Source organism: Enterobacter sp. A8 (assembly GCF_004296595.1).
GTDB lineage: Bacteria > Pseudomonadota > Gammaproteobacteria > Enterobacterales > Enterobacteriaceae > Enterobacter > Enterobacter cloacae.
Genome location: NZ_SCMF01000006.1, coordinates 52,494 through 167,836, shown reverse-complemented (window position 1 = coordinate 167,836; position 115,343 = coordinate 52,494). Strand labels below are relative to the sequence as shown.

The 115,343-nt window shown below is 56.8% G+C and carries 105 protein-coding genes (2 of these 105 cut by a window edge); 58 read left to right on the top strand and 47 right to left on the bottom strand.

Annotated elements, in window-relative coordinates; all coding sequences use genetic code 11:
- The 12 genes from EQV24_RS20420 to EQV24_RS20365 all read right to left on the bottom strand — a co-directional run.
- Window positions 1–1,859, bottom strand: partial view of an MMPL family transporter gene (locus EQV24_RS20420; RefSeq protein WP_130626977.1) — the 5' portion only. The gene continues 463 nt to the left of window position 1, outside the view; the window shows 1,859 of its 2,322 coding nt (coding positions 1–1,859); it begins with the start codon at window positions 1,857–1,859; the stop codon falls past the left edge of the window.
- Entirely contained in the window at window positions 1,828–2,433 is a 606-nt protein-coding gene (locus EQV24_RS20415; RefSeq protein ID WP_020687731.1) for an outer membrane lipoprotein carrier protein LolA, read from the bottom strand. Before EQV24_RS20415 ends, EQV24_RS20420 begins: the two co-directional genes overlap by 32 nt.
- Window positions 2,430–2,852, bottom strand: coding sequence for a thioesterase family protein (locus EQV24_RS20410; protein WP_020687732.1), 423 nt, complete (start codon window positions 2,850–2,852; stop codon window positions 2,430–2,432). Before EQV24_RS20410 ends, EQV24_RS20415 begins: the two co-directional genes overlap by 4 nt.
- A 3-nt stretch (window positions 2,853–2,855) precedes the next feature.
- Entirely contained in the window at window positions 2,856–4,547 is a 1,692-nt protein-coding gene (locus EQV24_RS20405; RefSeq protein ID WP_045900970.1) for a glycosyltransferase family 2 protein, read from the bottom strand.
- A complete protein-coding gene (locus EQV24_RS20400) occupies window positions 4,538–4,891 on the bottom strand; it encodes a hydroxymyristoyl-ACP dehydratase (RefSeq protein ID WP_130626976.1) in 354 nt (117 codons plus the stop codon). Before EQV24_RS20400 ends, EQV24_RS20405 begins: the two co-directional genes overlap by 10 nt.
- On the bottom strand, window positions 4,878–6,227 hold the full coding sequence (locus tag EQV24_RS20395) for an AMP-binding protein (RefSeq protein WP_130626975.1): 1,350 nt from the start codon (window positions 6,225–6,227) through the stop codon (window positions 4,878–4,880). Before EQV24_RS20395 ends, EQV24_RS20400 begins: the two co-directional genes overlap by 14 nt.
- Entirely contained in the window at window positions 6,220–6,816 is a 597-nt protein-coding gene (locus EQV24_RS20390) for a hypothetical protein (RefSeq protein WP_023621479.1), read from the bottom strand. Before EQV24_RS20390 ends, EQV24_RS20395 begins: the two co-directional genes overlap by 8 nt.
- On the bottom strand, window positions 6,788–7,039 hold the full coding sequence (locus tag EQV24_RS20385; protein ID WP_020687737.1) for an acyl carrier protein: 252 nt from the start codon (window positions 7,037–7,039) through the stop codon (window positions 6,788–6,790). Before EQV24_RS20385 ends, EQV24_RS20390 begins: the two co-directional genes overlap by 29 nt.
- Window positions 7,040–7,051: 12 nt before the next feature.
- On the bottom strand, window positions 7,052–7,309 hold the full coding sequence (locus EQV24_RS20380; protein ID WP_010436544.1) for a phosphopantetheine-binding protein: 258 nt from the start codon (window positions 7,307–7,309) through the stop codon (window positions 7,052–7,054).
- Window positions 7,290–8,105: a lysophospholipid acyltransferase family protein gene (locus tag EQV24_RS20375; protein ID WP_013099156.1), complete on the bottom strand. Its 816-nt coding sequence runs from the start codon at window positions 8,103–8,105 to the stop codon at window positions 7,290–7,292. The genes EQV24_RS20380 and EQV24_RS20375 overlap by 20 nt, the downstream gene beginning before the upstream one ends.
- Window positions 8,102–8,824: a beta-ketoacyl synthase chain length factor gene (locus tag EQV24_RS20370; RefSeq protein WP_130626974.1), complete on the bottom strand. Its 723-nt coding sequence runs from the start codon at window positions 8,822–8,824 to the stop codon at window positions 8,102–8,104. The genes EQV24_RS20375 and EQV24_RS20370 overlap by 4 nt, the downstream gene beginning before the upstream one ends.
- A gap of 150 nt (window positions 8,825–8,974) precedes the next feature.
- Window positions 8,975–10,024, bottom strand: coding sequence for an AI-2E family transporter (locus EQV24_RS20365; RefSeq protein WP_013099154.1), 1,050 nt, complete (start codon window positions 10,022–10,024; stop codon window positions 8,975–8,977).
- A gap of 144 nt (window positions 10,025–10,168) precedes the next feature.
- Between EQV24_RS20365 and EQV24_RS20360 the strand changes: the two genes are divergently transcribed.
- Window positions 10,169–11,386 carry an MFS transporter gene (locus EQV24_RS20360; RefSeq protein ID WP_058684134.1) on the top strand — a complete coding sequence of 406 codons (1,218 nt, stop codon included), beginning with the start codon at window positions 10,169–10,171 and terminating at the stop codon, window positions 11,384–11,386.
- A gap of 4 nt (window positions 11,387–11,390) precedes the next feature.
- Here EQV24_RS20360 and EQV24_RS20355 read toward each other — a convergent pair whose 3' ends face one another.
- Both EQV24_RS20355 and EQV24_RS20350 read right to left on the bottom strand, forming a co-directional pair.
- Window positions 11,391–11,948, bottom strand: a complete 558-nt coding sequence (locus EQV24_RS20355) for a DcrB family lipoprotein (protein ID WP_013099152.1) — start codon at window positions 11,946–11,948, stop codon at window positions 11,391–11,393.
- A gap of 72 nt (window positions 11,949–12,020) precedes the next feature.
- The gene (locus tag EQV24_RS20350) at window positions 12,021–12,686 is read right to left on the bottom strand and encodes a 7-cyano-7-deazaguanine/7-aminomethyl-7-deazaguanine transporter (RefSeq protein WP_013099151.1); all 666 of its coding nucleotides are present in this window, start codon (window positions 12,684–12,686) and stop codon (window positions 12,021–12,023) included.
- A gap of 167 nt (window positions 12,687–12,853) precedes the next feature.
- On the opposite strand from EQV24_RS20350, the gene tusA reads away from it, so the two are divergent.
- A complete protein-coding gene (gene tusA / locus EQV24_RS20345) occupies window positions 12,854–13,096 on the top strand; it encodes a sulfurtransferase TusA (protein ID WP_014833603.1) in 243 nt (80 codons plus the stop codon).
- Between the two features lie 4 nt (window positions 13,097–13,100).
- Here tusA and EQV24_RS20340 read toward each other — a convergent pair whose 3' ends face one another.
- From EQV24_RS20340 to EQV24_RS20320, 5 genes are all read right to left on the bottom strand, one after another.
- Entirely contained in the window at window positions 13,101–14,387 is a 1,287-nt protein-coding gene (locus EQV24_RS20340) for a TRAP transporter large permease (RefSeq protein WP_058661193.1), read from the bottom strand.
- Between the two features lie 10 nt (window positions 14,388–14,397).
- Window positions 14,398–14,907: a TRAP transporter small permease gene (locus EQV24_RS20335; protein ID WP_013099148.1), complete on the bottom strand. Its 510-nt coding sequence runs from the start codon at window positions 14,905–14,907 to the stop codon at window positions 14,398–14,400.
- 11 nt (window positions 14,908–14,918) lie between these two features.
- The gene (locus EQV24_RS20330) at window positions 14,919–15,890 is read right to left on the bottom strand and encodes a TRAP transporter substrate-binding protein (RefSeq protein WP_013099147.1); all 972 of its coding nucleotides are present in this window, start codon (window positions 15,888–15,890) and stop codon (window positions 14,919–14,921) included.
- A 196-nt stretch (window positions 15,891–16,086) separates the two neighbouring features.
- Window positions 16,087–18,261 carry a Zn(II)/Cd(II)/Pb(II) translocating P-type ATPase ZntA gene (zntA, locus tag EQV24_RS20325; protein WP_130626973.1) on the bottom strand — a complete coding sequence of 725 codons (2,175 nt, stop codon included), beginning with the start codon at window positions 18,259–18,261 and terminating at the stop codon, window positions 16,087–16,089.
- Between the two features lie 76 nt (window positions 18,262–18,337).
- Window positions 18,338–18,964: a lysoplasmalogenase gene (locus tag EQV24_RS20320; protein ID WP_013099145.1), complete on the bottom strand. Its 627-nt coding sequence runs from the start codon at window positions 18,962–18,964 to the stop codon at window positions 18,338–18,340.
- Window positions 18,965–19,093: 129 nt separating this feature from the next.
- Here EQV24_RS20320 and EQV24_RS20315 point away from each other — a divergent pair, with 129 nt between their 5' ends.
- Window positions 19,094–19,450, top strand: coding sequence for a DUF2500 domain-containing protein (locus tag EQV24_RS20315; protein WP_029883607.1), 357 nt, complete (start codon window positions 19,094–19,096; stop codon window positions 19,448–19,450).
- A 48-nt stretch (window positions 19,451–19,498) separates the two neighbouring features.
- Here EQV24_RS20315 and EQV24_RS20310 read toward each other — a convergent pair whose 3' ends face one another.
- On the bottom strand, window positions 19,499–19,780 hold the full coding sequence (locus tag EQV24_RS20310; RefSeq protein ID WP_013099143.1) for a DUF1145 family protein: 282 nt from the start codon (window positions 19,778–19,780) through the stop codon (window positions 19,499–19,501).
- A complete protein-coding gene (gene rsmD / locus EQV24_RS20305; RefSeq protein ID WP_029883606.1) occupies window positions 19,764–20,366 on the bottom strand; it encodes a 16S rRNA (guanine(966)-N(2))-methyltransferase in 603 nt (200 codons plus the stop codon). The genes EQV24_RS20310 and rsmD overlap by 17 nt, the downstream gene beginning before the upstream one ends.
- Window positions 20,367–20,493: 127 nt before the next feature.
- Here rsmD and ftsY point away from each other — a divergent pair, with 127 nt between their 5' ends.
- The 6 genes from ftsY to livJ all read left to right on the top strand — a co-directional run bounded on the left by ftsY (window position 20,494) and on the right by livJ (window position 27,475).
- Window positions 20,494–21,951 carry a signal recognition particle-docking protein FtsY gene (gene ftsY / locus EQV24_RS20300; protein ID WP_130626972.1) on the top strand — a complete coding sequence of 486 codons (1,458 nt, stop codon included), beginning with the start codon at window positions 20,494–20,496 and terminating at the stop codon, window positions 21,949–21,951.
- A 2-nt stretch (window positions 21,952–21,953) separates the two neighbouring features.
- Complete coding sequence (gene ftsE, locus EQV24_RS20295) at window positions 21,954–22,625, top strand: cell division ATP-binding protein FtsE (protein WP_013099140.1); 672 nt, start codon at window positions 21,954–21,956, stop codon at window positions 22,623–22,625.
- On the top strand, window positions 22,612–23,667 hold the full coding sequence (gene ftsX / locus EQV24_RS20290; protein ID WP_013099139.1) for a permease-like cell division protein FtsX: 1,056 nt from the start codon (window positions 22,612–22,614) through the stop codon (window positions 23,665–23,667). The genes ftsE and ftsX overlap by 14 nt, the downstream gene beginning before the upstream one ends.
- A gap of 251 nt (window positions 23,668–23,918) precedes the next feature.
- The gene (rpoH, locus tag EQV24_RS20285) at window positions 23,919–24,776 is read left to right on the top strand and encodes an RNA polymerase sigma factor RpoH (RefSeq protein WP_008500093.1); all 858 of its coding nucleotides are present in this window, start codon (window positions 23,919–23,921) and stop codon (window positions 24,774–24,776) included.
- A gap of 136 nt (window positions 24,777–24,912) precedes the next feature.
- Window positions 24,913–26,178: a 4-aminobutyrate--2-oxoglutarate transaminase gene (locus EQV24_RS20280; protein ID WP_038420762.1), complete on the top strand. Its 1,266-nt coding sequence runs from the start codon at window positions 24,913–24,915 to the stop codon at window positions 26,176–26,178.
- Window positions 26,179–26,374: 196 nt separating this feature from the next.
- Window positions 26,375–27,475, top strand: a complete 1,101-nt coding sequence (gene livJ / locus EQV24_RS20275; RefSeq protein ID WP_165876023.1) for a branched chain amino acid ABC transporter substrate-binding protein LivJ — start codon at window positions 26,375–26,377, stop codon at window positions 27,473–27,475.
- A 120-nt stretch (window positions 27,476–27,595) separates the two neighbouring features.
- Here the strand turns inward: livJ and panM are convergent, their stop codons facing one another.
- Window positions 27,596–27,979 carry an aspartate 1-decarboxylase autocleavage activator PanM gene (panM, locus tag EQV24_RS20270; protein WP_057072388.1) on the bottom strand — a complete coding sequence of 128 codons (384 nt, stop codon included), beginning with the start codon at window positions 27,977–27,979 and terminating at the stop codon, window positions 27,596–27,598.
- A 424-nt stretch (window positions 27,980–28,403) separates the two neighbouring features.
- Between panM and livK the strand changes: the two genes are divergently transcribed.
- The 10 genes from livK to ugpQ all read left to right on the top strand — a co-directional run bounded on the left by livK (window position 28,404) and on the right by ugpQ (window position 38,447).
- Window positions 28,404–29,513, top strand: coding sequence for a high-affinity branched-chain amino acid ABC transporter substrate-binding protein LivK (gene livK / locus EQV24_RS20260; RefSeq protein WP_028028112.1), 1,110 nt, complete (start codon window positions 28,404–28,406; stop codon window positions 29,511–29,513).
- Window positions 29,514–29,559: 46 nt separating this feature from the next.
- On the top strand, window positions 29,560–30,486 hold the full coding sequence (gene livH / locus EQV24_RS20255; protein ID WP_013099131.1) for a high-affinity branched-chain amino acid ABC transporter permease LivH: 927 nt from the start codon (window positions 29,560–29,562) through the stop codon (window positions 30,484–30,486).
- A complete protein-coding gene (gene livM, locus EQV24_RS20250; RefSeq protein ID WP_014833590.1) occupies window positions 30,483–31,760 on the top strand; it encodes a branched chain amino acid ABC transporter permease LivM in 1,278 nt (425 codons plus the stop codon). Before livH ends, livM begins: the two co-directional genes overlap by 4 nt.
- Window positions 31,757–32,524, top strand: a complete 768-nt coding sequence (gene livG / locus EQV24_RS20245) for a high-affinity branched-chain amino acid ABC transporter ATP-binding protein LivG (RefSeq protein WP_013099129.1) — start codon at window positions 31,757–31,759, stop codon at window positions 32,522–32,524. The genes livM and livG overlap by 4 nt, the downstream gene beginning before the upstream one ends.
- Window position 32,525: 1 nt before the next feature.
- Window positions 32,526–33,239: a high-affinity branched-chain amino acid ABC transporter ATP-binding protein LivF gene (gene livF, locus EQV24_RS20240; protein WP_130626970.1), complete on the top strand. Its 714-nt coding sequence runs from the start codon at window positions 32,526–32,528 to the stop codon at window positions 33,237–33,239.
- A gap of 244 nt (window positions 33,240–33,483) precedes the next feature.
- Entirely contained in the window at window positions 33,484–34,800 is a 1,317-nt protein-coding gene (ugpB, locus tag EQV24_RS20235) for a sn-glycerol-3-phosphate ABC transporter substrate-binding protein UgpB (protein ID WP_130626969.1), read from the top strand.
- Between the two features lie 102 nt (window positions 34,801–34,902).
- The gene (ugpA, locus tag EQV24_RS20230; RefSeq protein ID WP_013099126.1) at window positions 34,903–35,790 is read left to right on the top strand and encodes a sn-glycerol-3-phosphate ABC transporter permease UgpA; all 888 of its coding nucleotides are present in this window, start codon (window positions 34,903–34,905) and stop codon (window positions 35,788–35,790) included.
- The gene (gene ugpE / locus EQV24_RS20225) at window positions 35,787–36,632 is read left to right on the top strand and encodes a sn-glycerol-3-phosphate ABC transporter permease UgpE (protein ID WP_130626968.1); all 846 of its coding nucleotides are present in this window, start codon (window positions 35,787–35,789) and stop codon (window positions 36,630–36,632) included. Before ugpA ends, ugpE begins: the two co-directional genes overlap by 4 nt.
- 1 nt (window position 36,633) lies before the next feature.
- Complete coding sequence (locus EQV24_RS20220; protein WP_020687753.1) at window positions 36,634–37,704, top strand: sn-glycerol-3-phosphate import ATP-binding protein UgpC; 1,071 nt, start codon at window positions 36,634–36,636, stop codon at window positions 37,702–37,704.
- Window positions 37,701–38,447, top strand: a complete 747-nt coding sequence (gene ugpQ, locus EQV24_RS20215; RefSeq protein WP_013099123.1) for a glycerophosphodiester phosphodiesterase — start codon at window positions 37,701–37,703, stop codon at window positions 38,445–38,447. The genes EQV24_RS20220 and ugpQ overlap by 4 nt, the downstream gene beginning before the upstream one ends.
- Here the strand turns inward: ugpQ and EQV24_RS20210 are convergent.
- Entirely contained in the window at window positions 38,431–38,808 is a 378-nt protein-coding gene (locus EQV24_RS20210; protein WP_013099122.1) for a DUF2756 family protein, read from the bottom strand. The genes ugpQ and EQV24_RS20210 overlap by 17 nt on opposite strands.
- A gap of 122 nt (window positions 38,809–38,930) precedes the next feature.
- On the opposite strand from EQV24_RS20210, the gene ggt reads away from it, so the two are divergent.
- Window positions 38,931–40,676, top strand: a complete 1,746-nt coding sequence (gene ggt / locus EQV24_RS20205; RefSeq protein ID WP_075203465.1) for a gamma-glutamyltransferase — start codon at window positions 38,931–38,933, stop codon at window positions 40,674–40,676.
- Between the two features lie 42 nt (window positions 40,677–40,718).
- On the opposite strand, the gene yhhY is transcribed toward ggt, so the two are convergent.
- Window positions 40,719–41,207 (bottom strand): N-acetyltransferase, encoded by a 489-nt coding sequence (yhhY, locus tag EQV24_RS20200; protein WP_038985047.1) that lies wholly within the window; start codon window positions 41,205–41,207, stop codon window positions 40,719–40,721.
- Window positions 41,208–41,516: 309 nt separating this feature from the next.
- On the opposite strand from yhhY, the gene EQV24_RS20195 reads away from it, so the two are divergent.
- The 5 genes from EQV24_RS20195 (at window position 41,517) to gntU (ending at window position 46,468) form a co-directional block, all read left to right on the top strand.
- Window positions 41,517–42,554 (top strand): oxidoreductase, encoded by a 1,038-nt coding sequence (locus EQV24_RS20195; protein ID WP_102751840.1) that lies wholly within the window; start codon window positions 41,517–41,519, stop codon window positions 42,552–42,554.
- 123 nt (window positions 42,555–42,677) lie between these two features.
- Entirely contained in the window at window positions 42,678–43,373 is a 696-nt protein-coding gene (locus EQV24_RS20190; protein WP_000639796.1) for a pirin family protein, read from the top strand.
- A gap of 101 nt (window positions 43,374–43,474) precedes the next feature.
- Window positions 43,475–44,470 (top strand): gluconate operon transcriptional repressor GntR, encoded by a 996-nt coding sequence (gene gntR, locus EQV24_RS20185; RefSeq protein WP_014833579.1) that lies wholly within the window; start codon window positions 43,475–43,477, stop codon window positions 44,468–44,470.
- Between the two features lie 126 nt (window positions 44,471–44,596).
- The gene (gntK, locus tag EQV24_RS20180) at window positions 44,597–45,124 is read left to right on the top strand and encodes a gluconokinase (RefSeq protein WP_038420757.1); all 528 of its coding nucleotides are present in this window, start codon (window positions 44,597–44,599) and stop codon (window positions 45,122–45,124) included.
- Window positions 45,125–45,127: 3 nt separating this feature from the next.
- Window positions 45,128–46,468, top strand: a complete 1,341-nt coding sequence (gene gntU, locus EQV24_RS20175; protein ID WP_014833577.1) for a gluconate transporter — start codon at window positions 45,128–45,130, stop codon at window positions 46,466–46,468.
- A gap of 79 nt (window positions 46,469–46,547) precedes the next feature.
- Here gntU and yhgN read toward each other — a convergent pair whose 3' ends face one another.
- Window positions 46,548–47,141: an NAAT family transporter YhgN gene (yhgN, locus tag EQV24_RS20170; protein ID WP_003861574.1), complete on the bottom strand. Its 594-nt coding sequence runs from the start codon at window positions 47,139–47,141 to the stop codon at window positions 46,548–46,550.
- A 177-nt stretch (window positions 47,142–47,318) separates the two neighbouring features.
- Here yhgN and asd point away from each other — a divergent pair, with 177 nt between their 5' ends.
- From asd to glgP, 6 genes are all read left to right on the top strand, one after another.
- Complete coding sequence (gene asd, locus EQV24_RS20165; protein ID WP_029883894.1) at window positions 47,319–48,422, top strand: aspartate-semialdehyde dehydrogenase; 1,104 nt, start codon at window positions 47,319–47,321, stop codon at window positions 48,420–48,422.
- Window positions 48,423–48,661: 239 nt separating this feature from the next.
- Window positions 48,662–50,848, top strand: a complete 2,187-nt coding sequence (glgB, locus tag EQV24_RS20160; protein ID WP_023621440.1) for a 1,4-alpha-glucan branching enzyme — start codon at window positions 48,662–48,664, stop codon at window positions 50,846–50,848.
- Window positions 50,845–52,818, top strand: coding sequence for a glycogen debranching protein GlgX (glgX, locus tag EQV24_RS20155; RefSeq protein WP_130626967.1), 1,974 nt, complete (start codon window positions 50,845–50,847; stop codon window positions 52,816–52,818). The genes glgB and glgX overlap by 4 nt, the downstream gene beginning before the upstream one ends.
- Window positions 52,819–52,835: 17 nt before the next feature.
- Complete coding sequence (gene glgC / locus EQV24_RS20150; protein WP_013099110.1) at window positions 52,836–54,131, top strand: glucose-1-phosphate adenylyltransferase; 1,296 nt, start codon at window positions 52,836–52,838, stop codon at window positions 54,129–54,131.
- Window positions 54,131–55,564 (top strand): glycogen synthase GlgA, encoded by a 1,434-nt coding sequence (glgA, locus tag EQV24_RS20145; protein ID WP_013099109.1) that lies wholly within the window; start codon window positions 54,131–54,133, stop codon window positions 55,562–55,564. The genes glgC and glgA overlap by 1 nt, the downstream gene beginning before the upstream one ends.
- Window positions 55,565–55,582: 18 nt before the next feature.
- Window positions 55,583–58,030: a glycogen phosphorylase gene (gene glgP, locus EQV24_RS20140; protein WP_013099108.1), complete on the top strand. Its 2,448-nt coding sequence runs from the start codon at window positions 55,583–55,585 to the stop codon at window positions 58,028–58,030.
- Between the two features lie 86 nt (window positions 58,031–58,116).
- On the opposite strand, the gene glpD is transcribed toward glgP, so the two are convergent.
- Complete coding sequence (gene glpD / locus EQV24_RS20135) at window positions 58,117–59,625, bottom strand: glycerol-3-phosphate dehydrogenase (RefSeq protein ID WP_040020737.1); 1,509 nt, start codon at window positions 59,623–59,625, stop codon at window positions 58,117–58,119.
- Between the two features lie 250 nt (window positions 59,626–59,875).
- On the opposite strand from glpD, the gene glpE reads away from it, so the two are divergent.
- The 3 genes from glpE to EQV24_RS20120 are packed head-to-tail and all read left to right on the top strand — an operon-like array spanning window position 59,876 to window position 61,861.
- Complete coding sequence (glpE, locus tag EQV24_RS20130) at window positions 59,876–60,208, top strand: thiosulfate sulfurtransferase GlpE (protein WP_014833569.1); 333 nt, start codon at window positions 59,876–59,878, stop codon at window positions 60,206–60,208.
- A 47-nt stretch (window positions 60,209–60,255) separates the two neighbouring features.
- Entirely contained in the window at window positions 60,256–61,086 is an 831-nt protein-coding gene (gene glpG, locus EQV24_RS20125; protein WP_130626966.1) for a rhomboid family intramembrane serine protease GlpG, read from the top strand.
- 16 nt (window positions 61,087–61,102) lie between these two features.
- The gene (locus tag EQV24_RS20120; protein WP_013099103.1) at window positions 61,103–61,861 is read left to right on the top strand and encodes a DeoR/GlpR family transcriptional regulator; all 759 of its coding nucleotides are present in this window, start codon (window positions 61,103–61,105) and stop codon (window positions 61,859–61,861) included.
- Window positions 61,862–61,922: 61 nt separating this feature from the next.
- Here EQV24_RS20120 and malT read toward each other — a convergent pair whose 3' ends face one another.
- Window positions 61,923–64,628, bottom strand: a complete 2,706-nt coding sequence (malT, locus tag EQV24_RS20115; protein ID WP_029883766.1) for an HTH-type transcriptional regulator MalT — start codon at window positions 64,626–64,628, stop codon at window positions 61,923–61,925.
- 583 nt (window positions 64,629–65,211) lie between these two features.
- Here malT and malP point away from each other — a divergent pair.
- Together malP and malQ are read left to right on the top strand one after the other, a co-directional pair.
- On the top strand, window positions 65,212–67,605 hold the full coding sequence (gene malP, locus EQV24_RS20110; protein WP_130626965.1) for a maltodextrin phosphorylase: 2,394 nt from the start codon (window positions 65,212–65,214) through the stop codon (window positions 67,603–67,605).
- 9 nt (window positions 67,606–67,614) lie between these two features.
- Window positions 67,615–69,693 (top strand): 4-alpha-glucanotransferase, encoded by a 2,079-nt coding sequence (gene malQ / locus EQV24_RS20105; protein ID WP_023619865.1) that lies wholly within the window; start codon window positions 67,615–67,617, stop codon window positions 69,691–69,693.
- Between the two features lie 111 nt (window positions 69,694–69,804).
- Here malQ and gntT read toward each other — a convergent pair whose 3' ends face one another.
- The 3 genes from gntT to gntX all read right to left on the bottom strand — a co-directional run bounded on the left by gntT (window position 69,805) and on the right by gntX (window position 72,830).
- Window positions 69,805–71,121 carry a gluconate transporter gene (gntT, locus tag EQV24_RS20100; RefSeq protein WP_013099097.1) on the bottom strand — a complete coding sequence of 439 codons (1,317 nt, stop codon included), beginning with the start codon at window positions 71,119–71,121 and terminating at the stop codon, window positions 69,805–69,807.
- 388 nt (window positions 71,122–71,509) lie between these two features.
- On the bottom strand, window positions 71,510–72,085 hold the full coding sequence (gene nfuA / locus EQV24_RS20095; protein WP_013099096.1) for a Fe-S biogenesis protein NfuA: 576 nt from the start codon (window positions 72,083–72,085) through the stop codon (window positions 71,510–71,512).
- Between the two features lie 61 nt (window positions 72,086–72,146).
- Window positions 72,147–72,830, bottom strand: a complete 684-nt coding sequence (gene gntX / locus EQV24_RS20090; RefSeq protein ID WP_044157723.1) for a DNA utilization protein GntX — start codon at window positions 72,828–72,830, stop codon at window positions 72,147–72,149.
- A 36-nt stretch (window positions 72,831–72,866) separates the two neighbouring features.
- Between gntX and bioH the strand changes: the two genes are divergently transcribed.
- Window positions 72,867–73,649, top strand: coding sequence for a pimeloyl-ACP methyl ester esterase BioH (gene bioH / locus EQV24_RS20085; RefSeq protein ID WP_095455467.1), 783 nt, complete (start codon window positions 72,867–72,869; stop codon window positions 73,647–73,649).
- Here the strand turns inward: bioH and feoC are convergent.
- From feoC to greB, 5 genes are all read right to left on the bottom strand, one after another.
- A complete protein-coding gene (gene feoC, locus EQV24_RS20080) occupies window positions 73,621–73,860 on the bottom strand; it encodes a [Fe-S]-dependent transcriptional repressor FeoC (RefSeq protein WP_013099093.1) in 240 nt (79 codons plus the stop codon). The genes bioH and feoC overlap by 29 nt on opposite strands.
- A gap of 8 nt (window positions 73,861–73,868) precedes the next feature.
- A complete protein-coding gene (gene feoB, locus EQV24_RS20075) occupies window positions 73,869–76,187 on the bottom strand; it encodes a Fe(2+) transporter permease subunit FeoB (RefSeq protein WP_130626964.1) in 2,319 nt (772 codons plus the stop codon).
- 30 nt (window positions 76,188–76,217) lie between these two features.
- On the bottom strand, window positions 76,218–76,445 hold the full coding sequence (gene feoA / locus EQV24_RS20070) for a ferrous iron transporter A (protein ID WP_010436417.1): 228 nt from the start codon (window positions 76,443–76,445) through the stop codon (window positions 76,218–76,220).
- 334 nt (window positions 76,446–76,779) lie between these two features.
- Complete coding sequence (locus tag EQV24_RS20065; RefSeq protein ID WP_129252537.1) at window positions 76,780–79,110, bottom strand: Tex family protein; 2,331 nt, start codon at window positions 79,108–79,110, stop codon at window positions 76,780–76,782.
- 86 nt (window positions 79,111–79,196) lie between these two features.
- Window positions 79,197–79,670, bottom strand: coding sequence for a transcription elongation factor GreB (gene greB, locus EQV24_RS20060; protein WP_013099090.1), 474 nt, complete (start codon window positions 79,668–79,670; stop codon window positions 79,197–79,199).
- Window positions 79,671–79,902: 232 nt separating this feature from the next.
- On the opposite strand from greB, the gene ompR reads away from it, so the two are divergent.
- Window positions 79,903–80,622 (top strand): two-component system response regulator OmpR, encoded by a 720-nt coding sequence (gene ompR, locus EQV24_RS20055; protein WP_006177890.1) that lies wholly within the window; start codon window positions 79,903–79,905, stop codon window positions 80,620–80,622.
- Window positions 80,619–81,965 (top strand): two-component system sensor histidine kinase EnvZ, encoded by a 1,347-nt coding sequence (gene envZ / locus EQV24_RS20050; RefSeq protein ID WP_029882169.1) that lies wholly within the window; start codon window positions 80,619–80,621, stop codon window positions 81,963–81,965. The genes ompR and envZ overlap by 4 nt, the downstream gene beginning before the upstream one ends.
- A 96-nt stretch (window positions 81,966–82,061) precedes the next feature.
- Here the strand turns inward: envZ and pckA are convergent, their stop codons facing one another.
- Window positions 82,062–83,681, bottom strand: coding sequence for a phosphoenolpyruvate carboxykinase (ATP) (gene pckA / locus EQV24_RS20045; RefSeq protein ID WP_014833557.1), 1,620 nt, complete (start codon window positions 83,679–83,681; stop codon window positions 82,062–82,064).
- A gap of 335 nt (window positions 83,682–84,016) precedes the next feature.
- On the opposite strand from pckA, the gene EQV24_RS20040 reads away from it, so the two are divergent.
- Window positions 84,017–85,765 carry a DUF4153 domain-containing protein gene (locus EQV24_RS20040; protein ID WP_130626963.1) on the top strand — a complete coding sequence of 583 codons (1,749 nt, stop codon included), beginning with the start codon at window positions 84,017–84,019 and terminating at the stop codon, window positions 85,763–85,765.
- 34 nt (window positions 85,766–85,799) lie between these two features.
- On the opposite strand, the gene hslO is transcribed toward EQV24_RS20040, so the two are convergent.
- The 4 genes from hslO to EQV24_RS20020 all read right to left on the bottom strand — a co-directional run bounded on the left by hslO (window position 85,800) and on the right by EQV24_RS20020 (window position 89,985).
- A complete protein-coding gene (gene hslO, locus EQV24_RS20035) occupies window positions 85,800–86,678 on the bottom strand; it encodes an Hsp33 family molecular chaperone HslO (RefSeq protein ID WP_013099084.1) in 879 nt (292 codons plus the stop codon).
- A gap of 24 nt (window positions 86,679–86,702) precedes the next feature.
- Window positions 86,703–87,104: a ribosome-associated heat shock protein Hsp15 gene (gene hslR, locus EQV24_RS20030; RefSeq protein ID WP_013099083.1), complete on the bottom strand. Its 402-nt coding sequence runs from the start codon at window positions 87,102–87,104 to the stop codon at window positions 86,703–86,705.
- Window positions 87,101–87,784, bottom strand: coding sequence for a GMP/IMP nucleotidase (gene yrfG, locus EQV24_RS20025; protein ID WP_013099082.1), 684 nt, complete (start codon window positions 87,782–87,784; stop codon window positions 87,101–87,103). The genes hslR and yrfG overlap by 4 nt, the downstream gene beginning before the upstream one ends.
- A gap of 62 nt (window positions 87,785–87,846) precedes the next feature.
- Entirely contained in the window at window positions 87,847–89,985 is a 2,139-nt protein-coding gene (locus EQV24_RS20020) for an intracellular growth attenuator family protein (RefSeq protein ID WP_130626962.1), read from the bottom strand.
- A 325-nt stretch (window positions 89,986–90,310) separates the two neighbouring features.
- Here EQV24_RS20020 and nudE point away from each other — a divergent pair, with 325 nt between their 5' ends.
- Window positions 90,311–90,871, top strand: coding sequence for an ADP compounds hydrolase NudE (nudE, locus tag EQV24_RS20010; RefSeq protein WP_102752327.1), 561 nt, complete (start codon window positions 90,311–90,313; stop codon window positions 90,869–90,871).
- A gap of 82 nt (window positions 90,872–90,953) precedes the next feature.
- On the opposite strand, the gene mrcA is transcribed toward nudE, so the two are convergent.
- Window positions 90,954–93,506 carry a peptidoglycan glycosyltransferase/peptidoglycan DD-transpeptidase MrcA gene (gene mrcA / locus EQV24_RS20005; RefSeq protein WP_013099079.1) on the bottom strand — a complete coding sequence of 851 codons (2,553 nt, stop codon included), beginning with the start codon at window positions 93,504–93,506 and terminating at the stop codon, window positions 90,954–90,956.
- A 120-nt stretch (window positions 93,507–93,626) separates the two neighbouring features.
- Here mrcA and EQV24_RS20000 point away from each other — a divergent pair, with 120 nt between their 5' ends.
- The 12 genes from EQV24_RS20000 to trpS all read left to right on the top strand — a co-directional run bounded on the left by EQV24_RS20000 (window position 93,627) and on the right by trpS (window position 103,583).
- Window positions 93,627–94,403: a hypothetical protein gene (locus tag EQV24_RS20000; RefSeq protein WP_058682517.1), complete on the top strand. Its 777-nt coding sequence runs from the start codon at window positions 93,627–93,629 to the stop codon at window positions 94,401–94,403.
- Entirely contained in the window at window positions 94,400–94,888 is a 489-nt protein-coding gene (locus tag EQV24_RS19995) for a PilN domain-containing protein (RefSeq protein ID WP_130626961.1), read from the top strand. Before EQV24_RS20000 ends, EQV24_RS19995 begins: the two co-directional genes overlap by 4 nt.
- Window positions 94,889–94,891: 3 nt before the next feature.
- Complete coding sequence (locus tag EQV24_RS19990; RefSeq protein WP_130626960.1) at window positions 94,892–95,353, top strand: HofO; 462 nt, start codon at window positions 94,892–94,894, stop codon at window positions 95,351–95,353.
- Complete coding sequence (locus EQV24_RS19985; protein WP_038420742.1) at window positions 95,343–95,735, top strand: HofP DNA utilization family protein; 393 nt, start codon at window positions 95,343–95,345, stop codon at window positions 95,733–95,735. The genes EQV24_RS19990 and EQV24_RS19985 overlap by 11 nt, the downstream gene beginning before the upstream one ends.
- The gene (gene hofQ / locus EQV24_RS19980; protein WP_130626959.1) at window positions 95,650–96,885 is read left to right on the top strand and encodes a DNA uptake porin HofQ; all 1,236 of its coding nucleotides are present in this window, start codon (window positions 95,650–95,652) and stop codon (window positions 96,883–96,885) included. Before EQV24_RS19985 ends, hofQ begins: the two co-directional genes overlap by 86 nt.
- Window positions 96,886–97,171: 286 nt before the next feature.
- The gene (gene aroK, locus EQV24_RS19970) at window positions 97,172–97,693 is read left to right on the top strand and encodes a shikimate kinase AroK (protein ID WP_003861630.1); all 522 of its coding nucleotides are present in this window, start codon (window positions 97,172–97,174) and stop codon (window positions 97,691–97,693) included.
- Between the two features lie 57 nt (window positions 97,694–97,750).
- Entirely contained in the window at window positions 97,751–98,839 is a 1,089-nt protein-coding gene (gene aroB, locus EQV24_RS19965) for a 3-dehydroquinate synthase (RefSeq protein WP_029882162.1), read from the top strand.
- Window positions 98,840–98,931: 92 nt separating this feature from the next.
- Window positions 98,932–100,233 (top strand): cell division protein DamX, encoded by a 1,302-nt coding sequence (gene damX, locus EQV24_RS19960; RefSeq protein WP_130626958.1) that lies wholly within the window; start codon window positions 98,932–98,934, stop codon window positions 100,231–100,233.
- 67 nt (window positions 100,234–100,300) lie between these two features.
- Complete coding sequence (gene dam / locus EQV24_RS19955; RefSeq protein WP_013099069.1) at window positions 100,301–101,113, top strand: adenine-specific DNA-methyltransferase; 813 nt, start codon at window positions 100,301–100,303, stop codon at window positions 101,111–101,113.
- 41 nt (window positions 101,114–101,154) lie between these two features.
- A complete protein-coding gene (gene rpe / locus EQV24_RS19950) occupies window positions 101,155–101,832 on the top strand; it encodes a ribulose-phosphate 3-epimerase (protein ID WP_130626957.1) in 678 nt (225 codons plus the stop codon).
- Window positions 101,825–102,586 carry a phosphoglycolate phosphatase gene (gene gph / locus EQV24_RS19945; protein WP_013099068.1) on the top strand — a complete coding sequence of 254 codons (762 nt, stop codon included), beginning with the start codon at window positions 101,825–101,827 and terminating at the stop codon, window positions 102,584–102,586. The genes rpe and gph overlap by 8 nt, the downstream gene beginning before the upstream one ends.
- Window positions 102,579–103,583, top strand: a complete 1,005-nt coding sequence (gene trpS / locus EQV24_RS19940; protein WP_013099067.1) for a tryptophan--tRNA ligase — start codon at window positions 102,579–102,581, stop codon at window positions 103,581–103,583. Before gph ends, trpS begins: the two co-directional genes overlap by 8 nt.
- 145 nt (window positions 103,584–103,728) lie before the next feature.
- On the opposite strand, the gene EQV24_RS19935 is transcribed toward trpS, so the two are convergent.
- The 4 genes from EQV24_RS19935 to nirB form a co-directional block, all read right to left on the bottom strand.
- Window positions 103,729–103,899 carry a YhfL family protein gene (locus EQV24_RS19935; protein ID WP_008503029.1) on the bottom strand — a complete coding sequence of 57 codons (171 nt, stop codon included), beginning with the start codon at window positions 103,897–103,899 and terminating at the stop codon, window positions 103,729–103,731.
- Between the two features lie 145 nt (window positions 103,900–104,044).
- Window positions 104,045–105,418 carry a siroheme synthase CysG gene (cysG, locus tag EQV24_RS19930; protein ID WP_013099066.1) on the bottom strand — a complete coding sequence of 458 codons (1,374 nt, stop codon included), beginning with the start codon at window positions 105,416–105,418 and terminating at the stop codon, window positions 104,045–104,047.
- Between the two features lie 135 nt (window positions 105,419–105,553).
- The gene (gene nirD / locus EQV24_RS19925; RefSeq protein ID WP_013099065.1) at window positions 105,554–105,880 is read right to left on the bottom strand and encodes a nitrite reductase small subunit NirD; all 327 of its coding nucleotides are present in this window, start codon (window positions 105,878–105,880) and stop codon (window positions 105,554–105,556) included.
- Window positions 105,877–108,420 (bottom strand): nitrite reductase large subunit NirB, encoded by a 2,544-nt coding sequence (gene nirB, locus EQV24_RS19920; RefSeq protein ID WP_013099064.1) that lies wholly within the window; start codon window positions 108,418–108,420, stop codon window positions 105,877–105,879. The genes nirD and nirB overlap by 4 nt, the downstream gene beginning before the upstream one ends.
- Before the next feature lie 241 nt (window positions 108,421–108,661).
- Here nirB and EQV24_RS19915 point away from each other — a divergent pair, with 241 nt between their 5' ends.
- The gene (locus EQV24_RS19915; RefSeq protein WP_130626956.1) at window positions 108,662–109,963 is read left to right on the top strand and encodes a cytosine deaminase; all 1,302 of its coding nucleotides are present in this window, start codon (window positions 108,662–108,664) and stop codon (window positions 109,961–109,963) included.
- 18 nt (window positions 109,964–109,981) lie between these two features.
- On the opposite strand, the gene tsgA is transcribed toward EQV24_RS19915, so the two are convergent.
- On the bottom strand, window positions 109,982–111,166 hold the full coding sequence (gene tsgA, locus EQV24_RS19910; protein WP_013099062.1) for an MFS transporter TsgA: 1,185 nt from the start codon (window positions 111,164–111,166) through the stop codon (window positions 109,982–109,984).
- A 278-nt stretch (window positions 111,167–111,444) separates the two neighbouring features.
- Here tsgA and ppiA point away from each other — a divergent pair, with 278 nt between their 5' ends.
- From ppiA to EQV24_RS19890, 4 genes are all read left to right on the top strand, one after another.
- Window positions 111,445–112,017 (top strand): peptidylprolyl isomerase A, encoded by a 573-nt coding sequence (gene ppiA / locus EQV24_RS19905; RefSeq protein ID WP_013099061.1) that lies wholly within the window; start codon window positions 111,445–111,447, stop codon window positions 112,015–112,017.
- 105 nt (window positions 112,018–112,122) lie between these two features.
- Window positions 112,123–112,707 (top strand): putative adenosine monophosphate-protein transferase Fic, encoded by a 585-nt coding sequence (locus EQV24_RS19900; RefSeq protein ID WP_038420737.1) that lies wholly within the window; start codon window positions 112,123–112,125, stop codon window positions 112,705–112,707.
- Between the two features lie 30 nt (window positions 112,708–112,737).
- Complete coding sequence (gene pabA / locus EQV24_RS19895; RefSeq protein WP_048972488.1) at window positions 112,738–113,301, top strand: aminodeoxychorismate synthase component 2; 564 nt, start codon at window positions 112,738–112,740, stop codon at window positions 113,299–113,301.
- An 86-nt stretch (window positions 113,302–113,387) separates the two neighbouring features.
- Complete coding sequence (locus EQV24_RS19890; protein ID WP_014833535.1) at window positions 113,388–114,608, top strand: aspartate aminotransferase family protein; 1,221 nt, start codon at window positions 113,388–113,390, stop codon at window positions 114,606–114,608.
- Here the strand turns inward: EQV24_RS19890 and EQV24_RS19885 are convergent.
- A protein-coding gene (locus EQV24_RS19885; RefSeq protein ID WP_013099057.1) for a YccS/YhfK family putative transporter crosses the window boundary here: on the bottom strand, window positions 114,605–115,343 show its end. The gene runs 1,349 nt beyond the window's last position; only the last 739 of its 2,088 coding nucleotides appear in the window; its start codon lies off the right edge, out of view; it ends in the stop codon at window positions 114,605–114,607. The two genes, EQV24_RS19890 and EQV24_RS19885, sit on opposite strands and share 4 nt — an antisense overlap.

The following is a 115,343-nucleotide window of genomic DNA, read 5'->3' as shown; positions in this document are numbered from 1 at the left end:
TCGATCCAGACGACCCCTTCATGCTGTGCCGCCCGTTCACTTAGCGCCGTACTGTTTTTGACGCCGTCCACCGGGACGAGCACGCCGCTTTCGCCGCCCGGCAGGGTCAGCCAGAGCAGACGCCAGCCTTCGCTGGCCGGGCTGGCAAGCCAGGCGTCCACGCTGACAGGCATTGGCGTCAGATCCGGTGAGACGGTGTTCAGTCCGGCGCTGTGCAGCACGTTCATTACCGCAGGCGCAGCGTGGTGCAGCAGCGCCAGATCGCTTTTTTGACGCTTCATGGAGTTCAGCGGCAGGGTTCGCCAGCTTGCCAGCTCACCCGCTTTTTGCGCCTGCGCCAGCGCAGGGGTAAAGGCCTCCAGCCGCTCCAGCGTCTGCTGGGCTGACGTGCCGTAAACCACAAACCATTTCTGATCGACGCGCTGGCCGGTCAGGGCGGTAATGGTCTTCTCCTGCGCCAGAATCGTTTTCGGCAGCGCCTGCAGCTGGGCGATATCGTCGTCCACCTTCAGGGTGGCAATACCTGCGGCGGAAAGGAGCGCCAGCGTGACGGGCAGGCCAACCGCGAGTGTTTTATTACGTCGCCAGACGGTCAGCCAGCGCGACATCGCTCTGCTGGCCGGAACCGGGCGTACCGGCAATCCACGGCACAGCCAGGGGTGCCAGAATATCACCGTCAGGCACGAGGCGCTCAGCCCCACGGCGGCAAACAGCGCCATCTGGCGGATCCCGGGGAAGGGGGCCAGCATCATAATCAGGTACGCCACGACGGTCGTCAGAAGCGCCAGCAGCAGGGCATTACGCACTTTGTCCAGACTTTGCCACGGCGAGTTTTCGCCACCGTGCACCAGCCGTTCGGTCAGGTAGTAGAGGGTGTAATCGGCCGAAATACCGATGATGCTCATGCTCATCACCAGCGTCATCAGATGCAGCTCGCCAAAGAACAGCAGGGTGGCGACCGTGCCCGCCAGCGCGCCGATGCCAATGGAGATCGCGCACAGCAGCAGCGGACGCAGGGAGCGGAATGTCGCCACAATCAGCAGGAGTACGCCCAGAAGTGTGGCGACACCCAGCGTGGAGATATCCCGTTTGGCCTGCTGGCTGGCGTAATCGCTGTAAAACACCGTGCCGCGAGACAGCAGTTGCGCCTGTGGATAATGCGTTTTCAGCGTCGCCTGCAGCGCGTTCAGGGTGGTCACCAGCCGGTGGGTTTGCTGCATATCAAAAGAGGAACCGGCCAGCTCGCCGTGCAGCAGATACCAGTAGTTTCCTGCGTCATCCTGCGTCACCAGCCAGCCGTCCATCAGCCGCAGCTTCTGGCCGTTTTGCGCCAGCGCGAGCTGCGCGCCGCGCATCAGCATCAGCGGATCGTTTTGCAGCTCCTTGCCGCTCACGCCGGAAAAGGCCGAGTAAAGCTGAGATAAAACCCACTGCGCCTGCGCTTCACCGCCGTTTTGCAGGCGGGCGCGGGTGGCAGGGTCAATCATCCCGTTGCGGTGCTGCCAGAAAAACTCGCCCCAGGCTTGTTGCCCGGTGGCGTCCATGGGCCCTTTGACCTCGCTCAGTGCTCCGCTGCGTTGCAGCAGCGTCAGCCACTGCTGCGCCACGCGCGGATCGGGTTTTTTGCCGGGGCTGACCAGCCAGACCAGCTGACGGTCGAGCCGCTGCATAAAGCCGTCGTTGAGCGCCGGAGGGATCGCCCCCAGCGTCTGTGTCGGCAACATGGCCAGCACGCTGCTGTTCAGGCGCGCGCCGGGCAGCAGCGACACCAGCAGGCCCAGCATAATCAGGCATCCCGCGGCCCAAAGCAGCGCCGGGCGCAGCGATTTACGGTGCGGCAAAGCGTTGGCGTTCGTCATCGGTCAGGCTGGCGGGTGTCAGTCGGTGACTGGAGAGGGTGATATCCGTACGGTCGCCCTGTTTGTCGTTAAGACGAATAGACTCCAGAAAGGTCGCACCGCCCAAATCGAGGGTGGCGAAAATGGTGTTCAGCGGCGTCGTGGTGGGCGTGAGCACCAGCGACCAGCGGCCCTCTCCCAGGTCTTGAAAATCGATGCGGAAATTCTCTTCCAGCACCTTGCGGTCGGCCTGGAACAACGCCCGCAGCAGGTGGTTGAACTGGAACATCTGCGGATTATTGTCGGCGGTAATGGTCTGCGGCGGCTGGCCGTTGATGGTCTGCACCATCCGTTTGTCATCCAGCAGCAGCGTCATGGGGAACGGGGCTTTTTGATCCCACAGCAGGCCGCTGTCACGGGCGATCACCATCTCGCCCTGCGAACGCAGCGGCTGCGGCATATCTTTAATCGTACGAACCTGCTCGAAGTGGGCGCGCACCACGGGCTGTTGCGTAAACCGCTGCTGCAGTTCATCCAGCGTCACGGCGCTGACCAGCGGGCTAAACATCAGTGCCAGCAAAGGCAACCATTTCATGGCGTGACTCCCATACGTTCAAACAAGATCCCCGGGCTGACGAAGCACATTTCGCGGGTGGCTGCGTCGACCGCCACCTGGATGGTGTAACCGGTGGTGGTGCGTTTACCGGTCTGCGCGTCGAAGATTTGATAGGCAATGCGCAGGCGGTTTTCATACTCTTCAATCTGCGCCCGGACCCGGATGCGTTGTTCAAACGTCACCGCATCGCGGTATTTCACCCGCGTATCGACCACCGGCCAGACATAGCCGGAAGCTTTCATCTGGCGATAGCCGTAGTCGAACTGATTGAGCAGCGCTTCGCGGGCTATTTCAAAGTAGCGGAAATAGTTGCCGTGCCAGACCACGCCCATCATGTCGACGTCGTGGAACGGGACGGTGATTTCAACTTCCGTCGTAAAGCGGGGATCGGTCAGCACCCTTTACTCCTTCTCGCTGATTTCGGGCAACTGCCAGAAATCGAAAAAATTAAACCAGTCGAGCGGTGACAGTAAGGCGTAATGTTCCAGCCGCTGCGCGTAGCGATCGACGGTATGTTGCAGCGCTTGCTGACGTTCACCGCGCGGCAGCAGCAGCGGGTCGGCGAACGGTTCGCAGTGCAGGGTCAGCGTCCCCTGCTGGCTGAGGGCAAAAATCAGCACCACCGGACAGCGCAGAATGGAGGCCAGGATAAACGGCCCCTGTGGGAACGGCGCGGGCTGGCCCATAAACGCGCTCCAGATCACGCGCCAGCTGCCGCCGCGCTGCGGCGTGACGGCGATACGATCGCCCACGATGGCCACCCATTCGCCGCGATCCAGCTTTTCTTTGATCAGGATAGCGGTCTCCGGGCCGATGTCAGTGACGGGCATCAGGTGAATGCCCGCCTGCGGAGCCATCTCTTCCATAATCTGCTTAAAGCGTTGGGCGTTATCGCTAAAGACCAGGGCGTTGATGGTTTTCCCCCCTTCACGCTGCGCCAGCGCCCGGCAGGCTTCCACGTCGCCAAGGTGCGAGGCCAGCAGCAGTTTACCCTGTGGATCGTCCAGCCCCAGCGCCTCGCGGGCACCCGGTGCAAACACCAGATCGCGATGCAGCTTCATCTCGCCGCGCCAGCTGGCCACCTTGTTCAGCATGGCATGACCAAAACGCAGGAAGTGAAAAAAGCTGTTCAGCCGGGGGGGCGGTGGGATCTGTCGCTGTGCCATGACCTCTTTAACCCGCCTAAGCCATTGCCGCGACGCCTGACGCGCCGAACGGGCGGTAAGCCAGTAAACGGCGGTGACCGGCCACAGCAGGAGGGTGAAGGCCTTGCGCCCAAGCAGTTGCCAGACGCGTAACATCAGGCGCATACCCCATAGCCCTTTGACCTCCTGCTGTTGCGCCCAGTGCTGCGGGCGACGGCGCATCAGCAGGGAAGGGATGCGCGGCAGCATCCCCAGGAACAGACGGGTATGCATCAGCGAGATGCGCACGTTGTCTTTTAGCGCATCGAAGTGGGATACACCGTCTGCCGGGTAGGTGACGCGGGTGGGCAGAAAATAGCTGGGCGTGCCCTGCCAGTAGAGGCGGACCATCACTTCAGTATCAAAGTCCATGCGCTTGCCGAGCGGGGTACGTGCGGCAAGCTGCATCACCGGCGTGATCGGATAGACCCGAAAGCCGCACATGCTGTCTTTAAGCTGCAGGGACAACGTTTCAATCCAGACCCAGACGTGCGTTATCCAGCGTCCGTAAAGGCGCGAACGGGGTATGGAGTCATCGTAAACGGGCTGACCGGAAATCAGCGCCTCGGGGTGACGTTGCGCCAGCGCCAGAAAACGGGGGAGATCTTCAATGGCGTGCTGGCCGTCGGCATCCACCTGGATTGCATGAGTGAAGCCACGCTCTGCGCAGGCTTTCAGCCCCGCCATTACCGCCGCGCCTTTGCCGCTGTTTTTCGCCAGACGCAGCAGCGTAACCTGCGGATGCTGCTCCGCTAAGTGCGCCAGGGTGTGGCGCGTGCTCTCTTCGCTACCATCGTCAACCACCAGGCACGGGAGGTCAAACGGTGCCAGACGTGCGAGCACCGCGGCCATCATCGCACCGTGGTTGTAGCAGGGGATCAACACGCAGGGGCGGAACGTTACTGACATAGGCGAATCTTCCCGCTGCTGGCGGTATGGCGTTCACTGCCCGCATGGCGCTGGTAGCTGAAGCTGAGCATCTGACGGGCAGTGTGCCAGTCAAGGATCAGCGTCACCGTGTTGTCCGGCAACAGCGGGGCCGCAAACTTCACATTCTGAATGCTGTGAAAACGGTAGCCCGGTGCCATCAGGGTGGTAGCGTAATGCATCACCCAGTCGAGTTGTGCAACGCCAGGGAGCAGGGGCTGGACAGCAAAATGTCCCTTAAACCAGAGCAGGTCAGGATCAAGATAAAGCGTTATCTCCAGATGCTCCGGATGAGTCTGGTGGCGTTCGATTTCATGAATCTTCATGAAATAACTCCTGTAGCTGTGCAGTCACACGCTTGTTCATACTGTTGACCGGGATTTCATCGACAATGCGCCAGTAGCGGGGCACGGCAACCGGTTCAAGGCAGGGGCGAAGGGCGCGACGCCACGCGGATTCCTGGGCATTTTTACCCCCGTTGTCTCTGTGCAAGCGCGCCGCGTCACTGAGTACCAGCAGCACGCCAATGGCCTGACGACCACGGCGAGTGACCGCCAGCGCGGCGGCGTCGCAGATGCCGTCCAGCGCCAGTAACCGCTGCTCAATCTCATCGAGCGAAATGCGTTTATCTTCAATTTTGACCACCCGGCCACGGCGTCCGATGATGTTGAACTGCCCGTCAGCCGCGAAATGCAGGATATCATCCAGCACGACTCCTTCAGCCTCGCGGATCAGTGGCGATGTCACCCGATCGCCGTGGAACGTTACGCCGGGAAACGGCTGCCAGAGCGTTGTCTCATCCAGACGGTGACGCCAGGCCATAACGCCCGTTTCGGTGCTGCCGTAAATTTCATCAGGCCAGACGTTCAGCCAGTCATGACAAGGGATGATGTCGCGCCAGGGCAGTTCGCCCCCGGCTGAGATCAGCAGGGCAACCGGAGGCGGCACAAGCGAGGTGTCGAGCCGCTTGAGGAATGCCGGGCTGCTGATAAAGAGGTACCGTTTGTCCTGCGGCAGCGCTGACAGCTGTTCTGCATACTGCAGCAGGGAGGCGTGCAGCGGCAGGCCAAGCGCCATGGGTAACACAACACGAAACGTCAGGCCATACAGATGATGCAACACCACGGAGGCCACGACGTGACAGCCTGTCAGCCGTTCGCCAAACCGATCGGCGAGCAGACGGGCTTCCCGATCCAGGCCGATCACCGGCTTAATCACCCGCTGCGGCGTGCCGGTGGAGCCAGAGGTAAAGAGCTCGATAACGCGCGTCTCGTCAATGGCAGGCAAGGGGGAAAAGGGGGTGTTTGTCGGCGCAGTGGCGGTGACCAACCGCAGTCGCCCTGAAAACTCGAGCGTGGTGTCGCTCAGGACGCCGCTGAACATGGCCCGCTGTTCGTTAAGCTGCGCCCCCCGGCTGTGCCCGGGGAGCACGGGGGTTTTACCCGCATGAAGCGCCGCCAGCAGGGCGACGATAAAAAGATAGCCGTTTTCAAAACAGAGCGCCCAGCGCTCGCCCTCTTCCTGACGCAGCGCGTCGACCAGCTGCGTAACATCGTGGCGCAGATCGCCCAGCGTCCAGATACGATCGTCAAGCCAGGCGACAGGCGTCTCATCAGGACGCGGGGCGTTTAGCCACTGGCTCAGAGGAAGCGGTTTATCCATCGTTTTTTATTACCCGTTGTCGCACCAGCCATTCACCCGCCATTAACGTTCCCATCAGGATGTAGGAAAGCATCCCGTTCCACAGCGTCCACAGGCGCAGGTCGGCGTACAGCACGGTAAACAGCGCGACTGCGCCATTGCCGATAAAAAAGCCGCACCAGACTTTCGTCACTTTACGCGTGTAACGAACCCCGGCAGGAGACAGCTGGGGCTCCCGTATCCGCGCCAGCCGTTCCACTATCGGCATGGATGTCCACAGTGAGCCCCCAAAGACCACCAGCATCACCAGATTAACGACCACCGGATAAAACAGCACCCACAGGTGAGCGTGAAAAAGGCTCGCCACGCACAGCACTGCCCCGGCCAGCGTCACGCTCAGGAAAACGTAGCGCAAGGGGCCGCGCTGCTGGCGCGTCTGCCAGACACGCAGCAGCAACACCAGCGCCATCAGGGGCAATATCCATTGCAAATGGTGACTTGCAAGGCCATAGCCAATCAAAAACGGCCAGGCCAGCAGCATCAGGCCCGTCAGTATCGGGATGAGCGGAATGGCAGGCACGTCAGGCGTCGCGCTGGAGTTGTTCCACAACGTCGACGATGTCCTGAACGGTACGCACCGCTTTGAAGGTTTCAGGCTTAATTTTATGCCCCGTCTTCTTCTGCAGGTTAACCACCATATCTACGGCATCAATGCTGTCGAGATCCAGGTCTTCGTAAAGCCGGGCCTGCGGCGTAATGAGCTCAGGGTCGAGTTCAAAAAGTTTAATAAGAAGCGCAGAGACTTCCTGATAAAGGGTTTCTTGTTCTGTCATAGCGGGTCATTCTCAGGCGCGTTGTTGATGAATAAAAGCGGCGAGCGTGGCAACGGAATAGAAGTGCTGACGCATCTCGTCGCTCTCGGCAGAAAGCACTACGCCGTACTGATTTTTCACAGCCAGCCCCAGCTCCAGGGCATCAATAGAGTCCAGACCCAGTCCGTCACCAAACAGCGGAGCGTCGGTGTCGATATCCTCTGGGGTAAGTTCTTCCAGATTCAGCGTAGAGATAATGAGATTCTTAATTTCAAGATAGAGCGCTTGCATCTTTCATTCCTGACAAAGATTGAAGACCGGATGTTAATTGCTGCTGCATATGCCGGTTTAACTGCCTTGCCGCCAGCGCAGGTTCGTGCTGGCTCGCATCGTAAAAATCATGAATGTTGATGCGTTCGCGAACATCCACGGTAAAAATGGGTTTTTTGGGCGGCACATTGTACCAGCGACTCTGTTTATCCAGCATGCGTTCGCTACAGTGGATCACCACCACGCGCAGAGAGCTGTTGCAACGAACGGCAATATTCGCCGCTCCCCGCTGTAGGGTAATGGCTTCGCCCACGCGGGTGCGGGTGCCTTCCGGGAAAATCAGCAGGGTGTCGCCCTGCGCCAGACGCTGCTGGCTGGCACGAAGCAGCGTTTCTGCTTCGCTGTTGATCAGGTAATCGGCTGCACGGATCACGCCGCTGACAAAGGGGTTACGCAGCAGCGCGCTTTTCACCAGACAGTCGGTTTCGTTCATCACCGAGGCGAGGATCACATAGTCCAGCAGCGAAGGATGGTTGGCTATCACCAGGCAGCCGCGCTCGGCGCGCAGAACGTCCAGATTGTTAAAGCGGTAATCCAGCACGCCGGTTCCGCGAACGACCGCCAGGAACAGCCGAAAACTGGCGGAGATGCTGCGTCGCGCCAGTCGGCGGCGTGCCGTGCGATCGCGCTGAAAAATCAGTAGCAGGTTAAACCAGACCAGCGACAGCAGCAGCCCGCCAAGGCCAAACAGGGCGAAGCAAAACCCGGTCATCAGCATGCGCCATAACCGATCGAGGCGGGAGAGGATCTGGCTCATTGGCGCGTCCACTGCCACTGCAAACGCTCGCCCACCAGGGCAAATTGCCGCGCGTCGCTCAGGTAATGTCGCAGGAACTGAAGGCTTTGCGGCAGCGCGGGCTCTTCCCCTGTGCTTTCGCGATGGGTTTCACAGCAGAGTGCGTCGCCGGCTTCAATCACCAGCGCAAGGGCGTAAGGCCAGACGGGCATCTGCGGCGGGAGCCCGGCGTGATAAAACGCGGGCAGGACGCCGTCAAAATCCACCAGCAAAACGCGGGAATAGCCCGCGTGAAGCAGACTCAACACTTCGCACAAACTTTGCTGGAAGGTGTCCATCCCGGCGGAGACCGAGGATGAGACAATCGGCTGACCTGCAGTGATCGTAAGATTGCCGACCGCGGCGTTATGAACAGACATTGCAAAATCGGTGGGGGAGACGGGTTGCTCCGTCGCCAGCGCTTGCAGAATACGGTAGTTGCGTTCCAGCTCGCCATGGCGGCTGCTGTAGACCACGGCATCGATACGATGTTTGCGCAGCATCGCAAGACCAATATCCACCGCCAGCTTACTGCCCGAATTGAGGCGGCGGGCGGTCATCATCGGCAGGTCGGTCAGTTTTGCAAGCGGCGCGGCGGGATCGATGGCGTCAGACTGGCGCGACCATGCCTGCCACGCGCCGGCATCGCTGAGTCCTGGCGCTCTGGCCTGCCAGTCGATAATGGTGAGGGTAAATTTCATCTACGCGCGTCCGCGATAAACCTGTTTCTGTGATTTTTACTTCGCAAGCGCGATGTTACAGCGTACATCGTACAGTGTTGTCGCAGGCTTGCGAATAACGTTTCTCCTAAAAATTTCCCGTAGCGTCATGTTCCGTCTCACCCCAGACGATTAACCGGGAAGCCGACTCTTGGGTCGGCCCGGCCCCAGCAGTATCGCCAGTTTGCTGCCGCCTTTGGTGGTCTCCATCCAGATTTTACAGACGCTGGTGAGCGGTACCGACAGCAGCATCCCAACCGGGCCCAGCAGCCATCCCCAAATCAGTAAGGATAAGAACACCACCAGCGTCGACATGCCCAGCCGGTGGCCCATCATCCGTGGCTCAAGAATATTCCCCAGCACCATATGCACCACGAGGAACAGCGCCCCCACCAGCATGCACTCATAGAAGCCATTAAACAGAAACGCCTGAATCATGGGCGGCACGGCGGAAAGTACCGCGCCAATGTTGGGCACGTAGTTCAGCAAAAACGCCAGCACTCCCCACATCAGCGCGAACTGCACGCCCATCAGCATCAGCCCCAGCCAGACAATCACGCCGGTCCAGACGCTCAACAGGGTTTTTAAGGCCAGATATTTGGAGACGCCCTTTAACGCGCGGTGTAAACCGGCGATGTGAATTTGCGGATTATTCAGCGCGAAACGCAGCTTATAGGGCACGTGGCGCACTTCGAACAGCATAAACACCACCGTCATGACCAGCAGCAAAATGCTGGCCATGGCGCCGGACAGGCCGGTCATCAGCGTGGTGGCGTAGGTCATGATTTTTTCGGAATCCATCCGGCGCAACATCCGTTCCGGCGAAATATGCAGGTTCAGAAACGGCATCATCTCCTGAAGCGCCACGATCTTGCGCGTCAGCTCTTTGTTGTATTGCGGCAGCATCGTGGAGAACTCGCTCAGCGAGGCGGCCAGCACGCCGAAAAGGGCGGTGAGGGCAATCAGCATCACGATAACCACAATGGTTATGGCCACCGGGCGGCTGATACCCCGGCGCAAAAACCAGGTCACCAGCGGGTTAAGCACAATGGCAAAAAAGAGCGCCAGCAGAAGCTGGACAATAATATCGGCGGCAGCATGGATACCGGCGAGGATCACCACCAGGGAGGCGAGTTTTAACAGGATGTGGAGTCCTGCTTTGTCGGGCGGGTTAGGGGTCATTCGTGTTCCTTAATGTGATTGCCCGTTAAGTGTAGTGCGCGGGTTCCGCTTCGTCTGGCACCGTTAATCTGAAAGTCGCTGCTGATTTTCTGCTGGCGTCGTGGTAATAGTGAAACACTGTTGCAAAAATCCAGGTAAAACCTCATGCCCGAACCCGCCGCCGAACCGGCATTAAGCGGATTACGCCTTAATCTGCGCATTGTCTCCGTTGTGATTTTTAACTTTGCCAGTTATCTGACGATTGGCCTGCCGCTGGCGGTGTTGCCGGGCTATGTGCATGACGTGATGGGGTTTAGCGCATTCTGGGCGGGGCTGGTGATTAGCCTGCAGTACTTCGCCACGCTGTTGAGCCGCCCGCATGCGGGTCGCTACGCGGATCTGTTCGGGCCGAAGAGCATTGTGATCACAGGATTATGCGGCTGTTTTCTCAGTGGCCTGAGTTACCTGCTGGCGGCAACGACCAGCCACTGGCCGTTGGTCAGCCTGGTGCTGCTGTGCCTGGGCCGGGTGATCCTCGGTATTGGGCAAAGCCTGGCAGGAACCGGCTCGACGCTGTGGGGAGTAGGCGTGGTCGGGGCACCGCACATTGGCCGGGTCATCTCCTGGAACGGCATTGTCACCTACGGGGCAATGGCGCTTGGCGCCCCGCTTGGGGTGATGTGCTATGCGTATGGCGGACTGTACGGGCTGGCGGGCACCATTATGGTGGTCGCGCTGGTGGCGATCCTGTTTGCCCTGCCGCGTCCGAAAGTGAAGGCCAGCAAAGGTAAACCGCTGCCGTTCCGGGCAGTGCTGGGGTGCGTCTGGCCGTATGGTATGGCACTGGCGCTGGCAACCACCGGCTTTGGGGTGATCGCCACCTTTATCACGCTGTTTTATGACGCCAAAGGCTGGGATGGGGCGGCCTTTGCGTTAACCCTGTTCAGCTGTGCGTTTGTGGGTGCCCGTTTGCTCTTCCCGAACGGTATTAACCGCCTGGGTGGGCTGAATGTGGCGATGATCTGCTTTGCGGTTGAGATTGTCGGGCTGCTGCTGACCGGTATAGCGACCGCGCCGTGGATGGCAAAAGTTGGCGTGTTCTTCGCCGGAGCCGGTTTTTCGCTGGTCTTCCCGGCGCTGGGTGTGGTGGCGGTGAAAGCCGTGCCGCCGCAGAATCAGGGGGCGGCGCTGGCAACCTACACGGTGTTTATGGATATGTCGTTGGGCATTACCGGGCCGCTGGCAGGGCTGGTCATGGCCTGGGCAGGTGTGCCGGTTATCTATCTTGCGGCTGCGGGTCTGGTGGTGATGGCCCTGATGCTCACGTGGCGGCTAAAAAAATGGCCCCCGGTGCAGGCACCGGAGGCCACGTCATCATCCTGACGTGTTACTGAATCACGATGGTGTTGATGATGTTTTCAGCGGCAGTCTGCGCTTTCTGCTGATCTTCCGCTGGCAGGGTGATCTGCAGGGTCAGCAGTTTGTTATCAACCTTACCCAGCACCACGGAAGAGTAAGCTGTCTGACCTTTTGCAGAGATAATGCTGTCCAGCTGCTGCAGCGTGTGGCCTTTCAGTTCGATGGACTTGTTCGTCACCACCTGCAGCTGCGGGTCGCGGCTGCGCTGCTGATCTTCCAGACGTTTGGACAGCACAGCCAGGTCTTCGCTGGTATCGTCGCCCACAATCACAATCACCGCTTTCTGCCCGGTTGCATCGGAATAGACGTGCATGTTGTTCGCCTGGGTACCCAGCTTGCCGCTCTGGTCAGTCATATCCGCTGGCAGAGAGAAGCTGAGTTTACCGTCCAGCAGGTTCACCGGCTGACCGGTTGCGTTGCTCTCTGCAGACGCGCCCTGAGCAGGCGTTTTCGTGTCGCTGTTATCACAGGCTGCAAGGCCGACAACCAGCAGGCCAATCCCGACATATTTAACCAGATTGCGCATTGACTTCTTCCTTTCGATAAACGGCCATAACGGCTCATTTGTCCATCTTATCACAACTGATAAAGCGAACCCTTAACCAGCCTGCAATGCTGTGATTTCAGATTTATCTGCCAGTCTTTTCAGCAGCATATTCAGCAGCACGCCGTACATCGGCAGGAAGAAGACAATGCTGATAAGCACCTTGAAGCAGTAGTCCACCAGCGCAATTTCCATCCAGTGTTCGGCCATAAACGCATCCGGGCTGTGCCAGAAGGCAATGAAGAAGAAGGCCAGCGTATCGCTGACGTTGCCGAACAGCGTCGAGGCGGTGGGGGCCATCCACCAGCGGTGATTCTGACGCAGGCGGTTAAATACGTGCACGTCGAGGATCTGCCCCAGCGCATAAGCCATAAAGCTTGCCGTGGCGATTCGGGCAACAAACAGGTTGAAGTGGGTTAACGCCTCAAAGCCCTGCCAGCTTCCCATGTAAAACAGGGAGGAAATGACGTACGACACGAACAGCGCCGGCAGCATGACCGCAAAAATAATGCGGCGAGCCAGCGGTGCGCCGAAAATACGCACGGTCAGATCGGTGGCGAGAAAAATAAACGGGAAGCTGAACGCGCCCCAGGTGGTATGGAAACCAAAGATGGCTATCGGCAGCTGCACCAGATAGTTACTGGAGGTGATCACCAGCAGATGAAAAAGCGAAAGCCAGAACAACGCTTTTACGCGCTGCGATTCAGAAAACGGCGTCATATTGTGACCTTTTTATACGTTGGGGTGAGGGAACCCAATAAAAACCGCAGCATGATACTGCTTTGGCAGGACAATGCAATGGTTAGTTTTTACGCAACCGTTAACCTGGTTTGCATTGCTGGCTACGGGGCGTAAACTACAGCCGTTTTTATCTGACCGAGAACACCATGACCGATCTGTTTTCCACTCCAGACCACACCCTTGATGCGCAGGGCCTCCGCTGCCCTGAGCCGGTAATGATGGTGCGCAAAACCGTGCGCAATATGCAAACCGGCGAAACGCTGCTGATCATCGCTGACGATCCGGCAACCACCCGCGATATCCCCGGTTTTTGTACCTTTATGGAGCATGAACTGGTGGCACAGCAGACCGAAGCGCTGCCGTACCGGTATTTGATCCGCAAGGGGTAACCCCTTACTGCATGCCTAACAATCCCGGCAGCCACAGCGAAATCGCCGGGATGTACGTTATCATTCCCAGCACCAGCAGCAGCATGCCGTAAAACGGTAGCATCGCGCGCACCACATGTTCGATTTTCTGCTTGCTTACCGCACTGGCCACAAACAGCACCGAACCCACTGGCGGCGTGATAAGCCCGATCCCCAGATTCACCATCATGATCATCCCGAAATGGACCGGGTCGATCCCAAGCGACTGGGTCACCGGCAACAGCACCGGCGTCAGGATCAGAATGATCGGCGCCATATCCATCAGGGTGCCAATCAGCAGCAGCATGATGTTGAGGTACATCAGGATCACGTACTTGTTATCCGAGAGCGAGGTGAAGAACGCCGTGATGCGCACAGGCAACTGCATGTAGGTCATCACCGCGCCAAACGCCGCCGCAAAGCCAATCAAGATCATCACGATAGTGACCGTTTTCACCGTCCGGCACATCAACTTCGGCAGTTCGCTCCACGTGTAGTCGCGGTAGATAAACATGGTGACAAAGAATGCCCACAGACAGGCGACCGCCGCGGATTCGGTGGCGGTGAATATCCCGGACATGATCCCGCCGAGGATAATTACCACCGTCATCAGCCCCCAGAGAGCGTCCAGCAAAATCTTCAGCGCCTGTTTAAAGGGGATCTTTTCGCCTTTTGGATAGCCGCGCTTATGGGCAAAGCGCAGACACAGCGTCATCAGGCACAGCCCCAGCAGCAGCCCCGGCAGCACGCCTGCGATAAACAGCGTGGCAATGGAGACCGTACCGCCTGCGGCCAGCGAGTAGATCACCGAGTTGTGGCTGGGCGGGATTAAAATCGCCTGCACCGACCCGCTGGCGGTGACCGCCGCCGCATACTCGCGGGGATACCCCTTTCTCTCCATCTCCGGGATCATCACGCTGCCGATGGAGGCCGTATCCGCCACCGATGAACCGGAAATCGCGCCGAAAAAGGTGGAGGCCACAATATTCACCAGCGACAGCCCGCCGCGAATAAAACCGACAAAGACATACGCGAAATTCACCAGCCGTCGGGCAATGCCGCCTTCCGCCATGATCGCCCCCGCCAGGATGAAAAACGGGATCGCCAGCAGGGTAAATTTGTTAACCCCGCTGGTGATCTGGATCATCAGCGCTTCGAGCGGTAACTCGATCCACAACGCGCCCGCGACGGCGCTTAAGCCGACGGCAAACGCCACCGGCATACCCAGCGCCAGCAAAATGGCGAGGGTGAATAACAAAACGAATGCATCCATTGTTCACCCCTTAACTGTGGTTGCCGATCAGCACCACAGGACGGTTTTCCTGTGAGCCAAACAGCAGACGTTCAATGACAAACAGGATCAGCACCGCAGAACCAATCGGCAGCGGCAGATAACTCTCCCCTGACGTCAGGATCGGAAACTCGGCGACCGGCTGCTCCCAGAGCTCGACACACAGCCAGTAGCTGTACCAGAACATAATCAGCGAGATCAGCAGCATCAGCAGATCCACCACGCGCGCACACGCTGTTTTCAGCATGTCCGGCAGTCGGTCGGTCAGCATGTTCACCGCGATGTGTGACCCGGCACGGTAGCTCACCGCCGCGCCGATAAACGTAAAGGTCACCATGCAGATGATGGCAATCGGCTCCGGCCAGGATTCACCGCGATTCAGCACATAGCGCGAGAAGATGCCAATCGGGATCACCACCGTCATCACCAGCAGCGCGCATCCCGCTACGCCCATGGCGAGCAGATACAGCCGGTCCATCCACTTCAGGTAGAGTTCGGACATACGCTCTCCGTTTACTGAACGTCAGCAATGGCTTTCATCAGGTCCTGATGCTTTTCGCCATACTGCGCGCGCACCGGCTCTGTGGCTTTGATAAATACCGATTTGTCGATCTCGTGGAACTGCACGCCACCGGCTTTCATCTTCGCCAGCGCCTCGGCGTTATAGGCCTGCCACAGCTTGCGCTGTTCGAACTGCGCTTCGCGCGCCAGGGTCAGGATTTTCTGCTGTTCGTCTGCGCTGAGCTTGTCCCATTTCACTTTCGAGTAGAGCAGCATTTCCGGGGTAATGAAGTGGCCGCTGAGGGTATAGTTTTTGGCGATCGGCATATAGTTATGGGCGATGAAGGTCGGCGGATTATTCTCAGCGCCGTCGATTACGCCGGTCTGCATGCCGCTGTAAACCTCACTGACCCCCATCGCCACCGAGTTAGCCCCCATGTCTTTCAGTGTCGCCAGCGCCACCGGGCTTCCCTGAACGCGGATTTTTTTGCCTTTCAGATCCTCCGGTTTGACGATCGGCGTTTTGGTGATCAGGTTACGGGTGCCGGAATCCATCCAGCCGAGAAACACCAGCCGCGATTTGGGGTTGGCGGTCAGTTTGTCGCCAATCTGCTTGCCGATATCGCCGTCGATGACTTTGTGCATGTGGTCTTCATCGCGGAACACATAGGGCAGGGTAAAGACTTCGATATCGGGCAGGATCGCCGCCACCGGAGCCATGGAGACACGGATCATGTCGATCGCCCCCATCTGCGCCTGTTCAATCATCTGCTTTTCATCCCCGAGCACGCCGCCGGGAAAGACCTTGATCTCCAGCTTGCCGTCGGTTTGTTGTTTGAGTTTCTCCCCCATGTGCTGTACGGCTACCACGTTCGGGTAGCCTTCAGGATGCACATCGGCGGCTTTAATGGTTTGCGCAGAAACGGAGCAGGCAAAAGCAGACAGACACAGAGCGGCCAGTAACGGCTTGAGGGTCGTTTTCATCAAGTCAACTCCAGGGTAGTGAGGTAAGTGTTAAAACGGTGTTTTAGTTTTGTACGTTTAAAAATTACACTATGGCCTGGAAAACGGAGGTGAAGCGCCTCACAAAAGCGTGAATTTCTGAAACGCTGGTTTAGATTTTTGAGAAGGGAAGGCCGGGTTGCCGTTACGCTTTACCCGGCCAGGCGTGCATTGCGTGTTATTTGCGTCGCAGTAAGCGGAGCGCGTTGGCCGTCACCAGCACCGTCGCGCCGGTATCCGCCAGCACCGCCAGCCACAGCCCGGTGATGCCGAGCAGGGTGGTGACGAGGAAAATCCCTTTCAGCCCCAGGGCGATGCTGATGTTCTGGCGAATATTGGCGCGCGTGGCGCGTGCCAGGGAAATCATCTGCGCCAGCCCGGTCAGGCGGTTATGGGTGAGCGCGGCATCGGCGGTTTCCAGCGCCACGTCGGTACCGCTGCCCATGGCAATCCCGATGGTGGATGCTTTCATCGCTGGCGCATCGTTGATTCCGTCGCCGATCATCGCCAGCGGAGCATGGCTGTTCAGCTCCGTCACGGCACTGACCTTGTCCGCAGGGAGTAATCCGGCCTTAAAGTCCAGCCCCAGCTCTCCGGCAATCGCGGCGGCGGCGCGTGGGTTATCGCCAGTGAGGATCACACCCTTTACGCCCAGCTGATGGAGCGCCGCGACGGCCTCTTTCGCATCATCACGCAGGGTATCGCGCAGTGCCAGCATGCCTTTGGCGATGCCGTCCTGCATGACGGTTACGACAGTTTGTCCGGTCTGTTCTAACGCCTCAACCTCTGGGTTAGAAGACTTACCCGCCGCGACAATCAGCACCTTTTTACCGTCGATGTCGGCCTCAATCCCGGACCCAACCAGCGCCCGCTGTGCCGTTGCCGCCGGAATGGCCAGCCCGCGCGACTGCGCTTCACTCACAATCGCCTGCGCCAGCGGGTGAGTGGAACCCTGCTCAACGGCGGCGGCCAGCGCCAGCAGTTCATCTTCACCGATATCCTGCGGATACACGCCAGTGACCTGCGGCTTGCCGACGGTCAGGGTGCCGGTTTTATCGAATGCCACCTGCTGCACCTGGCTTAACTGTTCCAGCGCCGCGCCGCCTTTTATCAGGGCACCACGACGTGCCGCTGCCGCCAGACCGGAGGTAATGGCCGCCGGGGTGGAGATCACCAGCGCACACGGACAGCCAATCAGCAGCAGGGTCAGACCTTTGTAAATCCAGCCTTCCCACGGCGCACCAAAGAACAGCGGCGGAACGATAGTGACCAGCAGGGCAACCAGCATGATGGCGGGGGTGTAAATCCGGCTGAAGCGGTCAATAAATCGCTCGACGGGGGCGCGACGCTCCTCGGCCTCTTCGATCAGCTTCAGGATACGGTCGATGGCGCTGTCACCGGGTTCGGAAAGTACCGTGAGCTGGACCAGACGGTCGACGCTGGTGGCGCCCGCAGGTACTTTTTCACCGGCCGCGCGTTCAACCGGAATCGACTCCCCGGTGAGGGCACTTTCGTCGAAGCTCGCGGTGGCGGTGAGCAGGGTACCGTCCGCAGGCAGGCGCCCTCCGGCAGCGACTTCAATCACATCGCCCGGACGCAGCGCGTTAATGGCCACCGTCTGGCGTTCGTTTCCGGTTACTCGTGTGGCGGTTTCGGGCTTAAGCGCCATCAGGGCGCTGACCCCTTTACGCGCCCGGCTTGCCGCCCAGCCTTCAAGACGTTCGCCAATTAAGAACAGCAGCAGCACCATGGCCGCTTCCGCTGTGGCACCAATGAACAGCGCGCCGATAGCCGCCACGCTCATCAGCGTTTCGATGGCGAACCAGCTGCCGCTTTTCATCAGCCGCAGCGCCTGGCGGGCAATGGGATACAGCCCGACAAGCGTGGTGGCGATAAACGCCAGATTGCCAAACGGGTGGTTGATCTGCTCCAGACCCCAGCTCAGGGCCATCATCATCACGAGCGCGATAAGGGGCAGATTTTCACGCAGCGGAGCGGTTTTTTCGGCGGGGGCCGTTTCGCTACGCAAGGAATAACCGGCATTGCTGACGGCGGACACAACCTGCTCGCTAACGTCACTCTCGGCGCTGACCAGCAGTTTTTCTGTCGCAAAGCGCACCTGCACGTGGCTGACGCCGGGGATCTGTTTTACCGCGTTTTCAACTTTGCGGGCGCAGGCCGCGCAATCCATGCCGTCAACCACCCAGCTGTAATGGTTTCCGCTTTCAGGCAGCGGCGGCGCGTTTTGCGTTTCGCACGCCCCTTCACAGCAGCAGTCATCTTTCGCTGGCACCGGGCTGAGCTTAAATGCTGAAAATTGTGAGGCTTTTTTAGGTGTTTCTGGAGTCGACATGGCACTCTCCGGTAATGATAATTTTCTCATTAACCGCAGCATACACTCTGGAGTCGACTCCAGAGTCAAGGCTTATTTAGATATACAGCGAACGCACAATCAGGAAGTGCCCGGCAAAGTAACAGGCGGAGGCAATCGCGTTATCAGCCCGGAAACGACGGCGATAGTGGCTGCCCAGCCAGACGATATTGCCGATTAACAGCAGCGCCGCGCCAAAGAAAGCGGACATCGCCTGTGATGTTGGGCGGAAGAACCACAGTTCACCGGCCAGCCACACCATCACCAGCGTCATGGCAATAAACGTGCAGACGGGCAGACGCATCTCTTCCAGGCGTGACCAGATCACCGCGATCAGCAGCGCGCCGATCACCAGCAGCACCAGCGGGAGCGGCCAGAAGAAGGATAGCGTCATCTGGCTGGCAAAATAGATGGTGTAAAGCAGATGCGACAGGAAGAACGCCCCCACGGCATACAGCAGACGCTGACGCGGCAACAGGGTTAAGGCATCGCCAATCAGGGAAGCACACAGCCCGGCGAGGACCAGGTAGCTGATGGCGTTAAACATCGGCGCTTGCCAGGCAAGCAGCAGGAGCAGCAACAGCGTGACGGGTTTAAACAACCAGCGCTGCCAGGCCGGACCGCGGTATGACGCATCGACATAAAGCCATGCGGAAAAACAGACAGCGATAAATGACCAAAGCATATTAACTCCCTGTATCTGTTAAGGCTGAATAATCAGTTTCATCTTCAGTGTAGTGATGCGGGCAGGCGTTTGGCAATGCCGGGGGAGTCAGGGTATCCTGAATTCCGCATAATCTTATGGGATTGTTGAATGAGCAAGATGCCGCTGTTTTTCATTATCGTGGTGGCGATTATCGTCATTGCCGCCTCGTTCCGTTTTGTGCAGCAGCGCCGCGAGAAAGCGGATAACGACGCCGCGCCGTTGATGCAAAAGCGCGTGGTGGTGAGCAATAAACGTGAAAAACCCCTTAATGACCGGCGCTCGCGCCAGCAACAGGTTACCCCTGCGGGAACGACCATGCGCTATGAAGCGAGCTTTAAGCCGGAAACGGGCGGCCTGGAGATGACCTTCCGCCTGGAGGCGCAGCAGTACCATCAGCTGACGGTAGGTGAGAAAGGGATGCTGAGTTACAAAGGGTCGCGGTTTGAAGGGTTCAGGGCTGAATAATACGGTCCCCTCTCCCAGTGGGAGAGGGTTAGGGCATCAGACCGCACCTTACTTCTTCACCTGCGCCTTAAACTTCTTCATCCACACCAGCAGTTCAAACACGCCGAAAATAAACACGCGCAGCTGCTGCCAGCCGGTCATCTGCGGGCCGTCTTTCGGCAGGCCGTTTTTCAGCATCACCATCTGCAGGGCATGCATGAACGTGGTAAAGATAAACGCCACGTTCACAAAGATATTCATCGGGCGCGGGAACGGATGCACCAGATTGAGCAGTAAAAACGCCCAGACGCACAGCATCAGCAAACGTCCCAGATTAATCAGTACTGGCATTGGATTCTCCTTGTGCCTGACGATGATACAGACGATAAGCGACCTGACCCGCCACTTTTTCGCGGTGTAAATCCCAGTGAACCGGCACTGGCGGTAGCCCGTTTTCTACTTCGCTTTCAACGTAAATCAGCGCGTCATCCGCCAGCCAGCCGTTGCTTTCCAGCAGGGATAACGTCTCTTCCAGCAGCCCCTTACGGAACGGCGGATCGACAAACACCACGTTGTGCGGCGTGCCTGGCTGCGCGAGGAAGCTGAGCGTATTGGTGTTCACCACTTTGGCGTTGGTGGCTTTCAGCGTCGCCAGATTTTGCTGCAGCGTCTGCGCGACGCCGCGCTCCATCTCCAGCAGCGTGGCGCTGGCGGCGTAGCGCGAGAGGGCTTCCAGCCCTAATGCGCCGCTGCCCGCAAAGCAGTCGAGGCAGTGGGCGTCTACCATTGACGGGGCCAGCCAGTTAAACAGCGTTTCACGCACGCGGTCGGTGGTTGGGCGTAAACCGGGGCTGTCCGGCACCGGGAGTTTCCGGCCTCGCCACTGGCCACCGATAATACGAATTTGACCGGCTGGGGCGCGGTTGGGTTTCTTCATCTCAGGAAAGCTCTGTTAACAATTGGCCTGCGATTGCGGGCGGTGATGTCAATTAAGTAAAGTGTTAGACTATTTCATCATTTTTTTAGCTTCCATGTATATAGCGCCGCGAGGAGTGTAGTCGCAGATGGCAAAACAAAAAAAACGTGGCTTCTTTTCCTGGCTGGGTTTCGGCGAAAAAGAGCAAGAAACAGAACAGAAAACCGAAGAACAACAAGCCGTTGAAGAGCAGTCTCAGCCTGAAACGCCTGTAGAAACCGCCGCGGTTGTCGAAGCGGAAGAGCATGCGCACAGCAAAGAAGAGACTGAAGCCTTTGCTGAAGAGGTGGTTGAGGTCACCGAACAGGTTCAGGAGAGCGAAAAGCCAGAACCTGTTGTTGAAGCGGTTACTGAAGCGCCGCAGGCCGTTACTGAACATGAAGAGTTGCCGCTGCCGGAAGAGGTAAAAGCGGAGGACGTTTCCCCTGAAGAGTGGCAGGCCGAAGCGGAAACCGTGGAAATTGTCGACGCGGTGGAAGAAGAAGCGGCACATGAGCCGGAGCTGACCGACGAAGAGCTGGAAGCCCAGGCGCTGGCCGCTCAGGCGGCTGAAGAAGCGGTTATCGTCGTGCCCGTGGAAGAGCAGGCCGAAGAGGAGATCGTTCAGGAGCAGGAAAAACCGACCAAAGAAGGTTTCTTTGCCCGCCTGAAACGCAGCCTGTTAAAAACCAAAGAAAATTTAGGTTCCGGATTTATCAGTCTGTTCCGCGGCAAAAAGATCGACGACGATCTGTTTGAAGAGCTGGAAGAGCAGTTGCTGATTGCGGACGTTGGGGTGGAAACCACCCGTAAGATCATCGCCAACCTGACCGAAGGGGCGAGCCGCAAACAGCTGCGCGACGCCGAAGCGCTGTACGGCCTGCTGAAAGACGAGATGGGTGAAATTCTCGCAAAAGTTGACGAACCGCTTAATATTGAAGGCAAAACGCCATTTGTTATTCTGATGGTTGGCGTTAACGGTGTCGGGAAGACCACCACCATCGGCAAACTGGCGCGTCAGTTCGAGCAGCAGGGTAAATCGGTGATGCTGGCGGCGGGTGATACCTTCCGCGCGGCGGCGGTTGAACAGCTGCAGGTGTGGGGCCAGCGCAACAACATTCCGGTGATTGCGCAGCACACCGGTGCAGATTCCGCGTCCGTGATCTTTGACGCCATCCAGGCGGCGAAGTCGCGAAATGTGGATGTCCTGATTGCCGATACCGCAGGGCGTTTGCAGAACAAATCGCACCTGATGGAAGAGTTGAAGAAAATCGTCCGCGTCATGAAGAAGCTGGACGAAGACGCACCGCATGAAATTATGCTGACCATCGATGCCAGCACCGGACAGAACGCCGTCAGCCAGGCGAAGCTGTTCCATGAAGCGGTAGGACTGACCGGGATCACGCTGACCAAACTGGACGGCACCGCGAAAGGCGGGGTGATCTTCTCCGTGGCCGATCAGTTCGGCATTCCTATTCGTTACATCGGTGTGGGCGAGCGTATTGAGGATTTGCGTCCGTTTAAGGCGGACGACTTTATTGAGGCATTATTTGCCCGAGAGGACTAACAATGATTCGCTTTGAACACGTCAGCAAGGCCTATCTCGGTGGGAGACAAGCGCTGCAGGGGGTGACCTTCCACCTGCAGCCAGGCGAGATGGCATTCCTGACCGGCCATTCTGGCGCGGGGAAAAGTACCCTGCTCAAGCTTATCTGTGGGATTGAACGGCCAAGCGCCGGGAAAATCTGGTTCAGCGGCCATGAGATTAGCCGTCTTAAGAACCGCGAAGTGCCGTTCCTGCGTCGCCAGATCGGGATGATTTTCCAGGATCACCACCTGCTGATGGATCGCACCGTTTTCGATAACGTGGCGATCCCGCTGATTATTGCCGGTGCCAGCTATGATGATATCCGCCGTCGCGTCTCTGCGGCGCTGGATAAGGTCGGGCTGCTGGACAAAGCGAAGAACTTTCCGATCCAGCTCTCCGGCGGTGAACAGCAGCGTGTGGGCATTGCCCGTGCGGTGGTGAACAAGCCTGCGGTATTGCTGGCGGATGAACCGACCGGTAACCTGGACGACGCCCTTTCTGAAGGGATTTTGCGTCTGTTTGAGGAATTCAACCGCGTTGGGGTGACGGTATTGATGGCGACGCACGACATCGGGCTCATTTCCCGCCGTTCGTACCGCATGCTGACCCTGAGCGACGGGCATTTGCATGGAGGCCACGGTGAACAAGCGTGATGCAATGAACCAGATTCGGCAGTTCGGGAACCGGTTTGACCGTTTCCGTAAGCCGCAGGGTGGTGGTGACGGTAACCGTAATGCGCCGAAGCGGGCGAAAGCCGCGCCGAAGCCAAACTCCCGCAAAACCAACGTGTTCAATGAACAGGTACGCTACGCCTTCCACGGCGCGTTGCAGGATCTGAAAAGTAAACCGCTGGCGACGTTCCTGACGGTGATGGTTATCGCCATTTCGCTGACGCTGCCAAGCGTCTGCTATATGGTCTATAAGAACGTGAATCAGGCGGCGTCGCAGTATTATCCGTCTCCGCAGATCACGGTCTATCTGGACAAAGCGCTCGACGATAACGCCGCGGCGCAGGTGGTGGGGCAAATCCAGGCCGAGAAGGGCGTGGAGAAGGTGAACTACCTTTCCCGCGAAGAAGCGCTGGGTGAGTTCCGTAACTGGTCAGGCTTTGGCGGCGCGCTGGATATGCTCGAAGAGAACCCGCTGCCGGCCGTGGCGGTGGTGATCCCGAAGCTCGACTTCCAGGGAACGGATTCGCTTAATACGCTGCGCGACCGCATCTCTACCATTAAAGGCATTGATGAAGTGCGCATGGACGACAGCTGGTTTGCGCGTCTTGCCGCACTGACCGGGCTGGTGGGGCGCGTGTCGGCGATGATTGGCGTGCTGATGGTGGCGGCGGTGTTCCTCGTCATCGGTAACAGCGTGCGCCTGAGCATTTTCGCCCGCCGCGATACCATCAACGTGCAAAAGCTGATTGGTGCGACGGATGGCTTCATCCTGCGTCCGTTCCTTTACGGCGGCGCATTGCTCGGTTTTTCCGGCGCATTTCTTTCACTGATATTGTCAGAAATTTTGGTGATGCGGCTCTCCTCCGCCGTGACCGAGGTGGCGCAGGTCTTCGGAACTAAGTTTGATATCAGTGGCTTAGGGTTCGATGAGTGCCTTCTTCTGCTGCTCGTCTGCTCCATGATTGGCTGGGTGGCAGCATGGCTGGCGACGGTTCAACATTTACGCCACTTTACTCCCGACTAAGAAAAGCGTGATATAATCTTTCCCTGCACCGAGATGTTCGCTCTGCAGGGAAAGCGTCCCTGTTGTCTCTTCCCCTGTTATCATCTCCATGTCACATTTTGTGCGTAATTTATTCACCGTTGCACCTGGAACTTGTGGATAAAATCACTGTCTGATAAAAGAGTGAATGCTAATCTCGTTGCTCAAACGCTTTGGCATGGTTGTTGCCTGATGGGGACAACCTGGACCAGAAGAAACATTGAGAGGAATGAATGACCAAAGAAATGCAAACTTTAGCTTTAGCCCCTGTTGGTAACCTGGAATCGTATATCCGGGCTGCGAACACCTGGCCGATGTTAACGGCCGAGGAAGAAAAGGAGCTTGCTGAAAAGCTGCATTACCAGGGCGATCTGGAAGCAGCGAAAAAGCTGATCCTGTCTCACCTGCGCTTTGTTGTTCACATTGCTCGTAATTATGCGGGCTATGGCCTGCCGCAGGCGGACTTGATTCAGGAAGGTAACATCGGCCTGATGAAGGCTGTACGTCGCTTTAACCCGGAAGTGGGTGTACGACTGGTCTCCTTCGCTGTGCACTGGATCAAAGCAGAGATTCACGAATACGTGCTGCGCAACTGGCGTATCGTGAAAGTCGCCACGACAAAAGCGCAACGCAAACTCTTCTTCAACCTGCGTAAAACCAAGCAGCGTCTGGGCTGGTTCAATCAGGATGAAGTAGAAATGGTGGCGCGCGAGCTGGGTGTTTCCAGCAAAGATGTGCGTGAGATGGAATCCCGTATGGCCGCGCAGGACATGACTTTTGACATGTCTTCCGATGACGATGCGTCCGACAGCCAGCCAATGGCGCCGGTACTGTATCTGCAGGATAAGACCTCTAACTTTGCTGACGGCATTGAAGAGGACAACTGGGAAGATCAGGCCGCGAACAAGCTGAGCTATGCGATGGAAGGCCTTGACGAGCGTAGCCAGGATATTATCCGTGCCCGCTGGCTGGACGAAGACAACAAGTCCACGCTGCAGGAGCTGGCCGACCGCTACGGCGTGTCCGCTGAACGTGTGCGTCAGCTTGAAAAGAACGCCATGAAAAAACTTCGCGCCGCGATTGAAGCGTAATTTCCGCGAAGTATGACGAGAGCCCCTGGATGCGAATCCGGGGGTTTTGTTTTTTTAGCGCCCGCTCTGGCGAATTTCTCCCCCCTGGCAAACACTTACTGATGCGCTAAGCAGGCGACTTTCTCAGGGGGACAGGGTGAAAAATAACGAACTGAACGACCGGCGTTTACAGGCGACGCCGCGCGGCATCGGCGTGATGTGTAACTTCTATGCCGATAAAGCTGAAAACGCCACGGTGTGGGACGTCGAGGGCAACGAGTATATCGACTTCGCCGCCGGAATAGCGGTGCTGAACACCGGGCATCGCCATCCAAAAATCATTTCCGCCATTGAAAAACAACTTCATGCCTTCACCCACACGGCGTACCAGATTGTGCCGTACGAAGGCTATGTGTCGCTTGCCGAGCGAATCAACGCGCGTGTGCCGATTGACGGCCCGGCCAAAACCGCCTTCTTCTCAACGGGGGCAGAAGCCGTCGAAAACGCGGTAAAAATTGCCCGCGCATACACCAGACGCCCTGGCCTGATCGCCTTTGGCGGTGCTTTTCATGGACGCACCTCGATGACCATGGCGCTGACGGGGAAAGTTGCCCCTTACAAGCTGGGTTTCGGGCCGTTTCCTGGCTCGGTATATCACGCCCAATACCCCAATGAACTGCACGGTGTCAGTACGGCGGAGGCATTAAAAAGCCTGGAGCGTATCTTCAAAGCGGACATTGCCCCGGACCAGGTGGCAGCCATTATTCTTGAACCGGTTCAGGGTGAGGGCGGTTTCAACATTGCACCGGCGGATTTTATGCAGGCCTTGCGCGCCCTGTGCGATACCCACGGTATTTTGCTGATCGCCGATGAGGTGCAAAGCGGTTTTGCGCGTACCGGAAAACTGTTCTCGATGGAACACCACTGCGTGAAGCCGGATCTGATCACCATGGCGAAAAGCCTGGCGGGTGGCATGCCGCTCTCGGCGGTGTCGGGCCGCGCCGAGGTGATGGACGCGCCTGCGCCTGGCGGACTGGGCGGTACCTACGCCGGTAACCCACTGGCGATCGCCGCCGCACATGCCGTGCTGGACGTGATTGATGAAGACGATCTTTGCACGCGCTCGGCGCACCTGGGTCATCATCTGGTGGAAGTACTGAACAAAGCGAAGGAACATTGTCCGTATATCGCGGATATCCGCGCGCAAGGCTCAATGGTGGCGGTGGAGTTTAACGATCCGCAATCCGGGCTGCCATCACCGGAATTCACCCGTCAGGTTCAGGAGCGAGCCCTGCAGGAAGGCCTTCTGCTTCTGAGCTGCGGCGTGTACGGTAACGTCATCCGTTTCCTCTATCCGCTCACAATCCCTGAAGTGCAGTTCCGTAAAGCGCTGGACATTATTTCTGCGTCGCTGACTCGTTAAAGCCAGAAGCCCGGTGAAATTCCTGCCGGGCTTATCATATATTCATTTCAAATTTGCTATTCCAAAATCATAAAAATGGGGTATGTTTTAGCAGAGTATGCTGAAAAAGCGCGACTGGTATACCTATAACTGAAATAAAGCGCTACACAACAACATCACAACAATCGTAATAACCATAATAATGGGGAATCTCAGGATGAACATGAAGGGTAAAGCGTTACTGGCAGGATGTATCGCGTTGGCATTCAGCACCATGACGCAGGCCGATATTAAAGTGGCCGTGGTGGGCGCGATGTCCGGTCCGGTAGCACAGTATGGCGACCAGGAATTTACGGGCGCAGAGCAGGCGGTTGCCGACATTAATGCGAAGGGCGGTATCAAAGGCGAAAAACTGCAGATCGTAAAATATGATGATGCCTGTGACCCGAAACAAGCGGTTGCCGTGGCGAACAAAGTGGTGAACGACGGCATCAAATACGTTATCGGTCACCTGTGCTCCTCTTCCACCCAGCCTGCGTCTGATATCTACGAAGACGAAGGCATCCTGATGATCACCCCGGCGGCAACGGCACCGGAGCTGACGTCGCGCGGCTATAAGCTGATCCTGCGCACCACCGGTCTGGACTCCGATCAGGGCCCAACGGCCGCCAAATACATTGTCGAAAAAGTGAAGCCGAAGCGTATCGCGATCGTTCATGACAAACAGCAGTACGGTGAAGGTCTGGCGCGCTCCGTGCAGGACAACCTGAAGAAAGCGAATGCTGACGTCGTCTTCTTTGATGGTATCACCGCCGGTGAGAAAGACTTCTCTACCCTGGTGGCGCGTCTGAAGAAAGAGAATATCGACTTCGTTTACTACGGTGGCTACCACCCGGAAATGGGGCAGATCCTGCGTCAGGCTCGTGCAGCGGGTCTGAAAACCCAGTTCATGGGGCCGGAAGGGGTGGCGAACGTTTCCCTGTCTAATATTGCCGGTGAGTCTGCGGAAGGCTTGCTGGTGACCAAGCCGAAGAACTACGACCAGGTCCCTGCGAACAAACCGATTGTAGATGCCATTAAGGCGAAGAAACAGGATCCAAGCGGCGCGTTCGTCTGGACAACCTACGCAGCACTGCAGTCTCTGCAGGCGGGTCTGAACCAGTCAGCCGATCCGGCTGAGATTGCCACCTGGCTGAAAGCGAACTCTGTTGATACCGTGATGGGGCCGCTCTCCTGGGATGAGAAGGGCGATCTGAAGGGCTTCGAGTTCGGCGTGTTTGACTGGCATGCCAACGGTACTGCTACTGACGCAAAATAATGCTGGTGCGGGTTGATACCCCCCTCACCCCGGCCCTCTCCCACAGGGAGAGGGAGAAAACCGGGCAATGCCCTCTCCCTGTGGGAGAGGGTTAGGGTGAGGGCATCAGGCCGCACAAATCTAGCGCTTCTCCCACCCATTTTTCTGCGCCGTAAACCCTAACGCCTGCATAAACGCCGCCATCACGCTACGGTCCTCCACGCCTACGTCGGCCATCCACCAGGAGTTAATGCTCGGGTTTTCACGGATCACTTCTTCAATCAGGTACTGTCCTACGCCGCGACGACGGGTGACGTCACGCACGCGCAGAGAGTCCAGCGCCCCTTCCGTGCCGCTCAGCGTCACGCGCACAGCAGCCAGCAGACGCTCGTTGAAGCGCGCGGCATAAATACGGTGGGTTTCGTCAACGCTCAGCGACGAAGGGGAATATTCCGGCCAGATCTTGCCCAGGTCGATATGATCCTGGTCGCTAAAGGTCACCAGACGAACGATAGTCAGTTTCATTAGCTGCTTGTCCAAATCAAATTGAGTAGAGGCAGTGTACTCAATTTATTCGCTCAGCGGCTTCCTCTTTTTATTCCCCGTTACCAGGTGATTAGTTTTTTGCCAGGGCGAAGTGCAGTTTGAAAACACATGGATCGAAAAACAAGCAGAATTTTAACCTGAATGGCAGTGATTTATTCGGCGCTTTGTACCGTTATTTTATGCTGCAAACTGCACTTTTATTTGTTTATCTCTGCCTGATTTCAGAATATTATCTTTGCTTAATCGCCTGAAAAATAGAGATTTTAGTCTGGTTTTTGATAAAAACCTGCGCTAAACCATTAAAGGCACTGGTAAAAATAGCGTTGTGCATTAAAAGTACAGAATGCTTTTTAACCATAATAAAACAAAATATATACACGACATCACGAATGGGGATTCAGAGATGAAAAGGAACGCGAAGACGTTAATCGCGGGCATGGTTGCATTGTCTCTCTCGCATGCAGCCATGGCGGAAGAGATTAAAGTTGCGGTGGTCGGTGCCATGTCCGGGCCTGTTGCCCAGTGGGGTGACATGGAGTTCAACGGCGCACGTCAGGCAATTAAAGACATCAACGCCAAAGGTGGCATCAAAGGCGACAAGCTGGTGGGCGTGGAATACGACGATGCCTGCGATCCAAAACAGGCCGTCGCGGTGGCGAACAAAATCGTGAACGATGGCATCCAGTATGTGATCGGCCATCTGTGCTCATCGTCCACTCAGCCTGCGTCTGATATCTACGAAGACGAAGGTATTCTGATGATTACCCCTGGTGCCACCAACCCGGAGCTGACCCAGCGCGGCTACCAGCACATTATGCGTACCGCCGGTCTGGACTCCTCCCAGGGGCCAACCGCGGCGAAATACATCCTCGAGACGGTTAAACCGCAGCGCATTGCCATTATTCATGACAAACAGCAGTACGGCGAAGGCCTGGCGCGTTCCGTTCAGGACGGGCTGAAAAAAGGCGGCGCAAACATCGTCTTCTTCGACGGGATTACCGCGGGTGAGAAAGATTTCTCTGCGCTGATCGCCCGTCTGCAAAAAGAGAATATCGACTTCGTTTACTACGGTGGTTATTACCCGGAAATGGGCCAGATGCTGCGCCAGGCGCGCTCGGTCGGTCTGAAAACCCAGTTTATGGGGCCAGAAGGCGTGGGTAACGCCTCCCTGTCTAACATCGCCGGGGATGCCGCTGAAGGCATGCTGGTGACGATGCCAAAACGCTATGACCAGGATCCGGCGAACAAGGCTATCGTGGATGCGCTCAAGGCGCAGAAGAAAGATCCAAGTGGTCCATACGTCTGGATCACCTACGCCGCCGTGCAGTCACTGGCCACCGCGCTGGACCGTACTGGCAGCAAAGAACCGCTGGATCTGGTGAAAGATTTAAAAGCACACGGGGCGAACACCGTGATTGGGCCGCTGAACTGGGATGAGAAAGGCGATCTGAAGGGATTTGAATTTGGTGTCTTTAAGTGGCACGCCGACGGTTCGTCTTCGGCCGCCAAATAATTATCCCGCCGCCCGGACCGCCGGGCGGGTATAAAAAGGTTTGCATATGTCCGAGCAGTTTCTCTATTTCCTGCAGCAGATGTTTAACGGCGTCACGCTGGGAAGCACCTACGCGCTGATTGCCATCGGCTATACGATGGTGTACGGCATTATCGGCATGATCAACTTCGCCCACGGCGAGGTGTACATGATCGGTAGCTACGTCTCCTTTATGATTATCGCCGCCCTGATGATGATGGGTATCGACAGCAGCTGGCTGCTGGTCGCCGCCGGGTTTGTCGGCGCGATTGTGATTGCCAGCGCCTACGGCTGGAGCATCGAGCGGGTGGCCTACCGGCCGGTACGCAGCTCCAAGCGCCTGATTGCCCTGATCTCCGCGATTGGGATGTCTATCTTCCTGCAAAACTACGTCAGCCTGACCGAAGGCTCGCGCGATGTGGCGCTGCCAAGTCTGTTCAACGGCCAGTGGATTGTCGGTGCCAGCGAAAACTTCTCTGCCTCTATCACCACCATGCAACTGGTGATCTGGGTGGTGACCTTTATTGCGATGCTCGCCCTGACGCTCTTCATCCGCTACTCGCGCATGGGACGCGCCTGCCGCGCCTGTGCGGAAGATTTGAAGATGGCGAGCCTGCTCGGGATCAACACTGACCGCGTGATTGCGCTCACTTTTGTGATCGGCGCGGCGATGGCGGCCGTCGCAGGCGTCCTGCTCGGCCAGTTCTACGGCGTAATTAATCCGTACATCGGCTTTATGGCCGGGATGAAAGCCTTTACCGCGGCGGTACTGGGCGGTATCGGCAGTATTCCAGGCGCGATGATTGGCGGCCTGATTCTGGGCGTGGCAGAAGCGCTCTCCTCAGCGTATCTGAGTACCGAGTATAAAGACGTGGTGTCGTTTGCCCTGCTGATTCTGGTTCTGCTGGTGATGCCTACCGGTATTCTGGGTCGTCCGGAGGTAGAGAAAGTATGAAACCGATGCATTTTGCAATGGCGCTGCTCTCTGCCGCCATGTTCTTCGTGCTGGCGGGCGTCTTTATGGGCGTTCAGTTAGAGCTGAACGGCACAAAGCTTGTGGTGGACACCGCCGCTGACATTCGCTGGCAGTGGGTCTTTATCGGCACCGCCGTGGTGTTCCTGTTCCAGCTGCTGCGTCCGCTGTTCCAGAAAACGCTGAAAGGCGTCTCGGGACCGAAGTTTGTCCTGCCGGCTATCGATGGCTCCACCGTTAAGCAGAAGCTGTTCCTCGTGGCGCTGCTGGTGGCTGCGGTGGCGTGGCCGTTCGTGGTCTCGCGCGGCACGGTAGATATCGCCACCCTGACCATGATCTACGTTATTCTGGGTCTGGGCCTGAACGTGGTGGTGGGGCTCTCTGGCCTGCTGGTACTGGGCTACGGCGGTTTCTACGCCATTGGCGCGTATACCTTTGCGCTACTGAACCACTATTACGGTCTCGGCTTCTGGACGTGCCTGCCGCTGGCGGGGCTGGTTTCTGCCGCGGCAGGTTTCCTGCTTGGCTTCCCGGTGCTGCGCCTGCGCGGTGACTACCTGGCGATTGTGACCTTAGGCTTCGGCGAAATCGTCCGTATCCTGCTGCTCAACAATACCGAGGTGACCGGCGGCCCGAACGGCATCAGCCAGATCCCGAAACCAACCTTCTTTGGTCTGGAGTTCAGCCGTACCGCCCGTGAAGGCGGCTGGGATACCTTCAGCAACTTCTTTGGCGTGAAGTATGATCCGTCCGACCGCGTCATCTGGCTCTACATGGTGGCGCTGCTGCTGGTGGTCATCACCCTGTTCGTGATTAACCGCCTGCTGCGTATGCCGCTGGGCCGCGCGTGGGAAGCGCTGCGTGAAGATGAAATCGCCTGCCGCTCCCTGGGCCTCAATCCGACCCGCATTAAGCTGACTGCGTTCACCATCAGCGCCGCGTTCGCCGGTTTTGCCGGCACGCTGTTTGCCGCGCGTCAGGGCTTTGTCAGCCCGGAATCGTTCACCTTTGCCGAATCCGCCTTTGTGCTGGCGATTGTGGTACTCGGCGGGATGGGTTCGCAGTTTGCTGTTATCCTCGCCGCCATTTTGCTGGTGGTTTCACGCGAGCTGATGCGTGACTTTAACGAATACAGCATGCTGATGCTGGGTGGTTTGATGGTGCTGATGATGATCTGGCGTCCGCAGGGTCTGCTGCCGATGACCCGTCCACAGCTGAAGCTGAAGAACGGGCAAGCAAAAGGAGAGCAGGCATGAGTCAGCCATTATTATCCGTTAACGGTCTGATGATGCGTTTTGGCGGCCTGCTGGCGGTCAACAATGTGAATCTGGATCTGCACAAGAAAGAGATCGTCTCCCTGATTGGCCCGAACGGTGCGGGAAAAACCACGGTCTTTAACTGCCTGACCGGTTTCTACAAGCCGACGGGCGGCACCATCATGCTGCGCGACCAGCATCTGGAAGGGCTGCCGGGCCAGCAGATTGCCCGCATGGGCGTGGTGCGTACTTTCCAGCACGTGCGTCTGTTCCGCGAGATGACGGTGATTGAAAACCTGCTGGTGGCACAGCATCAGCAGCTGAAAACCGGTCTGTTCTCCGGCCTGCTGAAGACGCCGGCCTTCCGCCGGGCGCAGAGCGAAGCGCTGGATCGTGCGGCAACATGGCTTGACCGTATCGGTCTGCTGCCGCATGCCAACCGCCAGGCAAGTAACCTTGCGTACGGTGACCAGCGTCGACTTGAGATTGTGCGCTGCATGGTAACGCAGCCGGAAATCCTGATGCTCGATGAACCCGCTGCGGGTCTGAACCCGAAAGAGACCAAAGAGCTGGACGAGCTGATTGCTGAGCTTCGCGATCATCACGACACCACTATCCTGCTGATTGAGCACGATATGAAGCTGGTAATGGGTATCTCTGACCGTATCTACGTGGTGAACCAGGGGACGCCGCTGGCAAACGGCACGCCGGATGAGATCCGCAACAACCCGGACGTGATCCGCGCATACCTGGGTGAGGCATAAGATGGAAAAAGCGATGTTAACGTTTGACAAGGTAAGTGCCCACTACGGCAAGATCCAGGCGCTGCACGACGTCAGCCTGCATATCAATCAGGGCGAAATCGTCACCCTGATTGGGGCTAACGGCGCGGGCAAAACCACGCTGCTCGGTACCCTGTGTGGCGACCCGCGCGCCACCAGCGGGCGGATTGTGTTTGATGGCAAAGACATCACCGACTGGCAGACCGCCAGAATCATGCGTGAAGCGGTGGCGATAGTTCCTGAAGGGCGTCGCGTCTTCTCGCGCATGACGGTGGAAGAGAACCTGGCGATGGGCGGCTTCTTCGCTGACCGCGACCAGTATCACTCCCGTATCAAGTGGGTGTACGAACTCTTTCCGCGCCTGTGGGAGCGTCGTATTCAGCGTGCGGGGACCATGTCCGGCGGTGAGCAGCAGATGCTGGCGATCGGCCGCGCCCTGATGAGCCAGCCGCGCCTGCTGCTGCTGGATGAACCGTCGCTGGGTCTTGCGCCAATTATCATTCAGCAGATCTTCGACACCATTGAACAGCTGCGTAAAGAGGGGATGACCATCTTCCTCGTCGAGCAGAACGCCAACCAGGCGCTGAAGCTCGCCGATCGCGGTTACGTGCTGGAGAACGGCCACGTGGTGCTTGAAGATACCGGCGATGCGCTGCTGGCCAATGAAGCGGTGCGGAGTGCGTATTTAGGCGGCTGAGCCGTCTGTATTGCCCGGTGGCGCTTACGCTTACCGGGCCTACGGGATCGAGTAGGCCGGGTAAGGCGAAGCCGCCACCCGGCTTTTTCACATATACCCCTTCACACAACCATCATCCCGCTGACCTTTTGTTGTCACTTATCTGTAAGCAAACAGTTATTTTTCTGTCATTCGAGCATGTCATGTTACCTCGCGAGCATAAAACGCGTGATATCGCGCATCCGGCACAATAAGAGAGATGACAATGACATCGTTACGACACACAGCTTTGGGTCTGGCACTGGGTCTGGCTTTTGCGACGAACGCAATGGCTGTGACGACCATTCCGTTCTGGCATTCCATGGAAGGGGAGTTGGGTAAAGAGGTTGACTCCCTGGCGCAGCGTTTCAACGACACCCATCCGGATTACAAAATTGTGCCGGTGTACAAAGGTAACTACGAGCAGAGCCTGAGCGCGGGCATTGCCGCCTTCCGTACCGGTAATGCGCCTGCCATTTTGCAGGTGTACGAAGTAGGCACCGCGACCATGATGGCCTCCAAAGCCATCAAACCGGTCTACGAAGTGTTCAAAGAGGCGGGGATCAACTTCGACGAATCCCAGTTTGTGCCGACCGTAGCGGGTTACTACACCGATTCTAAAACCGGCCATCTGCTGTCTCAGCCGTTTAACAGCTCGACGCCGGTGCTGTACTACAACAAAGACGCCTTTAAGAAAGCCGGTTTAGACCCGGAGCAGCCGCCAAAAACCTGGCAGGATCTGGCGGAGTACACCGCGAAGCTGAAAGCGGCGGGGATGAAGTGCGGCTACGCCAGCGGCTGGCAGGGCTGGATCCAGATTGAAAACTTCAGTGCCTGGCACGGCTTGCCGGTAGCCACCAAAAACAACGGTTTCGATGGCACCGACGCGGTACTGGAGTTCAACAAGCCAGAGCAGGTGAAGCACATCGCGTTGCTGGAAGAGTTGAACAAGAAGGGTGATTTCAGCTACTTCGGACGTAAAGACGAATCCACCGAGAAGTTCTACAACGGTGACTGCGCCATTACCACCGCCTCGTCCGGCTCGCTGGCGGATATCCGTCACTACGCCAAATTCAACTATGGCGTGGGCATGATGCCGTACGATGCAGACGTGAAAGGCGCGCCGCAGAACGCCATCATCGGCGGAGCAAGCCTGTGGGTGATGCAGGGTAAAGACGCCGGCACCTACAAAGGAGTGGCCGAGTTCCTCGACTTCCTGGCGAAACCTGAAAACGCGGCCGAATGGCACCAGAAAACCGGCTACCTGCCGATCACCAAAGCTGCCTATGACCTGACCCGCGAGCAGGGCTTCTACAGCAAGAATCCGGGTGCGGATATCGCGACGCGTCAGATGCTGAACAAGCCGCCGTTGCCGTTCACCAAAGGCCTGCGTCTGGGCAACATGCCGCAGATCCGCACCATTGTCGACGAAGAGCTGGAAAGCGTCTGGACCGGCAAGAAAACGCCACAGCAGGCGCTGGATTCAGCGGTAGAGCGCGGAAATCAGCTGCTGCGCCGCTTTGAGCAGTCCACCAAATTGTAAAAAAATGCCCGGTGGCACTGCGCTTACCGGGCCTACGACGTGCCATATGTAGGCCGGGTAAGGCGTAGCCGCCACCCGGCACTGTTCAGGAACCAAATCTCAATGTCATCATCCCGTCCGGTGTTTCGTTCCCGCTGGCTGCCGTATCTGCTGGTCGCGCCTCAGCTGGTCATCACCGTTATCTTCTTTATCTGGCCTGCGGGCGAAGCGCTCTGGTACTCGGTGCAAAGCGTTGATCCTTTTGGACTCTCCAGCCAGTTTGTTGGCCTGGACAATTTCACCGCGCTGTTCCACGACAGCTACTACCTGGATTCTTTCTGGACGACGATCAAATTCAGCGCGCTGGTCACCGTGAGCGGCCTTGTTGCCTCGCTGTTCTTCGCCGCGCTGGTGGATTACGTGGTGCGTGGCAGCCGTCTGTATCAGACCCTGATGCTGCTGCCCTACGCCGTGGCACCAGCGGTCGCCGCCGTGCTGTGGATCTTCCTGTTTAACCCCGGACGCGGGTTAATTACCCATTTTCTGGCGGAATTCGGATACGACTGGAACCACGCTCAGAATAGCGGCCAGGCGATGTTCCTGGTGGTGTTCGCCTCGGTGTGGAAGCAGATCAGCTACAACTTCCTGTTCTTCTTTGCCGCGCTACAGTCCATTCCGCGTTCGCTGGTGGAAGCCGCCGCCATTGACGGCGCAGGCCCGATCCGCCGCTTCTTCAGGCTGTCGCTGCCGCTGATTGCCCCGGTGAGTTTCTTCCTGCTGGTGGTGAACCTGGTGTATGCCTTTTTCGACACCTTCCCGGTCATCGACGCGGCCACCGCCGGTGGCCCGGTGCAGGCCACGACGACGCTGATTTATAAAATCTACCGCGAAGGGTTTGCCGGGCTGGATCTCTCGGCCTCCGCCGCGCAGTCGGTCGTGCTGATGTTCCTTGTCATCATCCTCACGGTGGTGCAGTTCCGCTATGTCGAAAGTAAGGTGCGCTACCAATGATTGAGAACCGTCGCGGGCTGACGATTTTCAGCCATACCATGCTGATTCTGGGGATTATCGTCATCCTCTTTCCGCTGTACGTGGCGTTTGTCGCCGCCACGCTGGACACCAAAGCGGTGTTCGACACGCCGATGACGCTGATCCCAGGCACGCATCTTTTTGAGAACATGAAAACCATCTGGACCCAGGGGGTGGGGGCCAACAGCGCGCCGTTCTGGCTGATGATGCTCAACAGCTTCATCATGGCGTTCGGCATTACGGTGGGCAAAATCACGGTGTCGATGCTTTCGGCCTTCGCCATCGTCTGGTTCCGCTTTCCGCTGCGTAACCTCTTCTTCTGGATGATTTTTATCACCCTGATGCTGCCGGTGGAGGTGCGTATCTTCCCGACGGTGGAAGTGATCGCCAACCTGAAGATGCTCGACAGCTACACGGGCTTAACCCTGCCGCTGATGGCGTCTGCGACCGCCACCTTCCTGTTCCGCCAGTTCTTTATGACGCTGCCGGACGAGCTGATTGAAGCCGCACGCATTGACGGCGCCTCACCGATGCGCTTTTTCCGCGACATCGTGCTGCCGCTGTCGAAAACCAACCTCGCGGCGCTGTTTGTGATCACCTTTATCTACGGCTGGAACCAGTACCTGTGGCCGCTGCTGATTATTCAGGACGTCAACCTCGGCACCGCCGTGGCGGGCATCAAGGGCATGATCGCCACCGGCGAAGGCACCACCCTCTGGAACCAGGTGATGGCGGCGATGCTGCTCACCCTTATCCCCCCGGTCGTTATCGTTTTAGCCATGCAGCGTGCGTTTGTGCGTGGTTTAGTGGACAGTGAGAAATAAGATGGCAGGTTTAAAACTTCAGGCAGTGACCAAAAGCTGGGATGGCAAAACCCAGGTGATTCAGCCGCTTACCCTCGACGTGGCGGACGGGGAGTTCATCGTGATGGTCGGCCCGTCCGGTTGCGGCAAATCCACGCTGCTGCGCATGGTGGCCGGGCTTGAGCGCGTCTCCTCCGGCGATATCTGGATTGACCGCCAGCGCGTGACCGAGATGGAGCCCAAAGATCGCGGCATCGCGATGGTGTTCCAGAACTACGCCCTCTATCCGCACATGAGCGTGGAAGAGAATATGGCCTGGGGGCTGAAAATCCGCGGCATGGGCAAGGGGCATATCGAGGAGCGGGTGAAAGAGGCGGCGCGCATTCTGGAGCTGGATGGCCTGCTTAAGCGCCGTCCGCGCGAGCTCTCCGGCGGCCAGCGCCAGCGCGTGGCGATGGGGCGCGCCATCGTGCGCGATCCGGCGGTGTTCCTGTTCGATGAACCGCTTTCTAACCTCGACGCCAAGCTGCGCGTGCAGATGCGTCTGGAGCTGCAGCAACTGCATCGCCGTCTTAAAACCACCTCCCTGTACGTGACGCACGATCAGGTCGAAGCCATGACCCTTGCCCAGCGGGTGATGGTGATGAACAAAGGCGTTGCCGAACAGATTGGCACGCCGGTGGAGGTGTACGAAAAACCGGCCAGCCGTTTTGTGGCGAGCTTTATCGGCAGCCCGGCAATGAACCTGCTGGAAGGGCGGATCAGCAGCGCGGGCACCCACTTTGAGCTGGAAAGCGGGATGGCATTGCCCATCAACTGGTACTATCGTGGCTACGCCGGGCGTAAGATGACGCTCGGTATTCGCCCGGAGCATATTGGTTTAACCTCTCAGGCGGACGGTGGCGTGCCGCTGGTGATGGACACGCTGGAGATGTTGGGTGCAGATAACCTGGCGCATGGACGCTGGGGCGAGCAAAAAATGGTGGTGCGTCTGCCGCATCAGGAACGCCCGAAAGCAGGCAGCACGCTGTGGCTGCACCTGCCGGAAAATCACCTGCACTTATTTGACGGTGAAACAGGACAACGAGTATGAGCAACTGGCCTTATCCCCACATCGTCGCCCACCGTGGCGGCGGTAAACTGGCGCCGGAAAATACCCTGGCGGCAATTGATGTTGGCGCACGCTACGGCCACACGATGATTGAGTTCGACGCCAAGCTGTCGAAAGACGGCGAAATTTTCCTGCTGCATGATGACAATCTCGAACGCACCAGCAACGGCTGGGGCGTGGCGGGGGAACTGCCGTGGCGCGATCTGCTGAAGGTGGATGCCGGAAGCTGGTTCAGCGGCGAGTACAAAGGCGAACCGTTGCCGCTGCTGGCGGAAGTGGCCGACCGTTGTCGTCAACACGGGATGATGGCTAACATCGAAATCAAACCGACGACCGGTACCGGGCCGCTCACGGGCAACGTGATTGCGCTGGCCGCGCGCGAGCTGTGGGAAGGCATGACGCCACCGCTGCTGTCGTCATTTGAAATTGATGCCCTTGAAGCGGCACAGGCTGCGGTGCCGGAGCTGCCGCGCGGGCTGCTGCTGGACGAGTGGCGCGAGGACTGGCGTGAGCTGACCACCCGCTTAGCGTGCGTGTCGATCCATCTCAATCATAAGCTGCTGGATGAGGCGAGGGTTAAGATGCTGAAAGCGGCAGGGCTGCATATTCTGGTGTATACCGTCAACAAACCCCAGCGTGCGGCTGAGCTGCTGCGCTGGGGTGTGGACAGCATCTGTACCGATGCGATTGACCTGATCGGTCCGGACTTTAGTTCTGCGGATTAAGCATACTGCCATTCGACTGCGACGGCAGCATATGCTGCTGTCCGCTGCCTGACGAACTCATCCCTCCCAGCATCCCGCCGTTTTTATTCGGCAGCGGTTGCTCGCGCATCTGCCCCTGCTGCACGCGCTGGGTGTTAGTGTTCATCTGATTTTGCAGGCTCTGCTGCTGCATTCGGGTCTGCGTGTTCAACTGCTGGTTCAGCATCCCTTTTTGCTGTTGCTGCTGACTCATCATCTCCGTCTGCATACGCTGCTGGCTCGGAATGACATAGCCCGGCTGGTTAGGGTTATTCATCGTATTGAGTGGCTGTGCAAGTGCGGCAAACGGGAGCAACGCCGTAAGGATCAGGAAGCGTTTCATGATCATCTCCTTCTTTGAGGTTTCTCTTAAGTTTACCCCGAATTCACCATGACGATGATTTTTTAGGAGTTGTGAACCAGGCTTAAGCGGGGAATATGGCTCCCTTCACCTGGAGAACAATAATGATGAAACCAACCCTTTTGCGCTGGGTCGCCATCGCTGCGCTGATGGCAGGCGGTACATTTAGCGTGGCGGCTAACCCGCCTGCGGCTCCTCCGGTCTCTTATGGCGTGGAGGAAGATGTGTTTCATCCCGTGCGGGCCACGCACGGGATGGTGGCCTCGGTGGATGCGCTGGCAACGAAAGTGGGCGTCGATATTCTCAAACAGGGCGGTAATGCGGTGGATGCCGCGGTGGCGGTCGGCTATGCGCTGGCGGTAACACACCCGCAGGCGGGGAATCTCGGCGGCGGCGGCTTTATGATGCTGCGCACCAAAGACGGGAAGACGACGGCTATCGACTTCCGCGAAATGGCGCCAGCTCAGGCCTCCCGCGATATGTTCCTTGACGATCAGGGCAATCCGGACAGTAAAAAATCGCTGACCTCGCACCTTGCGTCCGGCACGCCGGGCACCGTCGCAGGCTTCTCGCTGGCGCTGGAAAAATACGGCACGATGCCGCTGAACAAAGTGGTCCAGCCTGCCATTAAGCTGGCACGCGACGGCTTTGTGGTGAACGACGCCCTGGCCGATGACCTTAAAACCTACGGCAGCGAAGTCATTCCGAACCATGAAAACAGCAAGGCGATCTTCTGGAAAGACGGAGAGCCGCTGAAGAAGGGCGATAAGCTGGTGCAGAAGAACCTTGCCAAAAGCCTGGCGCTGATTGCGGAGCACGGCCCGGACGCCTTCTACAAAGGGGCGATTGCCGACCAGATTGCCGAAGAGATGCAAAAGAACGGCGGGCTCATCACCAAAGCGGATCTGGCGGAGTATAAGGCAATGGAGCGCGAGCCAATTAGCGGCACCTACCGTGGCTATGAGGTCTTCTCCATGCCGCCACCGTCCTCCGGCGGGATCCACATCGTGCAGATCCTCAATATTCTGGAAAACTTCGATATGCACAAGTTTGGCTTCGGCAGTGCCGATGCCATGCAGGTGATGGCCGAGGCGGAAAAACGCGCCTATGCCGACCGCTCGGAATACCTTGGCGACCCGGACTTTGTGAAGGTGCCGTGGCAGGCGCTGACCAACAAAGCGTATGCCAAATCCATTGCCGATCAGATCGACATCAATAAGGCTAAGCCGTCGAGCGAGATCCGCCCCGGCAAGCTGGCACCGTATGAAAGTAACCAGACCACCCACTTCTCGGTGGTGGATAAAGACGGTAACGCGGTGGCGGTGACCTATACGCTCAATACCACCTTTGGAACCGGTATTGTGGCGGGCAACAGCGGCATTCTGCTGAACAACGAGATGGATGACTTCTCTGCCAAACCGGGCGTACCGAACGTCTACGGGCTGGTCGGTGGGGATGCCAACGCGGTGGGGCCGAAGAAACGTCCGCTGTCGTCGATGTCACCGACCATTGTGGTGAAAGACGGCAAAACCTGGCTGGTAACCGGCAGCCCGGGTGGCAGCCGGATTATCACCACCGTGCTGCAGATGGTGGTGAACAGTATCGATTTTGGTATGAACGTGGCGGAGGCGACCAACGCCCCACGCTTCCATCACCAGTGGCTGCCGGATGAACTGCGCGTCGAGAAGGGCTTTAGCCCGGACACCCTCAAACTGCTGGAGCAGCGCGGACAGAAGGTAGCGGTGAAAGAGGCGATGGGCAGCACCCAGAGCATTATGGTGGGGCCGGACGGGGCGCTGTTTGGCGCGTCAGACCCGCGGTCGGTGGATGATTTAACGGCGGGGTATTAATCTGTTGTGTAATTCCCTCTCCCGGTGGGAGAGGGCAACTAACTACTTCATTCGCGCCATATAATACGCATCCACATACTCGCCGTTGCGCAGGGCAAATTTTCTGCCGGTGCCTTCGATTTCAAAGCCAAACTTCCGGTACAGCGCCAGTGCGGAAGGGTTATCGGCAAAAACCGTTAACTCGATACGTTCGATACGCAGCCAGTTATCGCACAGGTTGATCATCTCGCGCATGAGCGCGCTCCCGACGCCGCGCCCTTGAGCGTGCGCCGCAACGCTGATACCGAACGTGGCCACATGGCTGCGTCGAGGGCTGGCTTCCACCTGAAGCATCAGATCGCCAACGATTTGCTCATCAATGCAGGCGACCAGCCGTCTTTGCCCGGGTTTTACAATAAGACGTTCTTGCCAGTACTCAAGGGAAGGATGAGGTAGCTGTAGCGTGTCGTGATACACCCCTGGATGCATGTAGTTCTGGCGTAAGGCTTCGGCATCTCCCGGTTCCGCATGGCGTATCACTATCTCACTCATTCCTTATTCCTCAGTCAGTTAAACATCCTTTCCAACATCAGTGACTTTGAAATTTGAGTCAACCGCTATTTTTTGCAAAAAGTATTGGACAAGTGCGAATGAGAATGATTATTATTGCTCTGCATTCAGGAAGACCACTACGGGAACCTGAAAGCACGACATTGCTCACATTGCTTCCAGTATTACTTTAGCCAGCTTTTAGCTGGCTTTTTTTTGTCCTTTTTCGCCCTCTCCCCGTGGGAGAGGGCTGGGGTGAGGGCAAAACATGCGCTATGGTAAAACCCAGTAACCTTCCAAAAGGACTGAGCTATGACCTTACATTGCGCATTTATTGGATTTGGTAAAAGTACGACCCGCTATCACCTTCCGTATGTTCTCAACCGTAAAGACAGCTGGCATGTGGCGCATATCTACCGCCGCAGCGCGAAGCCGGAAGAGCAGTCTCCGCAGTATTCCCATATTCATTTCACCAGCGATCTCAATGAAGTCCTGGGCGACCCGCAGGTTAAACTGGTCATCGTCTGTACCCATGCCGACAGCCATTTCGACTATGCGAAACGCGCGCTCGAGGCGGGTAAAAACGTGCTGGTAGAAAAACCCTTCACCCCGACCATCGCTGAAGCGAAAACCCTCTTCGCACTGGCGAAAAGCAAAGGGCTGACCGTCACGCCGTATCAGAACCGTCGCTTCGACAGCTGTTTCCTGACGGCGAAAAAGGCGATTGAGAGCGGCAAGCTTGGCGACATCGTCGAAATGGAAAGCCATTTTGACTATTACCGCCCGGTGGCGGAGACCAAGCCCGGCCTGCCGCAGGACGGTTCCTTCTACGGTCTTGGCGTCCATACCATGGACCAAATCATCTCCCTGTTTGGCCGCCCGGACCACGTGGCGTATGACATTCGCAGCCTGCGTAATAAAGCCAACCCGGACGATACTTTTGAAGCGCAGCTGTTCTACGGCGACCTGAAAGCCATCGTTAAAACCAGCCATCTGGTGAAAATCGACTACCCGAAATTTATCGTTCACGGCACGAAAGGTTCGTTTATCAAATACGGTATCGATCAGCAGGAGACCAGCCTGAAGGCCAATATCATGCCGGGTGAACCGGGCTTTGCGGCGGATGATTCGGTTGGCGTACTGGAGTATATGAACGCAGAAGGTGTGACGGTCAGAGAAGAGCTGACGCCTGAAACCGGCGACTATGGTCGCGTCTACGACGCGCTGCATGCAACCCTGACCCGCGGCGTGGCGAATTACGTCAAGGAATCTGACGTTCTGACCAACCTCGAAATCCTCGAACGGGCCTTCGAACAGGCTTCTCCTGCCACGGTAACCCTTGCGAAATAAGCAAAAATGGCTCCTCTGCACTTGTTCATAATTTTTGAACAGAGGAGTCAATTTTCACCCTCTATGATCCCAGGCGGTTTGCGTCCACACTTACTCCATCGAAACGAACTGAGGGTGAAAACAATGATCTACTTACGCAAAGCAAACGAACGTGGTCACGCGAATCATGGCTGGCTGGACTCATGGCATTCATTCTCGTTTGCCGACTACTACGACCCGAACTTCATGGGCTTCTCTGCACTGCGCGTGATTAACGATGACGTGATTGATGCAGGCCAGGGCTTCGGTACCCACCCGCATAAAGACATGGAAATCCTGACCTATGTGCTGGAAGGGGCGGTTGAGCACCAGGACAGCATGGGCAACAAAGAGCAGGTTCCGGCGGGCGAGTTCCAGATCATGAGTGCGGGTACCGGTGTTCGTCACTCGGAGTACAACCCGAGCAAAACGGAAAAACTGCACCTGTATCAAATCTGGATCATTCCAGAAGAAACCGGCATCACGCCGCGCTACGAGCAGCGCCGCTTCGACGCCAAACAGGGCAAACAGCTGGTGCTCTCCCCGGATGCGCGTGAAGGTTCGCTAAAAGTGCATCAGGATATGGAACTGTACCGCTGGGCGCTGGCGAAAGACGAACAGTCTGTACACCAGATCGCCGCGAACCGCCGCGTCTGGATCCAGGTGGTGAAAGGTGAAGTGTCCATCAACGGCACCAAAGCGACAACGGCAGATGGTCTGGCCATCTGGGATGAGCAAGCGCTCTCCGTGCATGCCGACAGCGAAAGTGAAATTCTGCTGTTTGATCTGCCACCGGTGTAATAAATCATAAATAAATGCCCATCCTTCCCTTTGACAGGGGAAGGATGGGCTTTGTCCGTGATAAACTGAGCAAATCTCTCTCTTCAAGATTTCTCAGGACGATGAAAAAGAAACGCCCCGTACTTCAGGATGTCGCCGATCGTGTTGGTGTGACCAAAATGACGGTCAGCCGTTTTTTACGTAACCCGGAACAGGTTTCCGTAGCGTTGCGTGGCAAGATTGCCGCTGCTCTCGATGAACTGGGTTATATCCCTAACCGCGCACCCGATATTCTCTCCAATGCCACCAGTCGTGCGGTGGGCGTCCTCCTGCCTTCTTTAACTAACCAGGTCTTTGCCGAAGTGTTGCGCGGTATTGAAAGCGTCACGGATGCGTTTGGTTACCAGACCATGCTGGCACACTACGGCTACAAACCGGAACTGGAAGAAGAACGTCTTGAATCGATGCTTTCCTGGAACATCGATGGCCTGATTTTAACTGAACGTACTCACACCCCCCGTACGCTGAAGATGATCGAAGTGGCCGGGATACCGGTGGTGGAACTGATGGACAGCCAGTCGCCGTGCCTTGATATTGCCGTGGGTTTTGACAACTTCGAAGCGGCGCGGCAGATGACGGCGGCGATCATCGCGCGCGGTCATCGTCATATCGCCTACCTGGGTGCGCGTCTTGATGAACGTACTATCATCAAACAGAAGGGATACGAGCAGGCGATGCTTGACGCAAATTTAACCCCGTACAGCGTGATGGTGGAGCAGTCCTCTTCCTATACGTCGGGTATTGAGCTGATGCGGCAGGCACGGCGCGAGTATCCACAACTGGACGGTATTTTCTGTACCAACGATGACCTTGCGGTCGGTGCAGCGTTCGAATGTCAGCGTCTGGGGCTGAAGATCCCCGATGATATGGCGATAGCCGGTTTCCACGGCCATGACATCGGCCAGGTGATGGAGCCGCGTCTGGCGAGCGTCCTGACACCGCGTGAACGCATGGGCCGCATTGGCGCAGAACGCCTGCTGGCGCGCATTCGCGGTGAAGCGGTTACGCCAAAAATGTTAGATTTAGGTTTCACCTTGTCACCGGGTGGATCTATTTAATCCGACAAATTTGAAGTAGCTCACACTTATTCACATCGCGCACGTTTGGATATTGCTTCTCTTTTGCCCCGGCAGGACAATGTTACCGATAACTGTTACCCGTAACAATTGACTGAGGGACACCCTTTGAGCACGACTAATCATGATCACCACGTTTACGTCCTGATGGGCGTTTCCGGTAGCGGTAAATCTGCCGTGGCAAGCGAAGTGGCGCATCAACTTAATGCGGCGTTTCTTGATGGCGACTTCCTCCATCCGCGCAGCAACATCATGAAGATGGCCTCCGGCGAGCCGCTGAACGACGACGACCGTAAACCGTGGTTACAGGCGCTGAACGATGCCGCGTTTGCCATGCAGCGCACCAATAAAGTTTCCCTGATCGTCTGCTCTGCGCTGAAAAAAACCTACCGCGATCTGCTGCGTGACGGCAACCCGAACCTCTCTTTCATCTACCTGAAAGGCGATTTCGACGTCATCGAAAGCCGTCTCAAGGCGCGCAAAGGCCACTTCTTCAAAACCCAGATGCTGGTCACACAGTTCGAAGCGCTGCAGGAGCCAGGTGAAGATGAAAAAGACGTCTTAGTGGTTGATATCGATCAGTCACTGGAGGGTGTTGTTGCCAGCACCATCGAGGTCATTAATAAAAGGCAGTAAGTTTTGAGTACATTAACGCTAGTTTTGACAGCAGTGGGTTCGGTATTGCTGCTGCTGTTTTTAGTGATGAAAGCGCGTATGCATGCTTTTGTTGCTTTGATGGTGGTTTCTATTGGTGCAGGTCTCTTTTCCGGTATGCCGCTCGACAAGATCGCTGCGACGATGGAAAAAGGGATGGGGGGCACACTGGGCTTCCTGGCTATTGTGGTCGCGCTGGGCGCGATGTTTGGCAAGATCCTGCATGAGACGGGTGCGGTCGACCAGATTGCCGTCAAGATGCTGAAATCGTTTGGTCACAGTCGTGCACACTATGCGATTGGCCTGGCCGGTCTGATCTGCGCGCTGCCGTTGTTCTTTGAAGTGGCCGTGGTGCTGCTGATTAGCGTGGCGTTCTCCATGGCACGCCATACCGGTACTAACCTTGTGAAGCTGGTTATTCCGCTGTTTGCGGGTGTGGCGGCAGCCGCGGCGTTTCTGCTGCCGGGGCCTGCGCCGATGCTGCTGGCTTCCCAGATGCACGCTGACTTTGGCTGGATGATCCTGATTGGCCTGTGCGCGGCAATCCCGGGAATGATTATCGCCGGTCCGCTGTGGGGCAACTTCATCAGCCGCTACGTTGAACTGCATATTCCTGATGATATTACCGAGCCGCACCTGGGCGAAGGTAAAATGCCGTCCTTCGGCTTCAGCCTGTCTCTGATCCTGCTGCCGCTGGTGCTGGTGGGTTTGAAAACCATTGCCGCGCGCTTTGTACCGGTGGGATCTACCGCGTACGAATGGTTCGAATTTATCGGTCACCCGTTCACGGCAATTCTGGTGGCGTGTCTGGTGGCGATTTATGGCCTGGCGATGCGTCAGGGGATGCCGAAAGACCGCGTGATGGAAATCTGCGGTGCTGCGCTGCAGCCAGCGGGCATTATCCTGCTGGTGATCGGTGCGGGTGGCGTGTTCAAGCAGGTGCTGGTGGATTCAGGCGTCGGTCCGGCGCTGGGTGAAGCGCTGACCGGAATGGGACTGCCCATCGCGGTCACCTGCTTTGTGCTGGCGGCGGCGGTGCGTATCATTCAGGGCTCCGCGACCGTTGCCTGTTTAACGGCTGTTGGCCTGGTGATGCCGGTGATTGAACAGCTGAACTACTCCGGTGCGCAGATGGCGGCGCTGTCTATCTGTATCGCGGGTGGTTCGATTGTGGTGTCGCACGTGAACGATGCGGGCTTCTGGCTGTTCGGTAAATTTACCGGTGCGACCGAAGCGCAAACCCTGAAAACCTGGACGCTGATGGAAACTATCCTCGGCACTACGGGTGCGATTGTCGGGATGATTGCGTTTACGCTGCTGAGCTAACCCCGGTTTTCTCCCTCTCCCACGGGGAGAGGGAGCAAACACTAAAAACGGCAATCTTAGATTGCCGTTTTGCTTTTACCTAGCCCTTCATCCACGCACGTATCCCGTCCAGGAACATCTGCGTCGCCATCATCACCAGAATCAGCCCCATCAAGCGTTCCAGCGCATTGACCCCTTTCTCGCCCAGCAGGCGCAGGAACAGCGACGATTGCAGCAGAATGATGAACGTTCCGCCCCAGGCAATCAGCAAAGCAATCACCAGATGGCTCATCTGGTTGGGATACTGATGCGACAGTAGCATCAATGTGGCCAGAATGGTCGGCCCGGCGACCAGCGGGATCGCCAGCGGTACGATAAACGGCTCTTCACCCGCAGGCAGGCCGCTGCTGCTGCCTTCCGCGCTCGGGAAAATCATCTTAATGGCAATCAGGAACAGAATAATTCCGCCGGAAATGGAGACCGTTTCGGCACGCAGATTCAGGAAAGCGAGAATTTTTTCGCCAGCAAACAGGAAGATAAACATCACCAGCAGGGCGATGAGCAGCTCGCGGATCATGATCGCCCGGCGGCGCTTGGGTTCGGTGTGCTTCAGCACCGACATGAAAATCGGCAGGTTTCCCAGTGGATCCATTATCAGGATCAATAAAACCGCCGCAGAAATGATTTCACTCATGTAAATTAGCCCTGAATTTCTCTATGGTTATTAGGATGATTAGCTCTTTTTCTGATTGCCGGGCAATCATCGATTAATTTCGCTTGCGACTTTGGCAGCATTTTGTAATGTGAAGCATATCCCAGTTCAATACTGGCTTGCACAAACAGCACACACCCTCTGCAGGAAACAAATGCTATGAAAAACGTTGGTTTTATCGGCTGGCGCGGTATGGTCGGCTCTGTACTCATGCAACGCATGGTTGAAGAGCGCGATTTCGACGCTATCCGCCCGGTCTTCTTCTCCACTTCCCAGCTCGGCCAGGCTGCACCGTCCTTTGGTGGTACCACAGGGACGTTGCAGGATGCTTACGATCTGGAAGCGCTGAAGGCACTCGACATTATTGTGACCTGCCAGGGCGGCGATTATACCAACGAAATCTATCCAAAGCTGCGTGAAAGCGGCTGGCAGGGCTACTGGATTGACGCGGCCTCTTCGCTGCGTATGAAAGACGATGCCATCATCATCCTCGACCCGGTGAACCAGGGCGTGATCACCGACGGCTTGAACAACGGCGTGAAAACCTTTGTCGGCGGTAACTGCACCGTCAGCCTGATGCTGATGTCCCTCGGTGGCCTGTTCGCGCAGGACCTGGTGGAGTGGGTCTCCGTGGCGACCTACCAGGCCGCATCCGGCGGCGGTGCGCGTCACATGCGTGAACTGCTGACCCAGATGGGCCAGCTGCACCAGAGCGTTGCGACCGAGCTGGCAAATCCGGCGTCCGCGATCCTCGATATCGAGCGTAAAGTCACCGAGCTGACCCGCAGCGGCGAACTGCCGGTCGATAACTTTGGCGTACCGCTGGCCGGTGGCCTGATCCCGTGGATCGACAAACAGCTGGATAACGGCCAGACCCGTGAAGAGTGGAAGGGTCAGGCGGAGACCAACAAAATCCTCGCTACCGCGAACACCATTCCGGTTGACGGTCTGTGCGTGCGTATCGGCGCGCTGCGCTGCCACAGCCAGGCCTTCACCATTAAACTGAAAAAAGATGTGTCTATTCCGACCGTGGAAGAGCTGCTCGCCGCACACAACCCGTGGGCGAAAGTGGTGCCAAACGATCGCGATATCACCATGCGCGAACTGACGCCTGCGGCCGTTACCGGCACGCTGACCACGCCGGTTGGCCGTCTGCGTAAGCTGAACATGGGGCCAGAGTACCTCTCCGCGTTCACCGTGGGTGACCAGCTCCTGTGGGGTGCCGCAGAGCCGCTGCGCCGCATGCTGCGCCAGCTGGCGTAATAATTTGTTAACTACCGGGGGTGATTTTCACCCCCTTTTTTTGCGTACTACATGGAGTAAAACGCAGATGTCTTATTTTTTATCAGGAGGAACCTCGTCGTTGGCTATGCTTTAAGGAAGATTTATTTCTCACCTGAGGGTAGGGCGGAGCAGAGAGGATGAGCTGCACCGTTTAGGTCACATTAAAAGTCGTCCCGGAGCGAATAAAAAGGGCGACATAAAAAAACAGGATGAATACCATGTCCGATCGTATTTCGAGAGACGTGATTAATGCGCTTATTGCGGGTCATTTTGCCGACCCCTTTTCTGTGCTAGGGATGCACCGTACAGAGGCCGGGCTGGAAGTTCGCGCGCTGTTACCGGATGCTACAGAAGTGTGGGTCATCGAACCCAAAACCGGCCGCAAGGTGGGTAATCTGGAATGCCTCGACTCACGTGGCTTCTTCTCGGGCGTCATGCCCCGTCGTAAAAACCCCTTTCGTTATCAGCTTGCCGTCATCTGGCACGGTCAGCAAAACCTGATTGACGATCCCTATAGCTTTGGCCCGCTCTTAAAAGAGATGGATGCCTGGCTGCTGTCCGAAGGTACCCATCTGCGGCCTTATGAAACGCTGGGTGCCCATGCGGATACCATGGATGGTATTACCGGCACGCGGTTTGCTGTGTGGGCGCCAAACGCCCAGCGCGTCTCCGTCGTCGGGCAGTTCAACTACTGGGACGGTCGTCGTCACCCCATGCGCCTGCGTCGGGAAACCGGCATCTGGGAGCTGTTCATCCCCGGCGCGCATAACGGTCAGCTCTATAAATTTGAGATGATCGATGCCAACGGCAAGCTGCGCATTAAAGCTGACCCGTACGCCTTTGAAGCGGAGCTGCGCCCGAATACTGCCTCGCTTATTTGCGGCCTGCCGGAGAAGGTGGTCCAGACGGAAGAGCGCAAGCAGGCTAACCGCTTCGACGCGCCAATCTCCGTTTATGAGGTGCATCTCGGCTCCTGGCGTCGCCACACCGATGACAATTTCTGGCTGAGCTATCGTGAGCTGGCTGACCAGCTGGTACCGTACGCCAAATGGATGGGCTTTACCCATCTGGAGCTGCTGCCGGTTAACGAGCACCCGTTCGACGGAAGCTGGGGCTATCAGCCTACCGGGTTATACGCACCGACGCGCCGCTTTGGCACGCGCGACGACTTCCGCTATTTCGTTGATGCCGCACACGCCGCCGGGCTGAACGTCATTCTTGACTGGGTGCCGGGCCACTTCCCGTCGGATGATTTTGCGCTGGCCGAGTTCGACGGCACAAAACTGTACGAGCACAGCGACCCGCGCGAAGGCTATCACCAGGACTGGAATACGCTGATCTACAACTACGGTCGTCGTGAAGTCGCGAACTACCTGGTCGGGAACGCGCTTTACTGGATCGAGCGTTTCGGCATTGATGCCCTGCGCGTGGATGCGGTGGCGTCGATGATCTATCGCGACTATAGCCGCAAAGAGGGCGAGTGGATCCCGAACGAGTATGGCGGTCGCGAGAACCTGGAAGCGATTGAGTTTCTGCGCAACACCAACCGCATTATTGGCGAGCAGGTCGAGGGCGCGGTGACGATGGCGGAAGAGTCCACCGACTTCCCGGGCGTTTCCCGTCCGCCGTCAATGGGTGGCCTGGGCTTCTGGTACAAGTGGAACCTGGGCTGGATGCACGACACGCTCGATTACATGAAGCTCGACCCGGTTTATCGTCAGTATCATCACGATAAGCTTACCTTCGGGCTGCTCTACAACTACACCGAAAACTTCATGCTGCCGCTGTCGCACGATGAAGTGGTGCACGGTAAAAAATCCATTCTCGACCGCATGCCGGGCGACGCGTGGCAGAAGTTTGCCAACCTGCGCGCCTACTACGGCTGGATGTTCGCCTTCCCGGGCAAAAAACTGCTGTTTATGGGCAACGAGTTCGCCCAGGGGCGCGAGTGGAACCACGATACCAGCCTCGACTGGCATCTGCTGGAGGGCGCTGACAACTGGCACCACGGCGTGCAGCGGCTGGTCCGCGATCTGAACCTGACCTACCGCCACCATAAAGCACTGCACGAGCTGGACTTCGATCCGTACGGTTTTGAGTGGCTGGTGGTGGACGACCATGAGCGATCGGTATTTGTCTTTGTGCGCCGGGATAAAGCGGGCAACGAGATTATCGTTGCCAGCAACTTTACGCCGGTTCCACGTCATCATTACCGCTTTGGCATTAATCAGGCCGGTAAATGGCGCGAAATCCTCAACACCGATTCCATGCATTACCACGGCAGTAACGCTGGTAACGGCGGACTGGTCCAGAGCGATGCCATCGAAAGCCACGGGCGCCCCAACTCCCTGAGCCTGACGCTGCCACCGCTCGGTACCATCTGGCTGGTGCGGGAGGGCGAATGACGCAGCTTACGGCAGGTAAACCCGAACCGCTCGGGGCGAGCTTTGACGGAAAGGGTGTGAATTTCACCCTCTTTTCTGCTCACGCGGAGCGGGTCGAACTCTGTGTGTTTGATGGGGAAGGTAACGAACATCGTTACGATTTACCGGCGCGCACCGGGGATACCTGGCATGGTTACCTGGCCGGTGGGCGGCCAGGGATGCATTACGGTTTTCGCGTTCACGGTCCCTGGGCGCCTGCTCAGGGGCACTGGTTTAACCCGGCAAAGCTGCTGATTGACCCGTGTGCCCACCGCGTGGAAGGCGAGTTTAAAGACGACCCGCTGTTCCACGTCGGCTACGGGGAACCCGACCACCGCGACAGCGCCCACGTGGCCCCAAAAAGTGTGGTGGTGGGCGATCGCTACGACTGGGAAGACGATGCCCCGCCGGGCACGCCGTGGGGCAACACCGTGATTTACGAGGCCCATGTTAAAGGGCTGACCTATCTCCATCCGTCTATTCCCAAAGAGATGCGCGGCACCTATAAGGCGCTCGGCCATCCGACCATGATCGCCTATCTGAAACATCTCGGGATCACCGCGCTGGAGTTGTTGCCCATCGCCCATTTCGCCAGCGAGCCTCGCCTGCAGCGACTGGGGCTGAGCAACTACTGGGGCTACAACCCGCTGGCGATGTTTGCGCTCGACCCCCGCTACGCCGCCCACCCGGACAAGGCGCGGGACGAGTTTCGTGATGCGGTGAAAGCGCTTCATGCGGCCGGTATCGAAGTGATTCTGGACGTGGTGCTGAACCACAGCGCGGAAAGCGATCTTGACGGTCCGACGCTCTCCATGCGCGGAATTGATAACCGTAGCTATTATTGGATCAGAGAGGATGGTGATTACCACAACTGGACCGGTTGCGGTAACACGCTCAACCTCAGCCATCCGGCGGTGACGCATTTTGCGTATGAATGCCTGAAATATTGGGTGGAAACGTTCCACGTCGACGGTTTTCGTTTTGACCTGGCGCCGGTGATGGGCCGCACGCCGGGGTTCAGCCAGCAGGCGCCGCTGTTTGAGGCGATCAAAAACTGCCCCGTGCTCTCGCGGGTGAAGCTGATTGCCGAGCCGTGGGACATTGGTGAAGGCGGCTACCAGGTGGGTAACTTCCCGCCGCTGTTTGCCGAATGGAACGACCACTATCGCGATGCCGTACGCCGCTTCTGGCTGGAGAGAAGCCTGTCGCTGGGGGAGTTCGCCGGACGCTTTGCCGCTTCCAGCGATCTGTTTAAACGTGATGGCAAACGACCGTCTGCTACCGTCAACCTGGTGACCGCGCATGACGGTTTTACGCTCCGGGACTGCGTTTGTTTCAATCAGAAACACAATGAGGCAAATGGCGAGGAGAATCGCGATGGCACTAACAATAACCATAGCTTTAATCATGGTATAGAAGGGTTAGGCGGAAGTCTGGATGTTATTGAGCGGCGACGCGCCAGCGTGCATGCGCTGCTGACGACGCTTTTGTTGTCGCAGGGCACGCCGATGCTGCTGGCAGGGGATGAACATGGCCACAGCCAGCACGGTAACAACAACGCCTATTGCCAGGACAACACCTTAACCTGGCTCGACTGGGGAGAAGCGAACAGCGGCCTGATCCACTTTACCGCGGCGCTGATCCACCTTCGTCAGCAGATCCCCGCGCTCACCGCCAACCGCTGGTGGGAGGAGGGCGACGGTAACGTTCGCTGGCTGAATAAAGACGCGCAACCGTTAAGCGCGCAAGAGTGGCAACACGGCGTACCGCGCCTGCAGATCCTGCTTTCGGATCGCTGGCTGGTTACGCTGAACGCGACGGATGACGTCGCTGAGATTGTTTTACCTGACGGGGAATGGCGCGCCGTTCCCCCCTTTGCCGGAGCGGATAATCCGGTAGTAATGGCTGTCTGGCACGGGCCTGCGCACGGAGTGTGCGTATTCCAAAGATGATAAAAAAGGAGTTAGTCATGGTTAGATTAGAGAAGAACGATCCCTTAATGTTGGCACGCCAGCTCCCCTTAAAAACGGTTGCCCTGATCCTCGCTGGCGGGCGCGGAACCCGTCTTAAAGATTTGACCATCAAGCGCGCCAAGCCGGCTGTTCACTTTGGTGGTAAGTTCCGAATTATCGATTTTGCACTGTCCAACTGCCTGAACTCAGGTATTCGCCGCATTGGCGTCATTACGCAGTATCAGTCGCACACCCTGGTGCAGCATATTCAGCGCGGCTGGTCATTCTTCAGCGAAGAGATGAATGAGTTTGTCGATCTCCTGCCTGCCCAGCAGCGTGTTCACGGTGAAAACTGGTACCGCGGCACCGCTGATGCGGTGACCCAGAACCTCGATATCATTCGCCGCTACAACGCGGAGTACATCGTGATCCTCGCCGGGGATCACATCTACAAGCAAGACTACTCCCACATGCTCATCGACCACGTCGAGAAAGGGGCGCGCTGCACCGTGGCGTGTCTGCCGGTGCCCGTTGCCGAGGCGACGGCGTTTGGCGTGATGCACGTGGACGCGGACGATAAAATTATCGACTTCGTTGAAAAACCGGCCAACCCACCAACCATGCCGGGAGATGACACCAAATCGCTCGCCAGCATGGGGATCTATGTCTTTGATGCAGATTACCTTTATGAGCTGCTGGAAGAAGACGACAAAGACGAACACTCCAGCCACGACTTCGGTAAAGACATCATTCCGAAAATTACCAAAGCTGGCATGGCCTATGCACATCCTTTCCCGCTGTCCTGCGTGCAGTCAGATCCGAATGCGGAACCTTACTGGCGCGATGTGGGAACCCTGGAAGCGTACTGGAAAGCCAACCTCGATCTGGCCTCCGTCACGCCTGAGCTGGATATGTACGACCAGAACTGGCCGATCCGTACCCATATGGAATCCCTGCCGCCAGCGAAATTCGTTCAGGACCGCTCCGGCAGCCACGGCATGACGCTGAACTCGCTGGTCTCTGGCGGGTGCATTATCTCCGGCTCGGTGGTGGTGCAGTCGGTGCTGTTCCCGCGCGTGCGTATAAACTCATTCTGTAATATCGATTCGGCGGTGCTGCTGCCGGATGTCTGGGTCGGGCGTTCGTGTCGTCTGCGTCGCTGCGTGATCGACCGTGCCTGCGTCATTCCTGAAGGAATGGTGATTGGTGAAAACGCGGAAGAAGATGCACGTCGCTTCTACCGTTCTGAAGAGGGGATCGTGTTAGTCACACGGGAAATGTTGCGGAAGCTGCAGATCAAACAGGAGCGATGATGCAGGTTTTACACGTATGTTCTGAGATGTTCCCGTTGTTAAAAACGGGCGGCCTGGCGGATGTTCTTGGTGCATTACCCGCGGCGCAAATCGCCGGCGGAGTCGATACCCGAGTCCTGCTGCCTGCCTTCCCGGATATCCGGCGCGGCATTCCCGATGCAAAGGTGGTGACGCGCCGTGACACCTTCGCCGGACGCATCACCCTGCTGTATGGACATTACAATGGCGTGGGCATCTACCTGATCGACGCGCCGCACTTATATGACCGACCAGGTAGCCCGTATCACGATACGAACCTGTTTGCCTATACCGACAACGTGCTGCGTTTTGCGCTGCTCGGCTGGGTTGGGGCTGAAATGGCGGTAGGGCTGGATCCGTTCTGGCGCCCGGACATTGTGCACGCACACGACTGGCACGCGGGGCTCGCTCCGGCATATCTGGCGGCGCGCGGCCATCCGGCGAAATCGGTCTTTACGGTGCATAACCTGGCGTATCAGGGCATGTACTACGCCCATCACATGAATGACATCGATCTGCCATGGTCGTTCTATAACATGCACGGGCTGGAGTTTAACGGGCAGATCTCGTTCCTGAAGGCCGGGCTTTACTATGCCGACCACATCACGGCCGTGAGCCCGACCTACGCCCGTGAAATTACGCAGCCGGAGTTCGGCTACGGCCTGGAAGGGTTGCTCCGTCAGCGCCATCGTGAAGGGCGTTTGTCGGGGATCCTTAACGGCGTCGATGAACAGATCTGGAACCCGGAGACCGACCTGCTGCTCGCGGCCCGCTATGGCCGTGATTCCGTGGAAGACAAAGCGGAAAACAAACGCCAGTTACAAATTGCGATGGGGCTGAAGGTCAACGACAAAGTGCCGCTGTTTGCGGTGGTGAGCCGTCTGACCAGCCAGAAAGGGCTGGACCTGGTGCTGGAGGCCCTGCCGGGACTGCTGGAGCAGGGCGGACAGCTGGCGCTGCTCGGCGCGGGCGACCCGGTATTGCAGGAAGGCTTCCTGGCGGCAGCGGCGGAACACCCGGGGCAGGTGGGCGTGCAGATTGGCTATCACGAAGCGTTCTCGCACCGGATCATGGGCGGCGCGGACGTCATTCTGGTGCCGAGCCGTTTCGAACCTTGCGGCCTGACGCAGCTCTACGGCCTGAAGTACGGCACCCTGCCGCTGGTGCGACGCACGGGCGGGCTGGCGGATACGGTATCTGACAGCTCACTGGAAAACCTGGCGGACGGTATCGCCAGCGGGTTTGTCTTTGAGGACAGTAATGCCTGGTCGCTGCTTCGGGCGATTCGGCGTGCTTTCGTCTTGTGGTCCCGTCCGTCGCTGTGGCGTTACGTTCAACGTCAGGCGATGTCCATGGACTTTAGCTGGCACGTTGCGGCGCAGTCATACCGCGATCTCTATCAACGCTTGATGTAACGAGGCGAAGTTACTGATATGAACGCTCCTTTTAGCTACTCTTCCCCCACGCTCAGCGTTGAGGCGTTGAAGCACTCTATCGCCTATAAGCTGATGTTTACCATCGGGAAAGATCCGGTCATCGCCAACAAACACGAGTGGCTCAACGCCACCCTGTTTGCGGTGCGTGACCGCATGGTTGAACGCTGGCTGCGCTCCAACCGCGCCCAGCTATCGCAGGAAACGCGTCAGGTTTACTACCTGTCGATGGAATTTTTGATTGGCCGCACCCTCTCTAACGCGCTGTTATCGCTCGGTATTTACGATGACGTTAAAACCGCGCTGGAAGAGATGGGGCTGGACTTAGAAGAGCTGATTGACGAAGAGAACGACCCGGGGCTCGGTAACGGTGGCCTGGGGCGACTTGCCGCCTGCTTCCTCGATTCGCTGGCGACGCTGGCCCTGCCGGGGCGTGGCTACGGCATTCGCTACGACTACGGGATGTTCAAGCAGAACATCGTGGACGGACGTCAGAAAGAGTCCCCGGACTACTGGCTGGAATACGGCAACCCGTGGGAGTTTAAACGACACAATACGCGCTATAAGGTGCGGTTTGGCGGACGTATTCAGCAGGAAGGGAAAAAGTCCCGCTGGGTGGAAACCGAAGAGATCCTTGCCGTCGCCTATGACCAGATTGTCCCGGGCTACGACACCGATGCGACCAATACGCTGCGTCTGTGGAACGCGCAGGCCAGTAGCGAGATTAACCTGGGTAAATTTAACCAGGGCGACTACTTCGCGGCGGTGGAAGATAAAAACCACTCCGAGAACGTCTCCCGCGTGCTCTACCCGGACGACTCGACCTATTCCGGGCGCGAGCTGCGCCTGCGTCAGGAGTATTTCCTCGTCTCCGCGACGATTCAGGATATCCTCAGCCGTCACTATCAGCTGCACAAGACCTACGCCAATCTGGCGGAAAAAACCGCCATTCACCTCAACGATACCCATCCGGTGCTGTCGATCCCGGAGCTGATGCGTCTGCTTATCGACGAGCATAAGTTCAGCTGGGACGATGCGTTTGAGGTGACTTGTCAGGTCTTCTCTTACACTAACCACACGTTGATGAGCGAAGCGCTGGAAACCTGGCCGGTGGATATGCTCGGCAAAATTTTGCCGCGCCATCTGCAGATCATCTTTGAAATTAATGACTACTTCCTCAAGACGCTGCAGGAGCAGTATCCGAACGATACCGGCTTGCTGAGCCGCGCTTCTATCATTGATGAATCGAACGGTCGTCGCGTACGCATGGCCTGGCTGGCGGTGGTGATCAGCCACAAGGTGAACGGGGTTTCAGAGCTGCACTCGAACCTGATGGTCCAGTCGCTGTTTGCGGACTTTGCGAAGATCTTCCCGACGCGTTTCTGCAACGTGACCAATGGCGTCACGCCGCGTCGCTGGCTGGCGCTGGCAAACCAGCCGCTTTCTGAGGTGCTGGATGAGCACATTGGCCGCACCTGGCGAACCGATCTCAGCCAGCTGAGCGAGCTTGAACAGCACATTGATTTTCCGGCGGTGAACAAAGCCGTACGAGAAGCCAAGCTGCTGAACAAGAAACGTCTGTCAGTCTGGCTGGCGTTGCATCTGAACGTGGTGGCGAACCCGAAAGCGCTGTTCGACGTGCAGATCAAGCGTATTCATGAGTACAAGCGCCAGCTGATGAACGTGCTGCATGTGATCACCCACTATAACCGAATCAAGGCCGATCCGACGGCGGAGTGGGTGCCGCGTGTGAAGATCTTTGCCGGTAAGGCGGCGTCCGCTTACTACATGGCGAAGCACATCATTCACCTCATCAACGATGTGGCGAAGGTGGTCAACAACGATCCGGATATCGGCGACAAGCTGAAGGTGGTCTTTGTTCCTAACTACAGCGTCAGCCTGGCGCAGCTGATCATTCCGGCGGCCGATCTCTCTGAGCAGATCTCCACCGCCGGGACGGAAGCGTCCGGCACCAGTAACATGAAGTTTGCCCTTAACGGCGCGCTGACCATCGGCACGCTGGACGGGGCCAATGTCGAAATGCTGGAGCACGTGGGGGCGGAAAATATCTTTATCTTCGGGAATACCACGGAAGAGGTGGAGGCGCTGCGCAAGAAAGGCTACTCGCCGCGTGAGTATTACGAAGAGGATGAGGAGCTACGTCAGGTGCTGACGCAAATCGCCACCGGGGTGTTTAGCCCAGACGAGCCAGGGCGCTATCGGGACCTGGTGGATTCGCTGATTAACTTTGGCGACCACTATCAGGTGCTGGCGGATTACCGCAGCTACGTGGATTGTCAGGACAGGGTGGACGAGCTTTATCGTCAGCAGGAGAAGTGGACCTGCGTCGCGATGCATAACATCGCTAATATGGGGTATTTCTCGTCCGACAGGACCATTAAGGAGTATGCCGAGAATATCTGGCATATTGATCCGGTGCGATTGTAAAAACAAAGCCCGGTGGCGCTGCGCTTACCGGGCCTACGGGATCGAGTAGGCCGGGTAAGGCGGAGCCGCCACCCGGCTTTTTTACATCACGACGCCAACGACAGCTCACGCTTCCCCGCATGCTGCAGCAACCACTGCGCCACACGCGACTGCTGTTCGGCATTCAGCCACATACCCTCTTTGGTACGACGCCAGATGGCATCATCCAGACGGCGAACCCACTCATGTTCCACCAGATAACGCAGTTCGGCTTCGTACAGCTCGTGACCAAAATGTTCGCCCAGGTCGGCAATCTCTTTCGCGTCACTCAGGATCAATTCCGTGTTGCTGCCGTAGGTACGGGCATAGTGGCGCGCCATGCCTTCCGTGATGAATGGATAGCGACGACGCAGCTTCGCGGCGTAATCATCGCGGTTGTCGCCGATATCACCGCCAGGCAGTACCGCGCCTTTGGTCCATGCCGGGCCAATGCCTTTGTAGTACGGCGCCAGTTTTTCCAGCGCGTGCTCGGCCAGCTTACGGTAGGTGGTGAGCTTGCCACCAAACACGGAGAGCAGCGGTGCCTGACCGTCCACGTCGTGAATATCGAGCGTATAGTCGCGGGTAATCGCCTGCGGTGAGTCAGATTCGTCATCGCACAGCGGACGCACGCCGGAGTAAGTCCAGACCACGTCATCGCGGGACAGCTGTTTCTTGAAGTGCGCGTTATACACCTTCAGCAGGTAGTTCACTTCGCTCTCGTCGATCTCGACGTTTTTCGGATCGCCTTTGTACTCCACGTCGGTGGTGCCGATGATGGAGAATTCGTCCATCCACGGGATCACAAACACAATGCGCTTGTCTTCGTTCTGCAGAATGTAGGCCTGCTTCTGGGTGTGCACGCGTGGTACCACAATGTGGCTGCCTTTGATCAGGCGGATACCGTACGGAGATGGCAGATGCATCCCCTCGTCGAAGAACTGTTTCACCCATGGGCCAGTGGCGTTCACCAGACCGCGCGCTTTCCAGCTGAACTTCTCGCCGGTATCTACGTCTTCCGCTTCGACGATCCACAGGCCGTTTTCACGGCGCGCAGCGGTGGCGCGGGTGCGGGTTTTCACTTCGCCGCCTTTCTTCTCAACCATCTGTGCGTTAGCCAGCACCAGACGCGCATCGTCCACCCAGCAGTCGGAATATTCGAAACCGCGCACGATTTCAGGTTTAAGGACCGATTCTGAGCCAAAACGCAAACCGTTTGAACCCGGCAGGCTGGTGCGTTTACCCAGATGATCGTACATAAACAGACCGATTCGAATCATCCACGCCGGACGCAGATGCGGGCGATGGGGCAGGCGGAAGCGCATCGGGATGGCCAGGTGCGGTGCCATCTTCAGCAGCACTTCACGTTCGGCCAGCGCTTCACTGACCAGACGGAATTCATAGTGTTCCAGGTAGCGCAGGCCACCGTGAATCAGTTTGGAGCTGGCGGACGACGTCGCGCAGGCGAGGTCGTTAGCTTCCAGCATCAGTACGGATAATCCGCGTCCTGCGGCGTCTGCCGCAATACCGGCACCGTTGATGCCACCGCCTATCACAATCAGATCTTTGGTTTCCATAACACCCTCACGCACTTTCGTTAAAGCTCAGAAATGTTCGATATCGCTCATAATAGCAAAGGAACGCGCTTTTGGTAACATCAAAAAAACAATTTAGAGTGATATGGATAACATAATGGCGTTTACCCGCCGCCAGGACGTACACTACGGGGTAAAATAGTGCGACTAACTTTTCTCCCTCTCCCCGTGGGAGAGGGCTGGGGTGAGGGCATCAGAGCGCACCCAACCTGAACAACAGAAAGAGAACACCATGGATCAGTTTGAATGTATTAACGTAGAAGAAGCCCACCAGAAGATGCACCAGGGAACGGCGGTGCTGGTGGATATCCGCGATCCGCAGAGTTTTGCGATGGGCCACACCCCGGGTGCGTTCCACCTCACCAACGATACGCTGGGCGCGTTTATGCGCGATAACGACTTCGATACGCCGGTGATGGTGATGTGCTATCACGGCAACAGCAGCAAAGGTGCGGCGCAGTACCTTATTCAGCAGGGCTATGATGCGGTCTACAGCGTCGACGGCGGTTTCGATGCCTGGCATCGTCATTTCCCGGCAGAAGTGGAATACGCTTTTGAGCGCTGATCCCGCTATACTGTCCCCTTTTGTGTGGAAATAAGCGACCGCCGCCCATGTTGATGATCACCTCTTTTACCAATCCGCGCGTCGCCCAGGCGTTTGTCGACTATATGGCAACCCAGGGCATCATCCTGACCGTTCAGCAGCACACGAAAACCGATGTCTGGCTGGCGGATGAAAGCCAGGCCGATCGCGTGAATGCGGAACTGGCCCGCTTTCTTGAAAATCCCGGCGACCCTCGCTATCTGGCCGCGAGCTGGCAGTCGGGGCAGACGGGGAGCGGACTGCACTATCGGCGCTTCCCCTTCCTTGCCACCATTCGCGAGCGCGCAGGTCCGTTTACGCTGCTACTGATGGCGGCCTGCATTATCGTCTTCATCATTATGAACGTGGTGGGCGACCAGAGCGTGATGCTCGCGCTTGCGTGGCCGTACGACCCGTCTCTCGATTTTGACGTCTGGCGCTATTTCACCCACGCGCTGATGCACTTCTCGGTGATGCATATTCTCTTTAACCTGCTGTGGTGGTGGTATCTCGGTGGCGCGGTGGAGAAGCGTCTGGGCAGCGGCAAGCTGATTGTTATCACCTTTATCAGCGCCCTGCTGAGCGGCTATGTGCAGCATAAATTCAGCGGCCCGTGGTTCGGTGGTTTATCCGGCGTGGTGTATGCCCTGATGGGCTATGTCTGGCTCAGAGGCGAGCGCGACCCCGAAAGTGGCATCTATCTGCAACGCGGATTGATAACCTTTGCGTTAATATGGCTAATTGCCGGATGGTTTGATCTGTTTGGTATGTCTATCGCCAATGGTGCACACGTCACCGGGCTTGCCGTCGGGCTGGCAATGGCGTTTGCCGACACGCTCCATGCGCGAAAACGAACATAATTCCCAGGGATATTTCATGAAACAAACACAACGTCATGACGCCATTATCGAACTGGTAAAAAAACAGGGATACGTCAGCACCGAAGAGCTGGTGGAACAGTTTGCCGTCAGCCCACAAACCATCCGCCGCGACCTGAACGATCTTGCCGATCAAAACCGTATTTTGCGCCATCACGGCGGGGCGGCGCTGCCGTCCAGTTCGGTTAACACCTCGTGGCATGACCGCAAAGCCACGCAGACGGCAGAGAAAGAGCGCATTGCCCGTAAAGTGGCGAGCCAAATCCCCAACGGGGCGACGCTGTTTATTGATATCGGCACCACGCCTGAAGCGGTCGCCCATGCGCTGCTGGATCACGAAAACCTGCGCATCGTGACCAACAACCTGAACGTGGCCAATACCCTGATGCAGAAAGATGATTTCCGCATCATCCTCGCCGGGGGCGAACTGCGCAGCCGCGACGGCGGCATCATTGGTGAAGCGACGCTCGATTTTATCTCTCAGTTCCGTCTCGACTTCGGCATTCTGGGGATCAGCGGCATCGACAGCGACGGCTCACTGCTGGAATTTGATTATCACGAGGTGCGCACCAAGCGCGCGATCATTGAAAACTCACGTCACGTGATGCTGGTGGTGGACCACTCCAAATTTGGCCGTAACGCGATGGTCAACATGGGCAGCATCAGCATGGTAAATGCGGTTTATACCGATGTGATGCCACCGGCGGGCGTGATGCAGGTGATTAAAGATAATAATGTGCAGTTAGAGTTATGTTGAGAAGCCATTCTCCCTCTCCCACGGGGAGAGGGCCGGGGTGAGGGCATCAGCCCGCACAAACCTACACCCCATACCCCATCATCTTCAACAACTGCTGCGCATGCTGCACCGCATCCTGACGGTGCGCCACGCCCAGCTTCTGATACAGATTGCGGATATGCGTTTTGATGGTGGTTGCCGCCACCGCCAGCTCACCGGCAATCTGCTCATTGCTGTAGCCTGAATAGATAAGCCCCAGCACCTGCCATTCGCGCTGCGTCAGCGGGCTGGTGCGAATAAGTTCAGGTACTTCCGGATGGTTCAGCAGGCGTTCAACGAAGTTCTCGTCGAAGTGGGCAAACTTGTGGCGATGGTGCTGGTTAATCTCGCGCAGGATGCGCTGGGCACGGTGCTGATCCAGCTCCGGCAGCGTGTTGAGCTGAATAAGCTGACGCAGCTGTTGAGCCATCACTTCGCCCTCAATCACAAAGTGACTGATAAACCCGGTACGGTTCGCCAGCTGCAACGCCTCCAGCAGTACGCGCTGGGCATCATTTTTACGCCCGGCCTGCCAGTAGAGCTGGTTAAGCAGCAGCAGGTTACGATTGAGATCGCTCATCAGACGCAGGCTGCGGGCGTTCTCGTTCAGCTCTTCCAGCACAATCTCAGCCGGCTCAAACTCACCGAGCAGGATCTGCGCGCGGGCAATGTTTCGCCACTGGCTTTGCAGGAAGTGGTTATTTGCAAATTCAGGTTTTGGCGTCTGGCGCAGCCAGTTGGCGGCGGATTTCTTATCCCCCGTCATCTGCCAGTATATCACCCGCACCTTATCGGCGTTCGAAACCCAGTCGCTGTGATACTGACCATTGCCGAGCAGGTTCTCCAGACGGTTCAGGTGGTTGCGGGCATTATCCAGATCCCCACGCGCCAGCGAGCATTGCACCAGCAGGGCCAGGCACTGCAGTTGCTGCTGCGGCTGGAAGCCGGAAAGCACCTCTACGCCCTGGCGGGCACAGCTCTCTGCTTCATCCAGGCGCGACCACGCCCACAGAAGCTGGGCGCGAATACGCAACAGGAACTCGTGCATTGGCAGCTGTTCAAGATGCTGTTCGCGAATCAGTTGGAACGCTTTTTCCTGATTCTCCCAGGCCGCCTGCAGGAACCCCTGAGCAAATAAAATTTCGCTTTGCTGGATCAGGCTCCACAGCGCGTAATGCCAGACATCATGACGGCGGGCCATCTGTTCGGTTTGTTGCATCAGCGACAGGGAGCGCGTCAGCTCACCCTTGCAGTGCAGTACCTCGCCGTGTACCGACGTCGCCACAATGCGGCTGTAGAAATTGGCCAGCGGCAGCTCATCCAGCGCGACCATTGCCAGCCGCTCTGCTTCTTCCGGATCGCCATCGTTGATTGCTACCTGGGCCCGCAAGGCGTTAAATTCGCCGTGCAGGGTGGTATCCATATCGCTTTCCATCTCCTGCTCGGCACGCGCCAGCAGGGTATTCACTTCGCTGTAGCGGTGCTGGCTCTGCATCAGCCAGGCCTGCAGCAGCACCAGACGCGGGTTCTCCAGCAGGCTCTCCCACGGCAACGCTTTCAGCGACTCTTCCAGCAGCGTCAGTTCGCTGTGGTTAAACAACCCCCACGCGTGGTTGAGGAGGATATCGCGCAGCATGCTGGCATCACCGGCGGCGAGCGCATGATGGATAGCCTCGCTCGGGAAGCCTTGCGCCATCCAGCTCTCAGCGGCAGCCCGGTGGATGTCCGGCAATTCAGTCGCCAGCTCCCACTGGCAACGCTGGCGCAGGAAACTGCCAAACAGCGGGTGATAGCTGAACCATTCGCCGGGATCGTCCATCCGCGTCAGGAACAACCCCTGGCGTTCAATCTCTTCAAGCTGCAGCTGACCGTTTTCGCAGCCGGTGACGCGCACAATCAACGCGTCGTTCATGGAACGCAGCAGGGAGCTCTTCAGCAGGAAATGGCGGGTCGAAGGATCGACGCTGTTCAGCACCTCATCCACCAGGTAATCAGAAAGATGGCTGGCGTTGATCCCCGCCAGGCGACGCGCGGACTGATGCGTCGGGCTGTTATTTTGCCGGGCGGAGAGGGCAATCAGCTGCAGCGCTGTCGCCCAACCGGCGACATCGTCGCACAGGCGGCTGCTTTCAGCGGCCTCAATCGGTGAGTTCAGGCGGCAGTCGAAGAACTGTTTGGCTTCCTGATGGGTAAAGGCCAGCTGTTGGCTACCCACTTCCAGCAGCTGATCGCGCACGCGCAGGTTGGCAATGCCCAACTGCGGCAGGTTACGCGACAGCACCACCAGGGTCAGGTTTTCCGGCTGATGGCGCAGGAAGAAGCGCATGGACTCATGGATCACCGGGTTAGTGATCAGATGATAATCATCAATGACCACGTAAAGCGGGCGGTGCCACTCGGCCAGTTCAATAAACAGCTGAGAGAAAAGGGAGGACAGGCTGGCGTACTGGCGCTTTTGCACCATCACTTCGCTGGCCACGCAGTGCCCGTTGGTGGCCTGCTGAATGGCGGCAATCAGATAGCTGGCAAAACGTTCTTGCTGGTTATCGCCCTCATCAAGGGAGTACCAGCCAAGATCGCTTTTACCTGCGGCCCATTGCGAAATGAGCGTTGTTTTTCCATAACCTGCAGGGCTCGTAACCAGCGCCAGTCGGAAATTATGCGCGCCGGAAAGTTTAGCCAACAGACGCTCGCGGACCACTGTATGGTCAAGACGAACCGGGCGACTTAATTTAGACGGAATCAACATAGGTTTCACTTCACTGTGGGGAACGAGAGAATTTATTTTTTTGCGCTTCGTAATTAATAGATATAAGGTCGGCCAGAAAGAGAACTATTGCAAGTTATGTCTGGTTTTGGTGGCTCTGAATTTGCACTCTGTCACAAAACATTCAGACAGATGATGGAACTTTCTGGAAAGGGCTGTGATGCCGCGTCAATGCTGGCTTGTATGGCTGTGCTGCGGCTGCGCTGAAACTGGTTTCAGAAAGGTATAGTGACGTCAAATTTAATAAACGCGGGGTAAAGTTTAGTGAAATTAATAATCTTCTTCGTCTGACCCGGTTGCAGAAATATTATTCTACGTAAGTAATCATTTCAGCGCGTTTTAATTTCACCCGAAACTGCATTTCATTTTCCTGACACGCTTCCCGGTTATCTTTTTATCTTCCTGACACACTCCGACTATGCTCTCAGAGTGGCCTCGATCACACTTTTATGCTCATCCCCGCTACTCCTCCCTGCCTAATCCCCTGCGGGAGGAGGAAGAGGAGAAATGAGCCAGGCACACTAGCGCCAACTTGTGTTTTCTTTCTAAAGGATGCCGATCCCCTATGTCACAGCCTACCTTCAACAAAGCTCAATTCCAGGCTGCCCTGACGCGTCAGTGGCAGCGTTTTGGCCTTCATGCTGCAAACGAGATGACGCCTCACCAGTGGTGGCAGGCGGTGAGCGGTGCGCTCGCAGAGCAGCTGGATGCTCAACCTCTGGCAAAACCGGTAAAAGGCCAGCGCCACGTCAACTATATCTCGATGGAATTCCTGATCGGTCGTCTGACCGGCAACAACCTGCTGAACCTCGGCTGGTATCAGGAGGTTGGGGATGTGCTGAAAGAACACGACATTAACCTGACCGACCTGCTGGAAGAAGAGATTGACCCGGCGCTGGGCAACGGTGGTCTGGGACGTCTGGCGGCCTGTTTCCTCGATTCGATGGCAACGGTTGGGCAGTCGGCCATTGGTTACGGCCTGAACTATCAATACGGTCTGTTCCGTCAGTCATTTGCAGACGGGCATCAGATGGAAGCGCCGGACGACTGGCACCGTAACACCTACCCGTGGTTCCGCCACAACGCGCAGCTGGATGTGCAGGTGAACATTGGCGGTAAAGTATCAAAACAGGGTCTCTGGGAACCGGCATTTACGTTTATCGGCGAAGCCTGGGACCTGCCGGTGCTGGGTTACCGTAACGGCGTGGCGCAACCGCTGCGTCTGTGGCAGGCGAAGCATGCGCATCCGTTTAACCTGACCAAATTCAATGACGGCGATTTCCTGCGTGCTGAACAGCAGGGCATCGACGCCGAGAAGCTGACCAAAGTGCTCTACCCGAACGACAACCATCTGGCGGGCAAGAAACTGCGTCTGATGCAGCAGTACTTCCAGTGCGCCTGCTCCGTGGCGGATATTCTGCGTCGTCACCACCTGGCGGGCCGCAAGCTGGCACAGCTGCCTGACTTTGAAGTGATTCAACTTAACGACACGCACCCGACCATCGCTATTCCTGAACTGCTGCGTGTGCTGATCGACGAGCACCAGCTGAGCTGGGATGATGCCTGGGCGATCACCAGCCGCACCTTTGCTTACACCAACCACACCCTGATGCCAGAAGCGCTGGAGTGCTGGGACGAGAAGCTGGTGAAAACGCTGCTGCCGCGCCATATGCAGATCATCAACAAGATCAATGACCAGTTTAAAACGCTGGTGGATAAAACCTGGCCGGGCAACAAAGCGGTCTGGGCGAAGCTGGCCGTGGTGCATGACAAACAGGTGCGCATGGCAAATATGTGCGTGGTGAGCGGCTTTGCGGTGAACGGTGTGGCGGCGCTGCACTCGGATCTGGTGGTGAAAGACCTGTTCCCGGAATATCACCAGCTGTGGCCGACCAAATTCCATAACGTAACTAACGGCATCACGCCGCGTCGCTGGATCAAACAGTGCAACCCGCTGCTGGCCGGTCTGCTGGACAAAACGCTGAAGAAAGAGTGGGCCAACGATCTGGACCAGCTGATCAACCTGGAAAAATACGCGGACGACGCGAAATTCCGCGAACAGTACCGCGCCATCAAGCGGGATAACAAAGTGCGTCTGGCGGCGTTTGTGAAAGCGCGTACCGGGATCGAGATTAACCCGAACGCCATTTTCGACATCCAGATTAAGCGTCTGCACGAATATAAACGTCAGCACCTGAACCTGCTGCATATCCTCGCGCTGTACAAAGAGATCCGCGAGAACCCGCAGGCTGACCGCGTGCCGCGCGTGTTCCTGTTCGGCGCGAAGGCGGCACCGGGCTACTACCTGGCGAAAAACATTATCCTCGCCATCAATAAAGTGGCGGAGGCTATCAACAACGATCCGAAAGTGGGCGACAAGCTGAAAGTGGTGTTCCTGCCGGACTACTGCGTCTCTGCCGCAGAGATGCTGATCCCGGCGGCGGATATCTCCGAGCAGATCTCGACCGCGGGTAAAGAAGCGTCCGGTACCGGCAACATGAAGCTGGCGCTGAACGGCGCGCTGACTGTTGGTACGCTAGACGGTGCGAACGTAGAGATTGCCGAGAAGGTTGGAGAAGAGAACATCTTTATCTTTGGTCATACCGTTGAAGAAGTGAAAGCCCTCAAGGCCAAAGGCTACGATCCGGTGAAATGGCGTAAGAAGGACAAAGTGCTGGATGCGGTGCTGAAAGAGCTGGAAAGCGGTAAATACAGCGATGGCGATAAGCACGCGTTTGACCAGATGCTGCACAGCATGGACAAACACGGAGGCGACCCGTATCTGGTGATGGCGGACTTCACGGCCTACCTGGAAGCGCAAAAACAGGTCGACGTGTTGTACCGTGACCAGGAAGCGTGGACCCGGGCGTGCATTCTGAACACCGCCCGCTGCGGAATGTTCAGCTCTGACCGTTCAATCCGTGATTATCAGGCTCGTATCTGGCAGGCAAAACGCTAAGGAAGCGCGATGGAGAGTAAACGTCTGGACAGTGCCGCGCAGGCGGCGGGGATCAGCCTCAGTTACATTAATGCTCACGGCAAACCACAGTCTATTGGCGCCGACACCAAAAGACGTTTGCTGGATGCCATGCACAAAACCGACGCGAAAGCGTCGGCCACGCCGGTACCGAACGTTAAAGTCTTCACCGCGGGCAAAAAGATGTCGCTGGCGGTGGAAGGACGCGGCGAGTTTACCTGGCTGCTGACCACCGAAGAGGGACATCAGCACAAAGGCCACGCCACCGGCGGCAAAGCACTCACCCTTCCGGCGAAGCTGCCGGAGGGTTACCACACCCTAACGCTCACCCAGGACGAGCTGCGCTTTCACTGCCGGTTGATCGTGGCGCCAAAACGTTGTTATGAGCCGCAGGCGTTGCTCGAAGGCAAAAAGCTGTGGGGTGCCTGCGTGCAACTCTACACCCTGCGCTCTGACAGCAACTGGGGCATCGGCGATTTTGGTGACCTGAAAAAGATGCTGGCATCGGTGGGGGAGCGCGGCGGCGCGTTTATCGGCCTCAACCCGATCCACGCCCTCTATCCGGCTAACCCGGAGAGTGCCAGCCCGTACAGCCCGTCGTCCCGTCGCTGGCTGAACGTGATTTACATCGACGTGAATGCGTTAGACGATTTCAAAAACAGCCCGGAAGCGCAGGCGTGGTGGGCACTTAGCACCACTCAGCAGGCGCTGAAGCAGGCGCGCGAAGCAGACTGGGTGGACTATTCCACCGTGACGGCGCTGAAGATGGCTGCCCTGCGTCTGGCGTGGAAAGGCTTTTCTCAGCGTGATGACGAGGAGATGGCCGCCTTCCGTCAGTTTGTGGCGCAGGAGGGCGAGAGCCTCTACTGGCAGGCGGCGTTCGATGCGCTGCATGCGTATCAGGTGAAAGAGGACGAAATGCGCTGGGGCTGGCCGGTCTGGCCGGAGGCGTATCAATCCGTCGACACGCCTGAAGTCAAAGCGTTCTGTAAAAAATACGCCGATGAAGTGGACTTCTACCTGTGGCTGCAGTGGCTGGCGTACAGCCAGTTTGCCGACTGCTGGCAGGTGAGCCAGGGCTATAAGATGCCGATCGGTCTGTATCGCGACCTGGCCGTTGGCGTGGCAGAAGGCGGGGCGGAAACCTGGTGTGACCGTGAGCTGTACTGCCTGAAGGCCTCCGTAGGCGCACCACCGGATATTCTGGGCCCGCTCGGCCAGAACTGGGGCCTGCCGCCGATGGATCCGCACGTGATGGCGGCGCGTGCCTACGAGCCGTTTATCGACCTGCTGCGCGCCAACATGCAGAACTGCGGCGCGCTGCGTATCGACCACGTGATGTCCGTGCTGCGCCTGTGGTGGATCCCCTACGGTGAGACGGCCGATCACGGGGCGTATGTTCAGTATCCGGTTGACGATCTGCTGTCGATCCTGGCGCTGGAAAGCAAGCGCCATCAGTGTATGGTGATCGGCGAAGATCTCGGTACCGTGCCGGTAGAAATCGTCAGTAAGCTTCGCGACAGCGGCGTTTACTCCTATAAAGTGCTCTATTTTGAAAACGACCATGAGAAAACCTTCCGCGCGCCGCAAGCGTACCCTGAACAGTCAATGGCAGTCGCGACGACGCATGACCTTCCTACGCTTCGTGGCTATTGGGAAAGCGGCGATCTGACGCTCGGTAAAACCCTGGGTCTCTATCCGGATGAAGATGTCCTTCGCGGCCTGTATCAGGATCGCGAGCTGGCGAAGCAGGGTCTGCTGGATGCACTGCATAAGCACGGCTGTCTGCCGAAACGCGCCGGGCATAAAGCGTCGCTGATGTCGATGACGCCGACGCTCAACCGCGGATTGCAGCGCTACATTGCCGACAGCAACAGCGCCCTGCTGGGCCTGCAGCCGGAAGACTGGATTGATATGGCGGAGCCGGTGAACATCCCGGGCACCAGCTATCAGTACAAGAACTGGCGCCGCAAGTTATCCACCACGCTTGAGACGATGTTTGCTGATGACGGGGTGAACAGGCTGATTAAGGATTTGGATAAGCGGCGAAAAGCAGTCGCGAAGAAGTGATAAAAAAACCCGCCAGTGGCGGGTTTTTTATTGCCCTGTGGCGCTACGCTTACCGGGCCTACATGGAGCGAGTAGGTCGGGTAAGGCGAAGCCGCCACCCGACTTATGGCATCAGACCACCATATTCAACAGCAGCACCCCGACCAGACCGCACACCGAAATAATGGTTTCCAGCGCGGACCAGGACTTGATGGTTTCACCGATAGTCAGGTTGAAGTACTCCTTGAACAGCCAGAAGCCCGGATCGTTCACGTGTGAGAAAATCACGCTACCGGAACCGACGGCAATAACCATCAGCTCAGGGCTGACGCCCGTGGTGGCAATCAGCGGCGCAACGATACCGCCCGCGGTGATTGCCGCAACGGTTGCAGAACCCAGCGCGATACGCAGAACTGCGGCGATAGACCAGGCCATCAGAAGCGGCGACACGTTGGTTTCATGCATCATGGCCGCGATGTATTTATCCACACCGCTATCGACCAGAACCTGCTTGAACGCACCGCCACCGCCGATGATCAACAGCATCATGGCAATGATTTTGATGGAAGAGGTCAGCGTGTCGTTGATCTGATCCATGGAACGACCGCGGTTCAGGCCGAAGGTGAACATCGCGATCAACACCGCAATCAGCGTGGCCATCACCGGGTCGCCGAGGAACTCAGCAACGGACAGGAACGCGTGACCTTTCGGCAGAACCATCTCAGCCACGGCGCGCATCGCCATCAGGATCACCGGGACCAGAGAGGTCCAGACGCTGACGCCAAAGCCAGGCATCTCTTCTTCGGTGAAGGTTTTCGCGCTGTACAGACCTTCCGGAATCGGCTTATCAATGCCTTTCAGGAAGCGGGCATAAACAGGGCCTGCCAGAATCACGGTTGGGATGGCCAGAATCGTACCGAACAGCAGGGTTTTACCCATATCGGCGTGGAAAATGGTGGCGATAGCGGTTGGGCCCGGGTGCGGTGGCAGGAAGCCGTGCGTCACGGACAGCGCTGCTGCCATTGGCACACCGACATACAGCAGCGGAATGCTCGCCGCCGCCGCAATGGTGAAGACCAGCGGCAGCATCAGCACGAAGCCCACTTCATAGAACAGTGCGAAACCGACGGTAAAACCGGTTAACACAACTGCCCACTGGATGTTCTTCTTACCAAATTTGTCGATAAGCGTGGTGGCAATACGCTGTGCACCACCGCAGTCCGCCAGCATTTTGCCGAGCATGGCGCCAAAGCCCATGATCAACGCCAGGCTGCCGAGCGTACCGCCGACACCCGCTTTAATGGAGCTAATAACTTTGACCAGCGGCATCCCTTGCATCAGACCGACTGCAAGTGCCACCAGAACCAGAGCGATAAACCCGTTCATTTTGAAACGGATCATCAAGAGCAGTAATAACACAACACCGATAGCAACGATGACTAATGGCATGATTTACCTGGCCTTTGAATTGTTATGGGTAACGTCATTGTTTCAACGACACGTTCCGGTTGTCCCAACTGGGAACAGAGTGGTTAACGGCACTAATACTGATACCTTGGAAACTATTTAGTTTAGTCGGCTGTTATGAGTGTGTTTAGTGCCCATGAGAATGATACGGGTAACATGACGTGATTGAGAATCACCCTGGAGGGCAAAATTTAAATTATGAGACGCAGGTCAACATATGGAGGTAAACGCAAAACGGTAACCGCAAGGTTACCGTTTTTAATGTTTTCACCCTCTCCCGTGGGAGAGGGCGGGGTGAGGGCATCAGACCGCACTATTTTTGTAGGCCCGGTAAGCGCAGCGCCACCGGGCAATACAGACGGGCAATGAATCAGTAGTAAGAGTGCTCGCCGCGCTGGTGTTCGGTCAGGTCACGCACGCCTTTCAGTTCCGGGAACTCGTTCAGCAGTTGCTTCTCGATCCCTTCTTTCAGGGTCACATCGACCATGGAACAACCGTTACAGCCGCCGCCAAACTGCAGAATTGCGTAGCCTTCGTCGGTGATTTCCATCAGGGAAACGCGACCACCGTGGCCGGCCAGTTGCGGGTTGATCTGGGATTGCAGCAGATACTCTACGCGCTCCATCAGCGGGGCATCGTCAGATACTTTACGCATTTTGGCGTTTGGCGCTTTCAGCGTCAGCTGCGAGCCCAGCTGGTCGGTGACGAAGTCGATCTCCGCATCTTCAAGATACGGCGCGCTCAGCTCATCAACATATGCCGTGAGCTGGTCAAATTTAAGGGCAGTGTCAGTTGCTTCCACCGCGTCTGGCGGACAATAGGAGACACCACATTCTGCATTCGGAGTGCCTGGATTGATCACAAACACGCGGATCTGCGTCCCTTCTTCCTGATTTGCCAGCAGTTTGGCAAAGTGCGCTTGTGCAGAATCGGAAATACGGATCATAGCTTTGGCCTAATAGTTGACTAAATTACCTGGGTATAATCATACGCCCATTGGAGAAGGGCTACAAGGTACGGCACAGACACCATACCTGAACCGACGCGGCGCCGCTTTGCAAAAGCAGTCGGGAAAGTTCAGCAACGGTACTGCCTGTGGTGACGACATCATCCACAATCGCGATATGGAGCCCTTTGACGGCGAATTCAAGGCGAAAGGCGTTTTTGAGGTTCCTTTTGCGCAGCCGGGCGCTCAGCTGATGCTGAATGGCGGTGGCATGGCGGCGCGTCAGCGCAGCGGCTGGGTACTGACAGCCGAGCCACCGGGCGAGCGGGCGACAGAGCAGGTCGCTCTGGTTGTAGCCGCGTCGCCAGTGACGGCGCCGGTATAAGGGCACATTCAGCACCATATCCACTTTCGGCAGCGCGCGCGTGCGCCGTGCCTGCAACACCGCTAGCAATAACAGGCGGGCGAGAGGGCGAGCCAGCGCAATCTGGCCGGAAAACTTCAGCGCGTGGATAAGCCTGCTTAACGGTGGAACGTAATCATCGACCGCCACCAGGGCGCTCCACGGTGGTGGCTTTTTCAGGCAGCGACCGCAGGGAAACTGTGGACTGTACGCCGGTAAACCGCACTGCGGGCAGGTCGTGATGCGGCTTGCCAGCGAACGCGTGCAGACGGAACAGACTCCCCACGCGCTCAGCGCAAGTGGCATTCGACATAGCCAGCACAAGCCGGGCACTGTTAGCATAGACAACCTCCATGTAAAAAAAGAGAACAGTAACTGATGAAGACGCTGTGGTGGCAGACCGTAGGGACGGGAAATCGCCATCTTGTGCTGCTGCACGGATGGGGATTGAATGCGGAAGTATGGCATTGCGTAAATGAGGAACTTGCCTCGCATTTCACGCTGCATCTGGTGGATTTACCCGGTTTTGGCCGCAGCCGCGGCTATGGGGCGATGTCGCTTGAAGAGATGGCGCAGCAGGTTCTGGCCGCCGCACCGCAACAGGCCATCTGGCTCGGCTGGAGTCTGGGCGGGCTGGTGGCAAGTGAGATTGCATTAACGAACCCTGAACGCGTGCAGGCGCTGGTAACGGTGGCCTCGTCGCCGAACTTCAGTGCGCAGGAGGAGTGGCCGGGTATTAAGCCGGACGTACTGAGCAACTTCCAGCGGCAGTTGAGCGAAGATTACCAGCGAACGGTAGAACGCTTCCTGGCCCTGCAGACGATGGGGACAGAGAGCGCCCGTAAGGATGCCCGTCTGCTGAAGCAGACCGTGCTGTCGCTGCCGATGCCGGATGTGGAGGTGCTGAACGGGGGACTCGAATTACTGAAAACGGTCGACCTGCGTGAGCCGCTGACCGCGCTGGCGGTGCCGCACCTGCGCATTTATGGTTATCTGGATGGGCTGGTTCCACGTAAAGTGGTACCACTGCTGGATGAACTGTGGCCAGCGAGTCAATCGCTGACAATCGCCAAAGCGGCCCATGCGCCGTTTATCTCGCATCCTGCCGAGTTTTGTTCAGCGTTGATCGCCTTCAGTCACGAAGTGCCCACCACTCCCTAAGACAGGCTTTCCCTTCCGGGCAATGTTTACAACTGCCGGACAGACAACCGTCCGGCTCTTCCTGAATACGTATGGCTTTCCCCATCGCTTCCAGTCTTTCCAGCATGGCATCGATCATCGGCTGCGGCGTATGCAGGCTGAGGCTTAGCTGTTTTGCCTCCATACGCCCCTGCAACGCCAGTAAATCACGAACCTGAATCAACGATGCCATGGCTCCCCCTAGTGACAGTCGCCCGCCGGGCTGTTGCAGCAGGTCGCGGCGGTTTTACGGTTTGCCAGCAGGTTGATATCGACGCGGCTGCGTGCCCGGCGTAGCAGACCGAGAACGAGCACGTTAAACAGCACAACCGCCAGGATGCAGACCAGGCTGTAGCGCGGATGCTGGCTGAAGTTAACGGTCTGGTAAAAGAGCGTCGCCAGCGAGTAGGCGATGTTTAAGCCCCACAGGATGGAGAACCCCATCCAGCCGCGGCTGGACTCACGGGCTATCGCCCCCATCACCGAGATGCACGGAATATAGAGCAGGACAAAGATGAGGTAGCTGTAGGCCGCTGACGCACTGCCAAATTTCTCGCTCATCACGCCCATGGCACCGGTGGCCATTTCGCCGTCGCCTTTGCTGGCTTCAATCGGGTTCGCCAGTACGCTCAGGCTGAAGGTGTCTTTCAGGCTCTGCCAGGTCTCTTCCACCGCGCCGAGCAGTTCATCACCGAGGTGGAACGCCGCCGGGTTAAACTCTTCTTCATGGATATTCTCAGCGGTGTAAAGCGTGTTCAGGGTGCCGACCACCACCTCTTTTGCCATCGCGCCGGTGAACAGGCCAACGGTCGCCTGCCAGTTGTCTTCATGCACGCCAATCGGTTTAAACACCGGGGTAATGACGCGGCTCACGGAGGCGAGGGCGGAGTCGTTGATGTTATCCGCCGCCTGCCCGCTCAGGGTGAAACTGTTCAGCGCGCTCAGGAAGATGCTGACGATAACAATCACTTTACCGGCGCGCAGCACAAAACCTTTCAGGCGCTGCCAGGTCTGGATCGCCAGGCTTTTCAGATGCGGCACGTGATACACCGGCAGTTCCATCACAAACGGCGACGCTTCCCCGCGCATGATGGTGTGTTTAAGCATGAGCCCGGTCAGGATCGCCATCACGATGCCCAGCACATACAGCGAGAAGACCGCCAGCGCCCCTTCCTGCCCAAAGAAGGCAGCGGCAAAGACCGCAAAGATAGCCAGTCGCGCCCCGCAGGACATAAATGGCGCCATCATGATGGTCATCAGACGTTCGCGGGGTGCATCAAGCGTGCGCGCACCCATTACCGACGGCACGTTACAGCCGAAGCCGACAATCAGCGGGACGAAGGATTTACCCGGCAGACCCAGGGCCTGCATCAGACGATCCATCACGAAAGCCGCACGCGCCATGTAACCGGAGTCCTCAAGGAACGAGAGGAACAGGTACATCATGCCGATTTGCGGTACCAGCGGCAGAACGGTGTTGATACCACCACCGATCCCCTGGGCGAGGAAAATGGTCAGCCATTCCGGGAAGTGCAGGGTGTAGCCCAGCCACTGAATACCGTGGACAAATATCGCCACAGAACCAGCATCGAAAATAGGCTGTAGCGCGCCACCGATGTTAATAGCGAGCAGGAACATCAGGTACATGACCAGTAAAAAGATCGGCAAACCGAGGAAGCGGTTAAGCACAATCTTGTCCACGGCGGCCGTAAAGCGGCTTGGCTCGGCCGTCAGGGCATTACTGACCACGTCGCAAATGGCGGCGATGGCCTGATAGCGCGCGTCGGCGATGTGCAGGGCCGGGTCATCGAGCTCATCGCTCAGACGCGCCAGCGCCACGTCCAGTTTGTCTGCGGCATGGCCCGCATAGGCGCGGCTGTAGATATCGCCTTCCAGCATCTGCAGGCCGAGCCACAGGCGCTGTCTGGCGGGCATGCTGTCGTCCATCTCCTGCGCCAGCAGACCGGCCTCGTGCAGAAGCGGTTGCGCATAGTGCACCAGCTCAACGCCGGCGTTGCCCGCGTGGCGGTCAATGGCCAGCTTCAGTGCGTCAATTCCGCGGGCACGGGTAGAAACCAGCGGCACTACCGGACAGCCCAGACGCGCGGAGAGGGCGTCGACGTCGATACGCAGCTTTTGTTTCTCTGCGATGTCGAGCATGTTGAGCGCCACAATGCAGGGGATCCCCAGCTCAAGCAACTGCAGCGTCAGATAGAGGTTACGCTCCAGGTTAGATGCATCGACCACGTTGATTAACAGGTCCGCATCGCCACTCAGAATATAGTGACAGGCAATCTGCTCATCGAGCGAGGTTTGTGACGAAATGGTGGTTAAGGAGTAGGTGCCGGGCAGATCCACCAGGGTGACCTGATTGTCTGTCGTGGTGAACTGGCCTTCTTTACGTTCAACCGTTACGCCCGCCCAGTTACCCACACGCTGGCGTGCACCGGTGAGCTGGTTAAATAACGTTGTCTTGCCGGAATTAGGATTGCCAATTAAGCCAATAGTTAATTTTTTCATTGTTTTCGACTCACTGAAACCGCTGGCTTGTTATTGGGATAAGGCTTCGACTTCAATTAATGCGAGGTCTTTTTTACGCAGTACCAGATTCACGCGCCGGGTTTCGATATGAACGGGATCACCTAACGGGGCCACGCGCACTACCTGGAATGACGAGCCGGGGAGCATGCCCAGCGACAGCAGCTTTTGCCGATAGGCCGGGCTAATTTCGCGGGTAAAACCGGTAATTTTCCATGCACTGTCTGGAGTGAATTGCATAATGCCTGATTCCACGGAAGGTTAAATTATCTACTATGGGATGATAATGAGAATAGTTTTTATCAGCAATATGAAAACTGTGACGGAATGTTGTTAAGCGTATTAATTTACGGCCTGTTTGACCTTGCTCAATATTTGCTGAATTACGGGGCAGGGAATAATAAATGTATTTGTTAACGGAGTGATAAATGGTGGTTTAAATATGGATATGCAATCGGTTTCATCTTTTGCGATATAATTTGTCCCCTCACCCCGGCCCTCTCCCCAAGGGAGAGGGTGTTCAAGTTCCCTCTCCCCTTTGGGGAGAGGGTTAGGGTGAGGGGCATTTACAACCTTAGCGTTTCTTACCCATCGCGGCCGCCAGCGCATCCATCATTGCGCTGTTACCCGCAGGCTGCGCATCACGCCCGCGCGGCTTCGCGCCTTTGGCGGCAGGGCGCTGCTGCTCACGGCTACCGCCGTTACTGCCGCGGCGCGCATTGGTTTCACCTGGCTGCTCGTCCAGACGCATGGTCAGCGCGATTCGCTTGCGCTGCAGGTCCACTTCCAGCACTTTCACCTTCACGATATCGCCCGCTTTGACCACCGTATGCGGATCTTCAACGAACTTGTCGGCGAGCGATGAGATATGCACCAGGCCATCCTGATGCACGCCGATATCGACAAAAGCGCCAAAGTTAGTGACGTTGGTGACGGCGCCTTCCAGCACCATGCCCGGCAGCAGGTCGTTCATGGTCTCGATGCCGTCGGCAAAGGTCGCGGTTTTGAACTCAGGACGCGGATCGCGGCCCGGTTTTTCCAGCTCTTTGATGATGTCGGTTACGGTCGGCACGCCGAACTGCTCGTCGGTGAAATCGACCGCTTTCAGGTTGCGCAGCGCGTTGCTGTCGCCCATCAGGTCTTTGAGTGCCTGCTGGGTCGCTGCCAGTATGCGCTCAACCACCGGGTAGGCTTCCGGGTGAACGGTTGAGGCATCCAGCGGGTTATCGCCGTGGTTGATGCGCAGGAAGCCCGCACACTGCTCAAACGCTTTCGGCCCCAGACGGCTTACCTTCAGCAACTGCTGGCGGTTCTGGAACTGACCGTTCTCATCACGCCAGGCAACGATGTTCTGCGCCATCATGCGGGTTAAGCCTGCCACGCGGGTCAGCAGAGGAACGGAGGCGGTGTTCAGGTCCACGCCCACGGCGTTTACGCAATCTTCCACCACCGCATCCAGCTTACGCGCCAGCTGCGTCTGGCTCACGTCGTGCTGATACTGGCCCACACCGATGGATTTCGGGTCGATCTTCACCAGTTCCGCCAGCGGATCCTGCAGACGACGGGCGATAGAGACCGCACCGCGCAGGGAGACGTCCAGGTCCGGGAACTCCTGGGCCGCCAGCTCTGACGCAGAATAGACGGACGCCCCGGCCTCGCTGACGATCACTTTCTGCGCCGTCACTTTCGGGAACTGTTTCTGCACGTCGAGGTAGAAACGTTCGGTTTCGCGGGAGGCCGTACCGTTGCCGATAGCCACCAGCTCAACGTTATATTTCTCGCACAGCGCGGCCACCACTACAGCGGCCTTCGCCGCCTGACCGGTATGCGGGTAAATGGTGTCGGTTGCCACCAGCTTGCCGGTACCGTCAACCACCGCCACTTTTACGCCGGTACGCAGACCCGGATCGAGGCCCATGGTCGCACGCAGGCCAGCAGGTGCGGCCATCAGCAGATCATGCAGGTTACGGGCAAAGACGTTGATTGCTTCGTCTTCCGCACGCTCGCGCACGGTGCCCATCAGTTCGGTTTCGAGGTGCATCAGCACCTTAATGCGCCATGTCCAGCTCACCACGCCTTTACGCCAGCTGTCTGCCGGGGCGTTATTCAGGCGCAGGCCGAGGTGATCGGTGATGATCTGCTCGCAGTGGCTCTCTTTTGGCGGCTCATCAAACTGCGGGTCGGCGTTGAGAGAGAGCTGCAGCACGCCTTCATTACGGCCGCGGAACATGGCCAGCGCACGGTGAGAAGGCACGGTTGAAATCGGTTCGTGGTGATCGAAGTAGTCGCGGAATTTCGCGCCTTCCTCTTCTTTGCCTGCCACCACGGTAGAGACGATGTGGGCGTTCTTCCACAGATAATCACGCACACGGGAGAGCAGGGCGGCATCCTCGGAGAAGCGCTCCATCAGAATGTAGCGTGCGCCATCAAGGGCCGCTTTGGCGTCTGCCACGCCTTTGTCAGCATCGATAAATTTGGCCGCTTCGGTTTCCGGGTCGTGTGACGGTTCGTTCCACAGCAGCTCGGCCAGCGGCTCCAGACCTGCTTCAATTGCAATCTGCCCGCGCGTACGGCGCTTCGGTTTATAGGGCAGATAAAGGTCTTCGAGTTCAGTTTTGCTCAGGGTGCCGTTAATGGCCTTTTCCAGATCGCTGGTCAGTTTGCCCTGTTCGCCGATGGATTTGAGGATTGCCTGACGGCGGTCTTCCAGTTCACGGAGGTAGCCCAGACGGGTCTCCAGGTTACGCAGCTGCGTGTCATCCAGACCGCCGGTGACTTCCTTACGATAACGTGCAATAAACGGCACGGTGTTCCCTTCATCAAGCAGGCGAACGGCAGCTTCTACCTGTTCGGCTCTGGCCTGAAGTTCACCCGCAATAATGCGGCAGAGCGAATCTTTCATCATGGCTTTATCATCTTGTGGGTCAAAAATCAGGGGATAGTTATACGGGCTGACACGGTAAAATGCCAGCCGTGGAGGGCGCTCTCGGACTATTTTACGTAGGTGATCTCATTGACGTACCAGCTCGCTTCTCCGGCAGGCGTCTGGACGACGGCTAAATCACCCACCTCCTTTTTCAGCAGCGCGCGGGCCATCGGCGAATCGATGGAGATGTAATCCTTACGGCCAAAAATTTCGTCGTACCCGACAATGCGAAAGCGCAGGGTATTGCCATCATCATTCTCGATCTCAACCCACGCGCCGAAGAAGACTTTGCCCTCCTGCTGCGGTGAATAATCGACAATTTTAAGATTCTCGAGACATTTGGTCAGATAGCGTACCCGACGGTCGATCTCACGCAGCCGCTTCTTGTTGTACTGGTAGTCAGCATTTTCGCTGCGGTCGCCCAAGCTTGCCGCCCAGGTGACTTTTTTGGTCACTTCCGGACGTTCTTCGCGCCACAGGTAATCCATCTCTTTTTTGAGTTTTTCGTACCCTTCGCGGGTGATCAGGGGCGTTTTCATACTGTGACCTTCAGACTCGACTTCATTGCAAACATTGCGCACATTACGTATCACGTAGTCTATCAGACAGCGTTAATAATCATTTATGTGATGAATTGTGCAGATAAGCTGCTGTTAAATATGCTTTGTAACAATTTCGACTAGAATTTATACCAGAATTCGCTGGTCGAACCCGTGCACTTTTTTAGAATACGCTGTTATTAGACTATCCGAACCTTTGGGAGTACACACAATGCAAGAGAACTACAAAATTCTGGTCGTAGATGACGACATGCGCCTGCGTGCGCTGCTGGAACGTTATCTGACCGAGCAGGGCTTCCAGGTTCGTAGCGTCGCGAACGCTGAGCAGATGGACCGCCTGCTGACCCGTGAATCCTTCCATCTTATGGTCCTCGACCTGATGCTGCCGGGCGAAGACGGGCTCTCTATCTGCCGCCGTCTGCGCAGCCAGAGCAACCCCATGCCAATCATTATGGTGACGGCGAAAGGGGAAGAGGTCGACCGTATCGTGGGCCTCGAAATTGGCGCTGACGACTACATTCCTAAACCGTTTAACCCGCGTGAACTGCTGGCGCGTATTCGGGCCGTGCTGCGCCGTCAGGCGAACGAACTGCCAGGCGCACCGTCGCAGGAAGAAGCGGTGATTGCGTTCGGGAAGTTCAAGCTGAACCTCGGTACGCGTGAGATGTTCCGTGAAGACGAGCCAATGCCGCTCACCAGCGGTGAGTTCGCGGTACTGAAAGCGCTGGTCAGCCACCCGCGTGAGCCGCTCTCCCGTGACAAGCTGATGAACCTGGCGCGCGGCCGTGAATACTCGGCAATGGAACGTTCCATCGACGTGCAGATCTCTCGTCTGCGCCGCATGGTGGAAGAAGATCCGGCGCATCCTCGTTATATTCAGACCGTATGGGGTCTGGGCTACGTGTTCGTCCCGGACGGCGCTAAAGCATGAGGCGAATGCGCTTCTCACCGCGAAGCTCGTTTGCCCGTACCCTGCTTTTGATTGTCACCTTGCTGTTTGTCAGCCTGGTGACAACCTACCTGGTGGTGCTGAACTTTGCGATCCTGCCGAGCCTTCAGCAGTTTAATAAGGTCCTGGCGTACGAAGTGCGTATGCTGATGACCGATAAACTGCAGCTGGAGGACGGCACGCAGTTAGTGGTTCCTCCGGCGTTTCGCCGTGAAATCTACCGTGAACTGGGCATTTCGCTCTACTCGAATGAAGCGGCGGAAGACGCGGGTCTGCGCTGGGCACAGCACTATGAATTCCTCAGCCAGCAGATGGCGCAGCAGCTGGGTGGCCCGACGGAGGTGCGTGTTGAGGTCAACAAAAGCTCGCCGGTTGTCTGGCTGAAAACCTGGCTGTCGCCCAATATCTGGGTGCGCGTTCCGCTGACCGAAATCCACCAGGGCGACTTCTCGCCGCTGTTCCGCTACACCCTTGCCATCATGCTGTTAGCGATAGGCGGCGCGTGGCTGTTTATCCGTATACAGAACCGGCCACTGGTCGACCTGGAACACGCTGCGCTCCAGGTCGGTAAAGGGATCATTCCGCCGCCGCTGCGTGAATATGGCGCATCGGAGGTGCGTTCGGTGACGCGCGCGTTTAATCATATGGCGGCTGGCGTCAAACAGCTGGCGGATGACCGTACGCTGCTGATGGCGGGCGTCAGCCATGATCTGCGTACGCCACTCACGCGTATCCGACTGGCGACGGAGATGATGGGCGAAGAGGACGGTTATCTCGCCGAGTCCATCAACAAGGATATCGAAGAGTGTAACGCCATCATTGAGCAGTTCATTGACTACTTGCGTACCGGGCAGGAGATGCCGATGGAGATGGCTGACCTGAACGCGGTGCTGGGCGAAGTGGTGGCGGCTGAAAGCGGCTACGAGCGTGAGATTGATACCGACCTTCAGGCCGGTGAAATTCAGGTTCGTATGCACCCGCTCTCCATCAAGCGCGCGGTGGCAAATATGGTGGTGAATGCGGCCCGCTACGGTAATGGCTGGATTAAAGTCAGCAGCGGATCGGAACTCAACCGCGCCTGGTTCCAGGTGGAAGATGACGGTCCGGGTATCAAGCCCGAGCAGCGTAAGCATCTGTTCCAGCCGTTTGTGCGCGGCGACAGCGCGCGCAGCACCAGCGGAACCGGTTTAGGCCTGGCGATTGTGCAGCGTATTGTTGATAACCATAACGGGTTGCTGGAGATTGGTACCAGCGAGCGGGGTGGGTTGAGCATTCGCGCCTGGTTGCCGGTGCCGGTGACGCGGGGGCAAGTGAAAGAGGGGTAATCGGGGTGCGGCCTGATGCCCTCACCCCGGCCCTCTCCCACGGGGAGAGGGAGAAACCATTAAAAAAGGCAACTTTCGTTGCCTTTTTGCTTTTACCTACAGCTTCGGTCCCGCACTCACCAGCGCTTCACCCGCCGGGGTATCGGTATACTTCTCGAAGTTCTCAATAAACAGCTTCGCCAGCGTTTCCGCTTTCTCACGCCACTGTTCCGGGGATCCATAGGTGTTACGCGGGTCAAGGATATGCGTATCCACGCCCGGCAGCGCCGTTGGAATAGCCAGATCAAACATCGGCAGGGTGAAGGTTTCAGCGTTATCCAGAGAACCATCCAGAATGGCGTCGATAATGGCGCGGGTATCTTTGATGGAGATACGCTTGCCGGTACCGTTCCAGCCGGTGTTAACCAGGTACGCCTGCGCCCCGGAGGCCTGCATGCGTTTTACCAGCACTTCTGCGTACTGCGTCGGGTGCAGCGACAGGAAGGCCGCGCCGAAGCAGGCGGAGAACGTTGGGGTTGGCTCCGTCACGCCCCGCTCGGTGCCCGCCAGTTTGGCGGTAAAACCGGAGAGGAAATGATACTGCGTCTGGCTGGCGGTCAGGCGGGAAACCGGCGGCAGCACGCCGAACGCATCCGCCGTCAGGAAAATCACCTTCGTCGCATGACCCGCTTTCGACACCGGCTTCACAATGTTGTCGATGTGGTAGATCGGGTAGGAAACGCGGGTGTTTTCGGTTTTGGATGCGTCGTCGAAGTCGATAGAGCCGTCGGCACGTACGGTGACGTTTTCCAGCAGCGCATCGCGGCGGATGGCATGGAAGATATCCGGCTCAGCTTCTTCAGACAGACGAATGGTCTTCGCGTAGCAACCTCCTTCGAAGTTAAACACGCCGTCGTCATCCCAGCCGTGCTCGTCATCCCCAATCAGCCGACGTTTTGGATCGGTAGACAGGGTGGTTTTACCGGTGCCGGACAGGCCGAAGAACACCGCCACATCCCCTTTTTCACCGACGTTCGCTGAGCAGTGCATAGAGGCGATACCGCGCAGCGGCAGCAGGTAGTTCATGACCGAGAACATGCCTTTCTTCATCTCGCCGCCGTACCAGGTACCGCCAATCAGCTGGATACGCTCGGTCAGGTTAAAGGCGATAAAGTTCTCGGAGTTCAGGCCCTGCTCTTGCCACTGTGGGTTGGTGCATTTGGCACCGTTCATCACGATGAAATCGGGTTTGAACGTCTGCAGCTCTTCGTCGGTTGGACGAATAAACATGTTTTTCACGAAATGCGCCTGCCAGGCCACTTCGGTGATAAAACGCACGGAAAGACGGGTGTCGGCGTTAGCGCCGCAGAAAGCGTCGACAATGAACAGACGCTTGCCGGAAAGTTGCTGGGTGACGAGCCCTTTCAGATGCTGCCAGGTTTCCGGGGAGAGCGGTTTGTTATCGTTCTTCCCTTTACCCTTGTCAGCCCACCACAGCGTGTCGCGGGTGGTTTCGTCTCGGACGATATACTTATCTTTCGGCGAACGACCGGTAAAGATACCGGTATCGACGGCGATAGCACCAAGGTTAGTCAACACACCTCGCTCGTATCCTTCCAGTGCTGGATTGAGCTCTTCCTGATACAGCGTATCGTAATCGGGGTTGTAGACGATTTCCTGGACGTCGTGAATACCATAAGCCTTGAGATCTTGCGGGGTTAAACCAGTAACACGCATATCACTGCTCCTTAGCCAATATGTACTGCCTGAAATTGTAGGGTTTTTCTGAGGTTGTTAACCGCGACGGGGCTCATAGATTTACGTATCTGGTCAAAACCCTTACTAACGGAAAACGCTGCGACTCCAGTCACAGGGCAGGCGGATTATCGCAGGAATCGCTTTTTTGTTGGGGAAAATGTTCCGAAAAGGTTAATGGCTGGTGATTTTATCGGAAAGAATGTGAATGTAATCGCATACACGTAAGAAAATTACGTAAGGGTTACAGTATGAAAACGATTCATGTCGTCCGCGGATTGATGAAACAATACGCTTTTCTGGAAAAGGGATGAGAGATGGAAAACAGTGAAACGTTATCCCCTTCAACGCGCCTGGCCATCGTGCTGGTGGGCGCTTTACAGGGGCTGATTTGCTACGGGATCAGCGAGTACATCGCGTATGCGAAATTGCCATCCTATACGGTGTGGTCTTTGTGCGTGATGCCTGCAACGGTGGCGATGACCGCCACTGTCGCGCTTTCCGTGACGTCATTCAGAAAACCGTTACTCTGGCTGGCGCTCGCGATCGTTGGCGCTGTTGTCGCCGGTATGGGCGCCTGGCTTAAGTGGAGCGTGTCCGGGCTTGAACACTGGGAAATTAAAGAGGCCGTGCTTGTCTGGGGCTTTCATCTTCTGTTGATGATGCTATTGATGTTGCCATGGCTGCAAAGGTGTCTGTCGCCTGCGACGACGGCCTCGTTCTACAGTGATTTTTACGATAAGCACTGGCACAACGCGCTGACTATACTCACTATTTTTATCTCCAACGGCCTCTTCTGGCTGGTGCTTTTCCTCTGGGCTGAACTCTTCAAACTCATTGGCATTCAGTTTTTTGATCGCCTTTTCTTCCAGTCTGACTGGTTTATTTCAGTGGCGATTGGCGTGGTTTCTGCCAGTGTCGCCGTGCTGGCGCGTATGCAGGTGCGCTTGATGCGCGCATTACAAAACCTACTTACCCTGATCGCCACCGGCCTGTTGCCTCTGATGGCGGCCTTAGCCCTGCTGTTTATTGGCGCATTGCCCGTGATGGGCTTTGAGGCCATTTCCGCACGGATATCCGCGGCGGGCCTGCTGACCGCCTTAGCGCTACTGCTCCTTTTTCTGGTGACGATTGTCTGGCATCCGCAGCGTCAGACGCTACCTTACTATGCGCTTCTCAACGGGATGGTTCGTCTCGCCATCGCTATCGTTCCCGCCTATCCGGTGTTAGCAGGATGGGCGTTATGGCTGCGCATTTCGCAATATGGCTGGTCGCCGGAGCGTCTGTATGGCGTGCTCATTACGCTGGTAGCGCTGGTCTGGGCGGTAGGATTTTGCATAAGCGTTGTCTTCTGTCGCCGCCAGGCACAAAAGCTGCAGGCGTCTGTTATCCCGCTAACGGGGTCACTTGCGCTTATTCTCCTGATCCTGATTCATACGCCGGTGCTTGATCCGTGGCGTATCAGCGTTGAAAGCCATATGGCGCGCTACCACGACGGACGCATCAACGCGGATCAGGTCAGCCTGTATATGCTCAGCAACAGCGGGCGTAAGGGACGCGAAGCCATGCAGACGCTGCAATACGATCGGCAGTTTATGGCTGAGCCAAAGCGCCAGCGTGAGCTGTACGGCCTTCTCAGCGGAAACCGGGACGGAGCAGGGAAGATGACAGCCGGGATGCTTGAGAAGCAGTTCACACTCGCACCGGGTACGTCTCGTCCCGACAAGGGGTTATGGCAGGCGATGCTGAATAACCAGTATCGATTTGATTCCTGCAGTCGCGAGCGGAAAACCTGTTTACTGATGTCGTTGGATCTGAACGGCGACGGCAAGCCTGAAGCGGTGATTTATCAGTTTAGCGACCGCACGATTGTGGTGTACACGCAAACCGGTACCGGCTGGAAGCTGGCAGGCGATACCTGGAAAATGCCTGATGGTTTATCACGGGAAGAGCTGGAACGCGCAGTGCAGCAGGGGAAGGTGAAACCCGTTGTGAAGCCGTGGGCAGATATTGAGATCTTCGGTGAACGCGTAGAGATAAACTACGATAATGCACTGGTGCGTTAACAAAACGGCTCCTTGTGGAGCCGTTGCTTTATGATCAGTGAACCTGCGGATCCGCCGGAGAGGCGTTGTTGCGGATCTCAGCGATATCCATCGAGTTGAACACATAGTGCGTACCGCAGTAGTCACAGTGCATATCGATTTCACCGTCTTCAGCCATAATGCTGTCGATCTCTTCATCCGGCAGGGTTTTCAGTGCGCCAGCGCAGCGTTCACGTGAACAGGTGCACTTAAACTCCACGGCTTGTGGATCGTAAACCGTCACCTCTTCTTCATGATACAGACGCCACAGCACATCGGTCGCCGACAGGTTGAACAGCTCTTCCGCCTTGATGGTTTCGGTCAGCGTCGCCAGGTGCTCAAAATCATTGGTCTGCGCATCCTGTGCGGGCAGAACCTGCAGCAGCATACCGCCTGCAGCGGGTTGCCCGTCTACTTCACCGGTACGGATGAACAGGCGAGTTGGCAGCTGTTCTGAACGCATGAAGTAATCTTCCAGGCAAGCGGCCAGGGTATCGCCTTCCAGACCGACCACGCCCTGATAGCGTTCACCTTCTTCCGGGGAGATGGTGATCACCAGGTAGCCATTCCCCACCAGCGTTTTCAGGTCGGCATTTTCAGGAACGTCGCCCTGAACGCGCGCGACGCCGCGCATCTGCTGCTGATTGTTACCGTTGATCACGGCCAGCGACATCGGGCCATCACCCTGCAGCTGCACGGTGATATCACCGGCAAACTTCAGCGTGGCGGTCAGCAGGCTGGTGGCAACCAGCAGTTCGCCCAACAGGGTTTTCACCGGCAGCGGGTAGTTGTGGTTTTCCAGAATCTGTTTCCAGGTTTCGGATACGGTGACCAGCTCGCCACGCACGGCGAATTGTTCAAACAGATAGCGGTGTAATTGGTCGTGTTGGGCCATAATAGTCTCTCGTGCAGGTGAGGGTTACTCGGTCTCACCGTGTTTAAATTTCATCAGATCGCGGCGCTCTTTTTTATCCGGTCGCCGGTCCGGGTGGGGCATGGTCAGCGCATTCATTTTGCGCGCCAGCGCGGTCTTTTCGCGCTTTTCAATGCTCTCAGCCGTCTCTTCATAAAGCTGTACGGCTTCAGATGCGGGCCGTCGTTGTTCGGTAATGGCTTTAATCACCACCGTTCGTTCATCGTTGCCCTGACGCAGCGTTAAGGTGGCATTCAGTTCAACCAGCTTACTCGGCTTGCTACGCTGGCCGTTGTAATGCACCTTTCCGCCGTCAATCATCTCGCGGGCAAGGGCGCGCGTTTTATAAAAACGGGCTGCCCACAGCCATTTATCCAGTCTTACCCCATCTGAGGGTTTTTCTTTCATGGCGTCTCCTTCACGGTCAGTGAGGGGATCATCTGACGATAGTCGCCCAGCCCCGGATGCCGCAGATAGCTTTTGTCCGCCAGGCCGGAGTCAGGATTGGTCACGCCCAGGCAGTAGCGAATGCCAAACGCCGCAGCGGAATCCAGAATGGGCTCGCTGTCATCAATGAACAGCGTGCGTTCCGGCTGTAAACCGGTCTCTTCCTTCACCGCATGCCACAACCGCTGATCCTCTTTCGGATAACCAAATGTGTGGGTGGAAAGTAATAAATCAAGGTGTGACGCAAGACCCGTATGTTCCAGCTTCACGGCCAGATTATGAGGATGGGCGTTGGTCAGCAAAATACGGCGCTTGCCGCTTGCTTTCAGCGCATCCAGGAAGGGCACGGTGTCCTCACGCAGTACGGCGCGCGGGCCCTGGGCGGTAGTCATGGCACAAATATCCAAACCGAGTCGTTCGCTCCAGTAGTCCAGACAGTACCAGTTTAGCGTATGTTGCACCGCGCTATATTGCGAACGAATGAATTCCTGCGCTTCTGCCGGGGAGATACCCTGCTGTTCGCCATAGGTCTCCGGGACCAGCTTTTGCCAGAAGTAATTATCGAAGGCGAGATCGAGCAGCGTGCCGTCCATATCCAGCAGGACGGTATCAACCTCCTGCCAGGCGATATCAAGATGCATAGGGGAACTCCAGCCAGAAGAAACGTGCGCGACAGGGTAGCACAACTTGTCGCGCAGCGAAGTTATCCGATCAGGCTCTCAGAGGAGGGGACCAGCTTAGGATTAAGGCAATTTTCGTAGTATTGCTGGATCTCAGCAAGCCGGGTGCGCGAACGCTGGTAACGGCGCAGGGCCATAATGCCGTTCCAGAAAATAGACACCAGCATGGCGATCATCAGCAGTGATGTACCGATATAACGCCATAAACCCGCGCTGTCAGGCATCCGGTGCAGGCCGATATGGCGCGTACCGTTGGCATCGGTAAAGATACTGGTCACAATCCCTTCGGCACTGAATGGCGTTTGCATCAGCATCTGCGCCAGACGCTGGAACTGCCCCCATTGTTCCTGAGCCGGGTAGTCGTACAGGGCAATCTGCGGATAAGGCTGATCGACCAGGTCGCTGCCTTCATCGCTGACAATCACAAAGCCGCCAGGCGCCGGGCTATTCAGCGCCTGGGCCGCACGGGTGGTTTCACGCATCACAAACGGCGCGGTAGAGGTCGCCACCAGGTTATCCAGCGATTCGGCACTCACCGGGCGCAGTAGCACGTTCACGCCGTCCAGACGACCCGCTTCGGCGCGCTTCACCAGCGAGTCCCAGTCTTTGCTGTTACCCAGGTTCACGAGCGCATTTTTAAGGCGAACGCACTCATCCTGTGCTGAACATAAATCCTGCGTTTTCAATACGATTTCGCCAAAGTCATCCAGCAGTACCATTCCGGATTTCTGAATGGCAGAACGCAGGGCAGGGCTGACGCGTGAATCATCTTCGGTTTTCGGGTGCAGCTGGCGGTTGAGCGTCTGGGTGAGCGCAGTGGCTTTATTGACGACATCCGATTCTGGCAGCGGCAACGGCGGCGCATCGTTCCAGACGATTTGCGAGCAGTCGAACGGCATGAACGGCGAGTTCTGACGGGTATTCCAGGCCCCTGGGGTGTGGATGTTACACATCCCGGTACCCTTCAGACGGAGCGTATCACCCACCCGCACGCCAGCGTCATCCAGCTGCTTAACGCTGGTGGCTTCTACGGTTTGTGCCCCTTTGATCCACGACAGGGTGAATTTGATGGGCATATCCAGCGGCACGAACAGCAGCAACAGAGCAAAGACCAGCGCTGCGCCCCCGGCGATAACCGTACTGCGTAGCCAGTGCTGAAGCGGGAAGTTTTTCACTTCATCGTGCAGGGAGAGGAAGCGCCCCTGACGCACAACATGGCGGTCAAGGTAGATATCAATATCGGTTTTATGCCCCAAATCCTGTGCAATCCATGGCTGCCAGTGGCGCGGATAGATAAGGTCAATAATCCCGAGGGAGATATTGTTGATATGTTCCTGATCGTTCTCACCGAACAGGCCCCAGCGCTTAGGGGTGCCGCGCAGGCAGTGAATTTCACGCAAAGAGGTTTTGGCTGGAGGCGCAAACAGCCCCCACAGCCCGGCGGCTAACATTAGCAGCGCACCGCCCGCGAGCCACGGGACAAACACATCCGGCGTCAGCAGACAGAAGAAAAAGAGCAGGAAGGCGGCCACAATCAGGACCGCCTCGCGAATGCCATCCGGACGACTCAGGGCGTGCTCTTCATGAGTCTCCTGACGAATGTTCAGCAGTTCAATTTGCTCGGTCTCTTCACCGCGAATGGAGGCCTGCTTTGAACTCGCGCGTTCCAGCGCAAAGCGCGGTGCTTCATGAATGTATTCATTCAGCGTATGGCCGTTCAGGGAGATGACCAGCGGCAGCGAATCGGTATGGATAAGCTCAACGCTGTTTTCGTCATTAATGTACTGCTCCCAGGAGGGGGGCAGATGCACTTCAACGGAGTCGAGGTAGTAGCGCCATTTATTGGGATCGTCCGTCGTGATGCCATAACGGGTGATGGAGCGCGTCACGCAGAGCACGGTGTCGCTTTGTGCGTTCAGATTGAGGGTGACCGGCGCAGCAGTAGCCCCCGTTGGCCCGGGCGTTAACTGGGAACGGTTGAGGGTTTCGAGATAGTTCTCAACAGCATCGCGCTCTTCTTGCGTGAGTTTACGCGTTGTGGCACCGGCAAAGGCCGTTAAAAAGGGCAGCCTGAAACGACGCTGTACGCGACGCCTGTATACCCACCCTGCAACTAAAGCGCCGGCCAGCATAGCAGCGAGAACGATCAAAATGGTGCTCATGCTTTCCCCATCTTACTTTATCTTCTTACAGGTGTAGTCAGTGCACCTTTAACAATGAATGAGAGTCTGTGGTTGGCTATCGGCAAGCATGGAGTCGAACTTGAGCATTCTGCAGCGCATCCCAGTGACCGATGATGATAGCAAAGCCTGTCATGGCGCGATATCAGCAAATTCCTGGAAACATTTCAACCTCTTGACATTTGTTTTGATTTGAGGATTGATTCCTGTCAGGTTGCACAAATGTAAATAAAGAACAATTGACATTGCCGAAACCGTGCGGCGTATCGCACAATAAAGTCAGTTCACACTTCAAAGACCCGTCAAGATGAGCAAACCACTACAAAAACCCACCATTCTGAGTGTTGAAACTGTCGCGAAATCCCGGCTGTTTAATGTCGAAAGTGTGGACCTGGAGTTCAGCAACGGCGTGCGTCGCGTTTATGAACGTATGCGTCCCTCATCGCGTGAAGCGGTGATGATCATCCCCATTGTTGATGAGCATCTGATTTTGATCCGCGAATATGCAGTGGGCACGGAATCTTATGAGCTGGGTTTCTCGAAAGGGCTTATTGATCCGGGTGAAACGGTCTTTGAAGCAGCAAACCGCGAGCTGAAAGAAGAGGTTGGGTTTGGCGCGAAAGAGCTATCGTTCCTGAAAAAACTGAGCATGGCTCCCTCCTATTTTTCCAGCAAAATGAACATTGTGGTGGCTGAAGATCTCTACCCTGAATCGCTGGAAGGTGACGAGCCGGAGCCGCTGCCCCAGGTTCGCTGGCCACTGGCGCACCTGATGGATTTGCTGGAAGATCCTGACTTCAATGAGGCGCGTAACGTGAGCGCGCTGTTCCTGGTGCGGGAATGGCTGAAGGGGCAGGGGCGGCTGTAGTGGCCTGATGCCCCAACCCTCTCCCGTGGGAGAGGGAGCAAACACAAAAACGGCAACCCGAGGTTGCCGTTTTGCTTTGGAGTCAGAACAGCTCGTGCGTCTCGCCGTTATCAATAATCTCTGTACCCACCTCATGTACCGCCTGCGTGGTTGGCTGCGTACCTTCGATGAAATACTCCTCACGGCTATTGCCACCGTTGGCTAACTGCCCGGTGCTGCGGTCGATATTGACCGTGACCACGCCCGGCGGTGGCGTCAGTGGCTGCTCCGGCACGCCCTCAAGAACGGATTTCATATAGGCATCCCAGGCCGGTTGCGCACTTTTGGCCCCACCTTCGTAGCCGGAAATCTGATCTTTAATCGCGCCAGACGCCGTGGTGCGGCCTAAATCGCGGCGGTGATCGTCAAAACCGATCCAGACCGAAGTCACCACGCCCGGACCGTAGCCGGAGAACCAGGCATCTTTCGAGCTGTTGGTGGTCCCGGTTTTACCGCCGATATCGTGGCGCTGTAAATCACGCCCGGCACGCCAGCCGGTACCCTGCCAGCCCGGTTCACCGAAGATGTTGGTATTCAACGCGCTCTTGATCAGGAATGACAGCGGGGTGTTGATCACATGTGGGGCATACTCCTGCGCACCGCTCTGCGCCACCAGCGCCTGGTTTGCCTGTTCCAGCTGTGGCTGCGGCACCACGCCGTTCGGCTGCTCCTGCGACACGGCGACATCTTCCATGTCCTTGTTTTCAAGCACGTCAGACTTCGGCGTATTGCCGTAAATCACCGGGATATCGCACTCCGCACAGGCAATTTTCGGTTTCGCTTCGAACAACACACCGCCCTGGTCGTTTTCGATTTTACTGATGAAGTACGGGTCGATCAGGAAGCCGCCGTTGGCCATGACCGAATACCCCCGCGCCACTTGCAGCGGCGTGAACGATGCCGAGCCTAACGCCAGCGATTCGGTGCGCACGATGTTCTGTGCCGGGAAGCCAAAACGTTGCAGATACTCTGCCGCGTAATCGACGCCCATCGCACGCATTGCACGCACCATCACCACGTTTTTCGACTGACCAAGCCCCTGACGAAGGCGAATAGGACCTGCGTATTCCGCAGGCGAGTTCTTCGGCTGCCAGTCGGAACCGGCACCGGCATCCCAGCGAGAGATCGGCACGTCATTGAGGATACTGGCAAGCGTTAAGCCTTTATCCATCGCCGCCGTGTAGAGGAACGGTTTGATATTCGAACCGACCTGACGCAGCGCCTGCGTCGCGCGGTTGAATTTGCTCTGGTTGAAATCAAACCCACCCACCAGCGCCAGCACGGCACCGTTTTGCGGGTTAATGGAGACCAGCGCGGAGTTGACGTCTGGCACCTGCGCCAGCCACCAGGCATCGCCCACCTGACGCACCCAGATTTGTTGTCCGGTTTGTACGACATCGGTCACTTTGCGTGGCGTTGGTCCCTGCAAGGTGTCAGAGCGGTACGGACGCGCCCAGCGGATCCCGTCCATACGCAAGGAGACTGAGGTGCCATCCGCAAGCGTTGCAACGGCTTCCTGAGGCGTGGCCTGCGTCACCACCGCAGGCAGCAGCGGGCCGTAGGTAGGCAGCGCTTTCAGCGTACTGGTGATTTTTTTACTGTCCCAGGCGCTTTCGCCCACCTTCCACAGCACGTTGGACGGGCCGCGATAGCCGTGACGCATATCGTAGTCCATCACGTTATTTCTCACCGCATCCTGTGCCGCCTGCTGCCCTTTACGGGTAACCGTGGTGTATACGCGATAACCATCTTCATAGGCCTTATCCCCATAGCGGCTGACCATTTCCTGGCGAACCATTTCGGTCAGATACGGGGCAGAGAAGGCGATCTCCGGCGCATGGTAGTTGGCGTCGATGACATCGTTGCGTGCCTGCTCATATTCACTCTGGCTGATGTAGCCTTCGCTCAGCATACGTGAAAGAACGACATTGCGACGTGCGGTGGCGCGATCGAGCGAGTAGAGCGGGTTAAACGTGGACGGGGCTTTAGGCAGGCCGGCAATGGTCGCCATTTCGCTTAAGGTCAGTTGCTCCACGGGCTTGCCGAAGTACACCTGTGCCGCAGCACCCACGCCATAGGCGCGATAACCGAGATAGATCTTGTTGAGGTAAAGCTCAAGGATTTCGTCTTTACTCAGCAACTGCTCAATGCGGATCGCGAGGAACACCTCTTTTATCTTACGGATCAGCGTCTTTTCAGGGCTGAGGAAGAAGTTACGCGCCAGCTGCTGCGTAATGGTACTTGCCCCCTGAGAGGCATGCCCGGAGAACAGCGCAACGCTTGCGGCACGGAAAATCCCCACCGGGTCAACGCCGTGGTGCTCGTAAAAACGGCTGTCCTCTGTGGCGATGAAGGCCTTCACCATCACAGGGGGAATTTGGTTTAAGGTCAGCGGGATACGGCGTTTTTCGCCGTACTGCGCCATCAGCTCGCCGTCGGCGCTGTAGACCTGCATTGGGATCTGGAGCCGCACATCACGAAGCGTAGCGACATCAGGTAGCTGCGGCTCAATATATTTGTACAAACCATAAATCGAGCCTGCTCCCAGCAGAATGCAACACACTGCAAGGATTAATAAATACTTTACGAACTTCACCGGAGATTTCCCATCTGGTTTCACTTGGGCAGTTTCTAAACAATCGCGCGGTAGTATAAAGGCAAGCCTGATTCATTGATATAGCCGTCACGGCGACGGGCGATAAGGAGATCGTGAAGCATGGCTTTCAAAACATGGCAAACGGGCGTTCATATTCAACAAGATAGGGTGCTGATTGTCGCGCTGGTTCGTGAGCGTCTCAGCTGGTGTCTGCGCCGCTGGTGGGCGATACCGCTGACGGAAGGCATCATCCTCGACGGGAAAATTTGTCAGCCAGAACAATTGCTTGACGCATTACGCGGCTGGCGGCGTACGTTGCCGCATCAGCACCGGGTGTTTCTCTCATTTCCGGCGGCGCGTACCCTGCAAAGATCGTTGCCCCGCCCGGCTATCGCCCTGCGCGACAGCGAACAGCTCTCCTGGCTAGGGGCTGCGCTCTCGCGTGAGCTGGAGATGTCCCCTGATGCGCTGTGCTTCGATTACGCACAGGACACGTTCAGCAACACATTTCATGTCACCGCTGCGCAAAACAAAGAGGTTGAAACACTACTGACGCTCGCGAAAACGCTGCATTTACGGCTGGTGACGATTACCCCGGATGCCAGCGCGCTGGCAAATTTTCTTCCTGCGGTGGCACCGGCGCAGTGTGTCGCGTGGCGAGACGAACATCAGTGGTTGTGGGCAATGCGCCACCAGTGGGGGCGCCGCTTCGCTACCGAGGCCAAAAGCGTGGCTGAACTGGCGGCACTGCTGGCTCTCGCGCCGGACGATATCGCGCTGTTTGATAGCCAGCGCGACCCGTGGGAAATCCTCTCTCGCTGTCAGCCCCCGCTGCCGGAGTGCGGTGCCGATTATGCCGTCGCGCTGGCGCTGGCCATGAGCGAGGTGCCTGAATGAGCATGACCAATCTTCTTCCGTGGCGACAGCAACGACGCGCGCGCCGCCTGCGGTTCTGGGGAGGGCTGTCTGCGGCCACCTGTATTCTGACGCTGGCAACGGTCTTCAGTCTGAGCATGCACGCCCACCTGAAACTGCACGCCCTACAGGCTGAACTGGCGGGCATGCAAACCGTGCAGCGCACGCTGTCTTCTCGTCTACCTCTTGCCACACCCGCTCCCACGCGCCAGCTACAGCGTATGGCGTGGCACCCGGTACTGGCGTCACTCTCCGATGCCATTCCGGCGCAGGCCTGGTTCACTGAGCTTCGTTACCAACCGCCCTCTTTGATGATTAACGGCTATGCCTCAGCACTGCCCGCCCTGTCGGCAATGGGTGATGCTCTGCGACAAATAGCGGGTTTTACCCCAGGGTCAGCAGGGGAGATACGGCAGGATAATCACGGGCGCTGGATGTTCACTTTTCAGCTCACAGGCCAGGGGTAACGTGTGAACAGAATATTTGAACGCTGGTGTGAGAGCCGTCGCCGGTACCGGTTCCTGTGCGGTGGGCTGGGCGTTGCCTTGTTGTGGGGAACCGCATGGGGCCTGTTCCTGAGGCCGCTTAATTCACAGCTTGCTGCGCTTCAGAAGCAAATGACCGACGCCGTCCAGCGCCATGCGACGCTCTGGCCTGTCGCCAGCAACGCGCCGCGCCGGACACCAGAGCCTGACGCACGCCCGGTGGTGCGCTTTTCCCCGCTGGATTTTCAGGCTGATGGCGCAACGCTGGTGCACTGGAAACCCCTTCCGGGCGGTGGAGAGCTGGCGCTGGATGCCGAGTGGCCAGCAATCCTGACGGCTTTCGCCCGGCTGGCGCAGCAAGATGTCCGGATTGCCGCCTTTACGCTTGCGCCCCAGGGCGCGGCGTTACGTCTGCGAGTGCAACTGGAGCTAGACCATGCGAAATAGCCTGCGCTACCTGCTGGTTTGCTCAGTGCTGTTACTCACCGGGATGCGCGATCCGTTTCATCCGCCCGACGATCCCTGTGCCGTTGGCGAGCTGACGCAGTGGCACTATCGCGGCATGGTCGGCGGGGTTGGCCTGTTGCAGGACGGGAAACAGCGCTGGTATCGCCTGCACTTAGAGGAACGTTTACCGGCGGGCTGGCGGGTCAGCGCAATGAATGAGACGCAACTCGTCATAAACGTGGGTGAAACCTGTGAGCCAGCGCAATGGACATGGCAACGAGAAGGAACGAAAAAATATGAATTTAAGGATAACGCTGCTGTTACTGACGATCGTCACTCCGCTGGCCGCCGCACCGAAGCCGGTCACGCTGGTGGTGGATGACGTTCCTGTGGTTCAGGTCCTGCAGGCGCTGGTGGCGCAGGAGAATCGTAATCTGGTGGTGTCACCCGACGTAAGCGGCACTTTATCGCTCAGTCTGACGCATGTTCCGTGGCGACAGGCATTACAGACGGTGATCGCCAGCGCAGGGCTGGTTATGCGCGAGGAGGGCGGCATTTTCTATGTCCATACGGCGGCCTGGCAGCGCGAACAGCAGGAGCGTAACGCACAGGACCGGGCCCGCAGGCAGCTTGAGGCTCCGCTGCTCTCGCAAAGCATTTCGTTTTCATACGCAGATGCCGGGGAGCTGCAAAACGCAGCGGAAAAACTGCTCAGTCCGAAGGGCAGTCTGTCTCTTGATAAACGCACCAACCGGCTGCTGGTCAGGGATAATAAAGCCGTACTGGAGACGCTACAGCGCTGGGCAACACAGATGGATATTCCCGTCGAGCAGGTCGAACTGGCGGCGCATATCGTCACCATCAACGAAAAAAGTCTGCGGGAGCTGGGGGTGAAATGGAATCTTGCCGAGGCCACTGAAGTGGGCAAGGTTGGGCAAATGACAACTCTTGGCAGTGATTTGTCCGTGGCCAGCGCCACCAGCCATGTGGGGTTTAACATCGGGCGTATTAACGGCAGGCTGCTGGATCTGGAGCTGTCAGCACTGGAGCAAAAACAGCAGGTCGATATCATCGCCAGCCCGCGACTGCTGGCCTCACACATGCAGCCAGCCAGTATCAAACAGGGCAGTGAGATCCCATACCAGGTCTCCAGCGGGGAGAGTGGGGCCACCTCTGTGGAGTTCAAAGAGGCGGTATTAGGTATGGAGGTCACCCCAGTGGTGCTACCGGGCGGGCGCGTGCGCCTGAAATTACATATCAGTGAAAATATGCCGGGGCAGGTGTTGCAACAGGCTGATGGCGAAACGCTGGCTATCGACAAACAAGAAATAGAGACTCAGGTGGAGGTAAAAAGTGGAGAAACGCTGGCGCTGGGCGGTATTTTCTCGCAAAAGAATAAAACCGGGAGTGATAGCGTACCCGGGCTCGGTAAAATCCCCTGGCTTGGGCAGCTTTTTCGTCATGACGGTAAAGACAACGAACGGCGTGAGTTAGTGGTGTTTATAACACCACGTCTGGTGGCTATTCACTGACGGGTAACGATCCCCGCAATGATTTTGCATTCAGTTTGTTGCAGATGTTTGACGTGGGGCATGAATTAGCATACAAGGAGTACCGATTTGAGTTGGACTGACGTCTTGTTGTCTTATGCGTCTGGTGCGGTGATTTAATCAGTTGCCAAACAAGCCGGAGTATTGAGATAATTTTTAGTCTGACTCTCGCTCTATTGCATATGAGGTTTCAGTTCATGTCCTGCTACGCCGGGTGTCTGCGAAGCGGGGATTACCATTAACGAATAGTCTTAGTAGTACCGAAAAAATGGCAGAGAAACGCAATATCTTTCTGGTTGGGCCTATGGGTGCCGGCAAAAGCACTATTGGGCGTCAGTTAGCTCAACAACTCAATATGGAATTTTACGATTCTGATCAAGAGATTGAGAAACGAACCGGAGCTGATGTGGGCTGGGTCTTCGATGTAGAAGGCGAAGAAGGTTTCCGTGACCGAGAAGAAAAAGTGATCAACGAACTCACGGAAAAACAGGGCATCGTGCTGGCGACCGGCGGCGGTTCTGTAAAATCTCGCGAAACCCGCAACCGTCTCTCCGCCCGTGGCGTAGTGGTCTATCTTGAGACGACCATTGAAAAACAGCTGGCACGTACGCAGCGCGATAAAAAGCGCCCGCTGCTGCAGGTTGAAACGCCACCACGCGAAGTTCTGGAAGCGTTGGCCGATGAACGCAATCCTCTGTACGAAGAGATTGCTGATGTGACCATTCGTACTGATGATCAGAGCGCTAAAGTGGTTGCAAACCAGATTATTCATATGCTGGAAAGCAACTGATTCTGGCTTTATATACACTCGCCTGCGGGTAAAAGCATTAAAGGTGGATGTCGCGTCATGGAGAGGATTACAGTTACTCTCGGGGAACGTAGTTACCCTATCACCATCGCGGCTGGTTTGTTTAACGACCCAGCTTCCTTTTTACCACTGAAAGCGGGTGATCAGGCGATGCTGGTCACCAATGAGACGCTGGCTCCGCTTTATCTTGACCGCGTTCGCCACCTGCTTGAGCAGGCGGGCGTGAAAGTCGACAGTGTAATTCTGCCCGATGGCGAGCAGTATAAAAGCCTGACGGTACTGGATACCGTCTTTACCGCATTGCTGCAAAAACCCCATGGTCGCGATACGACACTGCTTGCTCTCGGCGGCGGTGTTGTGGGCGATCTGACGGGCTTTGCGGCAGCAAGCTATCAACGTGGTGTCCGTTTTATTCAGATTCCGACCACCTTACTGTCTCAGGTCGACTCTTCCGTTGGCGGCAAAACCGCGGTCAACCATCCGCTCGGCAAAAACATGATTGGCGCGTTCTACCAGCCTGCTTCGGTGGTGGTGGATCTCGACTGTCTGAAAACCCTGCCAGCACGCGAACTGGCCTCTGGCCTGGCTGAAGTGATCAAATACGGCATTATTCTCGACGGTGAGTTCTTTAACTGGCTGGAAGAGAATATGGATGCGCTGCTGCGCCTGGATGAGGCTAAACTGGCATACTGCATTCGCCGTTGTTGTGAGCTGAAAGCAGAAGTTGTTGCAGCAGACGAGCGTGAAACGGGCTTACGTGCTTTACTGAATCTTGGGCATACGTTTGGCCACGCGATTGAAGCCGAAATGGGTTACGGAAACTGGCTCCACGGTGAAGCTGTCGCTGCTGGCATGGTGATGGCTGCCCGTACCTCCGAACGTCTGGGTCAGTTCAAACCGGAAGAGACGGCACGTATCATCGCACTGCTGGAACGTGCTGGCTTGCCGGTAACCGGGCCGCAGGAGATGTCGGCGCAAGCGTATTTACCCCACATGATGCGCGATAAAAAAGTATTGGCAGGTGAGATGCGTCTTGTACTCCCGCTTGCAATAGGGAAGAGTGAAGTGCGCGGCGGAGTGCCGCACGATGTCGTTCTTGGCGCTATCGCTGATTGTCAGCAGGCGTAACAACTAGAAAGGTCAGGCCACTGTTACCGGTGGTCGTTTAGCTTCAGGCGAAATGCAAAGTCGTAGGCATAAGCCTTTGAGTGGGGTGTTAAATGGATGAATTCAAACCAGAAGACGAGCTGAAACCCGATCCCAGCGATCGTCGTACTGGTCGTTCTCGTCAATCTTCAGAACGTGATAACGAGCCGCAGATCAACTTTGACGATGTTGATCTGGATGCAGACGATCGTCGCCCTTCACGTAGCCGCAATGCGCGTGATGAGCGAGAAGAAGAGGATTATGAGTCCGAAGAAGATTCAATGGACGAAGAGCCAGTAGAGCGTCGCCCGCGTAAACGTAAAAAAGCGGCCGCGCAGAAACCGGCCTCCCGCCAGTACATCATGATGGGACTGGGCGTTCTGGTGCTTGTGCTGCTGATTGTCGGCATTGGCTCCGCGCTGAAAGCGCCTTCCACGAATTCTGGCGAGCAAACGGCTTCCACTGAGAAGAGCATCAACCTCTCCGGTAACGATGCGGCAGATCAGGCAAATGGTGCACAGCCAGCGCCGGGGACCACCTCCGCAGAGCAGACCGCCAGTAACACAACGACGGCGCAGGATGTTTCCCTGCCGCCAGTCTCTTCTACCCCCGCTCAGAATCAGGCACCTGCCACGCCAGAAGGCCAGCAGCGTGTAGAAGTTCAGGGCGATCTGAACAACGCGCTGATGCAGCCGCAAAACCAGCAGCAGGTGGATAACGTCGTGGTGAACTCTACGCTGCCAACTGAACCTGCAACCGTTGCGCCTGTTCGCGGTGGCAACGCTCAGCCACAAACCGCAGCAACGGAAAGCAAGCCGCGTCAGACTCAGACTGCACCACGTCAGGAACGTAAGCAGGCGGTCATTGAACCTAAGCGTGAAACCAAACCTCAGGCTGTGGTAAAAGCACCAGAAGTCAAAGCGACCCCGGCGCAGCCGAAACGGACTGAAACCGCTGCGGCAAGCGAGCCCGCAAAAGCGCCAGTGACGCAGACTGCACCGAAAGCCACGGCGACCACCACTGCACCTGCGGCGACAACGGCTCCAGCTGCAACCGCCACTGCATCGGCTGGCACAACCGGTAAAACGACGGGCAACGTCGGTTCACTGAAATCTGCGCCATCCAGTAACTACACGCTGCAGCTGAGCAGTTCGTCCAACTATGACAACCTAAACGGTTGGGCGAAGAAATCGAATCTGAAAAACTACGTGGTTTATCAGACGACCCGTAACGGGCAGCCGTGGTATGTGCTGGTGAGCGGTGTGTATGCTTCTAAAGATGAAGCGAAACGTGCCGTGGCGACACTGCCAGCAGACGTTCGGGCGAAAAACCCGTGGGCGAAGCCCATTCATCAGGTTCAGGCCGATCTTAAGTAATGTTTAAAGCGCAGGATGCTGTCGGAGCTTTCTCCACAGCCGGAGAAGGTGTAATCAGTTAGTCAGCATGAAAAAAAATCGCGCTTTTCTGAAATGGGCAGGGGGGAAATACCCCCTGCTTGATGATATTAAAAAGCACCTGCCTAAAGGCGAGTGTCTTATCGAGCCCTTTGTGGGCGCAGGATCGGTGTTCCTGAACACCGATTTTTCTCGTTATATCCTGGCGGATATCAACAGCGATCTCATCAGCCTCTATAACATCGTCAAACTGCGTACCGATGAGTATGTGGAAGAGGCGCGCAAGCTGTTTACGCCCGAGAACAATCACCCGGATGTTTACTACCAGCTGCGCACTGAGTTTAACCAGAGCCAGGATCCGTTCCGTCGGGCGCTGTTGTTCCTCTATCTCAACCGCCATGGTTACAACGGCCTGTGCCGGTATAATCTGCGTGGGGAATTCAACGTGCCGTTTGGCCGCTATAAGCGCCCTTACTTCCCGCAGGATGAGCTGTATCACTTTGCTGAAAAAGCGCAAAATGCAGAATTCCACTGCCTCTCATATGAAGAGTGTATGGAACTGGCGGGCGTAGACTCGGTAGTTTACTGCGATCCGCCTTACGCCCCGCTGTCTGCGACGGCGAATTTTACCGCCTATCACACCAACAGCTTCAGTCCGGCCGAGCAGGCCCGTCTGGCGGAGATGGCGGAAAAGCTGGTCAGCAAAAGAATTCCGGTGTTAATTTCGAATCACGATACCCCTGATACGCGCGAATGGTACAAAGCCGCGAAGCATTTTCAGGTCAAAGTGCGGCGTAGCATTAGCAGCAACGGCGGCACACGTAAAAAGGTGGACGAACTCCTGGCTCTTTATCGCCCCTGAGCCGTTTTGCCCGCCGGTAAACACATTTCAAGGAGATGCGGATGAAACAGTTTTTGATTGCTCCCTCAATTCTGTCGGCCGATTTTGCCCGCCTGGGTGAGGACACTGCTAACGCGCTCGCCGCGGGTGCGGATGTCGTCCATTTCGACGTTATGGATAACCACTACGTTCCTAATCTGACCATTGGCCCCATGGTGCTCAAGGCGCTGCGTAACTACGGTATTACCGCGCCCATTGACGTCCATCTGATGGTGAAACCGGTTGATCGCATCGTGCCTGATTTTGCCGCGGCGGGCGCCAGTATCATTACTTTTCACCCGGAAGCGTCTGAACACGTTGACCGCATGCTGCAGCTGATTAAAGAAAACGGCTGTAAAGCGGGCCTGGTCTTTAACCCGGCAACGCCGCTGAGCTATCTCGACTATGTGATGGATAAGCTGGACGTTATCTTGCTGATGTCCGTTAACCCGGGCTTTGGCGGGCAGTCATTCATTCCTCACACGCTCGATAAACTGCGTGAAGTGCGCCGTCGTATTGATGAGTCAGGCTATGACATCCGTCTGGAAGTGGATGGTGGCGTGAAGGTGAATAACATTGGCGAAATTGCGGCTGCGGGCGCGGATATGTTCGTTGCCGGTTCGGCAATTTTCGACCAACCGGATTACAAAAAAGTTATAGATGAAATGCGCCGCGAGCTGGCGAAGGTAAGTCATGGATAAATTGCAGGCAACCCGGGGTATTGCATTTGACCTCGATGGCACGCTGGTTGACAGCGCGCCGGGCTTAACGAGCGCCGTCGACCAGGCGCTGTACGCCCTTGAACTGCCCGTCGCGGGCGAAGATCGCGTCGTGACGTGGATTGGTAATGGCGCAGATGTCCTGATGGAGCGCGCCCTGACGTGGGCTCGGCAGGAGCGTGCGTCACAACGTTCCGCACAGGGTAAACCGAGCGTTGATCACGCGGATATCCCGCAGGAAGAACAGCTACGGATTCTGCGCAAACTGTTTGACCGTTTCTACGAAGAAACCGTTGAAGAAGGCAGCTTCCTGTTCCCGGACGTGAAGGAAACGCTGAGCGCGCTGCATGCGAAAGGCATTCCGCTGGGGCTGGTTACCAACAAGCCGACGCCGTTTGTTGCGCCATTGCTGGACGCGCTGGATATCGCGAAATACTTCACCGTGATTGTGGGCGGTGATGACGTACAGAATAAAAAGCCGCACCCGGAACCGCTGTTGCTGGTGGCAGGAAAATTATCCTTAACACCTGCTGAGCTGCTCTTTGTCGGTGATTCACGCAATGATATTCTGGCTGCCAGAGCGGCGGGTTGTCCCTCCGTGGGGTTAACCTATGGCTACAACTACGGTGAGGCCATTACCCTGAGTGAGCCGGACGTCGTGTTCGATCGCTTCAAAGATTTGTTGCCCGCACTCGGGCTTTCATACAGTGAACATCAGGAATTGAAAAATGACTAAGCCCATCGTTTTTAGTGGCGCCCAGCCGTCAGGTGAATTGACCATTGGTAACTACATGGGTGCGTTACGTCAGTGGGTTAGCATGCAGGATGACTACCATTGCATTTACTGCATTGTGGATCTGCATGCTATTACCGCCCGTCAGGATCCTGAGAAGCTGCGTAAAGCCACGCTGGACACCCTGGCGCTCTATCTGGCCTGCGGGATCGATCCTGAAAAGAGCACCATCTTCGTTCAGTCTCACGTGCCGGAGCATGCACAGCTTGGCTGGGCGCTGAACTGCTACACCTACTTTGGTGAACTGAGCCGTATGACGCAGTTCAAGGATAAATCCGCGCGCTATTCCGAGAACATCAACGCCGGTCTGTTTGACTATCCGGTGCTGATGGCGGCTGACATTCTGCTGTATCAGACTAACCAGGTGCCGGTGGGTGAAGACCAGAAGCAACATCTTGAGCTGAGCCGTGATATCGCCCAGCGCTTTAACGCCCTGTATGGCGAAGTGTTCAAAGTGCCAGAGCCATTTATTCCAAAATCCGGTGCACGCGTGATGTCGCTGCTGGAGCCGACCAAAAAGATGTCCAAGTCTGACGATAACCGCAACAACGTTATTGGCCTGCTGGAAGATCCGAAATCGGTGGTTAAAAAGCTCAAGCGTGCCGTGACCGACTCCGACGAGCCGCCTGTTGTGCGCTACGATGTGCAGAACAAAGCGGGGGTCTCCAACCTGCTGGATATCCTCTCCGGTGTGACCGGCCAGAGCATTCCTGAGCTGGAACAGCACTTTGAAGGCAAGATGTACGGCCACCTGAAAGGCGAAGTGGCGGATGCCGTTTCCGGTATGCTGACCGAGCTGCAGGAGCGTTATCACCGCTACCGTAACGATGAAGCCTTCCTGCAGAAGGTGATGAAAGAGGGCGCTGAAAAAGCCAGCGCGCGCGCGTCAGAAACCCTGAAAGCGGTGTATGAAGCGATTGGGTTTGTGGGTAAGCCGTAGGTAAAAGCAAAACGGTAACGGCGTTACCGTTTTTAGGGTTTGTACCCTCTCCCACAGGGAGAGGGCCAGGGTGAGGGCATCACGCTGCACTTTTCTAAACAAAAAAACCGGGGAATCCCCGGTTTTTTTACACCTGTAAAACAGCTTACTGCTGTGCCGCCGGGCCACAACCCCCGATGATCTTCGAAATAGAGATCGCCGGGTGCAGCAGATAATCGTAGCTGCAGTTATTTTTGGTGTTTTGCACGTGGCCAGTGCAGGCCGTCAGAGTCGATAACAGGCCTACCAGAACGGCAGCTTTAGCCAGTTTGAACATACGCATTCCTTGTCTTAAAAAAACTAAATTGGATGTAACACGAGGGAATAAATGGAAAAGTTCCATTTTGCGGGAGGTATGTTATCGACAGCAGTAACAGGGGAGTAGTCCGGTTAAGGACTACTCGAAGAAGGGAGAATATGCGCTAGTGATTTGAGAACCAGTTGAGTTTATCGCGCAGCTCGACCACGCGGCCGACAATAATCAGCGCCGGGCTTTCAACCTGCTGCGCCAGCTCACCCAGCTGTGTCAGCACGCCATTTACCACGCGCTGCTTAATGGAGGTGCCGTTTTCCACCAGTGCGACGGGCATATCCGCTTCCATGCCGTGTTCCAGTAATTTCGCCTGGATCGTAGCGGCCTGATTCAGCCCCATATAGAAGACCAGCGTCTGCTTTTCGGCGGCCAGGTTGTGCCAGTCCAGTTCGCTGCCGGTTTTCAGGTGCCCCGTTACCAGACGCACGCTCTGCGCGTAATCACGATGGGTCAATGGAATACCGGAGTACGCCGAACAGCCGGATGCCGCCGTAATGCCAGGCACCACAGAGAACGGAATGCCTGCGTTGCACAGGGTTTCCAGTTCCTCGCCGCCGCGACCAAAGATAAACGGATCCCCGCCCTTCAGGCGCACCACACGTTTTCCTTTTTGCGCTTCCCGCAGCAGGATCTGATTAATCTCTTCCTGCGGCACGCAGTGATAACCCGCACGTTTACCCACAAACACCCGGTCCGCATCGCGACGTACCAGATTCATGATCTCATCGGAGACCAGACGGTCATACACAACGGTATCGGCCTGCTGGATCTGCTGGAGTCCTTTCAGCGTCAGTAATCCCGCATCGCCGGGACCTGCGCCTACCAGCACCACCTCGCCACGATGATCCAGCGGTTCAGAGAGTAACTGCTCGGTCGTCTCTTCAACCGCCTTCACGTCCTGATTGGCCAGCGACTGGGCCAGCCGGTCATTGACGAAGAATTTTTCCCAGAAGCGACGGCGCTCGCCCACGGTCGCGAAGGTTTGCTTCACTCGTGAACGCAGTTGCCCTGCATAATGGGCAATTTGCCCAAGATGTTGCGGCAGCAGTGCTTCCAGTTTTTCCCGCAGCAGGCGGGCGAGAACCGGCGAGCGGCCACCTGACGACACCGCAATCATCAGTGGTGAACGGTCGATTATCGACGGCATGATAAAGCTGGCTTCTTTCGGCGCATCCACCACGTTGCAGAAGATACGGCGCGCTTCGCAGGCATCGCTGACGCGCTGATTCACTTCATCGTCATCCGTCGCGGCAATAGTCAGCCAGCAGGTATCCAGCAGGGACTCGTTAAACTCCCCCTGATTCAGCGTGAGCATCCCTTCCTTCGCCCAGGCTTCAAACTGTGGTGCGAAGGCGAGGGCGTTAACCGTAAGACGGGCACCTGCCTCTAACAGCAAGCGGGCTTTGCGTTCAGCCACATCGCCGCCACCCACAAGCAGGCAGTCGCGATGGCGTAATTGACAGAAAATCGGCAGGTGGTCCACGACATTACCTCACAGCATTCATGGAGGGGGTAAGAATTGACGTCAGAATAACAGCAGGAATCGCCGGAAACATACGGTTTTTCCTGCCGTTACCCATAAGGGGTCATAAGCCTTTCCTATAGGAAAGGCGGGGGGTTAGGCTTTTAACTGCACCTGGCCGTCCTTCACGCGAACGTCGTAGTGCTTCACCGAGTAGCTTTCATCTTCCATGCACAGTCCGTCGCTTAAACGGAAACGCTGTTTTTTCAGCGGACTGGCGACCCACAGTTCACCCTGATGCTCGGCAATCAGCCCGCGGGAGAGGACGCTGGCCTCAAAAAACGGGTCGATATTGCTGATGGCAAAAACCTGTTCGTCGTGGCGAGGGCGGAAAATCGCGACCTGCTCGTTTCCCAGCAGCGCACAGACGCCGGTTGCCGGCAGAATGTCGTTAATGTTGCAGATGTTTACCCACTGGCTCATGCGTTTTCCTCCACCAGCGTGACCGGAATACGTTCATAAGGTGTCGCCGGACGATGCTGTTCGCGCTCTGCTACTACCTGCACGTTCGGGTCGCGCTGGGTGCTGTTGATGAAGTGTTTGAAGCGTGTCTGTGCCGCTGGCGTGTTGACGGTTTCCGTCCACTCGCAAATCACCGCCGCGCGCAGGCGCGCCATCTCGGCTTCCAGATGTTCGTTCAGCCCCAGCTTGTCGTCGATGATGACCGACTTCAGGTAGTCGATGCCGCCCTCCAGATTATCCAGCCAGGAAGCGGTACGGGTCAGTTTGTCGGCGGTACGGATGTAGAACATCATGAAGCGGTCGAGATACTGAATCAGCGTGTCGTGATCAAGATCGGCCGCCAGCAGATCAGCGTGGCGTGGTTTCATCCCGCCGTTACCGCAGACGTACAGGTTCCAGCCTTTCTCGGTGGCGATGATCCCCACGTCTTTCCCCTGCGCTTCGGCACATTCACGGGTACAGCCGGAGACGCCGAACTTCATTTTGTGCGGGGTACGGATGCCTTTGTAGCGGTTTTCCAGCTCGACGCCGAAGCCCACGCTGTCGCCCACGCCGTAGCGGCACCAGGTGCTGCCCACGCAGGTTTTCGCCATGCGCAGCGCTTTGGCATACGCATGACCGGTTTCGAAGCCCGCCTCAATCAGCTGACGCCAGATCTCCGGCAGGTCATCTTTCTGTGCACCAAACAGGCCGATACGCTGGGAACCGGTGATTTTGGTGTAGAGGTTAAATTCACGCGCGATACGGCCCACGGCCACCAGCCCTTCCGGGGTGATTTCACCGCCCGCAGAGCGTGGGATAACGGAGTAAGTCCCGTCTTTCTGGATATTTGCCAGGAAGTTGTCGTTGGTGTCCTGCAGCGGCGTATGTTCTGGTTTGAGGATGTACTCATTCCAGCAAGAGGCCAGCAGGGAGCCGACGGTCGGTTTACACACTTCGCAGCCATAGCCCTGGCCGTGCTTGGCCAGCAGTTCGTCGAAGGATTTAATGCCTTCCACGCGGATCAGGTGATACAGCTCCTGGCGAGAGTACGCGAAGTGCTCGCACAGGTTGTTGTTCACTTCGATGCCCTGTTTCGCCAGTTCGGCGTTAAGCACCTGAGTGACCAGAGGAATACAGCCGCCGCAGCCGGTTCCGGCTTTGGTTTCCGCTTTCAGCGCCGCAACGGTGTGACAGCCTTTGTTGATGGCGGAGATCAACATGCCTTTGGTGACGTCGAAGCAGGAGCAGATCTGCGCGCTGTCCGGCAGTTTATCGACGCCGATAGACGGCTTGCCGCTGGAAGCGTGCGCCGGGAGGATCAGCGCGTCCGGATTCTCCGGCAGTTCGATGGCGTTCAGCACCAGTTGCAGCAGGTTGCCGTAGTCGCTGGTGTCGCCCACCAGCACCGCACCGAGCAGGGTTTTGTTGTCCTGGCTGACGATCAGGCGTTTATAGATCTCTTTGCTCTCGTCGAGATAAACGTAGCTGCGCGCGCCCGGCGTGCGGCCATGCGCATCGCCGATGCCGCCCACGTCCACGCCCAGCAGCTTCAGCTTGGCGCTCAAGTCCGCGCCTTCGAAGGCGTTTTCGTTTCCGAGAATATGGTCAACGGCGACCTGCGCCATTTTGTAGCCCGGCGCCACCAGACCGTACACGCGGTTATTCCAGCTGGCACATTCGCCGATAGCATAGATATCCGGGTCGGAGGTCTGGCAGGTATCGTTCACCATGATCCCGCCGCGCTGGGCAACCGCCAGACCGCACTGGGTGGCCAGCTTGTCGCGTGGACGAATACCGGTGGAGAAGACGATAAAGTCAACTTCGAGCTCGCTGCCGTCGGCAAAGCGCATGGTTTTACGCGCTTCGGTGCCTTCCTGCACAATCTCTTTGGTGTTTTTGCTGGTATGGACTTTCACGCCCATGCTTTCAATCTTACGGCGCAGCTGATCGCCACCCATGTGGTCCAGCTGTTCGGCCATCAGCATCGGGGCAAATTCGATGACGTGCGTTTCAACGCCGAGGTTTTTCAACGCTCCGGCTGCCTCCAGACCCAGCAGGCCGCCCCCGACCACCGCGCCGCGTTTACTGCGACGTGCGCAGGATTCGATGGCGTTGAGATCTTCAATGGTACGGTAAACGAAGCAATCCTGCGTTTCCGAACCTTTGATAGGCGGGATCCACGGATATGAGCCAGTCGCCATGATCAGCTTGTCGTAAAAAACCGTACGGCCAGCGCTGGAGTGGATCACTTTCTCCTGACGGTTGATGGTGATAGCGCGTTCGCCCACCAGCACTTTTACGCCATGCTTCTCATAGAAACCTTCACGCACCAGAGAGAGCTCTTCGGCGGTATGATGGGAGAAGTAGGAAGACAAGTGCACACGGTCGTACGCCTTGCGGGGTTCTTCACAGAACACGGTAATATCGAACTGCTCAGCGCTGGCTTTATCGAGAAGATCCTCAATAAAGCGGTGGCCGACCATGCCGTTACCGATGATAGCGAGTCTGACTTTGCTCATTTTTGCCTCGATTTCTTTTCTATTACTGCCTACCTTAACGATTCAGCAGGGGCACTTATTGATGCAAATCAAATACGCCTTCGCCTACTCCCTAGGTGGTAGATGTATGATTTGTCAGGATTTTTATAAGTTATGGAAATCGCTGGCTTTTCGTTGTCGTCGATTTTATGTACAAAAAGAGTGGCTATTTTTGGAAAAACAGGTACTCCTTAATTTCAGCCGCGTTTTTCAGGGGAAAGGTATGTCTACAACACCGCTTTGGCTTGTGCAGAATGTTCGTTTACCGGATCGCGAAGGGCTGTGGCAGATCGCCATCGAGAACGGTCGGTTTGGTGCTATCACGCCCATGGACGAGACTCACAGCGAAAGCTATGAGGTCTTGAATGCCCGCGGCGGACTTGCTATTCCACCGTTTATTGAGCCGCATATTCACCTGGATACCACGCAGACGGCGGGCGAGCCACACTGGAACCAGTCCGGCACGCTGTTTGAAGGGATTGAACGCTGGGCGGAGCGTAAGGCGCTGCTCAGCCATGAAGATGTCAAAGCGCGCGCATGGAAAACGCTGAAGTGGCAAATTGCCAACGGGATCCAGTTTGTCCGCTCCCACGTGGATGTCTCCGACCCGACACTTACCGCCCTGAAGGCGATGCTGGAGGTTAAACAGGAGGTCGCCCCGTGGGTGACGCTGCAAATCGTGGCATTCCCGCAGGAAGGCATTCTCTCTTACCCGAACGGCGCGGCGCTGCTGGAAGAGGCATTAACGCTGGGCGCGGATGTGGTGGGTGCCATCCCGCACTTCGAATTCACCCGGGAATACGGCGTGCAGTCCCTGCATATCGCCTTTGACCTGGCGAAGAAATACGACCGTCCGCTGGATATTCATTGTGATGAAATCGACGATGAGCAGTCCCGCTTTGTGGAGACGGTCGCCACGCTGGCCTATGAAGCTGGCATTGGCGCGCGGGTCACGGCCAGCCACACCACCGCCATGCATTCCTACAACGGCGCGTATACCTCGCGGCTGTTCTGCCTGCTGAAGATGTCGGGCATTAACTTTGTGGCGAATCCGCTGGTGAATATCCACCTGCAGGGGCGTTTTGACGACTATCCGAAGCGTCGGGGCATTACCCGCGTGAAGGAGCTACAGGCGGCGGGCATTAACGTCTGCTTTGGTCATGATGATGTGTTTGATCCATGGTATCCGCTCGGTACCGGCAATATGCTGCAGGTGCTGCATATGGGGCTGCACGTCTGTCAGATGATGGGCTACCCGCAAATTGACAGCGGCCTGAACCTGATCACCCATAACAGCGCCCGCACCTTTGGCCTGAGCGATTACGGTATTGAGACGGGTAACCCGGCGAACCTGGTGATTTTGCCTGCAGAGAGTGGGTTTGAGGCGGTACGCTGTCAGGTGCCGGTGCGCTGGTCCATTCGGCAGGGGCGGATTATTGCCACCACGCAGCTGGCGCAGACCTGGATCCAGATGGATAGCGGGGGAGAAGAGATAAGTTTTGCCAGAAACAGCCCCTCTGCGTAGCGCAGAGGGGCGCAGGGATTAGTGCGACGCCGCTGCAGCGTTATGCTGGCGGTGGCGGGTTACAAAGCCCAGGATGAAGCACATGATGAACACCACGGCGTACAGGCCGTTAGCGGTGTGCAGCGCCGCCAGCGGACCGCTGTGGGCGACGATCGGGCCCGTCACCACAAAGGTCAGCATGGTGCCGATGGTGCCGCAGGTCAGGACGAAGTTCACCAGCTTCGGCGAGGCCACTTTGGTCTGCAGGGAGCCCAGAGTGATGATCGACGTATAAATGGCGCTGGAGAAGAAGCCCAGGGTCAGAATGAACCACGGCATGTGGTCCGGGGAACCGTTGATGAACAGATACATGAGCACGGTAGCCAGGCCTGCCAGCACGGTCAGGATGCGCTGCAGATCGAAGAAGCGCAGGATGAAGCTAAACGCCCACATGCCAAACATGTAAGACATCCAGAAATCGCTCACCAGTTTACCCGCGTCGTTCAGGCTCATGCCCAGACCTTTGGCGTATTCCGGCACCCAGGAGATAAAGCCCAGCTGACCCAGGATGTAGCACAGTGCGGCAATGGAGAGGAACAGTACGCCGATACCCCATTTCTCTTTCGCCACAGGCTCTGCCGTGGTCTGTGCTTTTTTACCCAGAACCGGGAATTCGCAGCCGAAGGTCAGAATGAAGATGGCCACGTAAACCAGGCCGATACAGGCGTAGACCCAGTACCACTCAATGCTGCGCGCCAGCAGAACGGCCGCGACCATCGGGAAAATCATCCCGGCCATGCTGAAGAAGGAGTCGGTAAACAGCAGGCGCGCGCCGCGCTGACGGCCTTCATACATATGGGTAATCAGGAAGGTACCAATCGACATGGTGATCCCGCTGACCAGACCGAGCACGAACATGGCGGCGGAGAACAGGGCGATGCTGTGGCTCAGCATCAGACCCGCCACGGCGGCGACCATCAGCACAAAACCAAAACGCAGCTGCGTTTTCAGCGGAACAATTTCCATCAGCCAGGCATTCAGGAAAATGGAGATCAGGATCCCCGCGTTGAGGAAGGTGAAGGTGTTACTCATGCTGGAAACGGGCAGCTGGAAGTAGTCTGCGATATTTCCCATCACCATCCCGGTGACGATCACCAACGCGCCGGTCAGGGCGTAGGAGAAGAAGCTGATCCATGTGAGCTTGATACGATTGCTGTTAGTCATGTCTGGCCTGTTCAGGAAAAGAAAAGCGCCGGATAGGCGCTGAGAGCGGGCAGATTTTAGTCGCGAAAGTGATCCATTCATATCTTTTAAAGAAAATATGAGCTTCATTGCAGGTTTTTATGTGATCGCGATCACATAAAATTGCGTCATAACCAATCGTTTGCGCGGTAACAACTGTTTCAATTTCGTAAAATTAGGTAAAAGGCTGGTCTCCGTTCATACTGCTCTTTAGAATCAAGCCATTCGCTTTTTATACTGCGCTTTGTTAAGGAATTCTCATGCTCAAATCAACACTGGCGGCTGTCGCAGCTGTGTTTGCTCTTTCTGCCGTTTCCCCGGCTGCGCTGGCAGCAAAAGGGGACCCTCATGTTCTGCTGACCACCTCCGCAGGGAATATTGAGCTGGAACTGAATAGCCAGAAAGCCCCGGTTTCTGTGAAAAACTTCCTCGACTACGTAAACAGCGGCTTTTACAACAACACCACCTTCCACCGCGTGATCCCAGGCTTTATGGTGCAAGGCGGCGGTTTCAACGAGCAGATGCAGCAGAAACAGCCGAATCCACCGATCAAAAACGAAGCGGACAACGGCCTGCTGAACACCCGTGGCACCATCGCCATGGCGCGTACGGCGGATAAAGACAGCGCTACCAGCCAGTTCTTTATCAACGTGGCGGATAACGCCTTCCTCGACCACGGCCAGCGTGACTTCGGCTATGCGGTGTTTGGTAAAGTGGTAAAAGGGATGGACGTGGCGGACAAGATTTCTCAGGTACAGACCCACGACGTTGGGCCATACCAGAATGTACCATCCAAACCGGTCGTGATCCTCTCTGCAAAAGTACTGCCGTAATCCTCTTTGACACGGGCGCGTCTCGCCCGTGTTGTTAGCCCTCCCTGCGAAAGCGCGTTTTGCTGCTTATACTTTGGCAAACGGACATATTCAGGGAGGCGTTAAGTGAAAAAACTCACCGATAAGCAAAAATCCCGTCTCTGGGAGCAGCAGCGTAACGTCAATTTTCAGGCCAGTTGTCTCCTTGAAAAGGGTCATGGTCCTTCAGATCCCCAGATTGAGACGCTGGAACTTGGGCCTTCAGCGCCTGGGTTGCCCCATCTGTGCCTTATTCACCGCCATCTGTATCGCAGAGAGATGAAACGGGCAGGTGAATACCGTACGGACGATATTTTCAAAGGGGAGATTCCTTTTTGCCATTTCGAATACATTGAGAAGATGGGCAATGAATTGATGTCGGCACTGGAAAGCGACCGGTACCTGGTGGGTCTTCAGAAAGAGGAGTTTATCGAGCGGATAAGCCATTACTATTGTGAAATCAATATGCTGCATCCTTTTGCCAGCGGTAATGGCATTGCGCAACGTGTTTTCTTTGAACAGCTGGCGATCCATGCGGGTTACCTGCTGGACTGGCGCGATATCGATCCTGAGCAGTGGGTCGCGGCTAATCAGAGCGGCGCAACGGGAGATTTGTCCGCCCTGAACGCTATCTTTGCCAAAGTAGTGAGCGAAGCGCGGGAATCTGAGTAGAATAGGGCGGCATTTTTTTCGGGAGCCGCCATGATTCTGCTGATTGATAACTACGATTCCTTCACCTGGAACCTTTACCAGTATTTTTGTGAACTGGGTGCAGAGGTGGTTGTCCGCCGTAACGACGACATCAGCCTGTCCGAGATTGACGCGCTGGCCCCAAAGAAAATCGTTATCTCGCCGGGGCCGTGTACCCCATCGGAATCGGGTATTTCTCTGGATGTGATCCGCCACTACGCCGGCAGGTTGCCGATTCTTGGCGTCTGCCTTGGCCATCAGGCCATCGGGCAGGTGTTTGGCGCCACCATCGTCCGTGCTGCCAGGGTGATGCACGGTAAAACCTCCCCGGTTACCCATACCGGCACGGGCGTGTTTAGCGGGTTAAATAACCCGTTAACCGTCACGCGCTACCATTCTCTGGTGATTGACCCGCCGACGCTGCCCGACTGCTTTGAGGTGACCGCCTGGAGCGAGACGCAGGAGATCATGGGCATTCGCCATCGTGAATGGGATCTCGAAGGGGTGCAGTTCCACCCGGAGAGTATTCTCAGCGAACAGGGGCACCAGCTGCTGGCTAATTTCCTCAATCGCTGAATATCTGTTGCCTTGCTGTGATTTTTTATGCATATTTTGTGATTATATTTTCACAATCAATGTGACATAAAATGGATGGTCATGACATGGCAACTGAACAATCTGCAATTACCCGCGCGACATTCGATGAAGTCATTCTGCCGATTTATGCACCGGCCGAGTTTATCCCGGTAAAGGGAAAAGGCAGCCGCGTCTGGGATCAGCAGGGGAAAGAGTACGTGGATTTCGCCGGGGGGATTGCGGTGACGGCGCTGGGGCATTGCCATCCTGCACTGGTCGAGGCACTGAAAACCCAGGGCGAAACCCTGTGGCACACCAGCAACGTCTTTACCAACGAACCGGCATTGCGCCTGGGGCGCAAGATCATTGACGCGACTTTCGCCGAGCGCGTGCTGTTTATGAACTCCGGGACCGAAGCCAACGAAACCGCCTTCAAGCTGGCGCGCTACTACGCTTCCACACGCCACAGCCCATACAAAACCAAAATCATCGCTTTCCATAACGCTTTCCACGGTCGTTCACTGTTTACCGTTTCCGTTGGCGGCCAGCCGAAGTATTCCGACGGCTTTGGTCCGAAACCCGCCGATATCATTCATGTGCCCTTTAACGATCTGCATGCGGTGAAAGCGGTGATGGATGACCATACCTGCGCGGTCGTGGTTGAGCCGATTCAGGGTGAAGGTGGCGTGACGGCGGCAACGCCGGAATTCCTCAAAGGGCTGCGCGCGCTGTGCGATCAGCATCAGGCGCTGCTGGTGTTTGATGAAGTCCAGAGCGGGATGGGGCGTACAGGCTCCCTGTTCGCCTATATGCACTACGGCGTGACGCCGGATATTCTGACCAGCGCCAAAGCGCTCGGCGGCGGCTTCCCGGTCAGCGCGGTGCTCACCACCCAGGAGATCGCTTCCGCGTTCCATGTCGGCTCACACGGCTCCACCTACGGCGGAAACCCGCTGGCCTGCGCCATCGCCGGTGCGGCGTTTGATATCATCAATACGCCGGAGGTATTAAGCGGCGTTCAGGCGAAGCGCGAGCTGTTCGTGAAACATCTGCAGCAGATCGACGAAACGTACGACGTCTTCAGCGAGATCCGTGGCATGGGATTGCTGATTGGCGCTGAGCTGAAGCCGCAGTACAAAGGCCGCGCACGCGATTTCCTGCACGCCGCTGCTCACGAAGGGGTGATGGTACTCAACGCCGGCCCGGACGTGATGCGCTTTGCGCCGTCGCTGGTGGTCGAAGAGAACGATATTGAAGATGGATTAACCCGCTTTGCTGCGGCGGTCGCGAAGATCGTTAAAGGCTAATACTCGGTTCGTTTTAACCGCCGCGTTAACCAGATGCCGTGATGCGGACGCTGACGCCATGCCACCGACGAAATGGTGTGCATGGTGTTCAGATGCCCCAGAATGCGTTGCAGATGCTGCTCCAGCGTGCTCATTGGCCCGTGGGTGAGCGTTTCCGGCGCTTCCAGAATGTTCGAATCCCCCGATTCACCCGGCGCGTCATACTCCAGACGCTGCTGACACCGCTGCAGGGCAATCTCACACGACTGCAAATAGCGCTGCGCCAGGTCTGGCGTTAGCATGGTATGTTCACGCGCCAGCGTGGTCATCGCGTTGATATGTTCGACGATGAACTGGCTGTGCGTCACCCAGAGCTTCATATCCGCCAGATAGTGCGAGTTAAAGCCGGGCTCCTGCATCGCCTGATTCAGCGAGTTGAACAGGGCGTTATGCGCCTGGTTGACCTTCATCCGCTGATACGCCAGCGGGGAGGGCTGCGGATCGTCGCTCAGGATCAGGCGGATAGCCTGCTGGTCGGCCTCCAGCGCGTCGTGGGCGTTCTGCCTGAGCAGGCCGCTTTGCCATTGTGGCCACAGCCAGACCATACCACCAAAGGCAATCAGACAGCCAATCAGGGTATCGATAAGCCTGGCGACAATAAACTGTTCGCCATTGAGCGTAAGCAACTGCAGGGTGTATACCGCCGTGACCGTAAAGCCCACCATCGCCCAGCCGTAGTTTTTGCGGATGATCAGG

Coding starts and splice junctions, on each gene's coding strand:
- EQV24_RS20415 (WP_020687731.1), bottom strand. CDS start 2,433: ATGAAATGGTTGCCTTTGCTGGCACTGATGTTTAGCCCGCTGGTCAGC.
- EQV24_RS20405 (WP_045900970.1), bottom strand. CDS start 4,547: ATGTCAGTAACGTTCCGCCCCTGCGTGTTGATCCCCTGCTACAACCAC.
- EQV24_RS20400 (WP_130626976.1), bottom strand. CDS start 4,891: ATGAAGATTCATGAAATCGAACGCCACCAGACTCATCCGGAGCATCTG.
- EQV24_RS20395 (WP_130626975.1), bottom strand. CDS start 6,227: ATGGATAAACCGCTTCCTCTGAGCCAGTGGCTAAACGCCCCGCGTCCT.
- EQV24_RS20385 (WP_020687737.1), bottom strand. CDS start 7,039: ATGACAGAACAAGAAACCCTTTATCAGGAAGTCTCTGCGCTTCTTATT.
- EQV24_RS20380 (WP_010436544.1), bottom strand. CDS start 7,309: ATGCAAGCGCTCTATCTTGAAATTAAGAATCTCATTATCTCTACGCTG.
- EQV24_RS20375 (WP_013099156.1), bottom strand. CDS start 8,105: ATGAGCCAGATCCTCTCCCGCCTCGATCGGTTATGGCGCATGCTGATG.
- EQV24_RS20370 (WP_130626974.1), bottom strand. CDS start 8,824: ATGAAATTTACCCTCACCATTATCGACTGGCAGGCCAGAGCGCCAGGA.
- EQV24_RS20365 (WP_013099154.1), bottom strand. CDS start 10,024: ATGACCCCTAACCCGCCCGACAAAGCAGGACTCCACATCCTGTTAAAA.
- EQV24_RS20360 (WP_058684134.1), top strand. CDS start 10,169: ATGCCCGAACCCGCCGCCGAACCGGCATTAAGCGGATTACGCCTTAAT.
- EQV24_RS20355 (WP_013099152.1), bottom strand. CDS start 11,948: ATGCGCAATCTGGTTAAATATGTCGGGATTGGCCTGCTGGTTGTCGGC.
- EQV24_RS20350 (WP_013099151.1), bottom strand. CDS start 12,686: ATGACGCCGTTTTCTGAATCGCAGCGCGTAAAAGCGTTGTTCTGGCTT.
- tusA (WP_014833603.1), top strand. CDS start 12,854: ATGACCGATCTGTTTTCCACTCCAGACCACACCCTTGATGCGCAGGGC.
- EQV24_RS20340 (WP_058661193.1), bottom strand. CDS start 14,387: ATGGATGCATTCGTTTTGTTATTCACCCTCGCCATTTTGCTGGCGCTG.
- EQV24_RS20335 (WP_013099148.1), bottom strand. CDS start 14,907: ATGTCCGAACTCTACCTGAAGTGGATGGACCGGCTGTATCTGCTCGCC.
- EQV24_RS20330 (WP_013099147.1), bottom strand. CDS start 15,890: ATGAAAACGACCCTCAAGCCGTTACTGGCCGCTCTGTGTCTGTCTGCT.
- zntA (WP_130626973.1), bottom strand. CDS start 18,261: ATGTCGACTCCAGAAACACCTAAAAAAGCCTCACAATTTTCAGCATTT.
- EQV24_RS20320 (WP_013099145.1), bottom strand. CDS start 18,964: ATGCTTTGGTCATTTATCGCTGTCTGTTTTTCCGCATGGCTTTATGTC.
- EQV24_RS20315 (WP_029883607.1), top strand. CDS start 19,094: ATGAGCAAGATGCCGCTGTTTTTCATTATCGTGGTGGCGATTATCGTC.
- EQV24_RS20310 (WP_013099143.1), bottom strand. CDS start 19,780: ATGCCAGTACTGATTAATCTGGGACGTTTGCTGATGCTGTGCGTCTGG.
- rsmD (WP_029883606.1), bottom strand. CDS start 20,366: ATGAAGAAACCCAACCGCGCCCCAGCCGGTCAAATTCGTATTATCGGT.
- ftsY (WP_130626972.1), top strand. CDS start 20,494: ATGGCAAAACAAAAAAAACGTGGCTTCTTTTCCTGGCTGGGTTTCGGC.
- ftsE (WP_013099140.1), top strand. CDS start 21,954: ATGATTCGCTTTGAACACGTCAGCAAGGCCTATCTCGGTGGGAGACAA.
- rpoH (WP_008500093.1), top strand. CDS start 23,919: ATGACCAAAGAAATGCAAACTTTAGCTTTAGCCCCTGTTGGTAACCTG.
- livJ (WP_165876023.1), top strand. CDS start 26,375: ATGAACATGAAGGGTAAAGCGTTACTGGCAGGATGTATCGCGTTGGCA.
- panM (WP_057072388.1), bottom strand. CDS start 27,979: ATGAAACTGACTATCGTTCGTCTGGTGACCTTTAGCGACCAGGATCAT.
- livK (WP_028028112.1), top strand. CDS start 28,404: ATGAAAAGGAACGCGAAGACGTTAATCGCGGGCATGGTTGCATTGTCT.
- livH (WP_013099131.1), top strand. CDS start 29,560: ATGTCCGAGCAGTTTCTCTATTTCCTGCAGCAGATGTTTAACGGCGTC.
- livM (WP_014833590.1), top strand. CDS start 30,483: ATGAAACCGATGCATTTTGCAATGGCGCTGCTCTCTGCCGCCATGTTC.
- livG (WP_013099129.1), top strand. CDS start 31,757: ATGAGTCAGCCATTATTATCCGTTAACGGTCTGATGATGCGTTTTGGC.
- livF (WP_130626970.1), top strand. CDS start 32,526: ATGGAAAAAGCGATGTTAACGTTTGACAAGGTAAGTGCCCACTACGGC.
- ugpB (WP_130626969.1), top strand. CDS start 33,484: ATGACATCGTTACGACACACAGCTTTGGGTCTGGCACTGGGTCTGGCT.
- ugpA (WP_013099126.1), top strand. CDS start 34,903: ATGTCATCATCCCGTCCGGTGTTTCGTTCCCGCTGGCTGCCGTATCTG.
- ugpE (WP_130626968.1), top strand. CDS start 35,787: ATGATTGAGAACCGTCGCGGGCTGACGATTTTCAGCCATACCATGCTG.
- EQV24_RS20220 (WP_020687753.1), top strand. CDS start 36,634: ATGGCAGGTTTAAAACTTCAGGCAGTGACCAAAAGCTGGGATGGCAAA.
- ugpQ (WP_013099123.1), top strand. CDS start 37,701: ATGAGCAACTGGCCTTATCCCCACATCGTCGCCCACCGTGGCGGCGGT.
- EQV24_RS20210 (WP_013099122.1), bottom strand. CDS start 38,808: ATGAAACGCTTCCTGATCCTTACGGCGTTGCTCCCGTTTGCCGCACTT.
- ggt (WP_075203465.1), top strand. CDS start 38,931: ATGATGAAACCAACCCTTTTGCGCTGGGTCGCCATCGCTGCGCTGATG.
- yhhY (WP_038985047.1), bottom strand. CDS start 41,207: ATGAGTGAGATAGTGATACGCCATGCGGAACCGGGAGATGCCGAAGCC.
- EQV24_RS20195 (WP_102751840.1), top strand. CDS start 41,517: ATGACCTTACATTGCGCATTTATTGGATTTGGTAAAAGTACGACCCGC.
- EQV24_RS20190 (WP_000639796.1), top strand. CDS start 42,678: ATGATCTACTTACGCAAAGCAAACGAACGTGGTCACGCGAATCATGGC.
- gntR (WP_014833579.1), top strand. CDS start 43,475: ATGAAAAAGAAACGCCCCGTACTTCAGGATGTCGCCGATCGTGTTGGT.
- yhgN (WP_003861574.1), bottom strand. CDS start 47,141: ATGAGTGAAATCATTTCTGCGGCGGTTTTATTGATCCTGATAATGGAT.
- asd (WP_029883894.1), top strand. CDS start 47,319: ATGAAAAACGTTGGTTTTATCGGCTGGCGCGGTATGGTCGGCTCTGTA.
- glgB (WP_023621440.1), top strand. CDS start 48,662: ATGTCCGATCGTATTTCGAGAGACGTGATTAATGCGCTTATTGCGGGT.
- glgX (WP_130626967.1), top strand. CDS start 50,845: ATGACGCAGCTTACGGCAGGTAAACCCGAACCGCTCGGGGCGAGCTTT.
- glgC (WP_013099110.1), top strand. CDS start 52,836: ATGGTTAGATTAGAGAAGAACGATCCCTTAATGTTGGCACGCCAGCTC.
- glgA (WP_013099109.1), top strand. CDS start 54,131: ATGCAGGTTTTACACGTATGTTCTGAGATGTTCCCGTTGTTAAAAACG.
- glgP (WP_013099108.1), top strand. CDS start 55,583: ATGAACGCTCCTTTTAGCTACTCTTCCCCCACGCTCAGCGTTGAGGCG.
- glpD (WP_040020737.1), bottom strand. CDS start 59,625: ATGGAAACCAAAGATCTGATTGTGATAGGCGGTGGCATCAACGGTGCC.
- glpE (WP_014833569.1), top strand. CDS start 59,876: ATGGATCAGTTTGAATGTATTAACGTAGAAGAAGCCCACCAGAAGATG.
- glpG (WP_130626966.1), top strand. CDS start 60,256: ATGTTGATGATCACCTCTTTTACCAATCCGCGCGTCGCCCAGGCGTTT.
- EQV24_RS20120 (WP_013099103.1), top strand. CDS start 61,103: ATGAAACAAACACAACGTCATGACGCCATTATCGAACTGGTAAAAAAA.
- malT (WP_029883766.1), bottom strand. CDS start 64,628: ATGTTGATTCCGTCTAAATTAAGTCGCCCGGTTCGTCTTGACCATACA.
- malP (WP_130626965.1), top strand. CDS start 65,212: ATGTCACAGCCTACCTTCAACAAAGCTCAATTCCAGGCTGCCCTGACG.
- malQ (WP_023619865.1), top strand. CDS start 67,615: ATGGAGAGTAAACGTCTGGACAGTGCCGCGCAGGCGGCGGGGATCAGC.
- gntT (WP_013099097.1), bottom strand. CDS start 71,121: ATGCCATTAGTCATCGTTGCTATCGGTGTTGTGTTATTACTGCTCTTG.
- nfuA (WP_013099096.1), bottom strand. CDS start 72,085: ATGATCCGTATTTCCGATTCTGCACAAGCGCACTTTGCCAAACTGCTG.
- gntX (WP_044157723.1), bottom strand. CDS start 72,830: ATGCTAACAGTGCCCGGCTTGTGCTGGCTATGTCGAATGCCACTTGCG.
- bioH (WP_095455467.1), top strand. CDS start 72,867: ATGAAGACGCTGTGGTGGCAGACCGTAGGGACGGGAAATCGCCATCTT.
- feoC (WP_013099093.1), bottom strand. CDS start 73,860: ATGGCATCGTTGATTCAGGTTCGTGATTTACTGGCGTTGCAGGGGCGT.
- feoB (WP_130626964.1), bottom strand. CDS start 76,187: ATGAAAAAATTAACTATTGGCTTAATTGGCAATCCTAATTCCGGCAAG.
- feoA (WP_010436417.1), bottom strand. CDS start 76,445: ATGCAATTCACTCCAGACAGTGCATGGAAAATTACCGGTTTTACCCGC.
- EQV24_RS20065 (WP_129252537.1), bottom strand. CDS start 79,110: ATGATGAAAGATTCGCTCTGCCGCATTATTGCGGGTGAACTTCAGGCC.
- greB (WP_013099090.1), bottom strand. CDS start 79,670: ATGAAAACGCCCCTGATCACCCGCGAAGGGTACGAAAAACTCAAAAAA.
- ompR (WP_006177890.1), top strand. CDS start 79,903: ATGCAAGAGAACTACAAAATTCTGGTCGTAGATGACGACATGCGCCTG.
- envZ (WP_029882169.1), top strand. CDS start 80,619: ATGAGGCGAATGCGCTTCTCACCGCGAAGCTCGTTTGCCCGTACCCTG.
- pckA (WP_014833557.1), bottom strand. CDS start 83,681: ATGCGTGTTACTGGTTTAACCCCGCAAGATCTCAAGGCTTATGGTATT.
- EQV24_RS20040 (WP_130626963.1), top strand. CDS start 84,017: ATGGAAAACAGTGAAACGTTATCCCCTTCAACGCGCCTGGCCATCGTG.
- hslO (WP_013099084.1), bottom strand. CDS start 86,678: ATGGCCCAACACGACCAATTACACCGCTATCTGTTTGAACAATTCGCC.
- hslR (WP_013099083.1), bottom strand. CDS start 87,104: ATGAAAGAAAAACCCTCAGATGGGGTAAGACTGGATAAATGGCTGTGG.
- yrfG (WP_013099082.1), bottom strand. CDS start 87,784: ATGCATCTTGATATCGCCTGGCAGGAGGTTGATACCGTCCTGCTGGAT.
- EQV24_RS20020 (WP_130626962.1), bottom strand. CDS start 89,985: ATGAGCACCATTTTGATCGTTCTCGCTGCTATGCTGGCCGGCGCTTTA.
- nudE (WP_102752327.1), top strand. CDS start 90,311: ATGAGCAAACCACTACAAAAACCCACCATTCTGAGTGTTGAAACTGTC.
- EQV24_RS20000 (WP_058682517.1), top strand. CDS start 93,627: ATGGCTTTCAAAACATGGCAAACGGGCGTTCATATTCAACAAGATAGG.
- EQV24_RS19995 (WP_130626961.1), top strand. CDS start 94,400: ATGAGCATGACCAATCTTCTTCCGTGGCGACAGCAACGACGCGCGCGC.
- EQV24_RS19985 (WP_038420742.1), top strand. CDS start 95,343: ATGCGAAATAGCCTGCGCTACCTGCTGGTTTGCTCAGTGCTGTTACTC.
- hofQ (WP_130626959.1), top strand. CDS start 95,650: ATGAATTTAAGGATAACGCTGCTGTTACTGACGATCGTCACTCCGCTG.
- aroK (WP_003861630.1), top strand. CDS start 97,172: ATGGCAGAGAAACGCAATATCTTTCTGGTTGGGCCTATGGGTGCCGGC.
- aroB (WP_029882162.1), top strand. CDS start 97,751: ATGGAGAGGATTACAGTTACTCTCGGGGAACGTAGTTACCCTATCACC.
- damX (WP_130626958.1), top strand. CDS start 98,932: ATGGATGAATTCAAACCAGAAGACGAGCTGAAACCCGATCCCAGCGAT.
- dam (WP_013099069.1), top strand. CDS start 100,301: ATGAAAAAAAATCGCGCTTTTCTGAAATGGGCAGGGGGGAAATACCCC.
- rpe (WP_130626957.1), top strand. CDS start 101,155: ATGAAACAGTTTTTGATTGCTCCCTCAATTCTGTCGGCCGATTTTGCC.
- gph (WP_013099068.1), top strand. CDS start 101,825: ATGGATAAATTGCAGGCAACCCGGGGTATTGCATTTGACCTCGATGGC.
- trpS (WP_013099067.1), top strand. CDS start 102,579: ATGACTAAGCCCATCGTTTTTAGTGGCGCCCAGCCGTCAGGTGAATTG.
- EQV24_RS19935 (WP_008503029.1), bottom strand. CDS start 103,899: ATGTTCAAACTGGCTAAAGCTGCCGTTCTGGTAGGCCTGTTATCGACT.
- nirD (WP_013099065.1), bottom strand. CDS start 105,880: ATGAGCCAGTGGGTAAACATCTGCAACATTAACGACATTCTGCCGGCA.
- nirB (WP_013099064.1), bottom strand. CDS start 108,420: ATGAGCAAAGTCAGACTCGCTATCATCGGTAACGGCATGGTCGGCCAC.
- EQV24_RS19915 (WP_130626956.1), top strand. CDS start 108,662: ATGTCTACAACACCGCTTTGGCTTGTGCAGAATGTTCGTTTACCGGAT.
- tsgA (WP_013099062.1), bottom strand. CDS start 111,166: ATGACTAACAGCAATCGTATCAAGCTCACATGGATCAGCTTCTTCTCC.
- ppiA (WP_013099061.1), top strand. CDS start 111,445: ATGCTCAAATCAACACTGGCGGCTGTCGCAGCTGTGTTTGCTCTTTCT.
- pabA (WP_048972488.1), top strand. CDS start 112,738: ATGATTCTGCTGATTGATAACTACGATTCCTTCACCTGGAACCTTTAC.
- EQV24_RS19890 (WP_014833535.1), top strand. CDS start 113,388: ATGGCAACTGAACAATCTGCAATTACCCGCGCGACATTCGATGAAGTC.